General features: G+C 68.8%; 91 protein-coding genes and 3 tRNA genes. 68 read left to right on the plus strand and 26 right to left on the minus strand.

The window, feature by feature from the left end; all coding sequences use genetic code 11:
- Positions 1 to 37: 37 nt before the first annotated feature.
- Genes CQ047_RS08940 through CQ047_RS08955 form a run of 4 tightly spaced genes read right to left on the minus strand, consistent with a single transcriptional unit; the run spans position 38 to position 4,442 of the window.
- A complete protein-coding gene (locus CQ047_RS08940; protein WP_105674382.1) occupies positions 38 to 1,852 on the minus strand; it encodes a cytochrome bc complex cytochrome b subunit in 1,815 nt (604 codons plus the stop codon).
- A complete protein-coding gene (locus CQ047_RS08945) occupies positions 1,849 to 2,925 on the minus strand; it encodes a ubiquinol-cytochrome c reductase iron-sulfur subunit (protein WP_105674384.1) in 1,077 nt (358 codons plus the stop codon). The genes CQ047_RS08940 and CQ047_RS08945 overlap by 4 nt, the downstream gene beginning before the upstream one ends.
- A 36-nt stretch (positions 2,926 to 2,961) precedes the next feature.
- Positions 2,962 to 3,765 carry a c-type cytochrome gene (locus CQ047_RS08950; protein ID WP_105674386.1) on the minus strand — a complete coding sequence of 268 codons (804 nt, stop codon included), beginning with the start codon at positions 3,763 to 3,765 and terminating at the stop codon, positions 2,962 to 2,964.
- A 20-nt stretch (positions 3,766 to 3,785) separates the two neighbouring features.
- Positions 3,786 to 4,442, minus strand: a complete 657-nt coding sequence (locus tag CQ047_RS08955) for a heme-copper oxidase subunit III (protein WP_105674388.1) — start codon at positions 4,440 to 4,442, stop codon at positions 3,786 to 3,788.
- A gap of 189 nt (positions 4,443 to 4,631) precedes the next feature.
- On the opposite strand from CQ047_RS08955, the gene trpD reads away from it, so the two are divergent.
- Positions 4,632 to 5,696 carry an anthranilate phosphoribosyltransferase gene (trpD, locus tag CQ047_RS08960; protein WP_105674390.1) on the plus strand — a complete coding sequence of 355 codons (1,065 nt, stop codon included), beginning with the start codon at positions 4,632 to 4,634 and terminating at the stop codon, positions 5,694 to 5,696.
- A gap of 8 nt (positions 5,697 to 5,704) precedes the next feature.
- Complete coding sequence (locus tag CQ047_RS08965; RefSeq protein ID WP_105674540.1) at positions 5,705 to 6,691, plus strand: PHP domain-containing protein; 987 nt, start codon at positions 5,705 to 5,707, stop codon at positions 6,689 to 6,691.
- A gap of 1 nt (position 6,692) precedes the next feature.
- Here CQ047_RS08965 and CQ047_RS08970 read toward each other — a convergent pair whose 3' ends face one another.
- Positions 6,693 to 7,622, minus strand: coding sequence for a 5'-3' exonuclease (locus tag CQ047_RS08970; protein ID WP_105674392.1), 930 nt, complete (start codon positions 7,620 to 7,622; stop codon positions 6,693 to 6,695).
- A gap of 70 nt (positions 7,623 to 7,692) precedes the next feature.
- Here CQ047_RS08970 and CQ047_RS08975 point away from each other — a divergent pair, with 70 nt between their 5' ends.
- The 5 genes from CQ047_RS08975 (at position 7,693) to CQ047_RS08995 (ending at position 12,804) form a co-directional block, all read left to right on the plus strand.
- The gene (locus CQ047_RS08975; RefSeq protein WP_105674394.1) at positions 7,693 to 8,427 is read left to right on the plus strand and encodes a hypothetical protein; all 735 of its coding nucleotides are present in this window, start codon (positions 7,693 to 7,695) and stop codon (positions 8,425 to 8,427) included.
- Positions 8,428 to 8,610: 183 nt separating this feature from the next.
- Positions 8,611 to 10,065 (plus strand): 30S ribosomal protein S1, encoded by a 1,455-nt coding sequence (gene rpsA, locus CQ047_RS08980; protein ID WP_105674396.1) that lies wholly within the window; start codon positions 8,611 to 8,613, stop codon positions 10,063 to 10,065.
- 113 nt (positions 10,066 to 10,178) lie between these two features.
- On the plus strand, positions 10,179 to 10,778 hold the full coding sequence (coaE, locus tag CQ047_RS08985; RefSeq protein ID WP_105674398.1) for a dephospho-CoA kinase: 600 nt from the start codon (positions 10,179 to 10,181) through the stop codon (positions 10,776 to 10,778).
- The gene (locus tag CQ047_RS08990; RefSeq protein WP_105674400.1) at positions 10,775 to 11,986 is read left to right on the plus strand and encodes an MFS transporter; all 1,212 of its coding nucleotides are present in this window, start codon (positions 10,775 to 10,777) and stop codon (positions 11,984 to 11,986) included. Before coaE ends, CQ047_RS08990 begins: the two co-directional genes overlap by 4 nt.
- 26 nt (positions 11,987 to 12,012) lie before the next feature.
- Positions 12,013 to 12,804, plus strand: a complete 792-nt coding sequence (locus tag CQ047_RS08995; protein WP_105674542.1) for a GNAT family N-acetyltransferase — start codon at positions 12,013 to 12,015, stop codon at positions 12,802 to 12,804.
- Here the strand turns inward: CQ047_RS08995 and CQ047_RS09000 are convergent.
- On the minus strand, positions 12,777 to 13,394 hold the full coding sequence (locus CQ047_RS09000; protein ID WP_105674401.1) for a DUF4126 domain-containing protein: 618 nt from the start codon (positions 13,392 to 13,394) through the stop codon (positions 12,777 to 12,779). The two genes, CQ047_RS08995 and CQ047_RS09000, sit on opposite strands and share 28 nt — an antisense overlap.
- Before the next feature lie 57 nt (positions 13,395 to 13,451).
- Between CQ047_RS09000 and uvrB the strand changes: the two genes are divergently transcribed.
- Both uvrB and CQ047_RS09010 read left to right on the plus strand, forming a co-directional pair.
- Complete coding sequence (uvrB, locus tag CQ047_RS09005; RefSeq protein WP_105674403.1) at positions 13,452 to 15,524, plus strand: excinuclease ABC subunit UvrB; 2,073 nt, start codon at positions 13,452 to 13,454, stop codon at positions 15,522 to 15,524.
- A 70-nt stretch (positions 15,525 to 15,594) separates the two neighbouring features.
- Entirely contained in the window at positions 15,595 to 15,927 is a 333-nt protein-coding gene (locus tag CQ047_RS09010; RefSeq protein ID WP_258132565.1) for a TfoX/Sxy family protein, read from the plus strand.
- A gap of 30 nt (positions 15,928 to 15,957) precedes the next feature.
- Here the strand turns inward: CQ047_RS09010 and CQ047_RS09015 are convergent, their stop codons facing one another.
- On the minus strand, positions 15,958 to 16,200 hold the full coding sequence (locus tag CQ047_RS09015) for a hypothetical protein (protein WP_105674405.1): 243 nt from the start codon (positions 16,198 to 16,200) through the stop codon (positions 15,958 to 15,960).
- A 45-nt stretch (positions 16,201 to 16,245) separates the two neighbouring features.
- Between CQ047_RS09015 and CQ047_RS09020 the strand changes: the two genes are divergently transcribed.
- From CQ047_RS09020 to CQ047_RS09070, 11 genes are all read left to right on the plus strand, one after another.
- On the plus strand, positions 16,246 to 16,698 hold the full coding sequence (locus CQ047_RS09020) for a MarR family winged helix-turn-helix transcriptional regulator (protein WP_105674407.1): 453 nt from the start codon (positions 16,246 to 16,248) through the stop codon (positions 16,696 to 16,698).
- Between the two features lie 84 nt (positions 16,699 to 16,782).
- Entirely contained in the window at positions 16,783 to 19,671 is a 2,889-nt protein-coding gene (gene uvrA / locus CQ047_RS09025; protein ID WP_105674409.1) for an excinuclease ABC subunit UvrA, read from the plus strand.
- On the plus strand, positions 19,671 to 21,545 hold the full coding sequence (gene uvrC, locus CQ047_RS09030) for an excinuclease ABC subunit UvrC (protein ID WP_105674411.1): 1,875 nt from the start codon (positions 19,671 to 19,673) through the stop codon (positions 21,543 to 21,545). The genes uvrA and uvrC overlap by 1 nt, the downstream gene beginning before the upstream one ends.
- Before the next feature lie 30 nt (positions 21,546 to 21,575).
- Positions 21,576 to 22,448, plus strand: coding sequence for an RNase adapter RapZ (rapZ, locus tag CQ047_RS09035; protein ID WP_105674546.1), 873 nt, complete (start codon positions 21,576 to 21,578; stop codon positions 22,446 to 22,448).
- Positions 22,449 to 22,516: 68 nt separating this feature from the next.
- Positions 22,517 to 23,494 (plus strand): DNA-binding protein WhiA, encoded by a 978-nt coding sequence (gene whiA / locus CQ047_RS09040; protein WP_105674413.1) that lies wholly within the window; start codon positions 22,517 to 22,519, stop codon positions 23,492 to 23,494.
- A 185-nt stretch (positions 23,495 to 23,679) separates the two neighbouring features.
- Positions 23,680 to 24,306 (plus strand): superoxide dismutase, encoded by a 627-nt coding sequence (locus CQ047_RS09045; protein WP_105674415.1) that lies wholly within the window; start codon positions 23,680 to 23,682, stop codon positions 24,304 to 24,306.
- A 104-nt stretch (positions 24,307 to 24,410) separates the two neighbouring features.
- Entirely contained in the window at positions 24,411 to 25,421 is a 1,011-nt protein-coding gene (gap, locus tag CQ047_RS09050) for a type I glyceraldehyde-3-phosphate dehydrogenase (RefSeq protein WP_105674417.1), read from the plus strand.
- Positions 25,422 to 25,432: 11 nt separating this feature from the next.
- On the plus strand, positions 25,433 to 26,647 hold the full coding sequence (locus CQ047_RS09055) for a phosphoglycerate kinase (RefSeq protein WP_105674419.1): 1,215 nt from the start codon (positions 25,433 to 25,435) through the stop codon (positions 26,645 to 26,647).
- A gap of 4 nt (positions 26,648 to 26,651) precedes the next feature.
- Positions 26,652 to 27,443: a triose-phosphate isomerase gene (gene tpiA / locus CQ047_RS09060; RefSeq protein ID WP_105674421.1), complete on the plus strand. Its 792-nt coding sequence runs from the start codon at positions 26,652 to 26,654 to the stop codon at positions 27,441 to 27,443.
- An 82-nt stretch (positions 27,444 to 27,525) separates the two neighbouring features.
- Complete coding sequence (gene secG / locus CQ047_RS09065; protein WP_067352826.1) at positions 27,526 to 27,774, plus strand: preprotein translocase subunit SecG; 249 nt, start codon at positions 27,526 to 27,528, stop codon at positions 27,772 to 27,774.
- The gene (locus CQ047_RS09070; protein WP_105674423.1) at positions 27,774 to 28,127 is read left to right on the plus strand and encodes an RNA polymerase-binding protein RbpA; all 354 of its coding nucleotides are present in this window, start codon (positions 27,774 to 27,776) and stop codon (positions 28,125 to 28,127) included. The genes secG and CQ047_RS09070 overlap by 1 nt, the downstream gene beginning before the upstream one ends.
- A 91-nt stretch (positions 28,128 to 28,218) precedes the next feature.
- Here the strand turns inward: CQ047_RS09070 and CQ047_RS09075 are convergent, their stop codons facing one another.
- Together CQ047_RS09075 and CQ047_RS09080 are read right to left on the minus strand one after the other, a co-directional pair.
- Positions 28,219 to 29,415, minus strand: coding sequence for a hypothetical protein (locus CQ047_RS09075; RefSeq protein ID WP_146114308.1), 1,197 nt, complete (start codon positions 29,413 to 29,415; stop codon positions 28,219 to 28,221).
- Between the two features lie 55 nt (positions 29,416 to 29,470).
- A tRNA-Gly gene (locus CQ047_RS09080) sits at positions 29,471 to 29,541 on the minus strand.
- 106 nt (positions 29,542 to 29,647) lie between these two features.
- Between CQ047_RS09080 and CQ047_RS09085 the strand changes: the two genes are divergently transcribed.
- The 10 genes from CQ047_RS09085 (at position 29,648) to clpX (ending at position 38,995) form a co-directional block, all read left to right on the plus strand.
- Positions 29,648 to 29,721, plus strand: a tRNA-Pro gene (locus CQ047_RS09085).
- Positions 29,722 to 29,784: 63 nt separating this feature from the next.
- Positions 29,785 to 31,248, plus strand: a complete 1,464-nt coding sequence (tig, locus tag CQ047_RS09090; RefSeq protein ID WP_105674427.1) for a trigger factor — start codon at positions 29,785 to 29,787, stop codon at positions 31,246 to 31,248.
- A gap of 68 nt (positions 31,249 to 31,316) precedes the next feature.
- The gene (locus CQ047_RS09095; protein ID WP_105674429.1) at positions 31,317 to 31,811 is read left to right on the plus strand and encodes a tetratricopeptide repeat protein; all 495 of its coding nucleotides are present in this window, start codon (positions 31,317 to 31,319) and stop codon (positions 31,809 to 31,811) included.
- 82 nt (positions 31,812 to 31,893) lie between these two features.
- Complete coding sequence (locus tag CQ047_RS09100) at positions 31,894 to 32,490, plus strand: ATP-dependent Clp protease proteolytic subunit (protein ID WP_105674431.1); 597 nt, start codon at positions 31,894 to 31,896, stop codon at positions 32,488 to 32,490.
- A 20-nt stretch (positions 32,491 to 32,510) separates the two neighbouring features.
- On the plus strand, positions 32,511 to 33,152 hold the full coding sequence (locus CQ047_RS09105) for an ATP-dependent Clp protease proteolytic subunit (protein ID WP_105674433.1): 642 nt from the start codon (positions 32,511 to 32,513) through the stop codon (positions 33,150 to 33,152).
- A gap of 141 nt (positions 33,153 to 33,293) precedes the next feature.
- On the plus strand, positions 33,294 to 34,229 hold the full coding sequence (locus tag CQ047_RS09110) for a sugar-binding transcriptional regulator (protein ID WP_105674435.1): 936 nt from the start codon (positions 33,294 to 33,296) through the stop codon (positions 34,227 to 34,229).
- A complete protein-coding gene (gene deoC, locus CQ047_RS09115) occupies positions 34,226 to 35,227 on the plus strand; it encodes a deoxyribose-phosphate aldolase (RefSeq protein WP_105674438.1) in 1,002 nt (333 codons plus the stop codon). The genes CQ047_RS09110 and deoC overlap by 4 nt, the downstream gene beginning before the upstream one ends.
- Positions 35,228 to 35,239: 12 nt before the next feature.
- Positions 35,240 to 36,682, plus strand: coding sequence for an aldehyde dehydrogenase family protein (locus tag CQ047_RS09120; RefSeq protein ID WP_105674548.1), 1,443 nt, complete (start codon positions 35,240 to 35,242; stop codon positions 36,680 to 36,682).
- Positions 36,679 to 37,530, plus strand: a complete 852-nt coding sequence (locus CQ047_RS09125; RefSeq protein WP_105674440.1) for an aldehyde dehydrogenase family protein — start codon at positions 36,679 to 36,681, stop codon at positions 37,528 to 37,530. Before CQ047_RS09120 ends, CQ047_RS09125 begins: the two co-directional genes overlap by 4 nt.
- 196 nt (positions 37,531 to 37,726) lie before the next feature.
- Positions 37,727 to 38,995, plus strand: a complete 1,269-nt coding sequence (gene clpX / locus CQ047_RS09130) for an ATP-dependent Clp protease ATP-binding subunit ClpX (protein ID WP_105674442.1) — start codon at positions 37,727 to 37,729, stop codon at positions 38,993 to 38,995.
- Positions 38,996 to 39,049: 54 nt separating this feature from the next.
- Here clpX and CQ047_RS09135 read toward each other — a convergent pair whose 3' ends face one another.
- Genes CQ047_RS09135 through CQ047_RS09145 form a run of 3 tightly spaced genes read right to left on the minus strand, consistent with a single transcriptional unit; the run spans position 39,050 to position 42,505 of the window.
- A complete protein-coding gene (locus CQ047_RS09135; protein ID WP_105674444.1) occupies positions 39,050 to 39,544 on the minus strand; it encodes a GyrI-like domain-containing protein in 495 nt (164 codons plus the stop codon).
- A 4-nt stretch (positions 39,545 to 39,548) separates the two neighbouring features.
- Positions 39,549 to 41,600, minus strand: a complete 2,052-nt coding sequence (locus CQ047_RS09140) for a M3 family metallopeptidase (RefSeq protein ID WP_105674446.1) — start codon at positions 41,598 to 41,600, stop codon at positions 39,549 to 39,551.
- Positions 41,597 to 42,505: a LysR family transcriptional regulator gene (locus CQ047_RS09145; protein ID WP_105674448.1), complete on the minus strand. Its 909-nt coding sequence runs from the start codon at positions 42,503 to 42,505 to the stop codon at positions 41,597 to 41,599. The genes CQ047_RS09140 and CQ047_RS09145 overlap by 4 nt, the downstream gene beginning before the upstream one ends.
- 81 nt (positions 42,506 to 42,586) lie before the next feature.
- On the opposite strand from CQ047_RS09145, the gene tdh reads away from it, so the two are divergent.
- The 4 genes from tdh to CQ047_RS09165 all read left to right on the plus strand — a co-directional run bounded on the left by tdh (position 42,587) and on the right by CQ047_RS09165 (position 45,698).
- The gene (gene tdh / locus CQ047_RS09150) at positions 42,587 to 43,630 is read left to right on the plus strand and encodes an L-threonine 3-dehydrogenase (RefSeq protein WP_105674450.1); all 1,044 of its coding nucleotides are present in this window, start codon (positions 42,587 to 42,589) and stop codon (positions 43,628 to 43,630) included.
- Between the two features lie 16 nt (positions 43,631 to 43,646).
- Complete coding sequence (locus tag CQ047_RS09155; RefSeq protein ID WP_105674451.1) at positions 43,647 to 44,825, plus strand: glycine C-acetyltransferase; 1,179 nt, start codon at positions 43,647 to 43,649, stop codon at positions 44,823 to 44,825.
- Positions 44,826 to 44,886: 61 nt separating this feature from the next.
- Positions 44,887 to 45,483, plus strand: a complete 597-nt coding sequence (locus CQ047_RS09160) for a transcriptional regulator (protein WP_105674453.1) — start codon at positions 44,887 to 44,889, stop codon at positions 45,481 to 45,483.
- A complete protein-coding gene (locus tag CQ047_RS09165) occupies positions 45,480 to 45,698 on the plus strand; it encodes a hypothetical protein (protein ID WP_105674455.1) in 219 nt (72 codons plus the stop codon). Before CQ047_RS09160 ends, CQ047_RS09165 begins: the two co-directional genes overlap by 4 nt.
- A gap of 115 nt (positions 45,699 to 45,813) precedes the next feature.
- Here CQ047_RS09165 and CQ047_RS09170 read toward each other — a convergent pair whose 3' ends face one another.
- Both CQ047_RS09170 and valS read right to left on the minus strand, forming a co-directional pair.
- Entirely contained in the window at positions 45,814 to 46,029 is a 216-nt protein-coding gene (locus tag CQ047_RS09170) for a hypothetical protein (protein ID WP_105674550.1), read from the minus strand.
- Positions 46,029 to 48,623 carry a valine--tRNA ligase gene (gene valS / locus CQ047_RS09175; protein WP_105674457.1) on the minus strand — a complete coding sequence of 865 codons (2,595 nt, stop codon included), beginning with the start codon at positions 48,621 to 48,623 and terminating at the stop codon, positions 46,029 to 46,031. Before valS ends, CQ047_RS09170 begins: the two co-directional genes overlap by 1 nt.
- A gap of 164 nt (positions 48,624 to 48,787) precedes the next feature.
- Here valS and CQ047_RS09180 point away from each other — a divergent pair, with 164 nt between their 5' ends.
- The 4 genes from CQ047_RS09180 to CQ047_RS09195 all read left to right on the plus strand — a co-directional run bounded on the left by CQ047_RS09180 (position 48,788) and on the right by CQ047_RS09195 (position 53,700).
- A complete protein-coding gene (locus tag CQ047_RS09180) occupies positions 48,788 to 50,398 on the plus strand; it encodes an ABC transporter substrate-binding protein (protein WP_105674459.1) in 1,611 nt (536 codons plus the stop codon).
- A 61-nt stretch (positions 50,399 to 50,459) separates the two neighbouring features.
- The gene (locus tag CQ047_RS09185) at positions 50,460 to 51,413 is read left to right on the plus strand and encodes an ABC transporter permease (protein ID WP_105674461.1); all 954 of its coding nucleotides are present in this window, start codon (positions 50,460 to 50,462) and stop codon (positions 51,411 to 51,413) included.
- Positions 51,410 to 52,213: an ABC transporter permease gene (locus CQ047_RS09190; RefSeq protein WP_105674463.1), complete on the plus strand. Its 804-nt coding sequence runs from the start codon at positions 51,410 to 51,412 to the stop codon at positions 52,211 to 52,213. Before CQ047_RS09185 ends, CQ047_RS09190 begins: the two co-directional genes overlap by 4 nt.
- Positions 52,210 to 53,700: an ABC transporter ATP-binding protein gene (locus CQ047_RS09195; RefSeq protein WP_105674465.1), complete on the plus strand. Its 1,491-nt coding sequence runs from the start codon at positions 52,210 to 52,212 to the stop codon at positions 53,698 to 53,700. The genes CQ047_RS09190 and CQ047_RS09195 overlap by 4 nt, the downstream gene beginning before the upstream one ends.
- Here CQ047_RS09195 and CQ047_RS09200 read toward each other — a convergent pair.
- Positions 53,685 to 54,335, minus strand: a complete 651-nt coding sequence (locus CQ047_RS09200) for a pentapeptide repeat-containing protein (RefSeq protein ID WP_105674552.1) — start codon at positions 54,333 to 54,335, stop codon at positions 53,685 to 53,687. The genes CQ047_RS09195 and CQ047_RS09200 overlap by 16 nt on opposite strands.
- Before the next feature lie 298 nt (positions 54,336 to 54,633).
- On the opposite strand from CQ047_RS09200, the gene ileS reads away from it, so the two are divergent.
- The 4 genes from ileS to ndk are packed head-to-tail and all read left to right on the plus strand — an operon-like array spanning position 54,634 to position 60,137.
- Entirely contained in the window at positions 54,634 to 57,942 is a 3,309-nt protein-coding gene (ileS, locus tag CQ047_RS09205; RefSeq protein WP_105674467.1) for an isoleucine--tRNA ligase, read from the plus strand.
- Positions 57,939 to 59,291, plus strand: coding sequence for a folylpolyglutamate synthase/dihydrofolate synthase family protein (locus CQ047_RS09210; RefSeq protein ID WP_105674469.1), 1,353 nt, complete (start codon positions 57,939 to 57,941; stop codon positions 59,289 to 59,291). The genes ileS and CQ047_RS09210 overlap by 4 nt, the downstream gene beginning before the upstream one ends.
- On the plus strand, positions 59,279 to 59,719 hold the full coding sequence (locus tag CQ047_RS09215; protein WP_105674471.1) for a DUF4233 domain-containing protein: 441 nt from the start codon (positions 59,279 to 59,281) through the stop codon (positions 59,717 to 59,719). The genes CQ047_RS09210 and CQ047_RS09215 overlap by 13 nt, the downstream gene beginning before the upstream one ends.
- 1 nt (position 59,720) lies before the next feature.
- Positions 59,721 to 60,137: a nucleoside-diphosphate kinase gene (ndk, locus tag CQ047_RS09220; RefSeq protein WP_102192635.1), complete on the plus strand. Its 417-nt coding sequence runs from the start codon at positions 59,721 to 59,723 to the stop codon at positions 60,135 to 60,137.
- A gap of 74 nt (positions 60,138 to 60,211) precedes the next feature.
- On the opposite strand, the gene CQ047_RS09225 is transcribed toward ndk, so the two are convergent.
- Positions 60,212 to 60,823 carry a vitamin K epoxide reductase family protein gene (locus CQ047_RS09225; RefSeq protein ID WP_105674473.1) on the minus strand — a complete coding sequence of 204 codons (612 nt, stop codon included), beginning with the start codon at positions 60,821 to 60,823 and terminating at the stop codon, positions 60,212 to 60,214.
- 277 nt (positions 60,824 to 61,100) lie between these two features.
- On the opposite strand from CQ047_RS09225, the gene CQ047_RS09230 reads away from it, so the two are divergent.
- Complete coding sequence (locus CQ047_RS09230) at positions 61,101 to 63,674, plus strand: Rne/Rng family ribonuclease (protein WP_105674475.1); 2,574 nt, start codon at positions 61,101 to 61,103, stop codon at positions 63,672 to 63,674.
- Here the strand turns inward: CQ047_RS09230 and CQ047_RS09235 are convergent.
- Complete coding sequence (locus CQ047_RS09235; RefSeq protein WP_105674477.1) at positions 63,639 to 63,905, minus strand: DUF4031 domain-containing protein; 267 nt, start codon at positions 63,903 to 63,905, stop codon at positions 63,639 to 63,641. The genes CQ047_RS09230 and CQ047_RS09235 overlap by 36 nt on opposite strands.
- Positions 63,906 to 64,117: 212 nt before the next feature.
- On the opposite strand from CQ047_RS09235, the gene rplU reads away from it, so the two are divergent.
- From rplU to CQ047_RS09290, 11 genes are all read left to right on the plus strand, one after another.
- A complete protein-coding gene (gene rplU / locus CQ047_RS09240; RefSeq protein WP_181155890.1) occupies positions 64,118 to 64,426 on the plus strand; it encodes a 50S ribosomal protein L21 in 309 nt (102 codons plus the stop codon).
- Positions 64,427 to 64,445: 19 nt separating this feature from the next.
- A complete protein-coding gene (gene rpmA, locus CQ047_RS09245; RefSeq protein WP_017202370.1) occupies positions 64,446 to 64,703 on the plus strand; it encodes a 50S ribosomal protein L27 in 258 nt (85 codons plus the stop codon).
- A gap of 75 nt (positions 64,704 to 64,778) precedes the next feature.
- A complete protein-coding gene (obgE, locus tag CQ047_RS09250) occupies positions 64,779 to 66,278 on the plus strand; it encodes a GTPase ObgE (RefSeq protein ID WP_105674481.1) in 1,500 nt (499 codons plus the stop codon).
- Positions 66,275 to 67,060: a glutamate 5-kinase gene (proB, locus tag CQ047_RS09255; RefSeq protein WP_105674483.1), complete on the plus strand. Its 786-nt coding sequence runs from the start codon at positions 66,275 to 66,277 to the stop codon at positions 67,058 to 67,060. The genes obgE and proB overlap by 4 nt, the downstream gene beginning before the upstream one ends.
- 9 nt (positions 67,061 to 67,069) lie before the next feature.
- Positions 67,070 to 68,323 carry a glutamate-5-semialdehyde dehydrogenase gene (locus CQ047_RS09260; RefSeq protein ID WP_105674485.1) on the plus strand — a complete coding sequence of 418 codons (1,254 nt, stop codon included), beginning with the start codon at positions 67,070 to 67,072 and terminating at the stop codon, positions 68,321 to 68,323.
- Positions 68,324 to 68,375: 52 nt separating this feature from the next.
- The gene (locus tag CQ047_RS09265) at positions 68,376 to 68,600 is read left to right on the plus strand and encodes a hypothetical protein (protein ID WP_105674487.1); all 225 of its coding nucleotides are present in this window, start codon (positions 68,376 to 68,378) and stop codon (positions 68,598 to 68,600) included.
- Positions 68,601 to 68,606: 6 nt separating this feature from the next.
- Entirely contained in the window at positions 68,607 to 69,209 is a 603-nt protein-coding gene (gene nadD / locus CQ047_RS09270; RefSeq protein ID WP_105674489.1) for a nicotinate-nucleotide adenylyltransferase, read from the plus strand.
- A complete protein-coding gene (locus tag CQ047_RS09275; RefSeq protein ID WP_105674491.1) occupies positions 69,206 to 70,420 on the plus strand; it encodes a hypothetical protein in 1,215 nt (404 codons plus the stop codon). Before nadD ends, CQ047_RS09275 begins: the two co-directional genes overlap by 4 nt.
- Before the next feature lie 4 nt (positions 70,421 to 70,424).
- The gene (rsfS, locus tag CQ047_RS09280; RefSeq protein WP_105674495.1) at positions 70,425 to 70,796 is read left to right on the plus strand and encodes a ribosome silencing factor; all 372 of its coding nucleotides are present in this window, start codon (positions 70,425 to 70,427) and stop codon (positions 70,794 to 70,796) included.
- A gap of 1 nt (position 70,797) precedes the next feature.
- Positions 70,798 to 71,487 carry an SDR family oxidoreductase gene (locus CQ047_RS09285; protein ID WP_105674497.1) on the plus strand — a complete coding sequence of 230 codons (690 nt, stop codon included), beginning with the start codon at positions 70,798 to 70,800 and terminating at the stop codon, positions 71,485 to 71,487.
- A gap of 101 nt (positions 71,488 to 71,588) precedes the next feature.
- Positions 71,589 to 71,873, plus strand: coding sequence for a hypothetical protein (locus CQ047_RS09290; RefSeq protein WP_105674499.1), 285 nt, complete (start codon positions 71,589 to 71,591; stop codon positions 71,871 to 71,873).
- A gap of 44 nt (positions 71,874 to 71,917) precedes the next feature.
- On the opposite strand, the gene CQ047_RS09295 is transcribed toward CQ047_RS09290, so the two are convergent.
- Positions 71,918 to 71,990, minus strand: a tRNA-Ala gene (locus tag CQ047_RS09295).
- Between the two features lie 107 nt (positions 71,991 to 72,097).
- Between CQ047_RS09295 and CQ047_RS09300 the strand changes: the two genes are divergently transcribed.
- Genes CQ047_RS09300 through CQ047_RS09325 form a run of 6 tightly spaced genes read left to right on the plus strand, consistent with a single transcriptional unit; the run spans position 72,098 to position 76,895 of the window.
- Complete coding sequence (locus CQ047_RS09300) at positions 72,098 to 72,538, plus strand: GNAT family N-acetyltransferase (protein ID WP_105674501.1); 441 nt, start codon at positions 72,098 to 72,100, stop codon at positions 72,536 to 72,538.
- Between the two features lie 34 nt (positions 72,539 to 72,572).
- Positions 72,573 to 73,646, plus strand: coding sequence for an NAD(P)-binding domain-containing protein (locus CQ047_RS09305; protein ID WP_105674503.1), 1,074 nt, complete (start codon positions 72,573 to 72,575; stop codon positions 73,644 to 73,646).
- Between the two features lie 46 nt (positions 73,647 to 73,692).
- Positions 73,693 to 74,484, plus strand: a complete 792-nt coding sequence (locus tag CQ047_RS09310) for a hypothetical protein (RefSeq protein ID WP_105674506.1) — start codon at positions 73,693 to 73,695, stop codon at positions 74,482 to 74,484.
- The gene (locus CQ047_RS09315) at positions 74,481 to 75,008 is read left to right on the plus strand and encodes a hypothetical protein (protein ID WP_105674508.1); all 528 of its coding nucleotides are present in this window, start codon (positions 74,481 to 74,483) and stop codon (positions 75,006 to 75,008) included. Before CQ047_RS09310 ends, CQ047_RS09315 begins: the two co-directional genes overlap by 4 nt.
- Before the next feature lie 28 nt (positions 75,009 to 75,036).
- Entirely contained in the window at positions 75,037 to 75,693 is a 657-nt protein-coding gene (locus tag CQ047_RS09320; protein WP_105674510.1) for an SDR family oxidoreductase, read from the plus strand.
- The gene (locus CQ047_RS09325; RefSeq protein ID WP_105674512.1) at positions 75,693 to 76,895 is read left to right on the plus strand and encodes a glycoside hydrolase family 3 N-terminal domain-containing protein; all 1,203 of its coding nucleotides are present in this window, start codon (positions 75,693 to 75,695) and stop codon (positions 76,893 to 76,895) included. Before CQ047_RS09320 ends, CQ047_RS09325 begins: the two co-directional genes overlap by 1 nt.
- On the opposite strand, the gene CQ047_RS09330 is transcribed toward CQ047_RS09325, so the two are convergent.
- Genes CQ047_RS09330 through CQ047_RS09340 form a run of 3 tightly spaced genes read right to left on the minus strand, consistent with a single transcriptional unit; the run spans position 76,873 to position 79,427 of the window.
- Positions 76,873 to 77,724, minus strand: a complete 852-nt coding sequence (locus CQ047_RS09330) for a 3-methyladenine DNA glycosylase (protein ID WP_105674513.1) — start codon at positions 77,722 to 77,724, stop codon at positions 76,873 to 76,875. The two genes, CQ047_RS09325 and CQ047_RS09330, sit on opposite strands and share 23 nt — an antisense overlap.
- 1 nt (position 77,725) lies before the next feature.
- Positions 77,726 to 78,751 (minus strand): App1 family protein, encoded by a 1,026-nt coding sequence (locus CQ047_RS09335; RefSeq protein WP_105674515.1) that lies wholly within the window; start codon positions 78,749 to 78,751, stop codon positions 77,726 to 77,728.
- Between the two features lie 4 nt (positions 78,752 to 78,755).
- Positions 78,756 to 79,427 (minus strand): DedA family protein, encoded by a 672-nt coding sequence (locus tag CQ047_RS09340; protein ID WP_105674517.1) that lies wholly within the window; start codon positions 79,425 to 79,427, stop codon positions 78,756 to 78,758.
- 41 nt (positions 79,428 to 79,468) lie between these two features.
- On the opposite strand from CQ047_RS09340, the gene CQ047_RS09345 reads away from it, so the two are divergent.
- The 6 genes from CQ047_RS09345 (at position 79,469) to CQ047_RS09370 (ending at position 88,108) form a co-directional block, all read left to right on the plus strand.
- On the plus strand, positions 79,469 to 80,764 hold the full coding sequence (locus tag CQ047_RS09345; RefSeq protein ID WP_105674519.1) for an anthranilate synthase component I family protein: 1,296 nt from the start codon (positions 79,469 to 79,471) through the stop codon (positions 80,762 to 80,764).
- Positions 80,765 to 80,799: 35 nt separating this feature from the next.
- Positions 80,800 to 83,376 carry a leucine--tRNA ligase gene (leuS, locus tag CQ047_RS09350; protein WP_105674521.1) on the plus strand — a complete coding sequence of 859 codons (2,577 nt, stop codon included), beginning with the start codon at positions 80,800 to 80,802 and terminating at the stop codon, positions 83,374 to 83,376.
- Positions 83,377 to 83,469: 93 nt separating this feature from the next.
- Positions 83,470 to 84,057 carry a ComEA family DNA-binding protein gene (locus CQ047_RS09355; RefSeq protein ID WP_105674522.1) on the plus strand — a complete coding sequence of 196 codons (588 nt, stop codon included), beginning with the start codon at positions 83,470 to 83,472 and terminating at the stop codon, positions 84,055 to 84,057.
- Positions 84,054 to 86,366: a ComEC/Rec2 family competence protein gene (locus CQ047_RS09360; protein WP_258132572.1), complete on the plus strand. Its 2,313-nt coding sequence runs from the start codon at positions 84,054 to 84,056 to the stop codon at positions 86,364 to 86,366. The genes CQ047_RS09355 and CQ047_RS09360 overlap by 4 nt, the downstream gene beginning before the upstream one ends.
- A gap of 9 nt (positions 86,367 to 86,375) precedes the next feature.
- A complete protein-coding gene (gene holA / locus CQ047_RS09365; RefSeq protein ID WP_105674524.1) occupies positions 86,376 to 87,419 on the plus strand; it encodes a DNA polymerase III subunit delta in 1,044 nt (347 codons plus the stop codon).
- Positions 87,416 to 88,108 (plus strand): histidine phosphatase family protein, encoded by a 693-nt coding sequence (locus tag CQ047_RS09370; protein ID WP_105674526.1) that lies wholly within the window; start codon positions 87,416 to 87,418, stop codon positions 88,106 to 88,108. Before holA ends, CQ047_RS09370 begins: the two co-directional genes overlap by 4 nt.
- Positions 88,109 to 88,185: 77 nt before the next feature.
- On the opposite strand, the gene rpsT is transcribed toward CQ047_RS09370, so the two are convergent.
- Positions 88,186 to 88,446: a 30S ribosomal protein S20 gene (gene rpsT, locus CQ047_RS09375; protein WP_105674528.1), complete on the minus strand. Its 261-nt coding sequence runs from the start codon at positions 88,444 to 88,446 to the stop codon at positions 88,186 to 88,188.
- A 226-nt stretch (positions 88,447 to 88,672) separates the two neighbouring features.
- Between rpsT and CQ047_RS09380 the strand changes: the two genes are divergently transcribed.
- Together CQ047_RS09380 and CQ047_RS09385 are read left to right on the plus strand one after the other, a co-directional pair.
- The gene (locus CQ047_RS09380; RefSeq protein ID WP_105674530.1) at positions 88,673 to 90,022 is read left to right on the plus strand and encodes a GH1 family beta-glucosidase; all 1,350 of its coding nucleotides are present in this window, start codon (positions 88,673 to 88,675) and stop codon (positions 90,020 to 90,022) included.
- A gap of 29 nt (positions 90,023 to 90,051) precedes the next feature.
- On the plus strand, positions 90,052 to 91,242 hold the full coding sequence (locus CQ047_RS09385) for an MFS transporter (RefSeq protein ID WP_219844606.1): 1,191 nt from the start codon (positions 90,052 to 90,054) through the stop codon (positions 91,240 to 91,242).
- Here the strand turns inward: CQ047_RS09385 and CQ047_RS09390 are convergent.
- From CQ047_RS09390 to CQ047_RS09405, 4 genes are all read right to left on the minus strand, one after another.
- Positions 91,233 to 91,955, minus strand: coding sequence for an alpha/beta fold hydrolase (locus tag CQ047_RS09390; RefSeq protein ID WP_105674534.1), 723 nt, complete (start codon positions 91,953 to 91,955; stop codon positions 91,233 to 91,235). The two genes, CQ047_RS09385 and CQ047_RS09390, sit on opposite strands and share 10 nt — an antisense overlap.
- Before the next feature lie 88 nt (positions 91,956 to 92,043).
- Positions 92,044 to 93,759 (minus strand): ABC transporter family substrate-binding protein, encoded by a 1,716-nt coding sequence (locus CQ047_RS09395; RefSeq protein ID WP_105674536.1) that lies wholly within the window; start codon positions 93,757 to 93,759, stop codon positions 92,044 to 92,046.
- Between the two features lie 129 nt (positions 93,760 to 93,888).
- The gene (locus tag CQ047_RS09400; protein ID WP_105674538.1) at positions 93,889 to 95,817 is read right to left on the minus strand and encodes an ABC transporter ATP-binding protein; all 1,929 of its coding nucleotides are present in this window, start codon (positions 95,815 to 95,817) and stop codon (positions 93,889 to 93,891) included.
- Positions 95,814 to 96,225, minus strand: a 412-nt coding sequence (locus tag CQ047_RS09405; protein ID WP_146114309.1) for an ABC transporter permease, incomplete at its 5' end; no start/stop codon positions are given. The genes CQ047_RS09405 and CQ047_RS09400, both read right to left, overlap by 4 nt.

Below are 96,225 nucleotides of genomic sequence, written 5' to 3' on the forward strand. Positions count from 1 at the left end.
CGGATCAGCACGACCGGGGCCGGGGGAGGAGGCGAGCTTACTCGCCGTCCTCCGACTTCTTGCGAGGCTTCTTCACCGGTTCGGTGGCGATCACCGTGCTCGGCGTGTTCGGAGTCTCGTCGATGTGGGTCTCGTCGGCCGGGGCGAGCGGGGCATCCGGGAATCCGGCACGCTCATGAGCGCCCTGGATCTCGGCGGCCTCGGTCTCATCGGTGTGAGCCGTGACGTGGTGCTGGTGAGCATCGGCCTCGTCGATCTGAGCCTGCGTGAGCGGAGCCAGACGGTCCTCGAAGAACCAACGCGACATGGAGGAGCGCAGGTTCTGCGTCCACGGGATGCGGCCCTTGTCGTTCGGTCGCACGACGAGGGGCTCGTAGCCGTCGATGTCGATGAGCTTCCACCGGTCGTACGTGTCGACCGGCTGGTGCACCTCGATGAACTCGCCGCCGGGGAGGCGGACGATGCGTCCGGATTCGTAGCCGTGCAGGACGATCTCACGATCCTTCTTCTGCAGGGCGATCGCGATGCGCTTGGCGACGAAGTAGCCGAGCACCGGGCCCACGAAGAGCAGCGCCTGCAGGGTGTGGATGACACCCTCCATGGTGAGCATGAAGTGGGTCGCGATGAGGTCGGAGGACGCCGCAGCCCACAGGACCGCGTAGAAGATGACACCGGCCACGCCGATACCCGTGCGGGTCGCCGCGTTGCGGGGGCGCTGAGCGATGTGGTGCTCGCGCTTGTCGCCCGTGACCCAGGCCTCGATGAACGGGTAGATCGCCACGAGCACGATGAACAGTCCGAGGACGATCACCGGAAGCAGGATGCCGAACGACCAGGTGCGGTCGAGGAACACGACGTCGAGGTTCGACGGCGCCAGACGCAGCGCACCATCCGCGAAGCCGATGTACCAGTCAGGCTGGGTTCCGGCCGACACGGGGGACGGGTCGTACGGGCCGTAGTTCCAGATCGGGTTGATCTGGAAGAAGGTCGCGATCAGCACGATGGTGCCGAACACGATGAACAGGTAGCCGCCCATCTTCGACATGTACACCGGCATCATCGGGTAGCCGACGACGTTCTCGTTCGTGCGGCCGGGGCCGGCGAACTGGGTGTGCTTGTTGACGATCATCAGCATCAGGTGCACGACGATCAGACCGATCACCAGGAGCGGCAGCAGCAGGATGTGCAGCGTGTACAGGCGGCCGACGATCGCGGTCCCCGGGAACTCCCCGCCGAAGAGCAGGAAGGAGATCCAAGTGCCCACGAGCGGGAAGCCCTTGATCATGCCGTCGATGATGCGGAGGCCGTTGCCCGAGAGCAGGTCGTCGGGAAGCGAGTAGCCGGTGAAGCCCTCTGCCATCGCGAGGACGAACAGCACGAAGCCGATCACCCAGTTGAGCTCGCGAGGCTTGCGGAACGCGCCGGTGAAGAACACGCGAAGCATGTGCACGCCGATGCCCGCTACGAACACGAGGGCCGCCCAGTGGTGGATCTGGCGGACCAGCAGGCCACCGCGCAGGTCGAAGGAGATGTGCAGCGACGACTCGAGGGCCGCCGACATCTCGATGCCGCGCATCGGCGCATAGGCGCCCGTGTAGTGCGTGGGCACCATGGAGGCCTCGAAGAAGAACGTCAGGAAGGTTCCGGAGAGGAACACCGCGACGAAGCTCCACAGGGCGATCTCGCCGAGCATGAACGACCAGTGGTCGGGGAAGATCTTACGTCCGAGCTCCTTGACGAAGCCGGAGAGGCTGGTGCGCTCGTCGATGTAGTTCGACGCGGCACCGACGAAGCGGCCGCCGAGGGGCGCCTTGGTGTCCTTCTCGTCCTTGGACAGCGTTGCGGTGCTCAATGGCGCTCCCAGAAGCTCGGGCCGACGGGTTCGTGGAAGTCACTGCGTGCGACGAGGTAGCCCTCGTCGTCGACGGTGATGGGCAGCTGAGGCAGCGGACGTGCGGCCGGGCCGAAGATGACCTTGGCGTGATCCGTCACATCGAACTGCGACTGGTGGCAGGGGCAGAGCAGGTGGTGCGTCTGCTGCTCGTAGAGGGCGACGGGGCAGCCGACGTGGGTGCACACCTTCGAGTACGCGACGATGCCGTCGTAGGACCAGTCCTTGCGGTCATCGGCCTCGATCAGCTGCTCCGGGCGGAGGCGCATCATCAGGACGATGGCCTTGGCCTTCTCCTCGAGGTAGCCGTCGTGGTGGCTGAGCTCGGCCAGGTCCTCCGGGATGACGTGGAACGCCGAGCCGAGGGTGACGTCCGCCGCGCGGATCGGAGTGCCGTCGGGATCGCGCACGAGACGCATGCCCTTGTCCCACATGGTCTGCTTGAGCAGGGCCACGGGATCGCCCGCCTCGGGGTCGTCGGGCGTGGAGTGCGGTGCGAGACCGCGGAACAGCGTGACACCGGGGATGATCGACGCGACGATCGCTGCGAACAGCGAGTTGCGGATCATCGTGCGGCGGCCGAAGCCGGACTCCTCGTTGGCGTCGGCGAACGCCTTGACGGCGGCCTCGCGCGTCGAGTCCTTGCCCCGGGTGGGGTGGCGGTACTCGATGTGCTCCTTGTCGCTCATCAGCGCCTTCGACCAGTGGATCGCTCCGAGGCCGAGGGCGAGCAGCGCGAGAGCGATGCCCAGACCGATGAAGAGGTTGTTCTGGCGGATGTCGATCAGCGCGCCGCTCTCGATCGGGAACAGCATGTAGGCGGCGACCGCCCAGATGCTGCCCGCGAGGGAGAGGTAGAACAGGGTGTAGACCGTGCGCACTGCAGCCTTCTCGGCGCGCGGGTCCTTGTCGGTCATCCGCTCGCGGTGCGGCGGCAGCCCCGGGTTCTCCACGGGGTCGCTGACTGCGACGCCCAGCCCCGGAGAGGGCTGGTAGGCCCTGTCAAGAGCCTGCGAGTCGTCGTCGTGTGCCATGGTGCTCCTCGTACGTTCCTCTTCGATGATTAAGCGTCAGTTGGACTTCGCCGTGATCCACACGGTGATGGCGACGAGAGCGCCGATGCCGAAGATCCAGACGAACAGGCCCTCGGACACGGGGCCGAGAGACCCGAGCGTCGCGCCACCGACCTGCACGGACTGCTGCTGGAAGAGCAGCGCGGAGATGATGTCGCGCTTGTCCTCGTCCGAGAGGTTCATGTTGCCGAAGACCGGCATGTTCTGGGGTCCGGTGACCATGGCCGCGTACATGTGCAGCGCGCTGGTCTCGGTGAGCGCGGGGGCGTACTTGCCCTCGGTGAGCGCTCCACCGGCCGCGGCGACGTTGTGGCACATCGCGCAGTTGACACGGAACAGCTCGGCGCCGTGCGCGACGTCTCCCTTGCCGTCGAGGATGCGGTCCTCGGGGAAGGTGGGGCCGGGGGCCTCGGACTGGATGAAGGACGAGATCGCGAGGATCTGGTCCTCCGTGAACTGCGGCTTCTTCTGCGGGGCCTGCGGTCCCTGCATCTGCAGCGGCATGCGTCCGGTCGAGAGCTGGAACTCAGCGGCCAACTCGCCCACGCCGTACAGGCTCGGCCCGTTGGCGGTGCCCTGCATGTCGAGGCCGTGGCAGGTCGCGCAGTTGGCCTGGAACAGCTTCTCGCCGTCTTCGACGGTCAGCGTGGTGGACGCGGAAGCCTTGGTGTCGGTCGCAGCGAACGCCGCCGACGCTCCGGCGTACACGGCGCCGGTGATCATGAGGCCTGCTCCGATGAGGGCCGCGGCAGCCAGGGGACTGCGACGACCGTTCGAACGGCGCTTCTTCTCTCGTGCCATCTCGGGGATCAGCTCCGCTCTTATTTCAGGAAGTAGATAACGATGAACAGCACGATCCAGACGACGTCGACGAAGTGCCAGTAGTAGGACACCACGATCGAGGAGGTCGCCTCCTTGTGCCGGAAGTTCTTCACCGCGTACGCGCGGCCGATGACGAGGAGGAACGCGATCAGGCCACCGGTGACGTGCAGGGCGTGGAAGCCGGTCGTCAGGTAGAAGGCCGAGGCGTAGGAGTCGGCGCTGATGGGCATGCCCTCTGCGACGAGCTGCGCGTACTCCCAGACCTGGCCGGACACGAAGATCGCGCCGAGGGCGAAGGTGAGGAAGAACCACTCGACCATGCCCCAGCCGAACAGGCGGCGGCGGCCGGCCGCGTTCTTCTTGCCCTTGGCGAGGCGGTACGGCTGCAGGTCCTCCGCAGCGAACACACCCATCTGGCAGGTGAACGAGGAGAACACCAGGATGAGGGTGTTCACGAGTGCGTACGGGACGTTCAGCAGCTCGGTGCGCGCCGCCCACAGTTCGGGGGAGGTGCTGCGAAGGGTGAAGTAGATCGCGAAGAGTCCCGCGAAGAACATCACCTCACTGCCGAGCCACACAATGGTTCCGACAGCTACCGGGTTGGGCCGCTTGATCGTTCTCGCCGCCGGGGCATACGTCGCTGAGGTCGTCACCATTCCATTATGGCCGATCCGCGAGCGTGATTCTTGCACCGGGGACCGTCGTTTTGCCGTCCGCAGACTTAGGGGACCCTAAGAAAACACTGCGAATCCTCGGTGAATCCGCGGGAAACAGCGGATGCCGTCGGCATCCGCGATCGTCTCGAACCGCATGCACGTTTTCCCGACGCCGATAGGATCGCACACATGGCTGAATCCCTGACCTGGTCCGATGTGCTCACCACTCTTCTGGAGCGTCGCGATCTCAGCGTCTGGGAGTCGACCTGGGCGATGCGGCAGATCATGCGGGGCGACGTGACCCAGGCGCAGCTCGCCGGCTTCCTCGTCGCCCTCCGTGCGAAGGGCGAGACGATCGACGAGATCGTCGGCTTCCGTGATGCCATCCTCGAAGCAGCCGTGCCGCTGCCCGTGTCGCCGAACGTCCTCGACATCGTGGGGACCGGCGGCGACCGCGTCGGAACCGTGAACGTCTCCACGACCGCGGCGATCATCATCGGTGCGACCGGCATCCCGGTCGTGAAGCACGGGAACAGAGCCGCAAGCTCGGCCTCGGGCTCCTCGGACGTCCTGGGGGCACTGGGGCTGGAGCTGTCGCTCGACCCCGCCGCCGTTGCATCGATCCTCGATCGCACGGGCATCACGTTCGCGTGGGCCGGGGCGTTCCACCCCGGCTTCAAGCACGCGGGACCCGTGCGCGCCGAGCTCGGCGTGCCGACCGTGTTCAACATGCTCGGACCCCTCTGCAACCCTGCGCGTGCCGAAGCCAACGCGGTCGGAGTCGCCCAGATGGAGCGCGTCCCTCTCATCACCGGTGTGTTCCGCACGCGGGGCGCCACTGCGCTGGTCTTCCGCGGCGACGACGGGCTCGACGAGCTCACGACCACCGGACACAGCCGGATCTGGGAGGTCACCCGCGGCGACATCCACGAGCACGACCTCGACCCGCGCGATCTCGGCATCCCGATCGCCGAGCTCGCCGACCTCATCGGCGGATCCCCCGAACACAACGCGGACGTCCTGCGCCGCACGCTCTCGGGCGAGAAGGGCGCTGTGCGCGACATCGTCCTGCTCAACGCCGCAGCCGGCATCGTAGCCTTCGAACTGTCGCAGGACGCCGGACAGGTGCAGCGCCCGATCCTCGAGCGGCTCCGCGAGGGCTACGAGCGCGCGGAGGCCGCCATCGACGACGGGCGGGCCGCAGCCAAGCTCGACCAGTGGATCGGCGTGAGCCGGGAGCTGGCTTCGGCCTGAGGTCCGTCGTGGAACCGATCGCCGCGCTGCTCGAGATCGCCTCTCTGCTGGAGAGGGAGCGCGCGTCCCGCTACCGGGCGAAGGCGTTCCGTGTGGCGGCCGCGGCGCTGGAGGGCCTCCCCGATGACGTGAAGGGAGATCCCACCCGCCTTCGGGCGGTGAAGGGGATCGGCGAGTCCACCTTCGGCGTGATCAGAGAGGCGCAGTCCGGCGCGGTTCCGCGGTATCTCGTGGAGCTCAGGGGAGAGGTCGAACCGGAGATCGTCTCGACGCTCCGCCCCGCGCTTCGCGGCGACCTACACGCGCACACGGACTGGTCGGACGGGACCACGCCGATCGCGGTGATGGCGGAGGCCGCCCGCGCGCTGGGGCACGAGTACCAGGCGATCACCGATCACTCGCCTCGACTGCGCGTCGCCCGCGGGCTGACGGCCGAGCGTCTCCGGACGCAGATCCCTCTCGTGCGAGCGGAATCGCGAGAGGGCTTCACGCTCCTCGCGGGCATCGAGGTCGACATCCTCGAGGACGGCGCGCTGGACCAGGAGGACTCCCTGCTCGGCGAGCTCGACATCGTGGTCGCCTCGGTCCACTCGAAACTGCGGATGGAAGCGCGGCCGATGACCGCGAGGATGATCGCCGCCGTCTCGCACCCGCGGGTGAACGTGCTGGGCCACTGCACGGGGCGACTCGTGGAAGGCGAGCGCGGAACCAGACCGCCGTCCTCGTTCGACGCCGCGGCCGTCTTCGCCGCGTGCGCGGAGAACGGCGTCGCCGTCGAGATCAACTCGCGACCGGAACGACAGGATCCCCCGGACGAGCTGATCTCGATTGCGCTGGAGGCGGGGTGTCTGTTCTCGATCGACTCCGATGCGCACGCGCCCGGTCAGCTGTCGCTGCTCGACCACGGCGCCCTGCGTGCGGAGCGGGCAGGAGTCCCGGCGAGTCGGATCGTCACCACCTGGGGACTCGAGCGCCTGCTCGCCTGGGCCGACTGAGTCAGCGCGACATCGTCGCGACGGCGGCGACCGCGCGCGTCATCGACCCGCCGAGGTTCCACTTCTCCGCGACGGCGGACGCCGCATCCTCCTCCGCGGGGTCGAGCGGTCGCAGGGGATCCGTCGGCGGCTCGACGTCGAGGGATCTGGCCACCTCGACCACGGTGGGGGCGACGTCGAGGTAGGCGGACGCCGCGAGGATCTTGGCTCGGACGCCGGCGCTCATGCCTTCGCCCGCCTCAGCCGCCGCGCGGATGCCGTCGAGGTCGCCGTGCGCCTGCAGCAGCGTCGCCGCCGTCTTCTCGCCGACTCCGGCGACACCGGGGAGGCCGTCGGAGGCGTCGCCGCGCATCGTCGCGAAGTCGGCGTACTGCGAGGGGAGGACGCCATACTTCGCCACGACGACGGCATCGGTCACGATCTCGAGGTTGCTCATGCCGCGCGCCGTGTAGATGACGCGGACGTCCCTGCCGTCGTCGACGAGCTGGAACAGGTCGCGGTCACCGGTCACGATGTCGACCGGGATGGCGGACTTGGTGGCGAGGGTGCCGATCACGTCGTCGGCCTCGTGCGCGGCGACGCCCACGATCGGGATGCCGAGGAGTCCGAGGGTCTCGCGGATGAGCGGGATCTGCGCCTCGAGCGGGTCGGGGACCTCTTCGACGTCGGGGCCCGCGGCCACGACCTCGACGACGCGGTGCGTCTTGTAGCTCGGGATGAGGTCGACACGCCACTGCGGGCGCCAGTCGTCGTCCCAGCAGGCGACGATGTGCGTCGGCTCGTAGAGGGTGATCAATTTCGCGATGATGTCGAGCAGGCCGCGGGCGGCGTTGATGGGGGAGCCGTCGGGGGCGGTGACCTTGTCGGGCACTCCGTAGAACGCGCGGAAGTAGAGAGAGGCGGTGTCGAGCAGCATCAGACGATCGGTCACGGAGCACAGTCTTGCATGCGGTGCGGACAACGATGTGAGACGATCGCGGGCCGCTCGACACCGGATGGGTATGAAGACCTCCGCCCGTTCCCTGTCCGTCGTCGCCGCGCTCGTCCTCGCCGCATTCGTCTCGGGCTGCGCGTCGGCGCCCGGCGCTGCGCCCACGCATCAGCCGAGCACTCCGGACGGCCAGTCGTCGAAGATCAGCCCCGAGGACGCCCCGCGCGCGGCGTGGTTGGACGCCTCCTCCTTCGTGATCGCGACGCGGGGAGACGGATGCGCACCGGAGATCAGCGATCTCGTCACCGGGGAGCAGCGCATCGAGGTGACTCTCACCGCTCCTGCCGAGGGCGCGTGCGCCGACTCGGAGACGTCGTCGACGATCCACGGCACCTACCTCGGAGTGCCCGCCGGCCTCGACTCCTCGAAGCCGCTCACGATCGCGGTCACGCAGCACGGCGGCGAGGCTTCGCTGATCGAGCTCCCCGGGCTTCCCCAGGGGGAGATCGCGCCGGCTGACAGGACGCCGCCGCAGCTCCCCGCAGCCGCGTGGATCGGCGAGGGGGTGCTCGCGGTCCTCACCTGGGGCTCCTCGACCTGTGTTCCGGAGTCCGGTGCTGTCGAGGGGAGCGTGCTCACCCTCGACGAGCCGAAGGACGGCGTGTGCACGATGGACCTCGTGCCGCGGATCACCTTCGTGGACGCGCCGGACGTCGCTCCCGACGCCGCGCTCACGCTGGCCGGCTACACGGGGGAGGACGGCGAGCCGATCGTGCTCGCGCTCGTCCCTCGCGCAGAGAGGTAGCGGACCGGCATCCGTCCTCCGGGCATCCGAGATGTCTGATAGCCTGAAGTGTCACTCGTGGCGTGCCTATGCATGCCCTCGTGACAAGGCAATCAAAATCCAACCGCTGCGAAGCATGCTGTCGGACGTGCGCGTCCGTTGCCCCGCAGCCCGAGTCTCCATTCAACAAGGACAACCCACTACATGACTACCGCAACGACCGCCCCGGCCACCAAGCAGGTCGCCATCAACGACATCGGATCTGCTGAGGACTTCCTGGCCGCGGTCGAGAAGACCCTGAAGTTCTTCAACGACGGCGACATCATCGAAGGCACGATCGTCAAGATCGACCGCGATGAGGTTCTGCTCGACGTCGGGTACAAGACCGAGGGCGTCATCCCCTCGCGCGAGCTCTCCATCAAGCACGACGTCGACCCCAACGAGGTCGTCAAGGTCGGCGACGAGGTCGAGGCTCTCGTTCTCCAGAAGGAGGACAAGGAAGGCCGTCTGATCCTCTCCAAGAAGCGTGCGCAGTACGAGCGCGCCTGGGGAGACGTCGAGAAGATCAAGGAGAACGACGGCGTCGTCACCGGTACCGTCATCGAGGTCGTCAAGGGCGGCCTCATCGTCGACATCGGCCTCCGTGGCTTCCTCCCGGCTTCGCTCATCGAGCTGCGTCGCGTCCGCGACCTCACGCCCTACCTGGGTCAGGAGATCGAGGCGAAGATCCTCGAGCTCGACAAGAACCGCAACAACGTCGTCCTCAGCCGCCGCGCGCTGCTCGAGCAGACGCAGTCGGAGTCGCGCACCACGTTCCTGAACAACCTGCACAAGGGTCAGGTCCGCAAGGGCGTCGTGTCCTCGATCGTCAACTTCGGCGCGTTCGTCGACCTGGGCGGCGTGGACGGCCTCGTGCACGTCTCCGAGCTGTCCTGGAAGCACATCGAGCACGCCTCCGAGGTCGTCGAGGTCGGCCAGGAGGTCACCGTCGAGATCCTCGAGGTCGACCTCGACCGCGAGCGCGTCTCCCTGTCGCTGAAGGCGACGCAGGAGGACCCGTGGCAGGTCTTCGCCCGCACCCACGCGATCGGTCAGGTCACGCCGGGTAAGGTCACCAAGCTCGTCCCGTTCGGTGCGTTCGTGCGCGTCGCAGACGGCATCGAGGGCCTCGTCCACATCTCCGAGCTCTCCAGCAAGCACGTCGAGCTGGCCGAGCAGGTCGTCTCCGTCGGCGAAGAGGTCTTCGTCAAGGTCATCGACATCGACCTCGAGCGTCGCCGCATCTCGCTGTCGCTCAAGCAGGCCAACGAGTCGGTCGACCCCAACGGCACCGAGTTCGACCCGGCGCTGTACGGCATGCTCGCGGAGTACGACGAGAACGGCGAGTACAAGTACCCGGAGGGCTTCGACGCCGAGACCGGTGCGTGGAAGGAAGGCTTCGACGCTCAGCGCGAGGCATGGGAGCAGGAGTACGCAGCTGCTCAGTCCCGCTGGGAGGCTCACAAGGCTCAGGTCGCCAAGGCGGCCGAGGCCGAGGCGGAGGCCGGTGCCGACTTCGGCGGCCAGTCCTTCTCCAGCGAGTCCGCCGGCGCGGGCACGCTTGCTGACGACGAGGCTCTCGCGGCTCTGCGCGAGAAGCTCTCGGGCGGCAACGCGTAAGCATTTCGCTCAGGAACGGGCCGTCACCTTTCGAGGTGACGGCCCGTTCCGCGTATCGGGCCGACCGGCGCGCACGGGGATGCCGACGCTCGACAGGTGCGAGGATGGACGTCATGCCCCTCATCGCGCTCACCGGCGGAATCGCGTCCGGAAAGTCGACCATCGCCCGTCGTCTCGCCGAGAAGGGCGCGGTGGTCGTCGACGCCGATCAGATCGTGCGCGACGTGCAGGCGCCGGGCTCACCCGTGCTGCGGGGCATCGAGGAGGCCTTCGGCGAAGACGTCATCGGGGCGGACGGATCGCTTGACCGCCCCGCCCTCGGCGCGAAGGTGTTCGGAGACCCGGTGCTCCTCGCGAAGCTGAACGCGATCGTCCACCCCGCGGTGGGCGCCGAGTCCCGGCGCCGGTTCGAGGAAGCCCTCGCCGCGGATCCGGATGCCGTCGTGGTCTACGACGTGCCGCTTCTCGTGGAGGCACGGCCGGACGACCCCTGGGATCTGATCGTCGTCGCCCACGCGCCGGCATCCGTCCGCAGGCAGAGGCTCGTCGAGCTGCGCGGGATGGACGAGCGCGCGGCGCAGGAGCGGATCGATGCGCAGGCATCCGACGATCGGCGTCTCGCCATCGCCGACGTCGTGATCGACACCGCCGGCGACCTCGCGCACACCGAGGAGCAGACGGACGCGCTCTGGGAGCGGATCCGCGCGAAGTGACCTTCTCCGGCCACGTCCCCGGGACGCGCGAGTACCGGCGTCTCATCATCGGCCTGTTCTTCGCCGGGATCGCGACCTTCGCGCAGCTGTACTCCGCTCAGGCCGTCCTTCCGCTCATCTCCGTCGACCTCGAGGTGAGCCCCGCGACCGCGGCGATCACCGTGTCGGCCGCCACCCTCGGGCTCGCCGTCGCGGTGATCCCGTGGTCATCCGTGGCGGATCGCATCGGGCGGGTGCCGGCCATGGCGATCGGCGTCCTCACCGCCACCGCGCTCGGACTCCTGGCTCCCCTGAGCGACGGGATCGTGCTGCTCCTGACTCTGCGATTCGCGGAGGGTCTGGCGCTGGGCGCCGTCCCCGCTGTCGCCCTCGCCTATCTCAGCGAGGAGGTCGAGCCCCGTCATGCGGCGGCCGCGGCCGGGAGCTACATCGCCGGCACCACCGTCGGCGGCCTGCTCGGGCGCATCGTGTCGGGAACCGTCGGTGAGGTCGCGGGCTGGCGAGCCGGCGTCTGGGCGGTCGCCGCGGTGTGCGCCGGGGCTGCGGTGCTGTTCCTCTGGCTCACACCCCGCGCGCGCGGCTTCGTCCCGGGGAGGCTGCGCAGCGAGCGCGGTCCCGGCATCCTCGAGCGTCTCCGATCACCACTGCGCTCGTCGCGGCAGTGGGCTCTGTATGCGCAGGGCTTCCTGCTGATGGGCGCGTTCGTCGCGGTGTACAACTACCTCGGGTTCCATCTCTCGGCCGCTCCCTTCTCCCTGCCGGCGTGGCTCGTGACGCTCCTGTTCCTCGCCTATCTGGCCGGCACCGTCTCCTCGCCGTGGGCGGGTTCCTGGGCGGCCCGGATCGGCCGTTTCCCCGTGCTCGTGCTCTCGATCGCGGTCATGGCGGTCGGCGCTCTGCTGATGCTCGCGCCCTCCGCGGCGATCGTGCTCGCGGGCCTCCTCCTGTTCACGGCCGGCTTCTTCGGCGCGCACGCGATCGCCTCCGGATGGACCCCGGTCGCTGCGGGAGCGGAGAGCAGAGCACAGGCGTCGTCCCTGTACTACTTCGCCTACTACGCCGGATCGAGCCTGTTCGGCTGGGCGCTCGGGCTGGTGTTCGGAGCGGTCGCGTGGGGATGGTTCATCGTCGCCGTCGTGTCCATGTGCGCGCTGGCGGCGTCGGCCGCGGTCGCAGCGCTCAGGGCGACGCCGACGGGTCGGCCCTGACCGCGATCCTCTGCGAGCATGGAGACATGCAGACGCAGTATCTCGACGTCTACGACCGCCAGCTCCGCACAGGACCGGAGACCGCGCACGCGGAGCGGGTCGTGCAGCTCGGACCGCTGAGCCTCGCGACCTTCCACGGCGGGCGAGGCTTCATCACGTACGCGGACCTCGGGGGAGCGGATGCCGACGGCATCCGCGAGCTGGTGGAGGGAGGGCTCGCGCACTTCGCCGACAGGGCGGAGGTCGCGGAGGTGGAGTGGAAGACTCGAGGGCACGACACGGCTCCCGGTCTCCACGAGGCCCTGCTGGCAGCGGGATTCGTGCCGGAGGAGCCGGAGTCGATCATGATCGGCGAGGCCGCTCTGCTCGCCCAGGACGTCGTCATCCCCGGTGAGGTGACGATCCGCCGCGCGTTCTCGGAGGACGAGGTGCTCGCCGCCGGCGAGATGCAGGGGCGCGTCTTCGACGATGGGGACTGGCGTTCGCGCGCCGAGTCGCTGATCGAACGCATGCGGGTCGACGACACGGTGGAGCTGTGGATCGCGGTCGTCGACGGCGAGGTGGTCAGCGCGGGGCGGTTGGAGCCCGTCGTCGGAACCGAGTTCGCCGGTCTGTGGGGCGGCTCGACCCTCGAGGAGTGGCGGGGCCGCGGCATCTATCGCGCGCTCACCGCCGAGCGGGCCCGATCCGCTCTGGCCCGCGGCGTCCGCTACCTGCAGTCGGACTCGACGGAGTTCTCCCGCCCGATCCTGGAGAGATCGGGACTCGTGAAGGTCTCGACCACGACGCCCTACGTGTGGGCGCGCCCGGCGGACTGATCCGAGCGCTCCCGCCGGCGCCGTGCGCGGCGCCTCACCGCAGCCACGATGATCACGATCAGCCCGACGAGCAGCACCCCTGCGAGGACGGGGATCACGATCGCGGCGGCCGCGAGGGCGAAGGAGGCTCCGTCCTCCGCGGTGCTGAGGACGGGCGCGGCGAGTCCTCCGGTCGTGGCGTTCGCGGCGACGCGCGCCGTGGCCTTGACGACGTGGACGACGAGCGCGATCGCGATGCCGACGACGACGGGGACCCAGGTGTTCTCGGAGAAGAAGGATGCGGGGTCGTCGACGGCGATCGTCTGCGCGCTGGAGCCGGCGCCGAACGCGATGCCACCAGCCGCAGGCCGCAGGATGCTCTGGACGACGTCGTTGACCGAGTCGAGCGCGGGGATCTTGTCGGCCACGATCTCGAGCAGCAGGAGCGCTCCGATGATCCACAGTGCGAGATCGCCCGACAGCCACGACCAGGTGGCCGGGAGCTGCACCGCCGGCAGCACGCGGTCGGCGAGACCGAGCAGGAACAGCGGCATCCAGGCGTTGAGGCCGGCGGATGCCGCGAGGCTGGTGCCGATGACGAACTCGATCACCCCCTCAGACTAGGCGGAGCCGGCCTCGATGTCCGTGGTCCCGCCTACGCTGGAGGTATGCAACCCACGCGCAGTGTCCGTCCGTTCGAGGTCATCAGCGAGTACGTCCCGGCCGGTGATCAGCCGAAGGCGATCGCCGACCTCGCCGCGCGGATCAACGCGGGCGAGACCGACATCGTGCTGCTCGGCGCAACAGGCACCGGAAAGTCGGCCACGACGGCGTGGCTCATCGAGCAGGTGCAGCGTCCGACTCTCGTGCTGGCGCACAACAAGACGCTCGCGGCGCAGCTCGCCAACGAGTTCCGTGAGCTCATGCCCAACAACGCCGTCGAGTACTTCGTCTCGTACTACGACTACTACCAGCCAGAGGCCTACGTGCCGCAGACGGACACCTTCATCGAGAAGGACTCGTCGATCAACTCCGAGGTCGAGCGGCTGCGGCACTCGACGACGAACTCGCTGCTCAGCCGTCGCGACGTCGTCGTGGTGTCGACCGTGTCGTGCATCTACGGCCTCGGCGCCCCGGAGGAGTACCTCCGTGCCATGGTCGCCCTGCAGGTGGGGGAGCGCTACGACCGCGACGCCCTGATCCGCCAGTTCATCGCGATGCAGTACAACCGCAATGACGTCGACTTCTCCCGCGGCAACTTCCGGGTCCGCGGCGACACGATCGAGATCATCCCCGTGTACGAGGAGCACGCGATCCGCATCGAGCTCTTCGGCGACGAGATCGAGGCGCTGTACTCCCTGCACCCGCTCACGGGCGAGGTCATCGAGAAGCTCGACGCCGTGCCGATCTTCCCCGCATCCCACTACGTCGCCGGCACCGACGTCATCCAGCGCTCCATCGGCACGATCGAGGCGGAGCTGGAGGAGCGGCTCGCCGAGTTCGAGAAGCAGGGCAAGTTCCTCGAGGCCCAGCGCCTGCGCATGCGGACGACCTTCGACCTCGAGATGCTGCAGCAGCTCGGATTCTGCTCCGGCATCGAGAACTACTCGCGCCACATGGACGGGCGCGAGGCCGGGGAGCCGCCGCACACTCTGCTCGACTTCTTCCCCGACGATTTCCTCCTGGTCATCGACGAGTCGCACGTCACCGTGCCGCAGATCGGCGCGATGTACGAGGGCGACGCCTCGCGCAAGCGCACGCTCGTCGATCATGGCTTCCGTCTTCCGAGCGCCATGGACAACAGGCCGCTGCGGTGGGACGAGTTCAAGAACCGCATCGGTCAGACCGTCTACCTCTCGGCGACCCCGGGCAAGTACGAGATGGGCATCGCCGACGGCGTGGTCGAGCAGATCATCCGCCCCACCGGGCTCGTCGACCCGCACATCATCGTGAAGCCGTCGAAGGGGCAGATCGACGACCTCCTCGAGGAGATCAGGATCCGCGCCCAGAAGGACGAGCGTGTCCTCGTCACCACCCTCACCAAGAAGATGGCCGAGGAGCTCACCGACTTCCTGGGCGAGCACGGGGTGCGCGTGCGCTATCTGCACTCCGACGTCGACACGCTCCGACGAGTGGAGCTGCTCAGCGAGCTCAGGGCGGGCGTCTACGACGTGCTGGTCGGCATCAACCTTCTTCGCGAGGGTCTCGACCTGCCAGAAGTGTCGCTGGTCGCGATCCTCGACGCCGACAAGGAGGGCTTCCTCCGTTCGGGGACCTCCCTGATCCAGACGATCGGGCGCGCAGCCCGCAACGTCTCCGGCGAGGTGCACATGTACGCCGACAACATGACCGACTCGATGGCCAAGGCGATCGAGGAGACCGATCGGCGCCGCGACAAGCAGATCGCGTACAACACCGAGCACGGGATCGACCCGCAGCCGCTGCGCAAGCGGATCGCCGACATCACCGAGGTCCTCGCCCGCGAAGGGGCCGACACGGCCGACATGATGTCGAGTCGAGGACGAGCCACGGGCAAGGGCAAGTCGCCGACGCCGAACCTGCGACGCACGGGCATCGCCGCCGAAGGAGCGCTGCAGCTGGAGGCGACCATCCAGGATCTCTCCGATCAGATGCTGGCCGCCGCCGGAGAGCTGAAGTTCGAGCTCGCCGGGCGGCTTCGCGATGAGGTGCAGGATCTGAAGAAGGAGCTGCGCGCCATGGAGCGCGCCGGACACGCCTGATCGGCGGAGATCTGGACAGAGAGCGCGAGAGGGCACGACCTCTCGCCGGCTCGACGAGGAGAGGCACGCGATGGACGCGGCAGGAGAAGAGCTCGCCGATCGCATCCGTGCGCTCATGGGAGCGGATCCGTCGATCGAGGAGAAGCGGATGTTCGGAAGCCGGGCTTTCCTGATGGACGGCCGCATCCTGGTGGGTGCGCGCAAGGGCGGGGTGCTGCTGGTGCGGGTGTCGGAGGAGCAGGGCGCCGCGCTGGCGGTGAGGCCGGGAGTCGCCCGGGCCGTGATGGGCGCCAAGACGATGAGTGCGAGCTGGCTGGACGTCGACGCCGTCACCGTGGCCGATGACGACGCTCTCATGTTCTGGATCGACGCCGCCAGGGAGGACTCGACGGGTCGCCCGTGAACGGAACGTCCTGCGAGAGGGCGCGCGAGTTCAGGGGCAGTGCATGAGGGGCTTCGGGCCCGAGCGGTCGATCTCGTGCTCCGTCATCGGCGCGCCGCACAGCGGGCACGCACGTTCGGCGCGTTCGGCGGCGCTGGGCGGCGGCGTCTTCTCGTACGGGCCCACCGAGGCGGGGCCGGCGAAGCGGATCAGGTTCGTGTTGAACCAGGCGTAGAGACCGCCCGCCTCGCGGATGCGGGTGCGAAGAGGAGCGCGATCGGAGTTCGTTGCCATGTTTATTAGTGTACTAACTATTAGTGCCTATGTATACTCGGAGCCGTGACGGCATCCGATGACCTGCTCAAGCTCGAGAACCAACTGTGCTTCGCCGTGGTCACGGCCGCGCGCAACGTGGTGGCGATCTACCGTCCGATCCTCGAGCCCCTCGGCCTCACGCACCCGCAGTATCTCGTCATGCTCGCGCTCTGGGAGCGGGCGCCTCGCACCCTCGCCGACCTCGCGGCCGATCTCGCCATGGAGCCGGCCACCGCGTCGCCGCTGGTCAAGCGCCTCGAGGCGGACGGACTCGTCACCCGACAGCGCAGCCCGCAGGACGAGAGGCGGCTGGAGATCGCGCTGACGGATGCCGGCGCCGCACTGCGGGAACGGGCTCTCGACGTTCCGCATCAGGTCATGGCCGCCGTCGACATGGACATCTCGCAGGTGTCCGTCTTGAGAGACGGCCTGTCGGCCTTCGCGGGTCGGCGCGTCACAGAGCTGTCCGGGGCCTAGCCTCGGCGGTGCTCCGCCACGGAGGAGTAGCGCACCGTGGCTGCCGGCGGAGCCGATGTCCGTGGCCCCTCGTAGACTTGACCGGTGCCTATCGTCCCGGTTGCAACCCCAGGAAAACTCAGTGTTCGCGGTGCCCGCGTGCACAACCTCAAGAACGTCGACATCGACATCCCGCGCGACTCCCTCGTCGTGTTCACCGGCCTGTCCGGCTCTGGGAAGTCCAGCCTCGCGTTCGACACGATCTTCGCAGAGGGGCAGCGTCGCTACGTCGAATCGCTGAGCGCGTACGCGCGCCAGTTCCTCGGGCAGGTGGACCGCCCAGACGTCGACTTCATCGAGGGGCTGAGCCCCGCGGTGTCGATCGACCAGAAGTCGACCAACCGCAACCCGCGCTCCACCGTCGGCACGATCACCGAGATCTACGACTACATGCGTCTGCTGTGGGCGCGCATCGGCATCCCGCACTGCCCGGAGTGCGGAGAGAAGATCCAGCGTCAGACCGTGCAGCAGATCGCCGACCAGCTCATGGAGCTCCCCGAGCGCACCCGCTATCAGATCGTCGCGCCGGTCGTCTCGCAGAAGAAGGGCGAGTTCGTCGACCTGTTCCGCGAGCTGGGAGCCAAGGGCTACTCGCGCGCGATCGTCGACGGCGACCTGATCCAGCTCGCCGAGCCGCCCACGCTGAAGAAGAGCTACAAGCACGACATCGCCGTCGTCGTCGACCGCCTCGTGGCCGCCGATGACATCCTCGGCCGCGTCACGGACTCCGTCGAGACCGCCCTCGGTCTCGCCGGCGGGGTCGTGCAGGTCAACTTCGTCGACGAGGAGGGCGACGACGCCTGGCAGTCGTTCTCGGAGAAGCTCGCGTGTCCCAATGGCCACGCGATCACGCTCACCGAGATCGAGCCGCGGACCTTCTCGTTCAACGCGCCGTTCGGCGCGTGCCCCGCGTGCTCGGGTCTCGGCACGCGAATGTCGGTCGACATCGATCTGATGCTCGGCGATGAGGAGCTCTCGATCCGCGAGGGCGCCATCATCCCCTGGACAACACAGGGCAAGGGGCTGTTCCAGTACTACGAGCGGCTTCTCGAGGGGCTCGCGTCCGACCTCAACTTCTCGCTCGACACGCCCTGGCAGGATCTGCGCGTCGACGTGCAGGATGCGATCCTCCGCGGTGAGAACTACAAGGTCACGGTCAAGTGGAAGAACCGGTACGGCCGCGAGATGCGCTACGCCTCCGGATTCGAGGGCGTCGTGCCCTACATCGAGCGGCAGTACGCGCAGGCGGAGTCCGACACGCAGCGGGCCCGCTGGGGCGAGTACCTCCGCGAGGTGCCGTGCCCGGTGTGCGACGGCAACCGCCTCAAGCCCGAGGTTCTCGCGGTGCAGGTGCACGGGCACTCGATCGCCGAGGTCTCGCACCTCAGCCTCGCCGATGCGCGTGAGTTCATGGGCACTCTCACACTCACCGACCGCGAGGCGAAGATCGCCGCGCAGGTGCTGCGCGAGATCCGTCTCCGCCTCGACTTCCTGCTGCAGGTGGGTCTCTCCTACCTCAACCTGAGCCGATCCGCAGGGTCGCTCTCCGGCGGCGAGGCGCAGCGTATCCGGCTCGCGACGCAGATCGGCTCCGGCCTCACCGGCGTGCTGTACGTGCTCGACGAGCCGTCCATCGGACTGCACCAGCGCGACAACCGTCGGCTCATCGACACGCTGCTCAAGCTCCGCGATCTCGGCAACACCCTCATCGTCGTCGAGCACGATGAGGAGACCATCGAGGCGGCCGACTGGGTCGTCGACATCGGCCCCGGCGCCGGCGTCAACGGAGGAGAGGTCGTCCACTCCGGGCCGTACTCCGCGCTGCTGAGCGAGTCCGCGTCGATGACGGGGGAATACCTCTCCGGACGCCGCGAGATCCCCGCCCCGAAGAAGCGCCGCAAGATCGACAAGAAGCGGATGCTGAGCGTCGTCGGAGCGCGGGAGAACAACCTCAAGAACGTGAACGCCGATTTCCCGCTCGGCCTCCTCACCGCCGTGACGGGCGTGAGCGGTTCGGGGAAGTCGTCGCTCGTCAACGACATCCTGTACCAGGTGCTCGCCTCGCGACTCAACGGAGCGCGCACGGTCCCCGGCAAGCACACCCGCGTCTCCGGCCTCGACAACCTCGACAAGGTCGTGCATGTCGACCAGGCGCCGATCGGGCGCACCCCGCGGTCGAACCCGGCGACGTACACGGGCGTGTTCGACCGCATCCGCACGCTGTTCAGCGAGACGCCGGAGGCGAAGGTGCGCGGCTACCAGCCCGGGCGCTTCAGCTTCAACGTCAAGGGCGGACGCTGTGACGCCTGCTCTGGCGACGGCACGATCAAGATCGAGATGAACTTCCTCCCCGACGTCTACGTCGACTGCGAGGTGTGCCACGGCAAGCGGTACAACCGCGACACCCTGGCCGTGCACTACAAGGGCAAGAACATCGCCGAGGTGCTCGAGATGCCGATCGCCGAGGCCGCCGAGTTCTTCGAGCCGATCCAGGCGATCCACCGCTACATGAAGACGCTGGTCGACGTCGGCCTCGGCTACGTGAGGCTGGGGCAGTCCGCGACCACCCTGTCGGGCGGCGAAGCGCAGCGCGTGAAGCTCGCGACCGAGCTCCAGCGTCGCAGCAACGGACGCAGCATCTACGTGCTCGACGAGCCGACGACCGGTCTGCACTTCGAAGACGTCCGCAAGCTGCTCGAGGTGCTGAACGGACTCGTCGACAAGGGGAACACGGTCATCGTCATCGAGCACAACCTCGACGTCATCAAGTCGGCGGACTGGGTCATCGACCTCGGCCCCGAGGGCGGCTCGGGCGGTGGTGAGATCCTCGCGGTCGGCACGCCGGAGCAGATCGCCCGCGTCGAGGAGAGCCACACCGGTCAGTTCCTCGCGGAGATCCTCGGCGACGGGCGGGCGGCTCGGAAGGCCAGCTGATGGCCGACGTGCTGCCGTACAAGCCGCGGACCGGTGAGATCCCCACCGACCCCGGCGTGTACAGGTTCCGCGATGCGGAGGGGCGCGTGCTCTACGTCGGCAAGGCGAAGAACCTGCGCCAGCGTCTCTCGAACTACTTCGCCCCGCTGCGCACCCTGCATGAGCGCACCAGGCGGATGGTGACGACGGCGGCGTCGGTGGAGTGGACGGTCGTGTCGACCGACGTGGACTCCCTGCAGCTGGAGTACATGTGGATCAAGGAGTTCGATCCGCCCTTCAACGTGCGCTACAAGGACGACAAGTCCTACCCCTTCATGGCGGTGACCCTTGGAGACGAAGCTCCTCGCGTGATCGTGACCCGCAACCGCAAGATCGCCGGCGCGCGCTACTTCGGTCCGTACCCCAAGGTGTGGGCCGTGCACGACACGATCGACCTGATGATCAAGGTCTTCCCCATCCGCACGTGCAGCGACGCCAGCTACAAGCGCGCCATGCAGACGGGGCGTCCCTGCTTCCCCGGGCAGATCGGCAAGTGCGGCGGACCGTGCTCGATGACAGTCACGATCGAGGAGCACCGTGCCATGGTCGACGACTTCGTCGCCTTCATGGCCGGGGGCGATGAACGGTTCACGAAGGACCTGACGGCGAGGATGCTCGCCGCATCCGCGGCCATGGACTACGAGGCGGCGGCGAAGTACCGCGACCGGCTCTCGGCGATCGAGGCCGTGCTCGGCAAGAGCGCTCTCGTGCTCTCGCCCGACGAGGACGCCGACCTGTTCGGGATCGCGGAGGACGAGCTGTCGGCGGCTGTGCAGCACTTCGTCATCAGAGGCGGTCGGGTGCGAGGCGTCAGGGCGCTGGCGCTCGACAAGGAGATCGACATCTCCGGTGCGGAACTCGTCGATCAGGTGCTGCAGCGCGCCTACGGCGATGCCCAGGACGTGCCCCGCCGCATCCTGGTGCCGACGCTGCCCGACGACGCGGCGGAGCTGGAGCTCTGGCTCAGAGAGCGCCGCGGCAAGAAGGTCGAGATCGCCGTCGCTCAGCGAGGGCAGCGTGCCGACCTCATGCGCACGGCGACGCTGAACGCGCAGCAGGCGCTCATCAGGCACAAGACCAGACGCACCAGCGACTACGTCGCCCGCACGCAGGCGCTCACCGATTTGCAGGACGCCCTGGGAATGGCGGATGCTCCGCTGCGCATCGAGTGCTACGACATCTCCCATCTGAGCGGCACGAACGTCGTGGCGTCGATGGTCGTCTTCGAGGACGGACTCCCGCGCAAGGACCAGTACCGCTCGTTCAACATCGCAGAGACGACCGACGACACCGACTCGATGTACCAGGTGCTCACCAGGCGCCTCGCCTACCTCGACAGGCCGGAGCCACTGGAGGAGACCGAGGGTGAGGAGACGACCGGGCGCAGGAAGCCGCGTTTCGCGTACCCGCCGCAGCTCCTGCTCGTCGACGGCGGCCAACCGCAGGTGGAAGCCGCCGCACGGGCGCTCCGCGACTCGGGGCACACCGAGATCGCGGTCTGCGGCATCGCCAAGCGCCTGGAGGAGATCTGGCTGCCCGGCGAGGACTTCCCGGTGATCCTCCCGCGCACGAGCGAGTCCCTGTACCTTCTCCAGCGTCTCCGCGACGAGGCGCATCGCTTCGCGATCACGCACCAGCGCAAGCGCCGTCGCAACGACATCACGACGATCCTCGCCGAGGTCCCAGGGCTCGGCGCTGCCCGCATCAAGGTGCTGCTCAAGCACTTCGGTTCGGTCACCGCGCTGCGTGCGGCGCAGCCGGGGGAGATCGAAGAGGTCCAGGGCATCGGCCCCGTGCTCGCACAGAGCATCCACACGCATCTCTCCACTCGCTAGGCTGGTGACGGCGGGGGAGAAGGAGCAATGATGGCAGACGGGGACAAGGGCGAGTTCCTCATCGTCACGGGGATGTCGGGCGCGGGGCGCACGACTGTCGCGAACGCACTCGAGGACCTCGGCTGGTACGTCGTCGACAACCTCCCACCGCAGATCCTGCGGCCCCTCCTCGACCTCACCGACATGGGCGGTGATGCGCTTCCGAAGATCGCCGCCGTGGTCGATGTCCGCGGTCGCAACCTCTTCGACGACTTCCCCGGGGTCGCGCGTGCGCTGCGCTCGCGAGGATCCGTGCGTGTGCTGTTCCTCGACGCCTCCGACGACGTGCTCGTGCGTCGATTCGAGTCGGTCCGCCGTCCGCATCCGCTGCAGGGCGACGGCACGCTGCTCGACGGCATCCGCATCGAGCGCTCGCGTCTCGCGGCGATCCGCGAGGCGGCTGATCTCGTGATCGACACGTCCTCGCTGAACATCCATCAGCTCGCGACCCAGGTGTCCGACCTGTTCTCCGAAGAGGGCGCCGCCCGCCACCGCGTGACGCTGATGAGCTTCGGCTTCAAGTACGGCCTGCCCACCGACGTCGACCTCGTCGCCGACATGCGCTTCCTGCCCAATCCGTTCTGGAACGAGGAGCTCCGCGGACAGACCGGTCAGGATGAGGCGGTGCGCGACTACGTGCTCTCGCGGGAAGGGGCGACGGAGTTCCTCGACGCCTACACCGCCGCCCTCACGCCGGTCCTCGAGGGCTACCAGCGTGAGAACAAGAGCCACTCCACCGTGGCCATCGGATGCACCGGCGGAAAGCACCGCTCGGTCGCGATGGTGGAGGAGCTCGCTCGACGCCTCGCGGCGGTCCCCGGAGTCGCCGTCAACGTGCGTCACAGAGACCTGGGCCGGGAGTAGCCGAGCCGCAAAGCCGGGTAGGCTGGAGGTTTGCGTCGCGACCCGGCGCGTGAACGTGAAGGAGTCCCGTGGCACTAACCACCGACGTCAAGGCTGAGCTGGTCAGCATCCGCAATGCACCCCCCACGGTGCGTGTCGCGGAGGTCACCGCCATCCTCCGGTTCGCCGGCGGGCTGCACTCGATCGCCGGCCGGGTGGCCGTCGAAGCCGAGGTGGATGCGGAGGTGCTCGCACAGCGCGTCGCCAGGGACCTCGCGGAGATCTATGGCGTGCGCCCGGAGATCGCCCAGGTGCAGTCGAGCACCGCGAACGACGGCGCCCGCTGGGCCGTGCGCGTGATCGCCTCGGGGGAGACCCTCGCACGCCAGACCGGTCTCCTCGACCAGCGCCGTCGCCCCGTGCGCGGCCTGCCGAACCGTCTGACCACCGGCTCCCGCGCAGAGGTCTCCGGGCTGTGGCGCGGAGCGTTCCTCGCTGCGGGCACGCTCAGCGAGCCCGGCCGTTCCGCGATGCTCGAGGTGTCCTGCCCCACGTCCGAGGCAGCCATGGCCCTCGTCGGCGCCGCACACCGTCTCGGCGTCGCCGCGAAGGCCCGCGAGGTCCGCGGGATGCCGCGCGTCGTCGTCCGCGAGGGCGAGGCGATCCGCACGATCCTCAGCGAGATGGGCGCTCAGCGCACCGCCGTCGCCTGGGAGGAGATGCGTCAGCGCCGCGAGGTGCGGGCTGGCGTGAACCGCCTCGTGAACTTCGACGACGCGAACCTCCGCCGCTCCGCGCAGGCCGCCGTCGCCGCCTGCGCGCGCGTGGAGCGCGCACTGGAGATCCTCGCCGATGACGTGCCCGACCACCTCAAGGTCGCCGGCGAGCTGCGCCTGGCGCACCGCGATGCGAGCCTCGACGAACTCGGCCACCACGCCGAGCCTCCCATGACGAAGGATGCCGTCGCAGGGCGCATCCGCCGACTCCTCGCGATGGCCGACAAGCGCGCGCAGCAGGAGGGCATCCCCGGAACCGAGGCCGCCGTGCCGGCAGGACTCGACGTCTGATCACACGACCGACGAAAGAGAGCTGACCCCCGACGGGGTCGGCTCTCTTTCGTCATACGGCGGAAGGAACGGGTCCTTCGCCGCGTTGTCGTCAGTAGGATGAAAAGCGTCCGCTCCGCACCGCACTTCGGTGGCGCGGAGGATCGGCAAGCGCCGCGGCGCGGCGCGGATTGGATGAAAGCGAAATGGCGACCTACACGCTCCCCGACCTTCCGTACGACTTCGCAGCCCTCGAGCCGCACATCAGCGGCAAGATCATGGAGCTGCACCACGACAAGCACCACGCGGCCTACGTCGCCGGTGCCAACGCCGCGCTCGACGGTCTCGCTGAGGCCCGTGAGACCGGAAACCTCGCGAACGTGAACAAGCTCGAGAAGGACCTCGCGTTCAACCTCGGCGGTCACGTCAACCACTCCATCTTCTGGACCAACCTGTCGCCGAACGGCGGAGGCGAGCCCGAGGGCGAGCTCCGCGCCGCCATCGACGAGTTCTTCGGCTCCTTCGAGAAGTTCCAGGCGCACTTCACCGCGAACGCCCTCGGCATCCAGGGCTCCGGCTGGTCGGTGCTGAGCTGGGACTCGATCGGACAGCGACTGATCATCCAGCAGCTGTTCGACCAGCAGTCGAACACGGCTCAGGGTACGGTCCCGATCTTCCAGCTCGACATGTGGGAGCACGCCTTCTACCTCGACTACCTGAACGTGAAGGCCGACTACGTCAAGGCCGCCTGGAACATCGCGAACTGGGAGAACGTCGCACAGCGCTTCGACATCGCCCGTGAGAAGACCGCTGGCCTGCTGGTACTGTCGTAAACAAGACGGGCGTCCCGATGGACTCTTCGCCCGTCGGGACGCCGTTGTCCATGCTCTCTCTAGTTGAAACCGCGCGCGAGCGCATAAGAAATCAGGAGACCTGAGTGTCTGTCAAGATCGGTATCAACGGCTTCGGCCGCATCGGACGCAACTACTTCCGCGCGGCTCTCGCGCAGGGGGCTGACCTCGAGATCGTCGCGGTCAACGACCTCACCGACAACAAGACGCTGGCGCACCTGCTGAAGTACGACTCGGTCGGAGGCGTCCTCGACGCCGACATCAGCTACGACGACGACAGCATCACCGTCAACGGCAAGGAGATCAAGGCGTTCGCTGAGCGCGACCCCGCCAACCTCCCGTGGGGCGAGCTGGGCGTCGACATCGTCATCGAGTCGACCGGCTTCTTCACCAAGGCGGAGCTGGCCAAGAAGCACATCGAGGCCGGCGCCAAGAAGGTCCTGATCTCGGCTCCCGGCACGGGTGTCGACGGCACGTTCGTCATGGGCGTGAACGAGGACACCTACAACCCGGAGACGGATCACATCATCTCCAACGCCTCCTGCACCACCAACTGCCTCGCGCCGCTGGCTCAGGTGTTCAACGACGCGTTCGGCATCGACCGCGGCTTCATGATGACCGCGCACGCCTACACGGCCGACCAGAACCTGCAGGACGGCCCGCACGGCGACCTGCGCCGCGCACGCGCCGCAGCGATCAACATCACCCCGGCCTCCACCGGTGCCGCCAAGGCGATCGGCGAGGTGCTCCCGGAGCTCCAGGGCAAGCTGAGCGGCTCGTCGTACCGCGTTCCGGTTCCCACCGGCTCGATCGTCGACCTCACGCTGATCACCGACCGCGAGGACCTCACGGTCGACGAGGTCAACGAGGCCTACAAGAAGGCCGCTGCCGAGGGTCGCCTCGCCGGCTACCTGCAGTACAACGAGGACCAGATCGTCTCCAGCGACATCGTGCACAACCCGCACTCCTCGATCTTCGACGCGACGCTGACCAACGTCAGCGGCAACCTCGTCAAGGTCTCGAGCTGGTACGACAACGAGTGGGGCTACTCCAACCGTCTCGTCGACCTGACCGAGTACGTCGCCGAGCGTCTCTGAATCTCAGACACATGACTCTGCGCACCCTGGACTCACTGGGTTCGCTCGAGGGCAAGCGCGTCATCGTCCGTTGTGACCTGAACGTCCCCCTGCGGGACGGGGTCATAACGGACGATGGCCGTGTACGCGCCTCGCTGCCGACCCTCAACGCCCTCATCAACGCCGGCGCCCGCGTCGTCGTCTGCTCGCACCTCGGTCGTCCCGACGGTGCACCCGACCCGCAGTACAGCCTGGAGCCGGTCGCGCAGCGACTGTCCGAGCTGCTCGGCGCTCCGGTCGCGTTCGCGCGCGACACGGTCGGCGAATCCGCGAAGGATGCCGTCGCCTCGCTCGAAGACGGCGGCGTCGTCGTCATCGAGAACCTGCGGTTCAACGCGGGGGAGACTTCCAAGGACGACGAGATCCGCGGCGCGTTCGCGGCGCAGCTCGCCGAACTGGGCGACGTCCTCGTCTCCGACGGCTTCGGCGTCGTGCACCGCAAGCAGGCCAGCGTCTACGATCTCGCCGAGATCCTGCCGTCGGCCGCCGGTCTGCTGATCGCTGCCGAGCTCGATGTGCTCGACCGCCTCACCGAGAACCCGGAGCGTCCGTACGCGGTCGTCCTTGGCGGCTCGAAGGTCAGCGACAAGCTCGGCGTCATCTCGCACCTGCTCCCGCGCGTCGACCGCATCCTCGTCGGAGGCGGCATGCTGTTCACCTTCCTCAAGGCTCAGGGTCACGACGTCGCCTCGAGCCTCCTGGAGGAGGACCAGCTCGACACCGTTCGCGGATACATCGCCGAGGCGGCGGAGCGCGGAGTCGAACTCGTGCTCCCCACCGACGTCGTGGTGGCGTCGGCCTTCGCCGCGGATGCCGCGCATGAGATCGCCGCAGCCGACGCGATCGAGGACACCGCATTCGGCGCCTCGGGAATCGGCCTCGACATCGGCCCGGAGACCGCCGCGCGGTTCGCCGAGGTCGTACGCGGCTCGAAGACGGTGTTCTGGAACGGCCCGATGGGCGTGTTCGAGTTCCCCGCCTTCGCCGGTGGCACCAAGACCGTCGCCCAGGCTCTCACCGAGGTCGACGGACTCAGCGTCGTCGGCGGCGGCGACTCCGCTGCGGCCGTGCGCCAGCTCGGCTTCGCCGACGACCAGTTCGGTCACATCTCGACCGGCGGCGGCGCCAGCCTCGAGTTCCTCGAGGGCAAGAAACTACCCGGACTCACCGTCCTGGGATGGGAGTGACATCGTGGCGACGAACAAGCGCACCCCGCTGATCGCGGGAAACTGGAAGATGAACCTCGACCACCTGCAGGCGGTCGCCTTCGTCCAGAAGCTGCACTGGACGCTGAAGGACGCGAAGCACGAGGACGGGTCCGTCGAGGTCGCGGTCTTCCCTCCGTTCACCGACATCCGCAGCGTGCAGACGCTGATCGACGCCGACAAGATCCCGTTCGCCCTCGGCGCGCAGGACGTCTCGGCGCACGACTCCGGCGCATACACGGGCGAGGTCTCGGGCGCGTTCCTGGCCAAGCTCGACGCGAAGTACGTCATCATCGGGCACTCCGAGCGTCGTGAGTACCACGCGGAGTCGGACGATGTCGTGGCCGCGAAGGTGAAGGCCTCGCTGAAGAACGGACTCGTTCCGGTCATCTGCGTCGGCGAGACCGCGGAGGACCTCGAGAAGTTCGGTGCGAGCGCGGTTCCGGCCGGGCAGCTGGAGGCAGCGCTCCAGGGCGTCTCGAAGGATGCCGACATCGTCGTGGCCTACGAGCCGGTCTGGGCCATCGGCTCCGGCCAGGCGGCGACGCCGCAGCAGGCGCAGGACGTCTGCGCCGCTCTGCGCGGTGTGATCGCGAAGGTCCTCGGCGACGAGGCCGCCGCGCGCACGCGCATCCTCTACGGCGGTTCGGTCAAGTCGGCGAACATCGCCAGCTTCATGCGCGAGCCCGATGTGGACGGCGCTCTGGTCGGCGGGGCGAGCCTCGTCGTCGACGAGTTCGCCGCGATCATCCGGTTCGAGAAGCACGTCGGAGTGTGAGTTGTGGCGGGGCTCCGGCCCCGCCGCACCGTATACTTGACCGTTACGGGGGCAGTCGTGCCCCAGCGAAAGGCTCTTCCTCGTGGAAATTCTCGAGTTCGTCCTGCAGGTCGTGCTGGGCATCACCAGCGTCCTGCTGACCCTCCTCATCCTGCTCCACAAGGGTCGCGGCGGCGGCCTGTCCGACATGTTCGGCGGAGGCATGTCCTCGGCGGTCGGCTCGTCCGGTCTGGCCGAGCGGAACCTCAACCGCTTCACGGTCGTCCTGGCGCTGGCCTGGTTCGTGGCGATCGTCGCGCTCGGCCTCATCACCAAGTTCGAGGTGATCTGATGGCTACCGGCGGCAACGCGATCCGAGGCACCCGGGTCGGCTCCGGCCCGATGGGCGAGCAGGACCACGGCTATCACGCAGACCGCATCGCGGTCTCCTACTGGGACGGACTCGGCAACGAGACCGTCCGCTACTTCGCCGCAGGTCTCCCCGAAGAGGAGATCCCGGAGATCATCGATCATCCGCAGTCGGGTCTGCCGGCCGGTCGAGACAAGGAGAACCCTCCTGCTCTCGCCAAGACCGAGCCCTACAAGACACACCTGGCGTACGTGAAGGAGCGACGCACCGACGAGGAAGCCGTTCAGCTCCTCGAGGACGCGCTCACCCAGCTGCGCGAGCGCCGGGGTCAGTAAGAGCCCGGTTCCTTCGCGAGAGGCCGCCATGACGATCCGTCGTGGCGGCCTCTCGCGTCGTCGGGCTCGGTCCACGGTCAGGTCGGTGCGGTCACCGGCAGCCGGTGGCGGCGTCGATGTACGACTGCGGGGGATAGCCGTAGGCCCAGACCCCGTTCGCGTCGTCCGTGTACCCCATGCTGATCGCCCAGGCCGTCGCCCACTTCTCGATGCTGTCCTGGGTGGACGAGTCGTACATGTCCTCGCACTTGACGCTGATCGCGTGGCCGACCTCGTGCGCGACGAGCGACTTGCTGCTGTAGGAGGGCCACCGTTCCGCCACCGAGTTCGAGAGCTCGATCACCGCGCGTCCTGGCGTGTCCCACCACCAGGTGGTGAGTCCGCCCATGCTCCCGCTGCCTCCGGCTCCGCTGACGATGGGGTTCCAGTCGAACTCCAGGAGAACGCCGGGCGCCAGCGAGCGCGCGAACGCCTCGATCTCCAGCCGTTTCGACAGCAGTGGTCCCGCCTTCTCGGCCAGTTCGGCCTGCTCGGACGAGACGACCAGGGCGGCGGCGCTCTGCAGGGAGGCGAGCGACGTCGCGGCGCTGGCATCGATGCCGGTCGCCGCGGACGCCTTCGCCGCCGCGTCGCGGAGAGCGATCACCGCATCGTTCTTCGCCGAGGGATGCGCGGCCTCGAATCCGACGGCGGTCGATGCCGCCGTCGTGAGCAGTGTCAGACCGGCATCCGACAGCGCGGTCTGCGCCTCGTCGATCGCCGGAGTCTCATCGGCGAGGTCGTCCGCCAGATCGTCGAGACCGTCGCGGTCGCCTGCGAGCCGATCGGACGCGGCGAAGAGCTCCCAGAACCAGGCGGGCTTCTCGCCGGGCTCGGGGATGCGCGAGTCCAGGACGTCCTCCGCGTCGGATGCGGCGGCCTCCGCTCCGGACACGGCGGCGGCGAGCGCGTCTTTCGACGCGGAATCCACCAGAGTCCCGTCATCGCTCTGGAGCAGCTGGGAGGCGAAGTCGGTGGTCGACTGCAGGTCGTTCGTGTCCGCTCGCACCTCGGCGATGGTCTCGCGTGTCGTCTGCACGGCGGCGTCGTACCGCTCGGCGGCGTCGTCGTAGCTCAGATTCGCACCCAGCTGAGCCGCGGCGAGTCCGCCGGCGACGATGAGAGCTCCGACGACCCCGAGCACCAGTCCCGTGCGCCTTCTCCTCGGACGGGTCGGGGCGACGGGCGCACTGGAGAAGAGGAGCGGAAGCTCATGTGCGCCGCGCAGAGGGGAGTCCGGGTCGGTCACGGCATCCCTCCCTGTAGAAAAGGTCCTCGCCGTGGGCGAGGACCTGATCAGATCGAGGGGGTGACGGGAATCGAACCCGCGCAATCAGTTTGGAAGACTGAGACTCTACCATTGAGCTACACCCCCGACGCGGGCCATTGCTGGCGCCGCACCGACTCATCGATCATAGCGGACAGTCAGGGGTGCTCTTGTCCGTTAGACTCGATGGGGCTGAATCTGCGCGCGGATTCCCCGGGGCGTAGCTCAGTTTGGTAGAGCGCCCGCTTTGGGAGCGGGAGGTCGCAGGTTCAACTCCTGTCGCCCCGACACGGCTTTCTCAAGCCTCAGCGCCGCGATTCAGCGCGGAAACTACAAGGAGAACAAACCAGCATGGCGAACAGCACCGTCGAGAAGCTGACCCCGACCCGGGTCAAGCTCAGCATCACGGTCACCCCGGAAGACCTCAAGCCCAGCATCGCCCACGCCTACGAGCACATCGCTCAGGACGTGCAGATCCCCGGCTTCCGCAAGGGCAAGGTCCCTGCTCCCATCATCGATCAGCGCATCGGCCGCGGTGCGGTCATCGAGCACGCGGTCAACGAGGGCCTCGACAAGTTCTTCCGTGACGCCACGGTCGAGCACAAGGTCCGCGTCGTCGGCCGCCCGTCGGCCGAGATCACGCAGTGGCCGAACGAGAAGGACTTCTCGGGCGACCTGCTCGTGGACATCGAGGTGGACGTCCGCCCCGAGATCGAGCTGCCCTCCTACGACGGCATCACCCTGACGGTCGACGCCGTCGAGGCCGACGACGCCGCTCTCGACGAGGAGCTCGAGAACCTGCGCGCCCGCTTCGGCACGCTCGTCCCCGTCGACCGCCCCGCAGCGAAGGGCGACTTCGTCGAGCTCGACCTGGTCGCCACGATCGACGGCGCCGAGATCGACCGCGCGGAGGGCGTCTCCTACGAGGTCGGCTCCGGCGAGCTGCTCGAGGGCATCGACGACGCGATCGAGTCGCTCACCGCCGGTGAGGACACGACCTTCCGCTCCGCCCTCGTCGGCGGCGACCACGCCGGCTCCGAGGCCGAGGTCTCCGTGACCGTCAAGGCCGTCAAGGAGCGCGAGCTCCCCGAGGCGGACGACGACTTCGCGCAGATCGCCAGCGAGTTCGACACGATCGCCGAGCTCCGCGCGAGCCTGGCCGAGCGCGTCTCGCAGCAGGGCGTCTTCACGCAGGGCTCCGCCGCTCGCGACAAGCTCGTCGAGACGCTGCTCGAGAAGATCGAGATCCCCGTTCCGCCGCAGCTCATCGAGGACGAGGTGCACAACCACCTCGAGGGCGAAGGCCGCCTCGAGGACGACGTGCACCGTGCCGAGGTCACCGAGGCGAGCGAGAAGCAGTTCCGCACGCAGGTGCTGCTCGACACCATCGCCGAGCAGGCTGACGTACAGGTCTCGCAGGAGGAGCTCTCGCAGTACCTCGTGCAGTCCGCTGCGCAGTACGGCATGGCGCCGCAGGAGTTCGTCGAGGCGCTGCAGTCGTCGAACCAGCTGCCCGCGCTCGTCGGCGAGGTCGCCCGCAACAAGGCCCTCGCGATCGCCCTGGGCAAGGTCAAGGTCGTCGACACCAACGGCAAGGCTGTGGACCTGAGCGACTTCGTCGTCGTCGACGACGAGACTTCGGACGAGGAGGCTCCCGCCGAGGAGAAGCCCGCCAAGAAGGCTCCCGCCAAGAAGGCTCCGGCCAAGAAGGCTCCGGCCGACAAGGCCGACGCCGCCGCGGAGGACAAGCCCGCCGCGAAGAAACCGGCTGCCAAGAAGGCTCCGGCCAAGAAGGCCGCCGACAAGGCTGAGTGATCGAACGATCACGAGAAGGGGCGGATGCTGCGGCATCCGCCCCTTTTTCATCACCGGAAGGACAGGGCATGAAGAGCTGGGACCAGCGGATCGACGACGTGTGGGATGACGCCTCGGGCGAGGAGGTCGGCGACGAGACCATCGCACGCATCGACGCACTCGCCGCGGAGCGCGGGGAGGACGATGCGCGAGCGGAGTTCGAGCGCGCGGGGGCGCGGGATTCGGCGGGGCGTCCTGCCGAAGCCGTGGTGCTCTACCGTCGCGCGCTCGAGCTCGGCCTCGATGAGGAGCACCACCCGCAGTGCGTGATCCAGCTGGCGAGCTCCCTGCGCAACCTGGGAGAGTACGACGATGCTCTCGCCGTGATCACGGCGGAGGAGGAGCGCTCGCCCGACGGACCGTATCGGGATGCCGTGGCGACCGTGCACGCGCTCATCCTCGCGAGCGCGGGGCAGCCCGCACGGGGCCTCTCGGTGGCGCTGCTCGCCCTCGTTCCGCACCTGCCGCGCTACCACCGCTCCATGACCGCGTACGCCCACGAGATCGCCGACGCCGACACCTGATATGCCGACGGCGAACACGGCCTGAACGCCGCGTTGTCGCCGGTAGATTCGAAATCACTGAAACACGGAATCAGGAGCTGACATGGCTGCAGAACCCCTCCTCGCGACGAGCGTCTTCGACCGTCTGCTGAAGGACCGCATCATCTGGCTGGGGTCGGAGGTGCGCGACGAGAACGCCAACGAGATCTGCGCGAAGATCCTTCTTCTCGCCGCAGAGGACTCCGAGAAGGACATCTTCCTCTACGTCAACTCGCCCGGTGGCTCGATCACCGCGGGTATGGCGATCTACGACACGATGCAGTTCGTCCCGAACGACATCGTCACCGTCGGCATCGGCATGGCGGCGTCCATGGGGCAGCTGCTGCTGACCGCCGGCACCAAGGGCAAGCGGTACATCACCCCGAACGCCCGTGTGCTGCTGCACCAGCCGCACGGCGGCTTCGGCGGAACGTCGAGCGACATCCAGACGCAGGCGCAGCTCATCACCTCGATGAAGAACCGCCTCGCGGAGATCACCGCGGCGCAGACCGGCAAGTCGGTCGAGCAGATCAACGCCGACGGCGACCGTGACCGCTGGTTCACGGCTCAGGAGGCGCTCGAGTACGGCTTCGTCGACCACATCCGCGAATCGGCTTCCGACGTCATCGGCGGCGGCGGCACCGAGCAGGACTCCAAGTAAGCGGAAAGAGAAGGAATCACATGTACACCCCCACCTTCCAGTCCGCTGGCAACCTCCCGTCCAGCCGCTACGTGCTCCCGCAGTTCGAGGAGCGCACGGCCTACGGCTTCAAGCGTCAGGACCCGTACAACAAGCTGTTCGAAGACCGCGTGATCTTCCTCGGCGTGCAGGTCGACGACGCGTCCGCCGACGACGTGATGGCGCAGCTCCTCGTCCTGGAGAGTCAGGACTCCGAGCGCGACATCACGATGTACATCAACTCTCCCGGCGGATCCTTCACCGCGATGACGGCGATCTACGACACGATGCAGTACGTCGCGCCGCAGATCCAGACCGTCGTGCTCGGACAGGCGGCGTCTGCCGCATCCGTGCTGCTCGCGGCAGGAGCCCCCGGCAAGCGTCTGGCTCTGCCGAACGCTCGTGTGCTGATCCACCAGCCGGCGATGGGCGAGGCGGGCCACGGGCAGGCGTCCGACATCGAGATCCAGGCGGCGGAGATCCTCCGCATGCGGACCTGGCTCGAGGAGACCATGGCTCACCACACCAACCGCACCGCCGAGCAGGTCAACCGCGACATCGACCGCGACAACATCCTCTCCGCCGAGCAGGCGAAGGAGTACGGCATCGTCGACCAGGTGCTCACGACGCGCAAGCGCGTCTAAGCTCCGCTCCACTCCGCTGAAGGACGCCGGTCATCAGACCGGCGTCCTTTTGCGCATCCTCTCGCGCACCGGGTGCTCATATGAGCAAACGGGTGCACGAACGCAGATGACCCTCTATCCTGGTGAAGGAAGGAGGATGCCGTGGAAGAAGAGCTGGTCATGGTTCGCGTCGCCGAGCTGTACTACGACGAGGACAAGACTCAGGACGAAATCGGCGCCCTTCTCAAGATCTCCCGCTGGAAGGTCGGCCGCCTGCTCACGCAGGCTCGCGAGCGCGGCATCGTCCGCATCGAGATCGTGCATCCGCGCGCGCGTCGGCTGGGCCTCGAGCGCCAGCTGGTGGAGAAGCACGGCCTCGCCGCCGCCATCGTCGTGCCGGCGCCCGAAGGCGATGAGGGCACGCTCGAACGCGTCGCCCAGGCCGCAGCGGACTATCTCACTGCGATGCGTCCCGTGCCCCGCACGCTCGGGGTCAGCTGGGGCCGGACGCTCCGCGCGGTCGCCGAGGCGCTGCCCGACGGCTGGGCCACGGGAGTGACGGTCGTGCAGCTGAACGGAGGAGTGAGCCTCAACCGCCGTTCCGGTGGTGCGGCCGGTCTCGCGGTCACGATCGCCCAGCGGGCATCGGGACACGTGTCGCTGCTGCCAAGCCCGGCGATCCTGGAACGCGTCGAGACCAAGCAGGCGATCGAAGCCGATCGCACGGTCGCCGCAGTGCTTGAGGAGGCTGCGGAGGCGCAGGCCTTCCTCTTCACCGCAGGGCCCTGCGACGCGACATCGGCGCACGTCGAGAACGGCTACCTGACGGCATCCGATGTCGAGGAGCTGGCGCGCCGCGGAGCGGTCGGCGACGTCCTCGGCCGCTACATCGACGCCGACGGCAACATCGTCGACCCCCAGCTCGACGCCCGCACGGTGGGTGTCGAGCTCGACAGGCTCCGCGCCGCCACGAGGGCGGTCTTCGTCGCCACGGGTGCGGCGAAGCATGACATCGCGCGCACGGTCGTCACCAGCGGCCTGTGCAGCGTGATCGTGACAGATGAGAACACAGCCAGAGCATTGTTGGAGGAACAGTGACGACCAAAGAACTCAGCCGCCGATCGGCGGTGGACGTGCTGGGCGGTGAGCCCGACGACGCGACGCTCCGGCGCTTCCTGCACGGACTCCCCGGTGTGGATGCGGTGGGCCTGGAACAGCGAGCGGCCGGACTCGGCACGCGATCGATCAAGACGACGTCGAAGGCCTGGGCGCTCGACACGATCATCACGCTGATCGACCTCACCACCCTGGAGGGCGCAGACACGCCAGGCAAGGTGCGCTCCCTCGTCGCGAAGGCGAAGAATCCGGATGCGGCAGACCCGACCACGCCGCGCGTCGCCGCGGTGTGCGTGTACGGCGACATGGTCGGCGACGCGGTCACCGCTCTCGGCGACCTGCACGGCGACCCCGACGACGGCCGCATCTCGGTCGCGGCGGTGGCCACGGCGTTCCCCAGCGGGCGGTCATCCCTCGCCATCAAGCTCGCAGACACGGCGGAGGCCGTCGCCGCGGGCGCCGATGAGATCGACATGGTGATCGACCGCGGGGCGTTCCTGTCGGGTCGCTACGGTCTGGTGTTCGACCAGATCGCCCAGGTGAAGGAGGCCTGCCGTCGCGAGGACGGCAGCTATGCCTCGCTCAAGGTGATCCTGGAGACCGGCGAGCTCAACACCTACGACAACATCAAGCGCGCCTCCTGGCTCGGCATCCTCGCGGGCGGCGACTTCATCAAGACCTCCACCGGCAAGGTGCAGCCCGCTGCGACACTGCCGACCACGCTGCTCATGCTGGAGACCGTGCGCGACTGGCACCGCGGCACCGGCGAGAAGATCGGCGTCAAGCCGGCCGGCGGCATCCGCTCGTCGAAGGACGCGGTGAAGTACCTGGTGACCGTCGCCGAGACCGTCGGAGAGGAATGGCTGCAGCCGCACCTGTTCCGTTTCGGCGCATCGAGCCTCCTCAACGACGTGCTGCTGCAGCGCCAGAAGCTCGCCTCCGGCCACTACTCCGGCCCCGACTACGTCACGATCGACTGAGTGGAACCGAACATGTCATTTCTGGAATACGCCCCCGCGCCGGAGTCGAAGGCCGTCCTGAACCTCAGGGACAGCTACGGCCTGTTCATCGACGGCGAGATCGTCGACGGATCGGGGAAGAGCTTCACGACCATCTCGCCGTCGGATGAGACCCGCATCGCGGAGATCGCCACCGCGAGCGACGAGGACGTCGACCGTGCCGTCGCCGCCGCACGTCGCGCCTACGACCGGACCTGGTCGAAGATGAGCGGTCGGGACCGCGGCAAGTACCTGTTCCGCATCGCACGTCTGGTGCAGGAGCGCGCCCGCGAGCTCGCGGTCGCCGAGAGCCTCGACAACGGCAAGCCGATCAAGGAGAGCCGCGATGTCGACGTTCCTCTCGTCGCATCCTGGTTCTTCTACTACGCCGGCTGGGCAGACAAGCTCGACTACGCCGGGCTCGGCGCCAACCCGCGCGCGCTCGGCGTCGCAGGCCAGGTCATCCCGTGGAACTTCCCGCTGCTCATGCTCGCGTGGAAGCTCGCCCCTGCGCTGGCTGCGGGGAACACCGTCGTGCTCAAGCCCGCCGAGACCACGCCCCTCACTGCGCTGATCTTCGCGGAGATCCTGCAGCAGGCTGACCTCCCCGCCGGTGTGGTGAACATCATCACCGGAGCCGGTGCGACCGGCGCGGCGCTCGTCCGCCACCCCGACGTCGACAAGGTCGCGTTCACCGGCTCCACCGGAGTCGGTCGCGACATCGCCAAGGCCGTCGCGGGAACCGGCAAGAAGCTCACGCTCGAACTCGGCGGCAAGGCGGCGAACATCGTGTTCGACGATGCGCCGATCGACCAGGCCGTCGAGGGCATCGTCAACGGGATCTTCTTCAACCAGGGGCACGTCTGCTGCGCGGGCAGCCGGCTGCTCGTGCAGGAGTCGATCCACGACGAGGTCGTCGACAGGCTCAAGAACCGCCTGTCGACGCTGCGCCTGGGCGACCCGCTCGACAAGAACACCGACATCGGCGCGATCAACTCCGCCGCTCAGCTGGCCCGCATCCGCGAGCTCAGCGACATCGGAGAGGCCGAGGGCGCCGAGCGCTGGACCGCGGACTGCGTGATCCCCGAGAAGGGCTTCTGGTTCGCTCCCACGATCTTCACCGGCGTCGAGGCGTCGCACCGGATCGCCCGCGACGAGGTGTTCGGACCAGTGCTCTCGGTGCTCACCTTCCGCACCCCGGCGGAGGCGATCGCCAAGGCCAACAACACCCCCTACGGTCTGTCCGCGGGAATCTGGTCGGACAAGGGGTCGCGGATCCTCGCCGTCGCCGACCGTCTGCGCGCCGGCGTGATCTGGGCCAACACCTTCAACCGCTTCGACCCGTCCAGCCCGTTCGGCGGCTACAAGGAGTCCGGATACGGCCGCGAAGGCGGACGTCAGGGTCTGACCGCCTACCTCCAGGGAGCAGCATCATGAGCAAGCGACTCACCGTGCCCAAGACCTACAAGCTCGCTATCGGCGGAGCGTTCCCGCGGAGCGAGTCCGGGCGCACCTACGAGGTGCTCTCCGCGAAGGGGGCGTTCCTCGCGAACGCGGCCAAGGGGTCGCGCAAGGACGCTCGGGATGCCGTCGTCGCCGCGCGCGCCGCGGTGAAGAGCTGGTCCGGTGCGACCGCCTACAACCGCGGTCAGGTGCTCTACCGTGTCGCGGAGGTCCTGGAGGGACGCCGTGCGCAGTTCGTCGACGAGATCGTCGCCCAGGAGGGCGTGTCCGCCGCCGTCGCGGGTGCACAGGTCGACGAAGCCATCGACCTCTGGGTCTGGTACGCGGGGTGGTGCGACAAGTACGCGCAGGTCGCAGGCAACGCGAACCCGGTCGCCGGCCCGTACTTCAACATCTCGGTGCCGGAGCCGACCGGCGTCGTCGCGATCGTCGCGCCGCAGGACTCCGCTCTTCTCGGCCTGGTGTCGGTCGTCGCGCCGGCGCTCGTCGCGGGAAACACGGTCGTCGTGATCGCCAGCGAACGGCATCCGCTCTCCGCGATCAGCCTGGCCGAGGTCCTCGCGACCAGCGACGTGCCAGGGGGCGTCGTGAACGTCCTCACCGGTTCGCCGGCCGAGATCGCGCCGTGGCTCGCATCCCACCAGGATGTAAACGCACTCGACCTCGCCGGAGCCGGTGACCTGGACTGGGTCGACCTGCAGATCGCCGCGGCCGAGACCCTCAAGCGGGTTCTCACCCCCGGCGCCGTCTCGGCCTCTCCCGAGCGCATCGGGGCCTTCACCGAGGTGAAGACCGTCTGGCACACGAAGAGCATGGTCTGACCCGCCGAAGCGCTTCGCCGACGCCCCAGCTGACCGTCCACGCCCCACCGGGCCGACGTCGGTCAGGTGGGGCGTCGTCGTTCAGCGGGAGGCGTCGATGCGTGCCGGAGACAATCGTGACCGCGCCAATGCGTCCCGGTGTCCGGTGCAGAGGTTAGGCTCGGATGACGATCTCGGCATCCTGAGGAGGACGCGCATGGCCCGTATCGGTGAAAGCGCTGACCTGTTCAAGTGCTCGTTCTGCGGAAAGAGCCAGAAGCAGGTGCAGCAGCTCATCGCTGGCCCCGGTGTGTACATCTGCGACGAGTGCGTCGAGCTGTGCAACGAGATCATCGAGGAGCGGATGGCGGAGTCCGCCGCCACAGGAACCGCCGACTTCGATCTGCCCAAGCCGCGCGAGATCTTCTCCTTCCTCGAGGAGTACGTCGTCGGGCAGGAGCCCGCGAAGAAGGCCCTCGCCGTCGCGGTCTACAACCACTACAAGCGCATCCGCGCGCACGGCACGCTTCAGACCGCTGAGCAGAAGGCCGAGAGCGTCGAGATCGCCAAGAGCAACATCCTGCTCATCGGCCCGACCGGCTGCGGCAAGACCTATCTCGCGCAGACGCTCGCGAAGCGCCTCAACGTCCCCTTCGCCGTCGCCGATGCGACGGCGCTGACCGAGGCAGGGTACGTCGGAGAAGACGTCGAGAACATCCTGCTCAAGCTCATCCAGGCGGCGGACTACGACGTCAAGCGCGCAGAGACCGGCATCATCTACATCGACGAGGTCGACAAGATCGCCCGCAAGGCCGAGAACCCGTCGATCACGCGCGACGTCTCCGGTGAGGGCGTGCAGCAGGCCCTGCTGAAGATCATCGAGGGCACGGTCGCATCGGTGCCGCCGCAGGGCGGTCGCAAGCACCCGCACCAGGAGTTCCTGCAGATCGACACCTCGAACGTGCTGTTCATCGTCGCCGGCGCCTTCGCAGGCCTGGAGGACATCGTCTCGGCGCGCGTCGGCAAGCACGGCATCGGCTTCGGCGCTCCGCTGCACGACAAGGGCAAGGATCTCGATCTGTTCAGCGAGGTCCTGCCCGAGGACCTGCACAAGTTCGGCCTCATCCCCGAGTTCATCGGCCGTCTTCCCGTCGTGACCTCGGTGTCGCCGCTCGACCAGAGCGCGCTGATCGACATCCTCACCGGTCCGCGCAACGCGCTGGTCAAGCAGTACCAGCGCATGTTCGAGATCGACGGGGTGCAGCTCGAGTTCGAGGAGGACGCGCTCCGCTCGATCGCCGACCTCGCCGTCGAACGCAAGACCGGTGCTCGTGGTCTCCGTGCCATCCTCGAAGACGTGCTCGGACCGATCATGTTCGAGATCCCCTCGGCCGAAGACGTCGCCAAGGTCATTGTGACCCGCGCTGCCGTCGACGAGGGCGCCCCGCCCACCATCGTGATGGAGCGCAAGCGCAAGAGCGCATGAGCGTCGAGGCGGTCTCGCCTCGACGGGAGCGTTCGTGCCCTCTCGTCGTGCTCGTCAGGCGACGGGCAGGATGAGATCCGTGCGCAAGGCGTCCGTCGCCGTGGACGGGTCGGAGACGTACACCTCGATCCAGATGCCCCTCGAATCGAGTCCCTCAGCGCGGGCTCGGTCGGACAGGCCCATCCAGCCGGCGCCGAGCTCGTCGTACGACCCCAGGACGGTCGTCGCGGCCGCCGGACCCGCCGGGAGAGCGGATGCCGTGACCTCGAGACCGTTCACGAGGATGGGCTGCTCGGGTGCGAGAACGACAGGGAAGCCGAGCTCGAGGTCGAACACGCGCATCGGGTCGCCGTAGTACACGGCCACCGCGGGGCCCGCCGGCACCAGGGCACCCGAGGCGAACAACGACCCCAGTGCCGAGTAGCCCGCGTCGAACACGTCGCGGAGATCCGCGATCGTGATGCCCTCGTGGCGGATCACCGCCAGCGCCACGGCATCCAGCTCGATGCGGTCGATCAGGCCGAACGGGGTCTCGGGGAACGCACTCATGCGGTCAGTCTTCCAGCCCTCGCCGCTTCAGCAAAGGGGCGATCTCGGCATCGCGACCGCGGAAGTCACGGTACGCCTCCAGGGGATCCTTCGATCCGCCGACGCCGAGGAGTCGGTTGCGGAAGCGGTCGCCGTTCTCCCGTGTGAGACCGCCGTTCTCGCGGAACCAGTCGACCGTGTCGGCGTCGAGCACCTCACTCCAGATGTACGAGTAGTAGCCGGCGCTGTATCCGCCGGAGAACACGTGCGCGAAGTACGTCGACGAGTAGCGCGTGGGGACCACCGGGTCGTTCAGGCCGATGTCGGCGAGGGCCGCCGCCTCGAACGCGGCCACGTCGTCGACGTCGGCATCCGCACCCACCCGATGCCACGCCTGATCCAGCCAGGCGGCGGCGAGGTACTCGCTGGTGGCGTGTCCCTGGTCGAAGGTCTCCGTGGCGCGGAGCCGGTCGACGATCGCCGGGTCGAGGGGCTCGCCGGTCTCGTGGTGCCGTGCGTAGTTGTCGAGGACCTCCGGCCAGAGGATCCACATCTCGTTGACCTGGCTGGGGAACTCGACGAAGTCGCGGTACACGTTGGTCCCGGAGAAATGGGGGTAGGTCACGACGGCGAACAGCCCGTGCAGCGCATGCCCGAACTCGTGGAACAGCGTCGTCACCTCATCGAGCGTCAGCAGAGTCGGCTCGCCGTCTCCCGGCTCCGGCACGTTGAGATTGTTGACGACCACCGGGGCGGTGCCGCGCAGACGCGACTGGCTGACAATGGGGTTCATCCACGCTCCACCGCGCTTCGAGTCGCGCGTGTAGAGGTCGAGGACGTACAGCCCGAGCGCGCTACCGTCGGCGTTGAAGACCTCGAACACCCGCGCACCGGGGTGGTACGCCGTCAGATCGGGCCGCTCCTGGAACGTCACCCCGTACAGCCGCGTGGCGGCGAAGAACACCCCGTCCTGCAGGACCCGCTCCGCCTCGAACCACGGACGAAGCGCGCTGGTGTCGATGTCGTAGGTCGCCGCCCGCACCCGCTCGGTGTAGAACGCCCAGTCGTGCGCCTCGATCTCGAACGGCTCCGGCTCGGTCCCGTCGACGATGGCCTGCAGCGCCGCTCGCTCCGCGCGAGCATTGCGGGCCGACGGCGCAGCGAGCGCGCGCAGCATCCGTTCGACGGCGTCGGGGGTCTTCGCCGTCTCGTCCGCGGTGACGTACGCGGCGTGGGACTCGTACCCGAGCAGTGCGGCGCGTTCGGCACGGAGACGCACGATCTCGCGCAGCACGGGGCGGTTGTCGTCGGCGTTGTCGCGCGATGCCCGGCTGCGCGACGCGTCCATGATGCGGCGGCGTGCGTCGCGATCGCGCAGCTGTGCGAGGTACGGATGTCCGGTGAAGAGGGGGAGGGATACGAGGAGCTTCCCGTCGAGGCCGCGGCTCTGGGCAGCCCGTGCGGCGGCGGAGAGCTCTCCGGCGCTGAGCCCGTCGAGTTCGGACGCGGAGTCGAAGACCACCGCGAGGTCGTTCGTGTCGTTGAGGAGGTTGCGCTCGAACGTGTTGCTCAGGGTGGACAGCTGCTGATTGAGGAGCGTGAGATGCGCCTTTGCCTCGTCGTCGAGCGCCGCCCCGGCGTGCGTCATCTCGCGGAACCGCCGTTCGACCAGATAGCCCTGCTCCGCGTCCAGGTCGAGGGAGTCCCGCTGCTCGTGCACGAGCCTGACGCGCCAGTACAGGGCGCCGTCGAGGGTGATGGCGTCGGTGTGCGCGGCCATCAGCGGAGCGAGCTGTTCGTCGACGGCCTGGATCTCGGGCGTCGCATCCGCTGAGCTCACCGTGTAGAACGCGTGGGCGACCCTGTCGAGGAGCTCCCCGGAGCGCTCCAGCGCCTCGATCGTGTTCTCGAACGTCGGCATGGATCTGACCATCGTGATGCGCGCGACCTCGCCCAGCTGCTTGGCGAACGCCGCCCGGAACGCGGGCAGATAGTGCTCTGGCCTGATGCGGGCGTAGTCGGGGAGGCCGTAGGGGAGCGAAGACGGCTGCAGCAGCGGGTTGGAGGCGTCGGTCATTCCTTGAGCCTAGCCATGACCCGTTCGAGCGCCTCCACGACGATCCGCACCGAGCGCCGGCGCAGGTTCTCCGGACGTGCGAGCACGTCGATGAGCCGATGCGTGCTCACTCCGAGGAGAGGGAGTCGCACGATGTCCCGGTCGTCGACGCTGCGCGACGTGTAGCGCGGCAGCATCCCCAGCACGTCGCCGGCGGCGACGACCGCGGAGACCGCGCCGTAGTCGTTGATGCGATGCCTGATCTCGAGCGCGCGCCCCGCGACGGCGGAGACGGCCCGCAGCACGTCATCGGGGGAGTAGCCGATGCGGCTGGTCACCCACGGCTGCCCCACGACGTCGTCTGGGGTCAGGGAGTCGAGGGCGGCGAGGGGGTGGGCTGCCGCGACCGCGACGTCGAGGGGCTCGCTGACGAGCGTGAGGCTGCGGATGCCGGCTTTCGGCCAGGGCTCGGAGTGCTCCATGCGGTGAGCGAGCACGAGGTCGTAGCGCGCCGTGAGCGCGGGGAAGTCACTCTGAGCGACATCCTCATCGGTGAGCTGCACCGTCGGGGCGGCGTCGCTCTCGGACAGCTCGCGCACGAGGGATCCGAACAGCGCCTGCCCAGCGCTGTGGAATCCGCTGATGGTGACGACGCTTGTCGGCTCGCTCTCGAACTCGTCCAACGCGCTGCGCGCAGCGGCCATCGCGTCGATCGCCTCCGTGCCGGCCGCCGCGAGAACCTCTCCGGCCGGAGTGAGGGCGAGACGTCGGCCGTCTCTGCGAGTCAGCGGGGTGCGGACTCCCCGCTGCAGGGCGGAGAGGTGCTGGGATACGGCGGACGGTGTGACGTTCAAGGCCTCGGCCACGGCGGTGACGCTGCCGAGGGCTCCGAGTTCGCGCAGGATCTGCAGCTGGTGGAGTTCCATCACATCAGTTTAGCTTTTACTACATAGACTTTGCAGGAATCGGCGATTGCTCTACAACGTCGTGTGCGGTGTGATCGAAGCATGAAGGCTTTGTTCAAGGCAGAACGCGCAGCAGGACTCGAGCTGGTGGAGCGCCCCGATCCGGTGGCCGCGGCGGACGAGGTCGTCATCCGTGTGCTCCGCACCGGCATCTGCGGAACCGACCTGCACATCCGCCGCTGGGACGACTGGGCCGCGTCCGCGATCGACGCGCCGCTGATCCCTGGCCACGAGTTCTACGGCGAGGTCGTGGAGGTCGGTCCGCTCGTGCGCGACATCGCCGTCGGCGACCGCGTCTCCGGCGAGGGGCACATCGTGTGCGGAACCTGCCGCAACTGCCGCGCCGGCCGTCGGCAGATGTGCATCCGCACGATCGGCCTCGGACTCCAGCGCGACGGCGCCTTCGCCGAGTATCTCTCCCTGCCGGCGACGAACGTCTGGGTGCACCACTCCGACGTGACGCCGGAGCTCGGGGCGATCTTCGATCCGCTCGGCAACGCGGTGCACACCGCCCTCACCTTCCCCCTCATCGGAGAGGACGTCCTCGTCACGGGATGCGGCCCGATCGGGCTGATGGCGATCGCCGTGGCACGCCATGCGGGCGCACGCTTCATCGTCGCCACGGATGTCAGCGCTCCTCGCCTCGCGATGGCGCGGCAGATGGGCGCCGACGAGGTGGTCGACGTGTCGAGGAGCGACATCCGCGACGCGCAGCGGGCGCTCGCGATGCGGGAGGGGTTCGACGTCGGCTTCGAGATGAGCGGCGCGGCCACTGCGCTGCCCGCGATGATCGACAACATGAACCACGGCGGCCGCATCGCGATGCTCGGTCTGCCGAGCGCCGGCTACGACATCGACTGGGGCAAGCTCGTCACCCACATGCTCACGATCAAGGGCATCTACGGTCGCGAGATGTTCGAGACGTGGAACGCGATGGGTGCGATGCTGCAGAGCAGCGCGACCCTGCGCGAGTCGATCGGCCGCGTGATCGCGGAGGTGCTCCCTGCGCGTGACTGGGAGAAGGCTTTCGCCGCCGCGGAGTCGGCGGGAACGGGGAAGATCATCCTCGACTGGACGCAGCTGTAGAGCGAAGGAGTTTGCGATGTACGGGACATTCCAGAACCATGTGACGGCAGAGCTCAGCGGGATCGAAGAGGCGGGGCTCACCAAGCACGAGCGCGGCATCCGCGGGCCGCAGAGCGCCGAGATCGTCGCCGACGGTGCAGAGGTGCTGAACTTCTGCGCGAACAACTACCTGGGTCTCGCCGACGACGCCCGCATCCTCGACGCCGCCAAGGGCGCGCTGGACGAGTGGGGGTACGGACTGGCGAGCGTGCGCTTCATCTGCGGCACGCAGGAGCAGCATCTCGAACTCGAACGTCGTCTCGCCGGATTCCTCGGCACCGACGACGCCATCCTCTACTCCTCCTGCTTCGATGCGAACGGGGGAGTGTTCGAGACGCTGTTCGGCGCCGAGGATGCGATCATCTCGGACGAGCTCAACCACGCATCGATCATCGACGGCATCCGCCTCTCGAAGGCCCGCCGCCTGCGCTATCGCAACCGCGACATGGCCGACCTCGAGGAGCAGCTGAAGGCGGCAGCCGACGCGCGCTTCCGCGTCGTCGTCACGGACGGCGTCTTCTCGATGGACGGCTACATCGCTCCGCTGGCGGAGATCTGCGACCTCGCGGAGCGCTACGACGCCCTCGTCTTCGTCGACGACTCCCATGCCGTCGGCTTCGTGGGCGAGAACGGACGCGGCACCCCTGAACTGTGCGGCGTCGCGGACAGAGTGGACATCTACACCGGCACGTTCGGCAAGGCGCTGGGCGGCGCGTCAGGGGGCTACGTCGCCTCGCACGCCGACATCGTCGCCCTGCTGCGTCAGCGCTCGCGCCCCTACCTCTTCTCGAACACCCTCGCGCCGGCGATCGTCGCGGGAACCCTCACGGCGCTCGACCTCGTCGAGGGGTCCGCCGATCTCCGTGCTCGGCTTCGGGAGAACGCCGCGCTGTTCCGCGAGCGGATGAGCGCAGAGGGTTTCGAACTGCTGCCGGGGGAGCACCCCATCGTGCCGGTGATGTTCGGGGATGCCGCGCTGACCGCCCGCGTCGCGAAGGAGATGCAGGCCAGGGGCGTCTACGTCACGGCGTTCAGCTTCCCTGTCGTCCCGCGGGGTCTTGCGCGGATCCGCGTGCAGCTCTCTGCTGCGCACACGCCGCAGCAGATCGAGCGCTGCGTGGCCGCATTCGTGGCGGCGCGGGCCGCCGTGAGCTGACCTCGACGAACTTGCAAAGAAAAGCTTGCAAAGAAGTCTTTGCAAGGGTATCTTTGCATGCATGACGAACCCCTCGAAGTCCCGCAGCCTCGACCCCGGTGCGCTGAAGGCGCTCGCTCATCCGCTGCGCGTGCGGATCTTCGACCTCCTCAGCGAGAGGGGCCCGCAGACGGCGAGCTCCCTCGCGGCTCTCGTCGGCGAGACGTCCGGTTCGATGAGCTATCACCTGCGGGCGCTGGCCGCGCACGACCTGATCCAGGAGGTCGAGGGGCGTGGCACGGCGCGTGAGCGCTGGTGGGAGAGGCCCAAGGGGCGCATCGATCTGCCGGGTCCCGACGACTCGATGACGCCGTCGAACCGCGCCTCCGCGCAGATCGTCACGGCCGAGTTCTTCCGCCTGCGTCACGAGGCGCTGATGGCGTACCTGAACCGCAACGAGTCCGCAATCCCGGAGGAATGGCGCGACGTCGGGATCATCATGACGACGTACCTCGACCTGACGGCGGCGCAGATGGAGGAGGTCAAGGCCGAGCTCAGCGCCGTCGTCGATCAGGTCGTCGACCGCTACCGCGGCCAGTCCGGCCCCGACGTCCGGCGCGTGACCCTGCGCGCTGAGCTCTTCGACCTGCCCACGACCACCAGTACGGAGGAATCATGACCAGCGCCGCTCTCCACCTCACCGCGCCGACGCAGGCCGAGCGCCGCCTCCTGCATCTGGCGGAGCACCTCACGGCCTACGTCGAACGCCGCATCGCCGCCAGGGCCGAGCGCCGGGAGATCGCGCTCGACCTGCTCCGCGAGCAGCAGGCCCGGAGACAGGATCCCCGGGCCGTCGAGCACCTCCTCGCCCAGGTCGGTCTTCCTCGGAGGTGAGGGCACCGCATCGCCGAGAGACACGAAACGCTTCACCCGATGTCAGACATCAGGTGAAGCGTTTCGTCTCGTCGCTGCGCTTCTCGCTCGACGACCGGGCAGTCGCGAGCGGAGGTCAGTCCTCGAAAGGGCGCGCCACGATGTCGCCGGACGCCGTCTGCAGCACTTCCCAGCCGGCGTCGAGCTCGGCGATCGCGCGGCCCTCGAGCCACGTGAGCGTCCAGTGGCCGTTCATACCGCGCGATTCGACCTCGGCGATGGCGGGGCGCAGCGCGGCGGGCACCGACGCCGGCGGCTCCGAACCCGTGGCCCACCGCGTGCCGAGCTGCATCACACGGCCTCGACGGGAGCGAGCTCGATCGCGGTGACCGCGAACTCGTCGCCAACGGCGAGCCCGAGCTCCGCGATGCGACCCACGGCCGACAGATCGGCGGCAGCGGCCTGAAGCGCCTCGTACTTCTCGGCCGGGGCGGTGATCATGGCGCTCGCGACGGGGGTCTTCTGCGACGCCTTCGCCTCGGTCTTCGCACGACGGATGCTGATCAGGGCCTCGCTGGCCACCGACAGCACCGCGGCGTCTCCCTCGATGCCCAGCGGCTCGGGCCAGGATGCCGTGTGCACGGAGCCCTCCTCGAACCAGGACCACACCTCTTCTGTCGCGAAGGAGAGGATCGGCGCGAGCAGTCGCAGCAGCGTCGACAGAGCGAGGCGCAGCGCGAGGGCCGCGGACGCCTGACCCACGTCGTTCTGGTTGTACGCGCGCTCCTTGACGAGCTCGAGGTAGTCGTCGCAGAAGGTCCAGAAGAAGGCCTCGGTGACTTCGAGGGCCTTGGCCTGGTCGTAGTTCTCGTAGGCCCTCGTCGCCTCGGCGATGACGCCGTCGAGCGCCGTCAGCATGGATGCGTCCAGCGCGTGCGTGACCTGCGCGCCCTCTGGCACGGGGAACGAGAGCACGAACTTCGCCGCGTTCAGCACCTTGATGGCGAGTCGGCGGCCGATCTTCACCTGCGTCGGGTTCTGCGGGTCGAAGGCGGCGTCCATGCCCAGTCGGCTCGACGCGGACCAGTAGCGCACGGCATCCGATCCGTGCGTGTCGAGGATGTCGGCGGGCGTGACCACGTTGCCCTTGGACTTCGACATCTTCTTGCGGTCGGGGTCGACGATGAAGCCGCTGATCGCGGCGTTGCGCCACGGCGAGCGGCCGTCTTCGAGGGTCGAGCGCAGCATGGTCGAGAACAGCCAGGTGCGGATGATGTCCTGACCCTGCGGGCGCAGGTCGAACGGCGCGGTGAGCTCCCAGAGCTCCTCGTCGCGCTGCCAGCCGCCGGCGAGCTGCGGGGTGAGCGAGGACGTCGCCCAGGTGTCGAGGATGTCGGCCTCGGCGTCGAAACCACCGGGCACGCCGCGCTGCTCTGCGGTGTACCCCGCCGGCACGTCGGTGGTCGGGTCGATCGGAAGAGCGGAGTGGTCGGGCGTGAGCACGCGGTCGTAATCGCGGTCACCGTTCTCGTCGAGCGCGTACCACAGCGGGATCGGCACGCCGAAGAAGCGCTGGCGGGACACGAGCCAGTCGCCCGTGAGACCGCCGACCCAGTTCTCGTAGCGCACGCGCATGAAGTCCGGGTGCCAGGCGAGCTCGGCGCCGTGGCCGATGAGCGCATCGCGCAGCTCGGCGTCACGGGCGCCGTTGCGGATGTACCACTGCCGGGTCGACACGATCTCGAGGGGGCGGTCGCCCTTCTCGAAGAACTTCACCGCGTGGTTGAAGGGCTTGCCGACCGCGGTCATCGCGCCGGTCTCCTGCAGCTTCTCCACGATGGCCTTGCGCGCGGAGAACACGGTCTTGCCCGCGAGCTCCTCGGCGTACCACTGCTGCGCCGCCGCATCCGCCACCGAGGAGGGGGCGTCGGGGAGGAATCGGCCGTCGAGGCCGATGGTCGTCATGTTCGGCAGGTGATCGCCCGACACGGTGCGCAGCTCGCGCCACCACACGATGTCCGTCACGTCGCCGAAGGTGCAGACCATGGCCGCGCCGGTGCCCTTGTCGGCGAGCGCGAGGTGGTGGCCGTGGATCTCGATCTCGGCGCCGAAGAACGGCGTGGTCACCTTCGTGCCGATCAGGTGCTTGTGCGGTCCCTCCGGGTGCGTCACGATCGCGATGCACGCGGGGAGGAGCTCGGGGCGCGTGGTCTCGATGGTGATCGAGCCGGAGCCGTCGGAGAACGGGAAGTCGATGGTGTGGTACGCGGCCTGCTGGTCGCGGTCCTCGAGCTCGGCCTGCGCGATCGCCGAGCGGAAGTCGATGTCCCACAGCGTCGGCGCGAGGGCCTGGTAGGCCTCGCCGCGCTCGATGTTGCGCAGGAAGGCGAGCTGGCTCTGCCGGATCGTATCGTCGGAGATCGTCCGGTAGGTCTGGGTCCAGTCGACGCTGAGGCCGAGCTGGCGGAACAGCGCCTCGAAGTGCTTCTCGTCCTCGACCGTCAGCCGCTCGCACAGCTCGATGAAGTTGCGGCGGCTGATCGGCAGCTGGTCGGCAGCGCGCGAGGACTTGTTGTCTCCGCCCTCGAACGGCGGGGTGAAGTCGGGGTCGTAGGGGAGTGAGGGATCGCAGCGCACCCCGTAGTAGTTCTGCACCCGACGCTCGGTGGGGAGGCCGTTGTCGTCCCAGCCCATGGGGTAGAAGACGGTCTTGCCGCGCATGCGCTCGAACCGCGCCTTGATGTCGGTGTGCGTGTAGGAGAACACGTGCCCGATGTGCAGGGAGCCGGATGCCGTCGGCGGCGGGGTGTCGATCGAGTAGACGCCGTCACGCCCGGTCTGCGCGGCGCGGATGCGGTCGAACAGGTAGGTGCCCTGCTCCGCCCATGCGTCGTTCCACTTCGCTTCGAGACCTTCGAGTGCGGGCTTGTCGGGAATAGCGGACATGGGAGGTCTCCTCGAGCGATGTATGCGGCACTGTGTGAGCGTGCCTGAGTGTGGATTGTGCCTCCAGTGTACCGACCGCATAACAAGGGGGTCGTACATCGACCCCGTCCAAGAATCCGCCGTAGAATCGAAGCATCCCGATCCGTTCTTCCTGAGGAATCGCCATGCCCGCACGCTCCCTGCGTCGCCTCCTGCCCGCCGTGGCACTCGCGGCCGCCTCCGCCCTGGTTCTCAGTGCCTGCACCTCCGCCGGCAGCGGCGACGCCTCTGACGAGATCGTGTGGTCCATCGAAGGAGCCAACCTCTCGGCGGGGCACATGGACCCGCAGGTGAGCCAGCTCGACGTCTCCGGCATGGTGCAGCGCGCCGTGCTCGACTCGCTGGTGTTCCAGGAGGATGACGGCAGCTTCACCCCGTGGCTCGCGACGAAGTGGGAGGTGTCGCCCGACAGCACGGAGTACACCTTCACGCTGCGAGACGACGTCACCTTCACCGACGGAGAGAAGTTCGACGCCGCGGCCGTCAAAGCCAACTTCGACCGCATCGTCGACCCGGCGACGAAGTCCGCGCAGGCCGCGAGCATGCTCGGCGCCGACTACTACAAGGGCACCGAGGTCGTCGACGACCACACCGTGAAGGTGTCCTTCACCCAGCCCTACGCTCCCTTCCTCCAGGCGGCGAGCACTCCTCAGCTCGGGTTCTACTCGCCGAAGGTGCTGAAGGAGTCCGCCGACAAGCTCAAGGCGGGCGGTCCGGGGATCACTGTCGGAACCGGGCCCTTCGAGCTCACCGAGTACACGCCCGATCAGGAGATCGTCTACACCCGCAACGACGATTACGCCTGGGGACCGCACGACGCCACGGCGCCGAAGGTCGAGACCCTGCGCGTCGAGATCCAGCCCGAGGCGTCGGTCCGCGCCGGAGTCGTGAAGAGCGGCGAGTCCGACATCGCCAGCAACATGCCGCCGAACCTGGTGAAGGAACTGGGCGATGGCGTCACCGTGGACTCGGTCGAGTACCCTGGTCTGCCGTACTCGCTGTACCTGAACGAGAAGTACGGCGTGTTCGCCGACGAGAAGGTGCGCCAGGCGTTCTCGCGGGGCATCGACATCGACTCCGCCGTCGAGGAGATCTTCTTCGGCCAGTTCCCGCGGGCGTGGAGCATCCTCGGCTCGACGACGCCCGGGTACGACGCATCGCTCGAGGGCACCTGGCCCTACGACGAGGATGCGGCGAACGCCCTGCTCGACGAGGCCGGCTGGACGGAGCGCGACGCCGACGGCATCCGCATGAAGGACGGCACGCGCCTCTCCGTGCGCTGGATCGCCTGGACCCCGATCCCCGATGACCGAGCAGCGCTCGCGAACGCCATCCAGTCCGACCTCAAGAAGATCGGCTTCGAGGTCGTCCGGGAGACGCTCGAACCGGGCAAGTACAACGAGCAGTACGGTCCGAAGACCTTCGACCTCACGGACTGGGACTTCTCCGGAGTCGACCCGGACTTCCTGCGCAACCACCTGCACACGGACGGCTTCCAGAACGCCTCGCAGGTCTCCGACCCCGCCCTCGACGCGCTCCTCGAAGAGGCGGTCGCGACGAGCGACCAGAAGAAGCGCGACGAGCTCTACACCCAGGTGCAGCAGTGGAACGCCCAGCATGTCGCCATCGTCCCGCTTTACAGCCCCTCGGCGATCACCGCGGTGGGCGAGCGGGTCAAGGGCCTCGACTACGACCTGTACGGGCGGCCGCTGTTCTACGATGTGAGCGTCGGCTGACGCCCCTCCGCCGCCGAGGGAACGAGACGAGCGCCGTCCCGAGCGAACGGAGCGAGTCGAGGTGACGAGACGGGTGAAGGCCGTGCTGCTCCGCATCGCCGGGATCGTCGCCTCGGCCGCCGCCGTGCTCTGGGGCGCCGCCACGCTGGCCTTCCTCGCCTTCCGGGTGATCCCCGGAGATCCGGTCTCGGTCATGCTCGGCCCGCAGGCCCAGGTGAGCGAGGCCGTCAAGGACTCGATCCGCACCGAACTCGGGCTGGATCGACCGCCGCTGGAGCAGTACGCGGGCTTCATCGGGAGGCTGGCCCGCGGCGATCTGGGCGAGTCGTATCAGCTGCGTCTGCCGGTGACCGAGGTCATCGGCAGACAGCTCGGTGCGACGGTCCAGTTGGCGGCACTCGCGCTGCTGATCGCGATCGTGCTCGCGCTCGCCGTGTCGTTCCTCGTACGCGGGCGGGCCGCTCGCGCCGTCGCGGCCGGAATCGAGCTCGTGGTGCTGTCGTCGCCGGTGTTCTGGATCGGCCTCGTGCTGCTGAGCGTGTTCGCTTTCGGACTGGGGTGGTTCCCGGTCTCCGGCACGCGCAATCCCGCCACGATCGTGCTGCCCGCCGTCACCCTCGCCCTGCCCGTGGCCGCCCTGCTCAGCCAGGTGCTGCGCGACGGGCTCGTGCAGGCGGAGCGGATGCCGTTCGCCGAGACGGTGCGCGCGCGGGGAGCGAGTCCGCTCCGGTTCACCGCACGGCACGGGCTGCGTCACGGCGCCGCCGGCGCGATCACCCTGGCCGCCTACCTCACCGGCTCCGTGCTGGGCGGGGCGGTGCTCGTGGAGACGGTGTTCGCCCGCCCGGGCCTCGGTCGCGTCACCCTCGCGGCGATCAGCGATCGCGATCTCCCCGTCATCACGGGGATCATCCTGCTCAGCGCCGTGGTGTTCGTGATCGTGAACGTGGTGGTCGAGCTGATCCATCCGCTCATCGACCCGCGTCTGCGCTCCCGATCGGCGGGTGTCCGATGAGGCGCGTTCTGCTGTGGACGGCCGTCGCCATCCTGGCCGTCATCGCGTTCGCGGCGCTGCTGCCCGACGTCCTCGCGACGCACGATCCGCTCCAGACCGACGTGCGCTCCGCGCTGCTGCCTCCGAGCGCCGAGCACCTCTTCGGCACCGACCAGAGCGGGCGGGACGTGTACTCGCGGGTCGTGCATGGAGCCGGGCGGTCCGTGGGCATCGGGCTGCTCGCCACCGGCATCGCCCTGGTCGTCGGTCTCGCGATCGGCTCTCTCGCCGGCGTCTCGCCCCGTGGTCTCGATGTCGCGCTCATGCGGGTGAACGACGTGCTGATGGCCTTCCCGGAGTTCCTCGTCGCGCTCGTCGTGATCGCCGTGCTCGGGCCGGGACCCGTGAACATCGCGATCGCGGTGACGCTCGCCGCTGTTCCCGTCTACGTCCGACTGGCACGGGTGCAGACCCGCACGCTGCGCCTCGCCGAGCACGTCGAGGCGGCGCGGATCCTCGGCGTCCCTCGCTTCTCGGCGTTCCTGCGGCACGTGGCGCCGGGGGTGCTCGGTTCGCTGAGCGTCCTCGCCACGATCGGCATCGGATCCAGCATCCTCGCCGCCGCAGGGCTCAGCTTCCTCGGGCTCGGCCCTGCCGAGCCGACCCCGGAGTGGGGTCTCATGCTCTCGGGAGGACGCAACGTGCTCGGACAGGCCTGGTGGATCTCGGTGTTCCCCGGGGCGGCCATCACCCTGACCGTCGTCGCTGCGACCGTCGTCGGTCGCATGCTCCGAGCGCGCGCCGACGGGGTGAGGTCATGACGGCCGCGCTGGAGGTGCAGGGGCTGCGCATCGGCTTCGGCGGGCCGGCGGTCGTCGACGGCGTGTCGTTCTCGGTGGCACCGGGGGAGTGCGTCGCGATCGTCGGGGAATCCGGTGCGGGCAAATCCCTCACGGCGCGGGCGCTGCTCGGGCTGAGCGCTGGGCGCGTGCACGTCGATCGCCTGCTGATCGACGGCGAGGATGCCGCGGGCCTCGGCGAGCGCGCATGGCGACGGCTCAGGGGCGCGCGCATCGCGCTGGTGTCCCAGGATGCGCTGGTGTCGCTCGACCCGCTGCAGAGGATCGGCAGCGAGGTCGCCGAGCCGCTGCGCATCCACGGGCTCGACGCGGGACCCGAGCGCGTGCAGGAGCAGCTGCGCCGAGTGTGGATGCCCGATCCGGAGCGCCGCGCGCGCCAGTACTCGCATGAGCTCTCCGGGGGGCTCCGCCAGAGGGCGCTGATCGCCTCCGCCCTCGCGGCCGGGCCCGCCGTGCTCGTTGCGGACGAGCCCACCACGGCGCTGGACGCCACCGTCCAGGCGCGCATCCTCGCACTGCTGAGGGAGATCGCCGACGCCGGCACCGCTGTGCTGTTCATCAGCCACGACTTCGCGGCGGTCCGCAGACTGGCGGATCGGGTGCTGGTCATGCGCGGGGGCATCGTCGTCGAGGAGGGGAACACGGCGGACGTGCTGGAGAACCCTCGGCACGACTACACGCGCGAGCTGATCGCCGCGACCCGTCACACGCCGAGAGAGACGGAAGAGGGAGACCCGACCCCTGTGCTCGTGGGCAGCGGGGTCGCGAAGAGCTTCGGCGGCGTGCCGGCGGTGGTCGATGCGGACTTCGCCGTGCCGGAGGGGCGCACACTCGGCGTGGTGGGGGAGTCGGGATCGGGCAAGACGACGCTCGCTCGCATGATCGTCGGCGTGGAGACTCCGGATGCCGGGGAGCTGCGCTGGCAGGGGACCCATCGGGTGCAGCTCGTGCATCAGAATCCGCTCGGCGCCTTCGACCCCCGCTGGACGATCGGACGATCGCTGCGGGAGGCGCTCGCCGCTGGCGGGGTGCCCCGTGCGCAGCGCGCGGCGAAGACGGCGGCCCTCATGGCGGAGGTCGACCTCGATCCGGGGCTCGCAGACCGGCGCCCCATCGCGCTGTCCGGCGGTCAGCGACAGCGGGCGGCGATCGCCCGCGCGCTCGCCGCCGAGCCGGACGTGCTGGTGCTCGACGAGCCGGTCTCCGCCCTCGACCCCTCGGTCCGGGAGCGCGTGCTGCAGCTGCTGGTGCGGCTGCAGCGGACGCGCGGGCTGACCATGATCTTCGTCTCGCACGATCTCGACGTCGTCGGGGCGGTCTGCGACACGGTGCTGGTGATGCAGGACGGACGGATCGTGGAGCAGGGTCGCGTGTCTGAGGTCTTCGCGGCCCCGCGGCACCCGTTCACGAGGGAGCTGCTGGCGGCGAGCGGTCAGTCCTTGACCTGAATGCCGATGCTCGCGGCGAGGACGGGTGCGAGCTGCTGCACCTGGAAGCCGGAGAGCGTCGTGCCGCGCAGGCTGTTCGCGTCGAGGTAGCTCAGCGCGTCGAGGCCGCGGAGATCGACGTCGACGGCCCGCATCCCCCGTGGGTCGACCTCGTCGCTGGACGTACCGCGGAAGCGCACCCTCGTGAGCTCGGACTGGGGGAGATCGACCGTGCGGATGCTGCAGTCGACGACATCGACGTCGACCGCCTTCGCGCCACCGAGGTTCAGGTAGTCCACGCGGAGGTCGCGGAGCTCGAGCTCGTCGATCCTGGCGTCGCTGAGATCGAGGGTGCCGATTCGTCCGCCGGCGATCCGCAGGCGACGGACGCTCGCACCCCGCATGCGGAGGGAGGCGATGCGGACTCCGGTCATCTCGACGTCGAGGAGCGTGGCTCCGGTGAGATCGACGGCATCCGCGTCGGCGACAACGACGCACTGCTCGAGCGACGCGTACGCGAGATCTGCCGGTCCGTCGAGGTCGAGACGCGCTGCCACGAGGTCGGCGCTGCGCGCGGGGGCGGCGTCGACGTACTCACGAGGAAGGTCGGGGGGAGAGACGCGAGGAGCGGCGGGGGAATCGGACGAACGTGCCATGGTTCGAGGGTAGGGGGTGCCTCCGACGCTCAGTGAGCGGCGGAGCACGACGGTCCTCGACTGCTGCTGTGCCGCGTACAATGGGGGCACGAGCATCGATCCGGCCATCACCGGGGAGCTCTCGGAAGAACGCATCGACAGGCTGAGCCTGCCGGGGCCAGTAGAACCGAGCGGGGCAGGCCCGTCACAGCCGCAGTGAGAGTGGCCCCGCCGTGAGGCGCGGTAAGCGAGGTGGTACCGCGGTCCGCGAGGATCGTCCTTGCAGCAGCATCCGCCACGACGATCACTGCGAGACGACATGACCTACCCGCGTTCCTCCTTCGGCCCCGCCGCCGATCAGGCTGCCTCCGTCGCACCGAGCCCCCGCTTCCCCGCCATCGAGCGCGAAGTGCTCGACTTCTGGGAGTCCGACCAGACGTTCCGCGCCTCTATCGAGCAGCGCGAGGGCGCCGACGAATGGGTCTTCTACGACGGCCCTCCGTTCGCGAACGGCCTGCCGCACTACGGCCACCTGCTCACCGGGTACGCGAAGGACGTGTTCCCGCGCTTCCAGACGATGCTCGGCAAGAAGGTCGACCGCGTCTTCGGCTGGGACACGCACGGTCTGCCGGCGGAGCTCGAGGCGATGAAGCAGCTCGGCATCACCGAGAAGAGCGAGATCGAGGACATGGGGATCGACGTCTTCAACGCGAAGGCGAAGGACTCGGTGCTCACGTACACGCGCGAGTGGCAGGACTACGTCACGCGTCAGGCGCGATGGGTCGACTTCGACCGCGGCTACAAGACGCTCGACCTCGGCTACATGGAGAGCGTGCTCTGGGCGTTCAAGACCCTGTACGACAAGGGTCTCGCCTACGAGGGCTACCGCGTGCTGCCGTACTGCTGGCGCGACGAGACGCCCCTCAGCGCCCACGAGCTGCGCATGGACGACGACGTCTACAAGGACCGTCAGGACCCGTCCGTCACGGTGTCGTTCCCGCTGATCGGCGCGGAGGCCGAGCAGCTCGACCTCGCCGGGGTGCGGGTGCTGGCCTGGACGACCACCCCGTGGACGCTCCCGACCAACCTCGCGCTCGCCGTGGGGCCCGACATCGAGTACGTCGTCGTGCCGGCGGGGCCGAACGGCGCCTCCGAGGGCGTCGACGGTGCGCGCTACCTGCTCGCCCGCGACCTGCTCGGCGGCTACGCGAAGGACCTCGGCTACGAGGATGCCGCGGCCGCTCTGGACGCCGCGAGCGGAACCGTCAAGGGTGCGCTGCTCGGCGGTCTCCGCTACGAGCCCCTGTTCTCGTACTACGCCGACACCGAGACCTACGGCACGCAGAACGCGTGGCAGATCCTCGTCGACGACTACGTCACGACCACCGACGGCACGGGCGTCGTGCACCAGGCGCCCGCGTACGGTGAGGACGACCAGCGGGTGGCCGAGGCCGCCGGCATCCCGACCATCCTGTCGCTCGACGACGGAGGGCGCTTCCTCCCGAACGTCACCGACGTCGCCGGCGAGCTGTGGATGGACGCGAACACGCCGCTGATCCGTCTGCTCCGCGCCGAGCAGCGCCTGGTCCGCGAGCAGAGCTACGTGCACTCCTACCCGCACTGCTGGCGCTGCCGGAACCCTCTGATCTACAAGGCCGTCTCGAGCTGGTTCATCCGCGTCACGGACCTCAAGGACCGGATGCTCGCGAACAACGAGCAGATCACCTGGGTGCCCGAGAACGTCAAGCACGGTCAGTTCGGAAAGTGGCTCGAAGGCGCCCGCGACTGGTCGATCAGCCGCAACCGCTACTGGGGCTCGCCCATCCCGATCTGGAAGAGCGACGACCCGGAGTACCCCCGCGTCGACGCCTACGGTTCGCTGGAGGAGCTGGAGCGCGACTTCGGAGCGCTGCCGCGCAACCCCGAGGGCGAGATCGACCTGCACCGTCCGTACATCGACGACCTCACGCGTCCGAACCCCGACGACCCCACCGGTACGAGCACGATGCGCCGCATCGAGGACGTCTTCGACGTGTGGTTCGACTCGGGCTCGATGCCGTACGCGCAGGTGCACTACCCGTTCGAGAACCAGGAGTGGTTCGATTCGCACGCCCCCGCCGACTTCATCGTCGAGTACATCGGGCAGACGCGCGGCTGGTTCTACGTGATGCACGTGCTGTCGACCGCGCTCTTCGACCGCCCCGCGTTCACGGGTGTCAGCTGCCACGGCATCGTGCTGGGCAGCGACGGGTACAAGATGTCGAAGTCGCTGCGCAACTACCCGGACGTGTCGGAGGTCCTCGACCGCGACGGCTCCGACGCGATGCGCTGGTTCCTCATGTCGAGCTCCGTGCTCCGCGGCGGCAACCTCGCCGTCACCGAGGAGGGCATCCGCGCCGGCGTGCGCGAGTTCCTGCTGCCGCTGTGGAACTCCTGGTACTTCTTCGCGACCTACGCCAACGCGGCGACCGAGGGCGGCTACGAGGCGTCGTGGCGCACCGACTCGACGGATGTGCTCGACCGCTACATCCTTGCCCGCCTCGGCGATCTCGTGCGCGACGTCCGCGTCGACCTCGAGGGACTCGACTCCACCACGGCGTCCGCTCGCCTGCGCGACTTCGCGGAGGTGCTGACCAACTGGTACATCCGCCGCTCGCGCGACCGGTTCTGGGAGGGCTCGAGCACCGAGGCGTTCGACACGCTCTACACGGTGCTCGAGACGCTGTGCCGCGTGGCGGCGCCCCTCGTGCCGCTGGTGAGCGAGCGCGTGTGGCAGGGACTCACCGGCGGGCGCAGCGTGCACCTGCAGGACTGGCCCGATGCCTCCGCGTTCCCCGCGGCCGATGAGATCCGTGATGCGATGGACGCCGTGCGTGAGCTGTCCAGCGTCGGCAACGCGCTGCGCAAGAAGGAGAAGCTGCGCGTCCGTCTGCCGCTCGCGCGGCTCACGGTCGTCTCGCCGCTCGCCGCGACGCTCGGCCAGTTCGAGGACATCCTCCGCGAGGAGCTGAACGTCAAGTCCGTGGAACTCGTGGAGCAGACCGAGACCACCGCATCCGAGTACGGCATCGACCACCGCCTCAGCGTCAACGCGCGAGCCGCCGGCCCTCGCCTGGGCAAGGACGTGCAGAAGGCGATCCAGGCCGCCCGCAGCGGCGACTGGTCGGAGACCGACGGGGTGGTGACCGCGGGCGGCATCGCCCTCGAGCCCGCCGAGTACGAGCTCGTGCTGGAGACGACGGGGCGCCCCGAGGGCGAGGCGCTCGCGATCGTGCCGACCGGCGGCTTCGTGCTGCTCGACACCCGGACCACTCCCGAGCTCGAAGCCGAGGGCCTGGCGCGCGACGTCATCCGCGCCGTGCAGGAGACCCGCAAGAACGCGGGCTTCGACGTCAGCGACCGGATCCGTCTCGACCTCCGATTCGACAGCGATGCGGATGCGGATGCCGTGGCAAGCGCGTTCGAGATCGCCGATGTCGCGGGGGAGACCCTCGCGCTCCAGCACGGCGTCCACCGCGGTGGAGTCGCGCTGCCCGCCGCGGAGTTCGAGGCCGTCATCTCGACGGGCACCTACGCCAACACGGGCGACTTCACGGTCGCCGTCAGCCGGATCGGAGGAGCAGCATGAGCGCGCGCGAGCGGGCGGATGCCGTCTACGAGGCTCTGCTGAGCCGGGCGGGGGAGCGCTGGGTGCAGCCGCGCAAGGAGCGCGTCGCCCGCATCCTCGCCTTCCTCGACGACCCGCAGAAGACGTACCGGGTCGTGCACATCACGGGCACGAACGGCAAGACGTCGACCGCGCGGATGATCGAGAGCCTGCTGCGGGCGCACGACCTGCGCACCGGACTGTTCACGAGCCCGCATCTGGAGCGCTTCACCGAGCGCATCATGATCGACGGCGAACCGATCTCCGACGAGGCCGTCGCCGACGCCTGGGACGAGATCGAGCCCTTCGTCGGGATCGTCGACGCCGAGCTGGAGGCCGCGGGCGATGCGCCGCTGACGTTCTTCGAGCTGCTCACCGTGCTCGCCTTCGTGGCCGTGGCGGATGCTCCGGTCGACGTGCTCGTGCTGGAGGTCGGCATGGGGGGCGAGTGGGACTCGACGAACACCGCCGACGGCGACGTCGCGGTGTTCGCGCCGATCGACATCGACCACGCCGACCGCCTGGGAGACACGATCGCCGCGATCGCCCAGGTGAAGGCGGGGATCATCAAGGAGGGCGCAGCGGTGGTCTCCGCGCAGCAGCCCGCCGAGGCGGCCGAGGTCCTCCGTCGGGTCGCCGCTGAGAAGAACGCGGACATCTCGTTCGAGGGCGAGGAGTTCGGACTCACCGAACAGAAGCTCGCCGTCGGCGGGCAGCTGCTGACGATCCGCGGGCTCGCGGGGGAGTACGCCGAGGAGTACCTGCCCCTCTACGGGGCTCACCAGGGCCACAACGCCGCCCTGGCCGTCGCGGCCGTGGAGTCGCTCATCGGGGGCGGCGCCAAGCCGATCGCGTCAGACGTGGTCACCGACGGCCTGCAGTCCGCGACCTCTCCCGGCCGCCTGCAGCTGCTCGGCATCGCTCCGACCGTGATCGTCGATGCCGCGCACAACCCGCACGGCGCCGCCGCCCTCGCGCAGGCGCTGGATGACAGCTTCGACTTCGACGAGTGGGGTGTCGTGCTCGGCGTCCTCGCCGACAAGGACGCCGCAGGGATCGTGGCGAAGCTCGCCCCGGTCGCCGCGCACGTCTTCGCGACCGCTCCCGAGTCCGATCGCGCCAGCGACGCCGACGCGATCGCGGACCTCGTCGAGCAGACGGGGCACCGTGCCACCGTGCATCCGACCCTCGCCGAGGCCGCCGACGCGGCTCGCGAGTGGGCGGCCTCGTCGGATCGGCGCGCCGTCGTGATCGCGGGCTCCGTGGTGCTCGCGGGTGAGGCGATCGCCCTCGCCGAGGAGGAGGACTGGAAGTCGGGGTGGCGCGCGTGAGCGCGGCATCCGCTCCCGCGCGCTCTCCTCGACCTCCGCGCACCCTCGTGCAGAAGCTGGCGCCGGTTGTGCTCGGCTTCGAGTCGATCGTCGTGTTCCTCGCCGGACTCACGGTGTTCGGGTTGAAGGCGCTCCCCGACGGCGTCGAGCCGTGGTGGGGGATCGTCGGCGGCGGCATCGTCGCTCTCGCCTGCATCGCCGTGGCCGGCATGATCACCCGTCCGTGGGCGATCACCGCGGGCTGGGTGATCCAGGCGGTCATCGCGCTCTCCGCGGTCCTCGTGCCCGCCATCCTGCTCGTCGTCGTGATTTTCGGCGGCATGTGGGCGTATGCGACGATCGTGGGGGCGCGCGTGGACGCACGACGTCCCTCCGACCCGCAGAACTCGACTCAGACCACGCAGACCTCAGACACAGAGAGTGAATGACATGGCCACCGAAGAAACCCTCGTCCTCGTCAAGCCGGACGGCGTCGCCCGCGGCCTCACCGGAGCGATCCTGGCGCGCATCGAGGCGAAGGGCTACGCCCTCGTCGACATCCGTCTCGTCGACCCCGACCGCGACCTCCTCGCCGCGCACTACGCCGAGCACGAGGGCAAGCCGTTCTACGAGCCGCTGCTCGAGTTCATGCTCTCCGGTCCGTCGGTGGCGATCCGTCTCGCGGGCAACCGCGTGATCGAGGGCTTCCGTTCCCTCGCGGGCACCACCGACCCGACCACGGCGGCCCCCGGGACGATCCGCGGCGACTTCGGCCGCGACTGGGGCCTCAAGGTGCAGCAGAACCTCGTGCACGGCTCGGACAGCCCCGAGTCCGCCGCCCGCGAGCTCGGCATCTGGTTCGACTGAGCCCGCCCTCCGCAACGAGAGAGCCCTCCCGCATCTTCGCGATGCGGGAGGGCTCCTTCGTCTCCGTACGAGGTTCAGAAGATGATGCGGATCATCTCGCCGATGAAGTCGATGCCCTTGAGCTGAGCCATGGCGATGATGATCGCGTAGGCCACGATCGCGGCCAGCGGGACCCACGCCATGAGGCTCCCCGCGCGCTCCTGGACCTTCTCGTTCCGGGTGAAGGTGCCGTTGCGGGTGAGATGCAGCATCGTCGCGAAGAAGGTGGGGATGGTCACGGCCCAGGTCACCATGCACCACGGGCAGAGGACGACGAGGTCGTAGATGCTCTGCGAGATCAGCCAGCAGACGAACCCGAAGGCGAAGGTGATGCCGGCGCCGAAGATCGCCCAGAACCACCGGGGGAAGCGCGCTCCGGCGAGAACGGCCACACCGATCACGAGGGGCGCCATCCAGCCGGTGAGGCCGAGGATCGGGTTCGGGAAGCCGAAGACCGATCCCTGCCAGGAGAGGAGGTTCTTGCCGCACTGGATGAACGGGCTGATATCGCAGCTGAGACTCGCCTCGGGGTTCTCCATGATCACGAACTTCTCGATCGTGAGCTGGAACGCGGCGAACCAGCCCACCACACTCGCGACGATCAACCAGATTCCGTAGCCGATGGGGCGGGTGCGCTGCTCGCTCATATGTGGATTATCACAGCGATTGCTATGCGCCCGACGAGAACGCGCCAGCGGCGCGCGAGGAGGTGGATGCCGCGAACACGCCCACATGGTGCGATAATGGCCTGTGATGCACCGCTCGGCACACGCCGTGGCACGCATCGACGCAGACTTCGGGGCCGTATGCCCCACGTGATCAGAGCCGTGAGCCGGTCACACACCGAGTGAGTTCGCGGCACCTGCGGGTGCCGCATGAGATTTCGCGAGGCACCGGGTGCCGCGCGCGAGGAGTTCGCCAGAGATGGCCGATGAGACCAATGACTACGACGCCCCTACCCTCGACTTCTCTGCGGATGCTGACGCACCCGCAGAGGTAGTCGTCGACGCTGCGGAGGACGCTGAATCCTCCGAGGCGACCGACGCCCCCGAGGTCGACGCCCCCGCCGATGCGGCCGAGGCAGACGCCCCCGAGGGGGATGCCCCGATCGCCGGCACTCCGGAGCCCGACACTGCCGAGGCCCCAGAGGGTGACGCTCCTGAGGCGGCTGACGCCTCCGAGGCCGACGCCCCGGCCGCTGACGCCCCCCGCTCGTCGAGCGAGGACGGCGGAGCCGACCGAGACGAGACGCCCGCTGCGACGGACGAGCCCGGTGCTCCGGCATCCGCTGCCGCCGACGCGGCAGACGCCCAGCCCGCCGCCGTGGAGTCCGCACCCGTCGAGGAGCCGTCTGTTCCCGCCGCGGAGCCGAAGGCCGAAGCGCCTGTCACGGTGGAGGAGCCCGCTGCTCCCGCGCCGGTGACCGCGGTGTCGCTCGGCCTGCTGCCCGAGGTGTTCGTCTCGCAGGTGTCCACGCAGCTGCACTTCTACGCTCCCGAGTTCGTTCCGCTCCCGGCACGCCCCGGTCGCGTCTTCGACCGCATCGCCGAGCGCGACCCGCAGCGCGAGCCTGAGGAGTCGGCATCCGCACGAGGACGCCGTCGCCGCCGTGGAGGCTCCGAGGGCGATGACGAGCGGTCCGAGCCCCGTCAGCCGCGCCAGCGCGTCGTCGAGTACATCACCGAGCCGAAGGCGATCAAGGGATCGACCCGCCTGGAGGCGAAGAAGCAGCGCCGCCGCGACGGTCGCGATGCCGGTCGCCGCCGTCCCGTCGTGACCGAGGCCGAGTTCCTCGCTCGCCGCGAGTCCGTCGACCGCAAGATGGTCGTCCGCTCCAAGAACGGCCGCACCCAGATCGGCGTCCTCGAAGACGGCGTGCTCGTCGAGCACTACGTCGCCCGCAACCAGGACGCGTCGCTGATCGGCAACGTCTACCTCGGCCGCGTGCAGAACGTGCTCCCGAGCATGGAGGCCGCCTTCGTCGACATCGGCCGCGGCCGCAACGCCGTGCTGTACTCCGGCGAGGTCGACTGGGACGGCGTCGAGACCGGCAACCAGCCCCGCCGCATCGAGCTCGCGCTCAAGCCCGGCGACCGCGTGCTCGTCCAGGTCACGAAGGACCCGGTCGGCCACAAGGGCGCCCGCCTCACCAGCCAGATCTCGCTCCCCGGCCGGTACCTCGTGTACGTGCCCGGCGGATCGATGAACGGCATCAGCCGCAAGCTGCCCGACAACGAGCGCGCGCGACTCAAGCGCATCCTCAAGGAGGTGCTCCCCGAGTCCTCCGGCGTGATCGTCCGCACGGCGGCAGAGGGCGCCACCGAGGAGCAGCTGACGCGCGACGTGCAGCGCCTCACGACCCAGTGGGAGCACATCCAGAAGCAGGTGGAGAACCAGCAGGCTCCCGCGCTGCTGCACGCCGAGCCGGATCTGCTCGTCAAGATCGTCCGCGACGTCTTCAACGAGGACTTCACGAAGATGCTGATCCAGGGCGACGAGTCGCAGCGCACCATCCGCGCCTACCTGGAGAGCGTCGCCCCCGACCTGCTCGAGCGTGTGGAGTCGTACGAGGACGAGACCGACCCGTTCGACGCGTTCCGTATCACGGAGCAGATCGAGAAGGCCCTCGACCGCAAGGTCTGGCTGCCCTCCGGCGGCTCCCTCGTGATCGACCGCACCGAGGCCATGACGGTCGTCGACGTCAACACCGGAAAGTTCGTCGGCTCCGGGGGAAACCTCGAGGAGACCGTCACCAAGAACAACCTGGAGGCGGCAGAGGAGATCGTCCGCCAGCTGCGACTGCGCGACATCGGCGGCATCATCGTCGTCGACTTCATCGACATGGTGCTGGAGTCGAACCGCGACCTCGTGCTGCGCCGTCTCATCGAGTGCCTCAGCCGGGACCGCACGAAGCACCAGGTCGCCGAGGTCACCTCGCTCGGCCTCGTGCAGATGACCCGCAAGAAGCTCGGCCTCGGCCTCCTGGAGACCTTCAGCGAGGCGTGCGAGGTCTGCGCCGGCCGCGGTGTCATCGTGCACCACGACCCCGTCGTGAAGCACCGAGCGCCGTCGAACGGGAACGGACAGCAGAACCGTCGCCAGCGCGGCAACTCCGCGCCGGCCCAGAGCGCGCCGCCGGCCCCGAACGTGACGCACAGCATCCCCGAGGGCGCGAAGTCGGCCCTCGCGCAGATCGCCGCATCGACGCTCGCCCCGAACGCGGAGGGGGCGACGGATGCCGCCGCGCCTGCCGTCGAGCAGACCGCGGCGCAGGAGCGTCCGAAGAAGGCCCGCAAGAAGCGCGGGTCCGATCGGAAGGCGCCGAAGTCGCCCGCCGAGCAGCTGCTCGATTCGGTGCTGGACGCCCTTCCCGAGCCGAAGGCGCCCGGTCAGGGCCGCGGCCGTCGTCGGGTGACCACGGCGGCTCTCACGGGCACGCCCGTATCGGTGAACTCCGAGTCGTCAGCTCCGGTCGCGGGCGGGGACGCGCAGTCCTGAGGCGATCAGCCTGCGCACCAGCTCCTTGCCGCCGACGTGCTGAGCGCCGGCGGCGATGAGCCGGGGGATCATGTCCTCCGGCACGTCGTAGTGGTCGAGGTCGAAAGCGCGCTCCGGCACGCTCAGAGACCTCGCGAAGGCGTGCAGCTCGTCCAGGCTCTCATCGCTCACGAGATGCGCCCACAGGCGCCCGTGCGCGGGCCAGAGCGGATCATCGACGAGCACGGTCATGCTGTCAGCCTACGACCGGACACACCCCGCAGGACGTTTTGCGACACCGCCCGGCATCCGGTAAAGTAGTCCCTTGGTGCGTATGCCGCCCCGTCCTCGACGGTCGGTGCGGAGAGTCTTGCGTTCGCACCCGTCGCCCCGCGATGAATGCAAGCAACAGTCTTCCCGTGAGATTCTCGGAGCACCGTGCTCCCCAACGAAACAGGTATGAAGTGGTTTACGCAGTAGTGCGCGCCGGTGGGCGGCAGGAGAAGGTCGAGGTCGGCACGATCGTTCAGCTCGACCGTGTTCAGGCTGCCCAGGGCGAGAAGATCGAGCTGCCCGCTGTGCTGCTCGTCGACGGCGCCACGGTGACCACCGACGCTGACAAGCTCGCGAAGGTCAAGGTCACGGCAGAGGTTCTCGGCAACCTCCGCGGCCCGAAGATCATCATCCAGAAGTACAAGAACAAGACCGGCTACAAGAAGCGTCAGGGCCACCGCCAGGAGCTCACGCGCGTCAAGATCACCGGCATCAAGTAAGACCGAGGAGACCCAGGACATGGCACACAAAAAGGGCGCAAGCTCCACCCGCAACGGTCGTGACTCCAACGCACAGCGACTCGGCGTCAAGCGCTTCGGCGGCCAGCAGGTCCTCGCCGGCGAGATCATCGTCCGCCAGCGCGGCACGCACTTCCACCCCGGCGTGAACGTCGGCCGTGGTGGCGACGACACGCTGTTCGCTCTCGCCGCCGGTGCGGTCGAGTTCGGCGCGAAGGGCGGCCGCAAGGTCGTCAACATCGTCGCCGCTGCTGAGTAATCGCAGCACGACACATCTACATCCGATTCGGGGCGGGCTTCGGCCCGCCCCGAATTCGTCTATGAGGAGAGAGACATGGTCACCTTCGTCGACACCGTGACGCTGCATCTGCGCGCGGGCAAGGGCGGCAACGGCTGTGTCTCCGTGCACCGCGAGAAGTTCAAGCCGCTCGGAGGCCCCGACGGCGGCAACGGCGGAAACGGCGGCGACATCGTGCTCGTCGCCGATCCGCAGACGGGCACCCTGCTGTCGTATCACCACTCGCCGCACCGCTCCTCCGGCAACGGCGGCCCCGGCATGGGCGACCACCGCTCCGGATTCCTCGGCGAGACGCTGGAGCTTCTGGTTCCGGTCGGCACCGTGGTGAAGAACCCCGCGGGCGAGGTCCTGATCGACATGATCATCCCGGGGGAGCGCTTCGTCGTCGCCGCGGGCGGACAGGGCGGTCTGGGCAATGCGGCCCTCGCCACTCCTAAGCGCAAGGCTCCGGGCTTCGCGCTCCTCGGCACTCCCGGCTACGAGGGCGATGTCGTCCTCGAGCTCAAGACCGTCGCCGACGTCGCTCTCGTGGGCTACCCGTCGGCTGGCAAGTCGAGCCTGATCGGCGCGATCTCCGCGGCGCGCCCGAAGATCGCCGACTACCCGTTCACGACGCTGCACCCCAACCTCGGCGTCGTGCAGCAGGGCGACTTCCGGTACACGGTCGCCGATGTGCCCGGTCTCATCGAGGGTGCGAGCGAGGGGCGCGGGCTCGGCCTCGAGTTCCTCCGTCACGTCGAGCGCTGCTCCGCGCTGCTGCACGTCCTCGACTGCGCCACTCTCGAACCGGGGCGCGACCCGATCTCCGATCTCGACGTCATCCTCGCCGAGCTCGCCGCATACGAGGTCCCCGAGGGGCAGACTCCGCTCCTGGAGCGCCCGCAGCTCATCGCTCTGAACAAGGTCGACGTGCCGGAGGCCCGCGATCTCGCCGAGCTCGTGCGCCCCGAGCTCGAGGCCCGCGGCTTCCGCGTGTTCGAGATCTCCACGGTCTCCCACGAGGGGCTCCGTCCGCTCACCTTCGCGCTGGGCGAGATCGTCGACAAGCACCGGGCCGAGGCCGCTCTCGAGACGCCGCCGGAGCGCGTCGTCATCCGCCCTCGGGGTTCGAAGAAGGACTTCTCGATCCGCGTCGAGGGCGGCACGTACGGCAACATCTACCGCATCCTCGGCGAGAAGCCGGTGCGCTGGGTGCAGCAGACCGACTTCCAGAACGAGGAGGCCGTGGGCTTCCTCGCCGACCGACTCGAGAAGCTGGGCGTCGAGGACGAGCTGTTCCGTCTGGGCGCCGTGCAGGGCTCCACCGTCGTGATCGGCGAGGGCGACAGCATCGTCTTCGACTGGGAGCCGACGATGACCTCCGCCGCCGAGCTGATGGCGGCTCCTCGTGGCACCGACCCGCGTCTGGCGCCGAACGCGCGCCGCACCACCTCCGAGCGTCGTGAGCAGTACTACGAGCGCATGGATGCCAAGGCCGAGGCTCGTGCGGAGGTGGAGGCTCAGCGTCTCGCGGCATACCGCGAGGATGAGAAGTGACCGCCCGCACCAGGGCGGACATCGCGACGGCGTCCCGCATCGTCGTCAAGGTGGGGTCCTCGTCGATCAGCGGTGAGGCCTCGTGGCGGATCCCGGTTCTCGTGGAGGCTCTCGCCGCCGCTCACGCGCGGGGGTGCGAGGTCATCCTCGTCTCCTCCGGCGCCATCGCCACCGGCATCCCCTTCCTCCGCCTCGACGCGCGGCCGACCGACCTCGCCACGCAGCAGGCCGCAGCGGCCGTCGGGCAGAACATCCTCGTCTACCGGTATCAGGAGGCCATGCGCCCCTTCGACATCGTCGCGGGGCAGGTGCTCCTCACCACGGGCGACCTGGAGAACCCGACGTCGCGCAGCAACGCCCGACGGGCGATGGAGCGGCTTCTCGGACTGCGCATCCTCCCCATCGTGAACGAGAACGACACCGTGGCCACGCAGGAGATCCGCTTCGGCGACAACGACCGGCTGGGAGCGCTCGTCGCACAGCTGATCGAGGCCGACGCGCTCGTGCTGCTCAGCGACATCGAGTCGCTGTACACGAAGCCGCCGACCGACCCCGGTGCCGAGCCCATCGACGTCGTCGCTCCCGACGCCGACCTGTCGGGTCTGGAGTTCGGCTCGACGGTCGTCAACAGCGTCGGCACCGGGGGAGCGGCCACCAAGGTCTCCGCCGCGCGGCTCGCGGCGGCATCGGGGATCGGCGTTCTCGTGACGAGCGCCGACCTCGTCGACCAGGCCCTCGCCGGCGCCGAAATAGGGACCTGGTTCGCGCCCGCGGTCTCCTAGACTGACGGGATGACCGACCTGACCCCGCAGGTGCGCCTGGAGCGCGCCAAGGAGGCCTCCCGCGCCACCGCCGCGCTCACCAGCGACGACAAGACCCGCGTCCTCGAATCGATCGCCGTGGCGCTCGAGCAGAACGCGCCGCGCATCATCGAGGCGAACGCCGCGGACATCGTCCGGGGTCGGGAGAGCGGCATCGGCGAATCGCTGATCGACCGGCTCCGTCTCGACGAGAAGCGGGTGTCGGCCCTCGCCGCAGCCGTCCGCGAGGTCGCCGCCCTCGCCGACCCCGTCGGCAGGGTCGTCGGAGGGCATCGGATGCCGAACGGCGTCTCGCTCGAGCAGGTCAGGGTCCCGTTCGGGGTCGTCGGCGCGATCTACGAAGCGCGCCCCAACGTCACGGTCGACATCGCCGCTCTGGCGCTGCGTTCCGGCAACGCCGTCGTCCTCCGCGGCGGCAGCGCCGCCCTGGAGTCGAACACGGTCCTCGTCGCGATCATGCGCGAGGCGCTCGAGAGCGCCGGCCTCACCGCCGAGGCCATCCAGACCGTCGACGATTTCGGTCGCGACGGCGCCAAGGCCCTCATGCACGGCCGCGGGTTCATCGACGTGCTCGTGCCCCGCGGCAGCGCCGGCCTCATCGAGACCGTCGTCACCGAGTCCACCGTCCCCGTCATCGAGACCGGCGCTGGCGTCGTGCACATCGTGCTCGACGAGAGCGCGCCCGACGACTGGGCGCGCGACATCGTCGTGAACGCGAAGGTGCAGCGTCCCAGCGTGTGCAACGCGGTCGAGACGGTGCTGGTGCACCGCCAGGCAGCCCCGCGCCTCATCCCTCTCGTCGCGAGCGCCCTGCAGAGCGAGGGCGTCGCGATCCACGGAGACGACATCGTCGCAGGGCTCGTGTCGAACGTGATTCCGGCGACCGAGGAGGACTGGGCGACCGAGTACCTCAGCCTCGACATCGCGATGAAGGTCGTCGACTCGCTCGACGACGCGCTGGAGCACATCCGGCGCTACAGCACCGGCCACACCGAGTCGATCATCTCCACCGATTCCCGCAGCATCGAGCGCTTCCTGGCGGAGGTGGACTCCGCCGTCGTGATGGCGAATGCCTCCACGCGCTTCACCGACGGCGGGGAGTTCGGGTTCGGCGCCGAGGTGGGCATCTCGACGCAGAAGCTGCACGCACGAGGTCCGATGGGGCTCGCCGAGCTGACCAGCACGAAGTGGTTGGCGCGTGGATCAGGGCAGACCCGCGGCTGAGGACTAGACTAGGGGGCGCTGTACCGCCCGAAGGTCATGAATTGGAGCCAGGATGAACCTCGTCGCACAGATCGCGATGGCCGCCGCCGAAGCCGAGCATGAGGGCAACATCCCGCTCGAGACCGTGATCTTCGGCATCGTCGCCGTGATCGTGTTCACCGCGCTCGCGCTGGTCACGCTCTCTTACAAGAACGTCGCCAACCGCCACTCGGCGAAGGCCGAGGCGTTCGCGGCGAAGCACGGCAAAGACGGCCACGAGGCAGGACACGGCCACTAGGCCCACATGAGCACCACGACCTCGCGCCCGGCGCGCATCGGCGTGATGGGCGGGACGTTCGATCCGATCCATCACGGGCACCTGGTTGCCGCCAGCGAGGTCGCGCACTCCTTCGGCCTCGACGAGGTCGTCTTCGTGCCGACGGGAGTTCCCTGGCAGAAGTCCGACGTCACGCCCAGTGAGCACCGCTATCTGATGACCGTGATCGCGACGGCATCCAACCCGCAGTTCACGGTCAGCCGGGTCGACATCGACCGGGAGGGCCCGACCTACACGATCGACACCCTGCGCGACCTCAAGCGCGACCGGCCGGATGCGGAGCTCTTCTTCATCACCGGAGCCGACGCCGTGGCGCAAATTCTCAGTTGGAGGGACCATGATGAGTTGTGGGAGCTGGCCCATTTCGTCGCGGTCTCTCGCCCAGGGCATGTCCTGAGCACAGACGGCCTCCCACCCGGTGACGTCAGCCAGCTCGAGGTTCCGGCGCTGTCGATCTCATCGACGGCCTGCCGTGAGCGGGTGCACGACGGAGAGCCGGTCTGGTACCTCGTTCCCGACGGGGTCGTTCAATACATCGCGAAGCATCATCTGTATCGGAGCAAGGCATGAGTACATCGGATCAGCAGGAGCAGGGTCCGCTGACGCGAAAGCAGCTGCGGGAGATCCGGTTGACGGGTTCGACCCCGGTCATCACGGAGGAGGAGGCCGCGGCCGCCGCCGCGGCGCCGACGATCCCCCCTGCACCGCCGCTTCCGCGTGCCGCCGAGCCCGTCGAGGTCGCGCCCGCTCCCGTCGCGGATGCCGATGCCGATCCGGGCTCCGCGCCGCTCACGCGCCGACAGGCCCGCGAGCAGGAGCGCATCAAGACCGCCTCCGTGCCGGTGATCGGCGGAGACGCCGAGAATGACAGCACTGCGGATGCCGCGGACGACGCCGTCGAGGTCGAGGCCGTCGAGGTCGAGGCTGTCGAGGAAGCTCCGGCCGAGGAGATCGTCTCAGCTGTTCCCACCTTCGCTCCGCCTGTCTCGGGCTCTTCCGACGACGACCTCGACGAGGACCTGGGCGATCAGGTCGACGTCGCCCCCGTGAGTGCGGCGGCGGCCGTCGAGACCGCCGGCGACGTGCCGATGCACGCCGACGCCGAGAGCGCTGCAGAGCCCGTCGAGATCGACCTGGGGCACGTCGATGACGATCCCGTTGTGGCCGTCGCCGCCCTCGGCATCGAGGTCGAGGAGCCGGAGGATGAGCACGACGAGGATGACGTCCTCGCCGACGCCGCGGCGGGGGATGACGACGTCATCTCCGAAGACGAGCGCCCGACCGTCAGCCCCGAGTTCGGCAGCGGACTGCTCGCCGATGACGCCGAGGCACAGAAGCTGACCGTGCCGTCGTTCGACGAGCTGCTCACGTCGAACGACTCCAGCGGCTCCCAGCACTCCGCCTCCAACACCCTGATCTTCAACCCTCCGTCGGGGGAGGCCACGCTCGACGGTCCTGTCGCGTCCACGGGCGAGATCCTGGTCACCGGCTCCTACGAGCTGCCCCAGGGCATCGGCTCGCAGGGCCACGCACACGGCATCGCCGACGGCAAGGAGGTCGACGCCGTGCTCATCGACGGAGAGCTGCCTCCTGCGTCCTCTCCCACACCGATCGCCGCCAGCTCGGCGATCAGCACCATCAAGCCCGCCGGCGAGGTCATCCGCCCGCCGGCGCCCGAAAAGGGCAACAAACTCATGCTCACCCTGATAATCGTGGCGGGTGGTCTCGCCCTCGCGGTGGGCGTCGTCGTGGTCATCGCTCTCACCACGAAACTGATCTGATCTGATGCAATCACCTGAAACCGCCGAAGAGATGCTGCAGCTCGCAGTAGACGCCGCCGTCAGCAAGGGCGGAGAGGATCTGGTCGCGCTCAACGTGTCGGAGCCGCTGCCGCTCGTCGACATCTTCCTGCTCGTCACGGGCAACAGCGAGCGCAACGTCGCCGCCATCGCCGACGAGATCGAGGACAAGCTCATCGAGTCCGGGCACAAGCGGGTCCGTCGTGAGGGACGTGCGGAGGCCCGCTGGGTGCTGCTCGACTTCGGCGACCTGATCGTGCACGTCTTCCACCAGGAGGAGCGGGTCTACTACGGCCTCGAGCGCCTGTGGAAGGACTGCCCCGTGGTCCCGTTCGAGCTCGCCGCCGACCCCGCCTGACATGGCTGCGCACCTGATCACCGGAGCGGGCTCCGGCATCGGTGCGGTGGTCGCCCGTCGGCTGCTCGACCGCGGCGACGAGGTGATCCTGCTGGTCAGGGATGCCGGGCGTGCCCGTCAGCTCGCCGAGCGGTTCCCCGGTGCGTCCACGCTCGTCGGTGACCTCGCCGTTCCGGGGCGCCTGTCGTGGGCGCTGTCGAAGCAGGCTCTTCCCGATCGGCTCGACTCGCTGATCCACGTCGCGGGCGTCGTCGACCTCGGTTCCGTCGCCGACCTTCCGCCCTCGCTGTGGGAGCAACAGCTCGCGGTGAACCTGGTGGGACCGGCCGAGCTGACGAGGCTCCTCCTTCCGGTGCTGCGGGTGTCGCAAAGCCGTGTGGTGTTCGTCAACTCCGGTGCTGGGCTGCACGCCCATGCCGGATGGTCGGCGTACGCCGCCTCAAAGCACGGTCTGAAGGCCCTGGCCGACGCTCTGCGGGCCGAAGAGGCCGAGCACGGGGTCAAGGTCACCTCGATCTACCCGGGGCGCACAGCGACGCCCATGCAGGAGCGCGTGCACCAGCAGGAGGGGCGTGAGTACGATCCCTCGCGGTTCATCGCCCCCGAGTCCGTCGCCGAGACGATCCTCCTGGCGCTCGATCTCGCCGACGACGCCCACCTCACGGAGCTGACGGTCCGACCGAACGGCTGAGAGACGCTGTCTCGGAGCGGCCCGGATGTCAAGGGTCTTCCGTCGCCGCATCCGCTGGGCGAGACTCCCTCACGGGGAGAGAGTCTTGGAGGGCCCACCAGATGTCCGTCGATCCTGATCCGCGCTTCGTGTTGCATCGCCTCACGCCGTCCGAGTGGGTGATCAACGACCTGCGCTACGAGGCGGACGACACCCGGCATGTCGTCGCCTGCGTGTACGAGCTCGCCCCGACGGAGGTCGAGGTGGTGTGGCTCCGGGAGCTCCCGCTGTCGAGCACCTACGGCACCCCGTTCGAGGTGCTCGAGCAGATCGAACGGATCCAGGGGACGAGCAGAGCGACGCGGCCGGTGCCGATCCCGCACCGCCCGCCGCCTCGGGCGCGCTGACGCGGAGACGGGAAAAGCCCCTGGCGAACCAGGGGCTTTCTCGGTGGACCTGAGGGGACTCGAACCCCTGACCCCCTGCATGCCATGCAGGTGCGCTACCAGCTGCGCCACAGGCCCATCTGCTTCCCCGAACCTTCCGGGGCAACTCGAAAAGCGTACTACAGGTGTCGGCATCAGCACCAATCCGGCGCTCGATCCCGGGCGCGTCGTTCTAGGCTGGGCGCATGACGAGCATCCACGCGATCACCCCGGCCGACTTCGACGAGTGGTTCGCGCTGTGGAACGGATACCTGACGTTCTACGAGTCCGATGTGGCGGAGGAGATCTCGCGCACCACGTTCCGTCGGATCACCGAGGATCAGGAGCTCCACGGGGCGCTCGTACGCGACGACGAGGGTCGCGCGATCGGCCTGGTGCACTGGCTCACCCACGCGGCGACGTGGAGCCCCGCGGGCTACTGCTACCTCGAAGACCTCTTCGTGGTGCCCGACGTCCGCGGCGGCGGAACGGGGCGCGCTCTCATCTCGCACGTGCAGGACTGGGCGCGGGCGCACGGCTCGTCCAAGGTGTACTGGCTCACGCAGGAGGGCAACACCACCGCTCGACGCCTCTACGACAGCGTCGCGACGCACACCGGCTACACCCACTACGAGATCGACCTCTAGGAACAACCCGGATGCTGCGGATGTTGACCTCGGCGTGAGCATCCTCGACAGTCTCGTGATCGGCGCCGGCCAGGCCGGCCTGTCGACGTCGTACCATCTGATGCGCCTCGGCGTCCGTCACGTCGTGCTCGACGCCGACGATGAGCCGGGCGGAGCGTGGAGGCACCGCTGGGACGCCCTGACGATGCGCGATGTGCACGGGGTGGCCGAGCTCCCCGGAGACACGCCGCCGCCGCGAGACGATCAGCGAGCCAACCAGGCGGTGCCCGCGTACTTCGCAGCGTACGAGCGGGCGCACGCGCTGCCCGTCGTGCGACCGGTCCGGGTGGACCGCGTGGACGATGAGGACGGCATCCTCGTGGTCAGGGCAGGTGATCGCGAGTGGCGGACCCGCACGCTGGTGAACGCGACCGGCACGTGGACCCACCCGTTCCTGCCTCACTACCCGGGCATGGAGACCTTCCTCGGCGAGCAGCTGCACACCGTCGACTACCCGGGTCCCGCGCATTTCGTCGGCAGGCGCGTGCTGGTCGTCGGCGGGGGAGCGTCAGCCGTGCAGTTCCTCGGCGCGCTCGCCCCGCTCACCGAGACCCTGTGGGTCACCCGTCGTGAGCCCGTGTGGCGCACCGACGACTTCACGCCGGAGGCGGGCGCCGCCGCTGTCGCCCTGGTGGAGCAGCGCGTGGCACGCGGGCTCCCGCCCCAGAGCGTCGTGAGCGTCACCGGCCTCATGCTGCGACCCCAGGAGCGCGAGGCCGAGAGGCTCGGCGCCTATGCGGCTCGGCGCCCGATGTTCGAGCGCATCGAGCCGGACGGCGTTCGCTGGGCCGACGGGTCCTTCGAGCGCGTCGACGTCATCCTCTGGGCGACGGGGTTCCGGCCAGCGATCGGCCACCTCGCACCACTGCACCTGCGCTCCGCGGCGGGCGGCATCCAACTGGACCGCGGCGGTCGCGGCACGACGTCCGTGGCGGACCCCCGCGTGCAGCTCGTCGGCTACGGCCCCTCCGCGAGCACCATCGGCGCGAATCGCGCAGGGCGTTCCGCCGCGAAGGGCGTCCAGCGAGTGCTCATGGCGAAGCCGGCCGAGAGCACGACCGCGCGCTGACCCAGGCGTCCCTGTACTTGTGGGCTCGCGCCGATATTCTGGGGCGATGCTGCGCATCGCGTTCCTGATCATCTGGCTGCTGCTGTCGGCCTGGCTCGTCGTATGGACGGGTGAAGGGCTGTTCGGGGTGAACCAGCGCGAGTCGATCCTGCCCTTCTCGGGAGAGGACACGCTGGGAGGGCCGATCCTCATCGGCGTCGCCTGGGGCCTGATCCTCACGTTCGGGGGAACGATGTCGGGTCTCGGGCGCCGCAAGCGGGTGCGCGGCGACTCGCAGATCGGCGTCGGCCGCATCGTCGAGGTGACCCGCACCGGTCTCACGGTGAACGACGTGCCGCAGTACGACATCTTCATCCGCGTGGCGCCGGGCTCCGGTGGGGAGTTCGTCAGCCAGCTGCGGATGCTCGTCGACGCGACCGACGCCGGGAGCCTGCAGGTGGGCCAGCCGATCCCGGTCCGCTACAGCCTCACCGACCAGGACACCGTCGAGCTGGCGGACATGACCGATCCCGTCGTGCGCGAGGCGATGCTGACGTGGCGCATCGAGCGAGGGCTCCTCGACCCGCGTCTCGTGCGGGCGCGGACGACCGGCACGCAGGTCCCGGCATCGGTCCTGGCGATGCGGCCCACCGGCCGACGCCTCGAAGGGCAGAGCGAGCTCGCGCTCACGGTGCTGATGGCTCCGGAGGGCGCGGCGACCTGGGAGGCCGACACCACCGCGTTCGTCTACCCCGAGGCGCTGTCGCACTTCCAGGTCGGCGCGCCCCTGTGGGCGTTCTACCGCCGGGAGGATCCGCAGACCGTGGCGGTCACCGTCGAGAAGGAGGCGGGGCGATGAACGTGCTGGACACCCTGATCTGGCTGGTGAACTTCCCGGCATCCCACGGCTACGCGATGGTGTTCATCGCGGGGTTCTCGATCCTCGGCCTCTTCGCCATGTCGGTGAGCGGTGCGAGCCCGGTGAGCGCGCTGCGCCGGGTCAGGGAGCGCGAAGGGCTGCTGCACGATCAGCGCCCTCCCCGTGGTCGCACCTGGGGTCGCGTCATGCGGATCGCGTTCCGCATCCTCGCCTTCCTGATGCTCGCGAACCTCGTGATCGGCATCCTGAGCCTCACCGGGGTGCCGGTGACCCGGGCCTACATCTACGAGCACGGCGAGACCGCGCAGGCGACGAGAGACGGCGACTGGGTGACCTTCACGGCATCCAATGGGGTCGAGTACACGCTGGAGAGCAACTTCTTCACGCCCGCCGTGTACCCCGACCGCGACGTCTACCTCCCCTCCGGGGATCCGGTCACCGTGCGCTACCTGCCCGGCCATCCGCAGGCGTTCGTGATCGACAGCGCGAGAGGGCAGCGCTGACGTCGGAACACGAGCGTAGGGTGAGAGCATGTCCCGCGTCATCGTCTTCGGCGGCCACGGCCGTATCGCGCTCCTGCTCGCACCACTCCTCGTCGCCCGCGGCGATGAGGTGACCTCCGTCATCCGGAATCCCGACCACGTCGCAGAGGTCGAAGCCGGGGGAGCGCACGCCCTCGTCGCCGACGTCGAGAGCCTCGACACGGCGGCCCTGGCAGAGCTCATCCGGGGGCACGACGCCGTCGTCTGGTCGGCCGGCGCCGGCGGGGGCGATCCGCAGCGCACCTACGCCGTCGACCGCGACGCGGCGATCCGCACGATGGATGCCGCGGCCATCGCCGGGGTGCGCCGATACGTGATGGTGTCCTGGCTCGGGTCGACCGCCGATCACGGCGTCCCCGAGGGAGCGGACTTCTTCCCCTACGCCGACGCGAAGTGGGCGGCCGACGAGCACCTCCGCGGCACCGACCTGGAAGGCACGATCCTCGCCCCGGGCACGCTGACGTTCGACGAACCCACCGGGCGGATCCGGATCGATCCCGATGGCCGAGGGGCGGTGTCGCGGGCCGACGTCGCCGCGGTGATCGTCGAGACCCTCTCCGACATGTCGACGATCGGCCGCACGATCCGCTTCGGCAACGGCACCCCCGAGGCCTCGGCGCCGATCGTCGAGGCACTGTCGAGCTGATGCGCGTGCGGCGCGCCCGGTGGCTCTCGGTCGCGGCGGCCATCCTGCTCACGGGGCTGTGCACTCCGGCGCTCGGTGCCGCCGCCTCTTCGCCTCCACCCGCGACGACGGCTCCGCCCACCACTGTGTCCGCGCCGACCCAGGACGGACCCGGTGCGGATGCCGCTCGGACGGTCGAGGGCATGACGACCGCCGAGCAGGCGGCGAGCGTCGTCATGGGGCACATCCCCTCGACGGATGCCGCCGCGCTGACCGCCTACATGTCGCAGGGCCTCGGCGGGTTCATCCTGATGGGTGCGAACATTCCCGCGACCTCCGCCGAGCTGGAGACGCTGACGGCTGCTCTCGTCGTCGACCCGTCCCTGCCGCCGCTCATCGCCGTGGACCAGGAGGGAGGCCTGGTCTCCCGTCTCCCGGCCGACGACTACGCATCTTCACGGACGCTGAAGGGCCTCCCCGTGGCGGCGACCTCCGCCGCGTTCTCCGCCCGAGGCGCTCTCGTCGCCCAGTCGGGTATCGACGTGGACTTCGGCACGATCGCCGACGTGACCGCCGACCCCTCGTCGTTCATCTACGGGCGCGCACTCGGCACGGATCCCCAGGGCGCCGCGGAGAGGGTCTCCGCGGCGACGACCGCCCAGGAGTCGTTCGTCGCGTCGACGCTGAAGCACTTCCCGGGGCACGGGGCGGCTCCCGGGGACTCGCATCACGCCATCCCCACGACCGACGAGAGCCTCGAGCAGTGGCGGGCATCCGATGCCCTGCCCTTCATCGCCGGCGTCGACGCGGGGGCGTCCCTGCTCATGTTCGGGCACCTGGCCTACACCGCAGTCGACGCCGCGCCGGCTTCCCTCTCGGCGCGCTGGCATGAGATCGCCCGTGACGAGCTGGGTTTCCGCGGGGTGATCGTGACCGACGATCTCGGGATGCTGCAGTCCTCCGGCATCCCCGAGTACCGTGATCCCGTCGCCAACGCTGTGGCGGCCCTCGCGGCGGGCAACGACCTCGTGCTGATGGTCGCGGGCTCCACACCCGAGACCGCGGGGCAGATGGTCGCGGGCATCGTCGCCGCCGTCGAGAGCGGGACGCTCTCCGCAGAGCGCCTCGCCGACGCCGCGACGCGCGTGCTGGCCCTGCGCCTGCGACTGTCGGCGACGTCGGCCGACTGGACGCTGTGCCCTACGTGCGAACCGGTGAGCTGAGCCAGGCGTCGAGCAGGGCCGAGCGCAGCGCTGCGCCGCGCTCGGCGAATCCGCGCTGGCGTCGCACGTACTCCGCCTTGCCCTCGGCGGTCTCGATGGGCACGGGCACGACATCCCACGCCGACAGATCGTACGGGGCGGCCTCCATGTCGAGGAGCCGGATGTCGCGGGCGAGCTCGAACGCGTCGAGCAGCAGCTCTCCGGGGACGAGAGGCCCGAGCTTCATGGCCCACTTGTACAGGTCCATGCCCGCGTGCAGGCACCCCGGCTGCTCGAAGAGCGGCTGATCCTCGCGGGTGAGCGATCGGCGGTTCCGCGGTACGGCCTCGGGGGTGAAGAACCGGAACGCGTCGAAGTGCGTGCAGCGCAGATCGTGGTTCTCGACGACGGCATCCGTTCCCGCCTGTCCGAGTCGCAGCGGCACGGGGTGCCTGTGCTCCTCCTGCCGGTACACCATGGCCCACTCGTGCAGCCCGAAGCAGCCGAACTGGCCGGGTCGTGATGCAGTGCGCCGCAGCATCCGCTCGATGAGGGCCGCGAGCTCCGGCTTGTCGGCCGCGAAGGCGGACGCGTCCGGCATCAGACCCGATCCCGCGGGGGTGTACCACCGCCAGCCGACGCGCTCGGGGGCGTCATCGATGACGACGCCGGCCCCGGGGTGCCAGCGACGCAGCTGCGCGGGCTTGTAGGCGTAGTACGTGAAGAGGAAGTCCCACACCGGGTGCTTCTCGCGACGGGACGCACGATCGCGGTGCGCCGCGGTGAGGGCGTCCGCTCTCCGCTGGTGCGCCTGTTCGCGCTCCGTCCACTCGGACCGGGTGAGGGACATGTCAGTGCAGGATGCCGGCTTCGCCGAGCAGATCGCGCAGACCGGCGCCGTCCTCCGCGCTCACCCAGGGCGCGACGTGCTCGGAGTGCTCCTCCTTGCCGGTGCGTCCTCCGGCGAGGACCGCCTCGGCGGGGAGGAGTCGACGGATCGCGACGCCGGCGACGGAGTCGGGGTGCTCGTCCATGAACTCGGAGTAGATGGACTCGTCGTGCTGCCCGTCGTCGCCGATGAGCAGCCACTGCACGTGGGGGAACTCGGAGGCCAGACGGCGCAGGTTGGTGAGCTTGTGCTCGCGCCCGCTGCGGAACCACCGGTCGTGCGTCGGACCCCAGTCGGTGAGCAGCATCGAGCCCGTCGGGAACAGATGCCGCCCGAGGAAGCGGGTGAGCGTCGGAGCGACGTTCCAGGCACCGGTGGAGAGGTAGACCATGGGGGCGCCGGGATGCTGGCGCAGCAGCTGGTCGAGCAGCACCGCCATGCCCGGTACGGGGAGGCGGGCGTGCTCGTCGACGACGAAGGAGTTCCACGCGGCGATGAACGGGCGGGGGAGCGCGGTGACCATGACGGTGTCGTCCACGTCGGACACGACGCCGAAGCGGGTCTCCTCCCCGACGATGAACGCGGTGGCGTCGACGGGAGGCTGCCCCTCGACGGAGACGGTGAACGTCTGCCAGCCGGCGGGGAGGTCGGCGTCGATGACAGCGTCGATCACGCCGCCGCGGTCGGCCACCACGTCATGGGTCGCGTCTCCGATCCGCACCGTGACCTTCGCGAAGCTCACGGGGATGCTGACGAAGCTGCGCCAGCCGCGGACGCTCGCCGGTTCGCCGTCTCGTGTGCGGCGCTGCGGCGGGACGATGAGCACCCGCCCGACCACACGAACCCAGCCGGGACCCCCGTAGCCGGGGAACGGGACGATCGTGGCGGTGCGTCCCCGACGGCGCGCTCGACCCTCTCGCCACACGTGGAAGCGGTGCTCGAGACGGGCGAACCAGTGGATCCTGGGGGCCGGGGGTGCAGAGGCCATTGCCTCAGTCTTTCACGTCGGCGCCCGCGTCCGCTTCCGTGGTGTCGAGGTGACGCGCCTCGAGGCGGGTCAGCACCTTCTTGCCCACGACGATGAGTATGAGGAACAGCGCGATGACGCCGACGAAGATGTACCCCGCGAAGTGCACGCGGTCGACCATCTCGCGGAAGCTCCCCGCGGCGAGGGAGGTCACGCTCACATAGGCCGTCGCCCACAGCAGGCAGGCCGGCGCGGTCCACGCGAGGAAGCGCCGATAGGAGTAGCCGCTCATCCCCACGGTGAGCGGCACCAGGGAGTGCAGCACGGGAAGGAAGCGGGAGAGGAAGATCGCGATGCCTCCACGACGGGCGAGATAGGTCTCCGCCCTGACCCAGTTGTGCTCGCCGACCTTCCTGCCGATCCAGGACGTGCGGATGTGGGGGCCGAGCCAGCGGCCCAGCACGAAGCCGATGCTCTCGCCGATCAGCGCGCCCACCACGACGGCGATCACCATGGCGATGGCCTCGGTCGGGCTGGAGACGCCCATCGACGCGATGATCACCACGGTGTCTCCGGGGAAGATGAGCCCGATGAGGATGCTCGTCTCGAGCATGACCGCCAGTCCCGCGATCAGGGTGCGTGCGACCGGATCGATCGACTGCACGGTGTCGAGAAGCCAGAGCAGGAACCCATCCATGTCATGAGAGTACGGGAGGCACCGGGATCTAGGCTGGAAAGGTGCCCGAACGACTGACCGCCCGAGCGCTGCCCGGCGACGCGGATCCGGCGGCCCTCTTCCTCGCGCTCGAAGCCGTGTGCCCCGATGTCTTCTGGCTCGACGCCGGCGCAGCGGCGCAGGAGGGCTGGAGCTTCGTCGGAACGGGTGGGGTCTCGTCGCTGCCCGACGCCGTGCGGGTGGACGGTGCTGCGGCCTCCGGCATCCCCTTCCAGGGTGGATGGGTCGGATGGTGCGACTACGAGTCCGGTGCGCGCACGGCGGGGGCCCCGACGGCGGACGCCGAGGGCGACGCGTGGCTGCGGGTGACCAGGGCCGCAGCCTTCGAGCACGCCACGGGTCGGGTCTGGGCGCTCGCCGACGATGAGGACCTCGACGAGTGGTCGGCGTTCGTGTCGGAGCGCAGGACGCCGCCGCCCGTTCCCCCTGTCACGACGGCGCTGCGCACGGCCGAGGCCCGGCACACCCCTGGCGAGTACGCGGACCTCATCGAGCAGTGCCGAGAGCTCATCAGGGCCGGCATCGCGTATCAGCTGTGCCTCACCACGCGCTTCACCGTCAAGGGACCGCAGGACGAGGTCGGCTCCTACCTGCGGCTGCGTGCCGCGACGCCCGCCCACCACGGCGGGTTCCTGCGGATCGGCGGGCGTGCCCTGCTGAGCGCGAGTCCAGAGCAGTTCCTCCAGGCGAGCGGCGGAGTCATCCGCACCAGGCCGATCAAGGGCACCCGCCCGCGCAGCGCCGATCCGGAGACGGATGCCGCGCTCGCCGCGGAGCTGCAGGCAGACCCCAAGGAGCGCGCCGAGAACGTCATGATCGTCGACCTCATGCGCAACGACCTCTCGCGCGTGTGCGAGCCGGGGTCGATCCGCGTCGACGGACTGTGGGTCGTGGAGAGCTATCCGGCGGTGCACCAGCTCGTCAGCACGGTGAGCGGAACCGCCGCCGCGGGCACCACGGTCGGCGACCTGCTGGCCGCGACGTTCCCCGCAGGCAGCATGACCGGTGCGCCCAAGCTCTCCGCCATGACCCGGCTGCACGACCTCGAAGGCGGACCCCGCGGCGTCTACGCGGGGTGCTTCGGCTACGTCGGCGTGAACGGCGACGTCGACCTCGCGATGGTCATCCGCAGCATTCTGATCGATGATGAGAAGGCGGTGGTCGGCGCGGGCGGCGGGATCACCTGGCGCTCTGTCGCGGCATCCGAGGTGGCGGAGGTGGCGACCAAGGCGCGAGCCCCGCTGGCGGCCCTCGGCGCGGAAACGCCCGCGCTCTGGGGTTCCGATATCCTGAACTGATCCCGCTTTTTGTTCAGATTGGTTGTGCGTTCGTTTTGACTGAGAACTTCTCCACCGTTCCCGCCGACGACGAGGTCTCCTCGGCGCACGCCATCCAGGCCAAGTGGCAGAAGTACTGGGCCGACAACGAGACGTTCCTCACCGGCGGCGATGACGACACGCGTCCCCGTCGGTACGTGCTGGCGATGTTCCCCTACCCCTCCGGCGACCTGCACATGGGTCACGCGGAGAACTACCTGTACTCCGACATCGTGGCGCGTTTCTGGCGTCACCGCGGACACAACGTCCTGAACCCGATCGGGTGGGACTCCTTCGGCCTGCCCGCCGAGAACGCGGCCATCCGCCGGGGCGCCGACCCGAAGGAGTGGACCTACCAGAACATCGCCCAGCAGAAGACGGGCTTCCAGGCCTACGGCGTCTCATTCGACTGGAGTCGTGTGCTGCACACCTCCGACCCCGAGTACTACCGCTGGAACCAGTGGCTGTTCCTGAAGCTGTACGAGCGGGGTCTGGCGTATCGCAAGAAGAGCCCGGTGAACTGGTGCCCCAACGACCAGACGGTGCTCGCGAACGAGCAGGTCGTCGACGGACGCTGCGAGCGCTGCGGCGCCGAGGTCGTTAAGAAGAAGCTCACGCAGTGGTACTTCCGCATCACCGACTACGCCGACCGCCTGCTGGACGACCTGAACCAGCTGGAGGGCTTCTGGCCGTCGAAGGTGCTGCAGATGCAGCGCAACTGGATCGGCCGCTCCGTCGGCGCCGACGTCGACTTCCGCATCGAGGGTCGTGACGAGCCGGTCACGGTGTTCTCCACGCGCCCCGACACGCTGCACGGCGCGACGTTCTTCGTCGTCGCCCCCGACGGCGACCTGGCCGCCGAGCTGGCCGCCGAGGCGCCCGACGAGGTGCGCGAGCGCTTCCAGGGCTACCTGACGGAGGTGCAGAAGACCACCGACATCGATCGTCAGGCGACCGACCGCCCGAAGACCGGCGTGTTCCTGGAGCGCTACGCGATCAACCCGGTCAACGGCGAGAAGCTGCCGATCTGGGCCGCCGACTACGTGCTGGCCGATTACGGCCACGGCGCCGTCATGGCCGTGCCTGCGCACGACCAGCGCGACCTCGACTTCGCCCGCGAGTTCGGCCTGCCGATCAAGGTCGTCGTCGACACCACCGCTCCCATCACCGGCGCGATGCCCGTCATCGAGGTCGATGAGGACGGCGTGCCGATCGACACGATGCCCTCGCTCGACGACCAGCACCCGTCCGTCACCGGCACGGCGCTGACCGGCGAAGGCCGCATGATCAACTCCGGCGAGCTGAACGGACTGTCCAAGCGCAACGCGATCGCCCGTGCGATCGAGCAGCTCGAGGCATCGGGAACCGGCCGCGCCGCGAAGAACTACCGCCTGCGCGACTGGCTGATCTCCCGCCAGCGCTTCTGGGGCACGCCGATCCCGATGCTGCACGCCGACGACGGCCGCATCATCCCGGTCCCCGAGGACCAGCTGCCCGTGAAGCTGCCCAGCGTCGAGGGTCTCGACCTTTCCCCGAAGGGCGCGTCGCCGCTGGGTGCCGCCGAGGGCTGGGTGCGCACGGTCGACCCGGAGTCCGGCGACCCCGTGCTGCGCGATCCCGACACGATGGACACCTTCGTCGACAGCTCGTGGTACTTCCTGCGCTTCCTGTCGCCGAACAGCGACACCGTGGCGTTCGACCCCAAGCAGGCATCCCGCTGGGCGCCGGTGGACTCCTACATCGGCGGTGTCGAGCACGCCATCCTGCACCTGCTGTACGCGCGGTTCATCACGAAGGTCCTCTTCGACATGGGGCTCATCGACTTCACCGAGCCGTTCTCGAACCTGATCAACCAGGGCATGGTCATCCTCAACGGCACCAAGATGTCGAAGAGCAAGGGCAACCTGGTCCTCTTCCAGGAGGAGCTCGACGCGCACGGCGCCGACGCGCTGCGCGTCGGCCTGGCCTTCGCCGGCCCGGTGGAAGACGACAAGGACTGGGCGGACGTCTCGACGACGGGCGCTCAGAAGTTCCTGGCGCGCGCCATGCGCATCGCCGGCGAGGTGTCGAGCCCCGTGGACGTCGTCTTCGACGGCGGGGATGCCGCGCTGCGCCGTGCCACGCACAAGCTGCTGTCCGAGGCGCCGGCCCTCGTCGAGCAGACGAAGTTCAACGTGCTGGTCGCCCGGCTGATGGAGCTGGTGAACGTCACCCGCAAGACGATCGACGGCGCCGCGGGCGCCGCCGACCCCGCCGTGCGCGAGGCCGCCGAGACCGTTGCCGTGATGCTCGACCTCATCGCTCCGCACACCGCGGAGGAGATGTGGGAGATCCTCGGTCACGAGCCCTCCGTCGGTCTGGTGACCTGGCGCTCGGCGGACTCGGCGCTGCTCGTCGAGGACACGGTCACGGCCGTGGTCCAGGTGGGCGGCAAGGTGCGCGCCCAGCTCGAGGTGCCCGCCCGTATCGGCGAGGCCGAGCTCGAGGCCCTGGCCCGCGCCGACGAGCGCGTGATCCGATCGATCGGCGATAGGGAGATCGTGAAGGTCGTCGTGCGAGCCCCGAAGATCGTCAGCATCGTCGTCAAGGGCTGAGAGTTCGTCCACAGTCCGCGGGTGTCGGTGGCTTGTCCACCGGCCCCGGTCTTACGGCTCCTGAGCGTCCGTCCACGCCCCTAGCGTGGGCGGATGCCGCAGCCGACGTCGTCCTCCGCACCACGCACGCTCCGACTGAGCATCGGCGCTGCCGTCGTGCTCGGTCTCGTCGTGCTGTCGGCCGCGGTGGGCCTCGGGATCATGCGGGGTCAGGCCGCGCCGACGGAGTCCGTCCCGGTCGCCGATGCATCCGCCGCGCCGTCCGGCGACCTCTACGTGCACGTGCTGGGGGCGGTGCAGAGCCCCGGACTGTACGTGCTGGATCTGGATTCGCGGGTGGTCGATGCCGTGGCGGCCGCCGGGGGAACGACCGACCAGGCCGACCTCGCCGCCGTCAACCTCGCCAGGGTGCTCGCCGACGGGGAGCAGATCGTGGTGCCCTCGATCGGAGCGGGCGTCGAGGCGGGAGCGCCCGCGGCGCCGACCGATGACCGCATCGATCTGAACACGGCCGACCAGACCGCGCTGGAGACGCTGCCGCGGATCGGCCCTGCGCTGGCCGAGCGCATCATCTCCTGGAGGGAGGAGAACGGGCGATTCGGCTCGGTCGACGACCTGCTGGCGGTACCGGGGATCGGAGAGAAGCTGCTCGCCGGCATCCGCGACGGAGTCCGGGTGTGAGGCGCGACCTGCGCCTGCTGCCGGTGGCGGGTGCGACGTGGGGAGCGGCACTCCTCGGAGTGTTCGCACCGGAGGCCGCACCCTGGGTTGCCGGAGGAGGGGTGCTCGGGGCTGTCATCGCGGTGGTGCTCGGATCGGTGCGCTCGTCGGCGAGCGGATCGGGTCTGTCGGCGGTCGTCCTCTCCGCAGCGGCAGCCGCGTCGCTGGCGGTGTGCGTCGCTCTTCCGGCCAGGGACGCCGCCGATGCATGGGACGGCAGGTTCGTCGAGGCGACCTGCGAGATCACGTCCTCCGCGTCGGTGGGTCGCGACGGGCGGCTGTGGGTGGATGCCGAGCTCACGGGCATCGGGTCACCGGGCGACGTGCGACCTGCGTCAGCGCCGGTGCGGCTCGGTCTCGACCCCGGGGAGGGATACGACCTCGGCGCCGCCGTCCGCGTACGGGGAGAGGCCGCATCGACCGACCCGGGGGAGCGCGGAGCGCTCGTGGTGTTCTCGAGCTCTGCCGCGATCGAACGTCCGGCAGCGGGGATCTTCGCGGTCGCCGCGGGCGCCAGACACGAATTCATCGCGAGGTCGACGCGGCTGCCGGAACCCGGAGCCGGGCTGCTGCCCGGACTGGCCGTGGGGGATACGAGGGCGGTCGGCGCCGAGCTGAACGACGACATGCGGATCAGCGGACTGAGCCACCTCACCGCGGTGTCGGGAGCCAACTGCGCGATCGTGGTCGGTGCCGCGTTCTGGCTGGTGGCGCTGTGCGGGGGAGGGCGGAGGCTGCGCGTGGTCCTCGCGGCGCTCGCGCTGGCCGGTTTCGTCGTGCTCGTCACACCCGAGCCGAGCGTCGTCAGAGCGGCCGTCATGGCGGGCGCGGCCATGCTGTCGGTGCTGCTGGGGCGGCCGAGCGCGGGGGCGGGGCTCCTCGCTCTCTGCGCGAGCGCGATCCTGATCGTCGATCCCTGGCTCGCGGCGACACCGGGGTTCGCGCTGTCGGTGGCGGCCTCCGGCGCTCTCATCCTGCTCGCGCCCCCGCTCGCGAGAGGAATGACGCGATGGATGCCGCAGCCCCTCGCTCTGGCCATCGGCGTCCCGCTCTCGGCGCAGCTCGTCTGCGCCCCGATCATCGCCCTGTTCGCGGACCAGCAGTCGCTCGTCGGCATCGTGGCGAACATGATCGCCGATCCCGCGGCGCCCATCGCCACGGTGGTCGGGCTGCTCGCCTGTCTCGCCGCGCCGCTGCCGTTCCTGGCCGACGTGCTCGCGGCGTCGGCCTGGCTCCCCGCCGCGTGGATCGCCGCCACCGCTGAAGTGAGCGCCGAACTGCCGCTCGCCCAGGTGCCGCTCCTGCCCGGCATCGGCAGTTCCCTGCTCGTCGCCGTCCTCAGCGCCGCAGCGGCGCTGTTGCTGGTCCGGCCGAAGGAGAGGGTCGCGCTCATACGGCCGGTGCGCTGGGCGCGAGCCGCGGCGGCCGTCGTGATCGTCGTCGCCGTCGCGCTGGGCGGAGCGCAGGTTCTGCTCCGCGGACCGCTCGCGACGGCGACCAGCCCCGACGGGTGGGCGATCGCCGCGTGCGACATCGGACAGGGCGATGCCCTCGTCGTCCGATCGGCGGGCAGGACGGCGCTGATCGACACGGGCCCCGACCCCGGCCTGCTCGGGGGATGCCTGCGCTCTCTCGGCATCGAGCGCGTCGACCTGCTCGTGCTCACGCACTTCGATCTCGACCATGTCGGAAGCGTCGATGCCGTGCAGGGCCGGGTGGACCGGGTGCTGCACGGACCATCCGATGCACCTGGCGACGTCCGCCTGCTCCAAAGCCTGGCCGCAGGAGGCGCCCATCTCGTCGACGCGGCGGCCGGCCTCGAGGGAACGCTCGGCGACGCATCGTGGCGCGTGCTCTGGCCGCAGCGGGGTTCGTCGGCCTTCTCCGCCGGCAACGACTCCAGCGTCGTCGTCGAGTTCGGAGGCGGTGGCGTGCCGCGATCGCTGTTCCTCGGCGATCTCTCGGCGGAGTCGCAGCGGATGCTGCAGCGCACGGCGCATCTCGGCTCGGACATGACCGTCGTGAAGGTCGCGCATCACGGAAGCGCCGATCAGGACGCCGGGCTGTACGAGGCGCTGAGGCCCGCCGTCGCCGTGATCAGCGTCGGGGAGGGGAACGACTACGGGCACCCGAGAGCGGAGATCCTCGCGATCCTGCAGGCCGTCGGGGCGCACGTCCTGCGCACCGATCAGCGGGGTCGCATCCTGATCGGCCTGAAGGACGGCGCCGTCGAGGTCTGGACAGAGAGGAGCGTCGGCGGCCCCGGGTAGGCTGGAAACATGGCAGCTTCGCGTACTCCGGCCCGTGGGGGCGCCAAGCCCAGCAAGATCCGTCAGGTGCCGTGGCGCGAGCCGCAACCGGCCCCGGTCGTGCTGGTCTTCGGCCCGGAGGAGGTCTGCGCCGAGCGCGCGATCGCCGGTGTGCGCGACTACCTGCGGGCGGAAGATCCCGCGCTCGAGGTCAGCGATGTCCGTGCCGACGACTACGCCCCCGGCACGCTGCTCTCCCTCACCTCTCCCTCGCTGTTCGGCGAGCCTCGGCTGGTGCGGGTGTCAGGGGTGGAGAAGTGCTCGGATGCGTTCCTGCAGGAGGCCGTGTCGTACCTCGACCACCCGCAGGAGGGCGCCACGGTCATCCTCCGACACACCGGCGCGAGCGTGCGGGGCAAGAAGCTCCTCGACGCCCTCCGCGCCGGCACGGGCGACGGCATCGAGATCGCCTGCCCCGCGATCAAGCGCGACGGTGACAGAGCCGACTTCGCGGCGGGGGAGTTCAAGGCCGCGAAGAAGCGCATCGCCCCGCCGGCGCTGCGTGCGCTGGTCTCCGCCTTCTCCGACGATCTGACCGAGCTCGCAGCGGCGTGCCAGCAGCTGATCGGTGACGTCGAGGGCGACGTCACCGAAGACGTCGTCACCAAGTACTACGGCGGGCGCGTGGAGGTCTCGGCCTTCGTGGTCGCCGACACCGCCATCTCCGGACGATACGGAGAGGCGCTGGTCTCGCTGCGTCATGCCCTGGCCTCCGGCGCCGACCCGGTTCCGATGGTCGCCGCCTTCGCGATGAAGCTGCGCACCATGGCTCGTGTGGCAGGCAACCGTGAGCCCAGTCGGCAGCTCGCCCAGCGGCTCGGCATGAAGGACTGGCAGGTCGACAGGGCGCGTCGCGATCTCGCGGGGTGGAACGAGCGGTCGCTCGGCATGGCCATCCAGGCGACCGCGCGAGCGGATGCCGAGGTGAAGGGCGCCGCGCGCGACCCGATCTTCGCGCTGGAGCGCATGGTCACCGTCATCGCGACCCGCCAGCCGTTCGGAGAAGACGCATGAGACTCATCCTCATCCGCCATGGCCAGACGCCGAGCAACGTCATCGGCGCTCTCGACACCGGCCGCCCCGGGCCCGGTCTCACGTCTCTGGGAGCGCTGCAGGCTGCGGCGATCCCGGCGGCTCTCGCAGACGAGGCGATCGATGCCGTCTACATCTCTCCGCTGACCCGCACGGGGCTCACGGCTGCACCGCTCGCGGCTGCCCGCGGGCTCACCCCCGAGGTGGTCGAGGGGCTCGAGGAGATCAGTGCGGGCCGGTGGGAGATGCGCAGCGATCGGGAGGCCGTGCAGGCCTACGTCGGCGCGGCGCGGCGCTGGCTGACCGGAGACCCGGAGTTCGCGATCGAGGGCGGAGAGAGCGGTACGCAGTTCTTCGACCGCTACGACTCCGCCATCGCGCGAGTGGCACGGGAGAACGTCGACGGTGCAGCGGTCGTGGTCAGTCACGGTGCGGCGATCCGCGTCTGGGCGGCTGCGCGGGTGGGCGGTGTCGATCTCGAGGACGCCGTGCACTGGCGCCTCTACAACACGGGCATGTGCATGCTGGACGGCGATCCCGATGCAGGGTGGAGGCTCATCCGGTGGCAGCAGGAGCCGTTGGGCGGACTCGATCTCGAAGACGCCCTCGCACAGGACGTTCCGGCCGCGCCGGTCGGAGAGCCGGGGGAGCCGATCGCCACCGCTCCGTGACATCACCGTCGGGAAGCACCCCCGTCGCACGAAGAAGGCCCGTCTCGAAAGAGACGGGCCTTCTTCAGAAGCGGGGCTCAGAGAGCGGCAACCTGCTTGGCGATGGCCGACTTGCGGTTCGCAGCCTGGTTCTGGTGGATGACACCCTTGCTGACGGCCTTGTCGAGCTTGCGGGAAGCGGTCTTCAGCGCGGCCTCGGCAGCAGCCTTGTCGCCGCTGGCGACGGCGGCGCGGGTGGCGCGGACGTGCGTCTTCAGCTCGCTCTTCACGGCCTTGTTGCGCTCGTGAGCCTTCTCGTTGGTCTTGTTGCGCTTGATCTGCGACTTGATGTTTGCCACGTGTGGACGCTTTCTGTACAGGAGTTGTTTCGGAAATGCCGGCCGGAGAAGAGGGCTCCTGCGCGACGGTCGTGAGGGAAGAACCCACACGCAAGCCAAGAGTCGAGTCTACCAGCATCCGACACCATCTCCCTAAACGGGTGTCGAGTTGCGGAACTCAGTCGCGCACGGGGCGGTACTGGGTGCAGAATCATCACTATCCCGACACTGACGTCAAGGACCCTTCATGACACTCGCCCTCCCGCCGGGCCTCCGGTTCTCCGCAGCCACCTCCGCGTTCCAGATCGAAGGATCGCGAACAGCCGACGGCAGGGGGAGATCGATCTGGGATGACTTCCTGGAGCGTCCAGGGGCGATCATCGACGGCAGCACCGCTGAACCCGCGTGCGACAGCTACCGTCATCCTGAGCAGGACGTGGCTCTGGCCGCGGGCCTCGGGCTCGACCGCTACCGGTTCTCCATCCAGTGGGCGCGCATCCAGCCGGACGGCTCGGGGCCCGGGAACAGCACGGCGCTCGACCACTACTCGCGATTCGTCGACCTCCTTCTCGATGCCGGGGTCACGCCGTTCCCGACGCTCTTCCACTGGGAGATGCCGAGCGCCGTCGAGGCCGACGGAGGCTGGTTGAACCGCGACACCGCATCGCGATTCGCCGAGTACGCAGCACTCGTCGTCGATCGCCTCGGGGATCGGGTGAGGCACTGGTACACCCTCAACGAACCGGCCATGATGACGCTGCAGGGCTATGCCACCGGCGCTCTCGCCCCGGGGAAGCAGCTGCTGTTCGGGGCGCTCCCCACCGTCCACCACCAGCTTCTCGGGCATGCCGGAGCAGCCGCCGTGCTCCGCGCGAGTAGGGCCGCGAGCGTCGGACTCGTCAACAACCACACCTGGGTCCTGCCGCTGCGCGACTCGGAGGAGGACGCGGCGGCCGCGTTCACGTACGATCTCGTCCACAACCGGGTCTTCAGCGAGCCGCTGCTCGACGGCGTCTACCCCGATCTGGAGGCGCTCGGTCTGCCGAGCATGCCCGTGCAGGACGGCGACCTCGAGAGCATCCACGGCTCCATCGACTTCTACGGCATCAACTTCTACAACCCGACCACGGTGACGACAGCGGATGCCGACAGCCCGATCCCCTTCGACATCGTGCCGACACCCGGAGTGCCGGTGACCGGCTTCGGACCGGAGTGGCCGATCATGCCGAGCGCGCTCCGCGATCTCCTGATCGATCTCAAGAGACGGCATCCGCAGCTGCCGCCGGTCATCATCGGCGAGAACGGCGCGTCGTTCCCCGAGCCGGAACGGGCGGGACGCGTCGACGACGATGACCGCATCTCGTACCTGAAGGGCCATCTGGAAGCGGTCGCCGAGGCGATCTCCGCCGGAGTCCCGGTCGAGGAGTACACCGTGTGGTCGCTGCTCGACAACTGGGAGTGGGCCGACGGCTACACCCAGAGGTTCGGTCTCGTCCACGTCGACTTCGAGACGGGGGAGCGCACCCCCAAGGCCTCGTACGACTGGTATCGCGAGCTGATCGCGGCCCTCCGCCGCGGGACGGAGGAGAGGCGGTGAGCTCTTCGACGAAGGTCGGCGCCCGATGGATGTCGCTGTTCACGCTCGCCTGGCTGGCGATCTGGACGGTGCAGCTCACCCCTGTCCAACTGCTGCTCCCGCTGCAGTTGGACACCCCGGAAGACGACTGGATCAGGGGAGTCGTCTCGTCCGGGCTCGTGCTCGGCATCGGAGGCCTGGCGGGCATCGTGGCCGGCCCCGTGGCGGGCGCCCTCTCGGATCGTGCGGGGGCAGGCCGCCGTCGTCGCCGCCCGTGGGCGCTCGGCGGCGTCTGGCTCACGGTCCTCTGCCTGATCCTCACCGGCTTCACCGAGGGGCCGTGGGCGGTCGGAGCGGCCTGGGTTGGTGTGTCCATCGGCGTCGCCGTATCGTCCGCGGCGTTCACCGCGCTGATCGCCGATCAGCTGCCGCCCACGCAGCGGGGCGCCGCATCGGCGGCGGTGGGCTCGAGCCAGGCCGTCGGCATCGTGCTCGGCGTCGGACTCGTCGTGCTGCTCGGGCTCGGCATCCTCTCCGGGTATCTGCTGCTCGCCGGCATCATCGCCGTCGTGGGGACCGCCGCGGCGGTGCTGCTTCCCGACCCGCCCGCGTCCGAGGCCCTTCTGCCGACGCGTGGCGAAGGGCGGCTGCTGGCGTCGCTGCGAGATCGGGATTTCGCCTGGATGCTGTCGGGGCGCCTGGTCGCCAACGTCGGCAACGCCCTCGGCACGGCCCTGTTCCTCTTCTTCCTGCTGCACGGGCTCGGCCAGCCGAACGCCGAGGCGCAGGACAACCTCCTGCTGCTGATCGTCGTCTACACCGTGTTCGTGGTGATCGCCTCCGTGCTCACGGGCGTGATCTCCGACCGCACCGGGAATCGCCGCGCTCTCACCGTGGCCTCGACCCTCGTGCAGGCGTCGTCCGGAGTGCTCATCGCTCTCGTCCCGACTTTCGAGGCGACGATGGTCGCCGCCGCGCTCATGGGGCTCGGCTACGGAGCTTTCTCGACGGTCGGCCTGGCGTTCGCCGCCGACTTGCTGCCCGACGAGAAGGACCATGCGCGGGACCTGGGCATCGTGAACGTCACCGCCGCGCTCGGACAGCTCATCGGCCCCGTGCTCGGAGCCGGTCTCGTCGCGCTCGTCGGCGGCTTCTGGCTCGTGTTCGTGATGGCAGCCGTGCTGTCCGTGGTCGGGGGCATCCTCACCGCCTTCGCGCGGCAGCGGGTGCGTCAGGCCTGAGCCTCGATCGTCGCGATCGCGAGCTGCAGGGCCGCGTTGAACACCCGTGGGCGCATCGCGGTGACCAGGTGGGTCGTCCGTGGGACCACGATGAGCTCGGCGTGTGGGGCGAGCCGCTGGAACAGCCCCTCGTTGACCCGCAGCTGGTCGTACTGGCCGTTGATGAACCAGAGCGGGATGCGGATCCTCTCGACGGCGGAGGCGATGTCCAGCGTGGTGAGGCTGCGCAGGGCGGCGTCCTGAGTGTCGAGAGCGTACCCGCCCGCGGCGAAGTCGGACCGGGTCTCCAGGGGGATCGTCGCGTCGAGGATCTTCTCGGTGAGCCAGAGGCCCCGGTCGGGGAGCGAGTTCACCGCTCCGGCGATGAGACGGTAGGCCGCCAGACCCGCGCCGTGGGGGAGTGAGGTGCAGGATGCCGCGATGAGACCCGTGACCGGCGGTGTCTGCGCGCCTCCCGTATAGGCGAGCGACAGCAGGCCGCCCATCGAATGCCCGACGAGCAGTACGGGTCCCTTCTCCGCCGCCGCCCGCACGGCGGCGTCGATCGTGTGCAGCGCCTCGTGCAGGGTGAAGTCCTCGTGCAGACGCGTGCCATGTCCAGGGAGGTCGACGGCGGTGGCGGTCATGCCGCGCTCGTCGAGATAGGCGAGCTGAGATCGCCACATCGTCGCAGATGTGCGGATGCCGTGGACGAAGACGATCTGGACGCTCACGGACTCAGCTTAGATAGGCCCTCCGACAACGCGAAAGCGGGGCCGGTGGATGTCCACCGGCCCCGCTCCCTTCTCTCAGATCAGAGAGTTACTTCTGCCATCCGAAGTCCTCGATCGGCGTGACGCCGAAGAGGTCCAGGCCGACGTACGGCCAAGGCGTGAGGTTCGCCAGGCCGTTCTTGACCACGTAGATCGACGGGCCGTTGTAGAGCGGGATGACGCCCCACGTCTCGTCGATGATCTTCGGCTCGAGCTTCTCCGCCGCGGCGGTCCAGCTCTTCGCGTCCTTCTGCGACTCGACGTCGTCGGCGATCTGCTTGTCGATGTCGGCGTTGCCGGTGCCCGACAGGTTCAGCTCGCTCTCCGAGCAGTAGAGCTGGCACATCCAGGCCGGTCCGAACGGGTCGGAGTCGCTGAAGCGCAGGCCGGCGATGTCCCAGTTCTTGGTCGGGAGGTCCTTGGCGAAGTCGGCGGAGGCACGCACATCGACCTTGACGTCGATGCCGATCTCCTTCTCCTGCGCCTGCAGCGACTTGGCGAGAGCCTCCTGCGTCGGGTCGGAGCCGAACACCGGGTAGACCACGCTCAGCTTGACGCCGTCCTTCTCGCGGATGCCGTCAGAGCCTTCCTTCCAGCCGGCGTCGTCGAGGAGCTTCTTGGCTGCCTTGACGTCGTGCTTCAGGCCGGCCTCGGCGAACGCGTCGACGTAGCCTTCCTGGAACGCGTACATGTTCAGCGAACCGGCGGCGGGCTCTTCGTAGCCGAGGCCGTTCCAGGCGATCTGCTTCTGCTGGTCGATGTTGATGCCCAGGAAGAACGCCTTGCGGACGTTGACGTCCTCGAACTGCGGCTTGTCGCCGTCGAGCATCAGGATCGTCTTCGCGGTCTGCTGGGCGCGGCGCACGACCGTGTCCTTGACCGACTTGACCTGCTCGAGGCGGTCCTTGGAGTTCGCGCCGACCATGTCGATCTCGCCGTTCTTGAAGGCGTTGATCGCGGCGTCGGGCTCGAGCTGCTGGAAGGTCACCTTGTCGAGCAGAGGAGCGTTGCCCCACCACTCGGGGTTCGGCTTGAACGAGATGAAGCCCTTGTTGGCGTCGAACTCGTCGACGATGTACGGGCCTGCACCCCACTCGGAGTGCGGGTTGCCGATGTACGCGTTGTTGAACGTGTCGACGTCGGCGTGCTTCGGGTTCAGGACGCCACCGGTGAGGAACACCATGGACGGCCAGGCGTAGATGCCGTCGAACGTGACCACCGCGGTCTTCGCGGTGTCGCCCTGCTCGACCGACTTGACCTGCTTGTAGCCGTCGGTCGCGTTGGGGCTGTAGCCCTCGTCGGACGAGCGGTTCGCCTTCCAGGTCGCGTCGATGGCAGTCCAGTCCATGTCGGTGCCGTCGTTGAAGTGCGCCTTGTCGGTGAACGTGAAGGTGACGGTCGTGTTGCCGTCCTTCTCGCCGATCTCGTACTTGTCGAGGTAGGCGTCGTTCTTGTAGACCTCGCCCTCCGGCTTCACCAGCAGGATCTGCGGCATGTAGAAGTACCAGAGCGTCGAGGTGTCGGCGACTCCGTCGCCGTGGAAGGCGTTGAGCTGCTCGGGGATGCCGTTGATGCCGAGGTGGACTTCGCCGCCCTCCTTCATGTCGGCCCGAGCCTGGGGGTTGTAGTCGGCGGACTTGGTTTCGACCGGCTTCTCCGAACCGTTCCCGCCACCGGTGTTTCCGGATCCGCTCGCGCAACCCGCGAGGGCGAGTGCGAGGACGCCGCTGATCGCGACAGCCCCCAACAACTTCTTGTGCTTCATGGTGCTCCTTTCGCCTTTCGGCGTTTCATAAAGGGAAGAATAGTTCGCTGTTGATCACCGCACAGCGGCGGACAGTGAATACCGGCTAACCGTTATCGGACGGTGACCAGACCTCGCAGCGGCATCCGCTCAGACCGTCGCAGGCTTCGTCGACATGGTCTCCGGGTCGAACACGACGCGCTGACGCGTGCGCTCGATGTCCGGATCCGGCACCGGGATCGCCGACAGGAGAGCCTTGGTGTAGGGATGCTGCGGGTTGTCGAAGACGTCGTCGACGTCGCCGTGCTCCACGAACTCGCCGAGGTACATCACGGCGACGCGATCGGCGATGTGCCGCACGACGGACAGGTCGTGTGCGACGAACAGGTACGACAGACCCAGCTTGACCTTGAGCTCGTCCAACAGGTTGATGACGCCGGCCTGGATCGACACGTCCAGCGCCGACACCGGCTCGTCGAGCACGACGATCTTCGGGTTCGTCGACAGGGCTCTCGCGATGCCGATGCGCTGGCGCTGCCCGCCGGAGAACGCCTGCGGGAACCGGTCGCTGTGCGCGGGATTGAGGCCGACCAGGTCCATCAGCTCGTCCACGCGTCGGTGGACCTCGGCCTTGGGCGTGCCGATCGCGCGCATCGGCTCGGCGATGATGTCGGCGACGGTCATGCGCGGGTCGAGTGCGCCCATCGGGTCCTGGAACACGATCTGGATGTCGCGGCGGAGCTCGCGCTCGATCTTCCTGCTGTGCAGCTCGTTCACGCTGGTGCCCGCGATGACGATGTCACCGTCTTCCTGCTTGACCATGTCCATGATCTGCAGCAGCGTGGTGGTCTTGCCCGAGCCGGACTCGCCGACGATCGCCATCGTCTCGCCCTCGCGGACGTCGAAGCTGATGCCCTTGATCGCCTGGACCTCGCCCACCTTGCGCTTGAGGAACGCGCCCTTGAGGAGCGGGAAGGTCTTGGTGAGGTTCTTGACCTCGAGCGTCACGGGGCGCTCCTCGCGCGGTGTGCGGGTCAGGTCGCTCTCGGGGATCACCCTGGCGGGGAAGACGGGGAGGCCGCCGAGCAGACCGCCGTCCTCGATCTCCTGCGAGCGGATGCACGCGGCCAGATGACGCTCGCCCGTGCCGGTCGACACCGGCAGCAGTTCCGGTTCGCCCGCGCGGCAGGCGTCCATCGCGATCGGGCAGCGGTCGGCGAACGGGCACGCATCGGGGAGGTTGATCAGCAGCGGCGGGTTCCCCTTGATCGGGGTCAGCGGCTCCTTCTCGGCCTTGTCGACGCGGGGGATCGCCCCCAGGAGTCCGATCGAGTACGGCATCCGCGTGCGGTGGAAGAGCTCTCGGGCGGGTGCGTGCTCCACGGGCTTGCCGGCGTACATCACCATGACGTCGTCGGCGGTGCGCGCCACCACGCCCATGTCGTGGGTGATCATCATCACCGCGGCGCCGGTCTCGTCCTGCGCCTTCTCGATCAGATCGAGGATCTGCGCCTGGATCGTCACGTCGAGAGCGGTCGTCGGCTCGTCGCAGATGATGAGCTTGGGGTTGTTGGCCATCGCGATCGCGATCACGACGCGCTGGCGCATGCCGCCGGAGAACTCGTGCGGGAACGACTTCATGCGCCGCTCAGGGAACGTGATACCCACGAGCGTCAGCAGCTCCACCGCGCGATCCCATGCGTCCTTCTTGGAGAGGCTGCGGTGCACCGTGAGCGCCTCGATCAGCTGGTCGCCGACCGTGAAGACGGGGGTGAGGGATGTCAGCGGGTCCTGGAAGACCATGGACATGCCGTTGCCGCGGATCACGGACAGCTGCTTGTCCGACTTGCCGATCAGCTCCTGCCCGTCGTAGACGATGGAACCGGTGACCTTCGCGTTCTCGTCGAGGAGGCCCATGATCGCGAGAGACGTGACGGACTTGCCCGAGCCGGACTCGCCGACGATCCCGAGGGTCTTGCCGGCCTCCAGATCGAAGGAGACGCCGCGCACGGCGTCGACGCGGCCGGCCTCAGAGGCGAAGCTGACCCGGAGGTCGCGGACGGAAAGGACGGTGCTCATGCGCGGCCTCCCGCTGCAGACGTGGGATCGAGGGCATCACGCAGGCCGTCGGCGACGAGCGCCATCGACACGGTGAGAAGGGTGAGGGCCGCGGCGGGGAAGTAGAACAGCCAGGGCGCGGTCGTGAGGCTGCTGGAGCCGGTGCCGATGAGCGCGCCCAGCGAGACATCGGGGATCTTGACGCCGAAGCCGAGGAAGGACAGACCCGTCTCGGTGACGACGGCGTTGACAACACCGAGGGTGAAGTTGATCACCAGGAGGGATCCGATGTTCGGCAGCAGGTGGCGGAGGACGATCCTCATGCCGCCGACGCCCATGTAGCGGGCGGCGCTGACGTACTCGCGTTCACGCAGGGAGAGCGCCATGGTCCAGATCACCCTGGCGGGGAAGTACCAGCCGATCACGAAG

This window comes from Microbacterium sp. MYb72 (assembly GCF_002979415.1).
Lineage (GTDB): Bacteria > Actinomycetota > Actinomycetes > Actinomycetales > Microbacteriaceae > Microbacterium > Microbacterium natoriense.

Coding starts and splice junctions, on each gene's coding strand:
- CQ047_RS08945 (WP_105674384.1), bottom strand. CDS start 2,925: ATGGCACACGACGACGACTCGCAGGCTCTTGACAGGGCCTACCAGCCC.
- CQ047_RS08950 (WP_105674386.1), bottom strand. CDS start 3,765: ATGGCACGAGAGAAGAAGCGCCGTTCGAACGGTCGTCGCAGTCCCCTG.
- CQ047_RS08955 (WP_105674388.1), bottom strand. CDS start 4,442: ATGGTGACGACCTCAGCGACGTATGCCCCGGCGGCGAGAACGATCAAG.
- trpD (WP_105674390.1), top strand. CDS start 4,632: ATGGCTGAATCCCTGACCTGGTCCGATGTGCTCACCACTCTTCTGGAG.
- CQ047_RS08975 (WP_105674394.1), top strand. CDS start 7,693: ATGAAGACCTCCGCCCGTTCCCTGTCCGTCGTCGCCGCGCTCGTCCTC.
- rpsA (WP_105674396.1), top strand. CDS start 8,611: ATGACTACCGCAACGACCGCCCCGGCCACCAAGCAGGTCGCCATCAAC.
- coaE (WP_105674398.1), top strand. CDS start 10,179: ATGCCCCTCATCGCGCTCACCGGCGGAATCGCGTCCGGAAAGTCGACC.
- CQ047_RS08995 (WP_105674542.1), top strand. CDS start 12,013: ATGCAGACGCAGTATCTCGACGTCTACGACCGCCAGCTCCGCACAGGA.
- uvrB (WP_105674403.1), top strand. CDS start 13,452: ATGCAACCCACGCGCAGTGTCCGTCCGTTCGAGGTCATCAGCGAGTAC.
- CQ047_RS09010 (WP_258132565.1), top strand. CDS start 15,595: ATGGACGCGGCAGGAGAAGAGCTCGCCGATCGCATCCGTGCGCTCATG.
- CQ047_RS09015 (WP_105674405.1), bottom strand. CDS start 16,200: ATGGCAACGAACTCCGATCGCGCTCCTCTTCGCACCCGCATCCGCGAG.
- uvrC (WP_105674411.1), top strand. CDS start 19,671: ATGGCCGACGTGCTGCCGTACAAGCCGCGGACCGGTGAGATCCCCACC.
- rapZ (WP_105674546.1), top strand. CDS start 21,576: ATGGCAGACGGGGACAAGGGCGAGTTCCTCATCGTCACGGGGATGTCG.
- CQ047_RS09045 (WP_105674415.1), top strand. CDS start 23,680: ATGGCGACCTACACGCTCCCCGACCTTCCGTACGACTTCGCAGCCCTC.
- CQ047_RS09055 (WP_105674419.1), top strand. CDS start 25,433: ATGACTCTGCGCACCCTGGACTCACTGGGTTCGCTCGAGGGCAAGCGC.
- CQ047_RS09070 (WP_105674423.1), top strand. CDS start 27,774: ATGGCTACCGGCGGCAACGCGATCCGAGGCACCCGGGTCGGCTCCGGC.
- tig (WP_105674427.1), top strand. CDS start 29,785: ATGGCGAACAGCACCGTCGAGAAGCTGACCCCGACCCGGGTCAAGCTC.
- CQ047_RS09095 (WP_105674429.1), top strand. CDS start 31,317: ATGAAGAGCTGGGACCAGCGGATCGACGACGTGTGGGATGACGCCTCG.
- CQ047_RS09100 (WP_105674431.1), top strand. CDS start 31,894: ATGGCTGCAGAACCCCTCCTCGCGACGAGCGTCTTCGACCGTCTGCTG.
- CQ047_RS09105 (WP_105674433.1), top strand. CDS start 32,511: ATGTACACCCCCACCTTCCAGTCCGCTGGCAACCTCCCGTCCAGCCGC.
- CQ047_RS09120 (WP_105674548.1), top strand. CDS start 35,240: ATGTCATTTCTGGAATACGCCCCCGCGCCGGAGTCGAAGGCCGTCCTG.
- CQ047_RS09125 (WP_105674440.1), top strand. CDS start 36,679: ATGAGCAAGCGACTCACCGTGCCCAAGACCTACAAGCTCGCTATCGGC.
- clpX (WP_105674442.1), top strand. CDS start 37,727: ATGGCCCGTATCGGTGAAAGCGCTGACCTGTTCAAGTGCTCGTTCTGC.
- CQ047_RS09135 (WP_105674444.1), bottom strand. CDS start 39,544: ATGAGTGCGTTCCCCGAGACCCCGTTCGGCCTGATCGACCGCATCGAG.
- CQ047_RS09140 (WP_105674446.1), bottom strand. CDS start 41,600: ATGACCGACGCCTCCAACCCGCTGCTGCAGCCGTCTTCGCTCCCCTAC.
- CQ047_RS09145 (WP_105674448.1), bottom strand. CDS start 42,505: ATGGAACTCCACCAGCTGCAGATCCTGCGCGAACTCGGAGCCCTCGGC.
- tdh (WP_105674450.1), top strand. CDS start 42,587: ATGAAGGCTTTGTTCAAGGCAGAACGCGCAGCAGGACTCGAGCTGGTG.
- CQ047_RS09155 (WP_105674451.1), top strand. CDS start 43,647: ATGTACGGGACATTCCAGAACCATGTGACGGCAGAGCTCAGCGGGATC.
- CQ047_RS09160 (WP_105674453.1), top strand. CDS start 44,887: ATGACGAACCCCTCGAAGTCCCGCAGCCTCGACCCCGGTGCGCTGAAG.
- CQ047_RS09165 (WP_105674455.1), top strand. CDS start 45,480: ATGACCAGCGCCGCTCTCCACCTCACCGCGCCGACGCAGGCCGAGCGC.
- CQ047_RS09170 (WP_105674550.1), bottom strand. CDS start 46,029: ATGCAGCTCGGCACGCGGTGGGCCACGGGTTCGGAGCCGCCGGCGTCG.
- valS (WP_105674457.1), bottom strand. CDS start 48,623: ATGTCCGCTATTCCCGACAAGCCCGCACTCGAAGGTCTCGAAGCGAAG.
- CQ047_RS09180 (WP_105674459.1), top strand. CDS start 48,788: ATGCCCGCACGCTCCCTGCGTCGCCTCCTGCCCGCCGTGGCACTCGCG.
- CQ047_RS09190 (WP_105674463.1), top strand. CDS start 51,410: ATGAGGCGCGTTCTGCTGTGGACGGCCGTCGCCATCCTGGCCGTCATC.
- CQ047_RS09195 (WP_105674465.1), top strand. CDS start 52,210: ATGACGGCCGCGCTGGAGGTGCAGGGGCTGCGCATCGGCTTCGGCGGG.
- CQ047_RS09200 (WP_105674552.1), bottom strand. CDS start 54,335: ATGGCACGTTCGTCCGATTCCCCCGCCGCTCCTCGCGTCTCTCCCCCC.
- ileS (WP_105674467.1), top strand. CDS start 54,634: ATGACCTACCCGCGTTCCTCCTTCGGCCCCGCCGCCGATCAGGCTGCC.
- CQ047_RS09210 (WP_105674469.1), top strand. CDS start 57,939: ATGAGCGCGCGCGAGCGGGCGGATGCCGTCTACGAGGCTCTGCTGAGC.
- ndk (WP_102192635.1), top strand. CDS start 59,721: ATGGCCACCGAAGAAACCCTCGTCCTCGTCAAGCCGGACGGCGTCGCC.
- CQ047_RS09225 (WP_105674473.1), bottom strand. CDS start 60,823: ATGAGCGAGCAGCGCACCCGCCCCATCGGCTACGGAATCTGGTTGATC.
- CQ047_RS09230 (WP_105674475.1), top strand. CDS start 61,101: ATGGCCGATGAGACCAATGACTACGACGCCCCTACCCTCGACTTCTCT.
- CQ047_RS09235 (WP_105674477.1), bottom strand. CDS start 63,905: ATGACCGTGCTCGTCGATGATCCGCTCTGGCCCGCGCACGGGCGCCTG.
- rpmA (WP_017202370.1), top strand. CDS start 64,446: ATGGCACACAAAAAGGGCGCAAGCTCCACCCGCAACGGTCGTGACTCC.
- obgE (WP_105674481.1), top strand. CDS start 64,779: ATGGTCACCTTCGTCGACACCGTGACGCTGCATCTGCGCGCGGGCAAG.
- CQ047_RS09260 (WP_105674485.1), top strand. CDS start 67,070: ATGACCGACCTGACCCCGCAGGTGCGCCTGGAGCGCGCCAAGGAGGCC.
- CQ047_RS09265 (WP_105674487.1), top strand. CDS start 68,376: ATGAACCTCGTCGCACAGATCGCGATGGCCGCCGCCGAAGCCGAGCAT.
- nadD (WP_105674489.1), top strand. CDS start 68,607: ATGAGCACCACGACCTCGCGCCCGGCGCGCATCGGCGTGATGGGCGGG.
- CQ047_RS09275 (WP_105674491.1), top strand. CDS start 69,206: ATGAGTACATCGGATCAGCAGGAGCAGGGTCCGCTGACGCGAAAGCAG.
- rsfS (WP_105674495.1), top strand. CDS start 70,425: ATGCAATCACCTGAAACCGCCGAAGAGATGCTGCAGCTCGCAGTAGAC.
- CQ047_RS09285 (WP_105674497.1), top strand. CDS start 70,798: ATGGCTGCGCACCTGATCACCGGAGCGGGCTCCGGCATCGGTGCGGTG.
- CQ047_RS09290 (WP_105674499.1), top strand. CDS start 71,589: ATGTCCGTCGATCCTGATCCGCGCTTCGTGTTGCATCGCCTCACGCCG.
- CQ047_RS09300 (WP_105674501.1), top strand. CDS start 72,098: ATGACGAGCATCCACGCGATCACCCCGGCCGACTTCGACGAGTGGTTC.
- CQ047_RS09310 (WP_105674506.1), top strand. CDS start 73,693: ATGCTGCGCATCGCGTTCCTGATCATCTGGCTGCTGCTGTCGGCCTGG.
- CQ047_RS09315 (WP_105674508.1), top strand. CDS start 74,481: ATGAACGTGCTGGACACCCTGATCTGGCTGGTGAACTTCCCGGCATCC.
- CQ047_RS09320 (WP_105674510.1), top strand. CDS start 75,037: ATGTCCCGCGTCATCGTCTTCGGCGGCCACGGCCGTATCGCGCTCCTG.
- CQ047_RS09325 (WP_105674512.1), top strand. CDS start 75,693: ATGCGCGTGCGGCGCGCCCGGTGGCTCTCGGTCGCGGCGGCCATCCTG.
- CQ047_RS09330 (WP_105674513.1), bottom strand. CDS start 77,724: ATGTCCCTCACCCGGTCCGAGTGGACGGAGCGCGAACAGGCGCACCAG.
- CQ047_RS09335 (WP_105674515.1), bottom strand. CDS start 78,751: ATGGCCTCTGCACCCCCGGCCCCCAGGATCCACTGGTTCGCCCGTCTC.
- CQ047_RS09340 (WP_105674517.1), bottom strand. CDS start 79,427: ATGGATGGGTTCCTGCTCTGGCTTCTCGACACCGTGCAGTCGATCGAT.
- CQ047_RS09355 (WP_105674522.1), top strand. CDS start 83,470: ATGCCGCAGCCGACGTCGTCCTCCGCACCACGCACGCTCCGACTGAGC.
- holA (WP_105674524.1), top strand. CDS start 86,376: ATGGCAGCTTCGCGTACTCCGGCCCGTGGGGGCGCCAAGCCCAGCAAG.
- CQ047_RS09370 (WP_105674526.1), top strand. CDS start 87,416: ATGAGACTCATCCTCATCCGCCATGGCCAGACGCCGAGCAACGTCATC.
- CQ047_RS09380 (WP_105674530.1), top strand. CDS start 88,673: ATGACACTCGCCCTCCCGCCGGGCCTCCGGTTCTCCGCAGCCACCTCC.
- CQ047_RS09385 (WP_219844606.1), top strand. CDS start 90,052: ATGTCGCTGTTCACGCTCGCCTGGCTGGCGATCTGGACGGTGCAGCTC.
- CQ047_RS09395 (WP_105674536.1), bottom strand. CDS start 93,759: ATGAAGCACAAGAAGTTGTTGGGGGCTGTCGCGATCAGCGGCGTCCTC.
- CQ047_RS09400 (WP_105674538.1), bottom strand. CDS start 95,817: ATGAGCACCGTCCTTTCCGTCCGCGACCTCCGGGTCAGCTTCGCCTCT.